Source organism: Schaalia hyovaginalis, assembly GCF_014208035.1.
In the GTDB taxonomy this organism is placed as follows: domain Bacteria; phylum Actinomycetota; class Actinomycetes; order Actinomycetales; family Actinomycetaceae; genus Pauljensenia; species Pauljensenia hyovaginalis.
This window is the reverse complement of sequence record NZ_JACHMK010000001.1, coordinates 1,263,988-1,379,330: the sequence shown is the minus strand read 5'-3', so window position 1 is coordinate 1,379,330 and position 115,343 is coordinate 1,263,988. Positions and strand designations below refer to the sequence as shown.

Sequence of the window (115,343 nt, the reverse complement as noted above, 5' to 3'; positions counted from 1 at the left end):
TTCGTGTCGCCCACGATGACGTGCATGCGCCGGTAGGAGCCCGAATCCGCCAGGGGCTCATCGCGCGTATTGATGATCGGCCGGGACCGGGTCGTGGCGGCCGAGACCGCGTCCCACATCTGCTCGGCGCGCTGCGAGAAGACGAGATGGGCCCCCGAGGCCCCGATCCGGATCCTCCCGTTGCCGACGAGGATCTGCCGCGTGATGAAGAAGGTGATGAGCGCGTCGGCGACCTGACGGAAGTCCCTGCGCCGATGGAGCAGGTAGTTCTCGTGGCAGCCGCAGGAGTTGCCCTCGGCGTCGAGATTGTTCCGGAAGAGGTGAAGACGCTCCGGAGCGCCCACTTCCGCGAAGGACTCATCGGCCCGCAGTGCGAGCTCGGCGAGGATCGCGGCACCGGCCCGATCCTGCTCGAGCAGGTCCTCCAGACGGTCGCATTCGGCGGTCGCGTATTCGGGGTGCGCGCCCACGTCGAGGTAGAGGCGCCCGCCGTTCGCGAGGAACAGGTTCGAACTGCGTCCGGCGCGGAGCAGCGGTTGGAAGAGGTGCTGAGCGGCGTGCTCGGCATCCATCGCGGATGCTCCCCCATCGGCCCGGGCCGCCATCAGCCCGTACTCCGTCTCGATTCCGACGACGCGGCGCCTCACCTCACTGGCCGCCCTTCTGGACGAATCCCTGGACGAAGGCCTCGGCGTTCGTCTCCAGCACGGAATCGATCTCGTCGAGGATGTCGTCGAGCGACTCGGCGCGCGCCGTGACGCGCCCGGCGGCCTCGACGCCGTCCGGGTCGTCCGGATCTGCGGAGGGTGCGAAGAGCTGGGTGATGTCCATCATTGTCTCCTTCGAATATCCGCGGTCAGGGGCGGGCCGCCGCCCAGGGATCCGCGATCGGGTAACGGATCAGGTCGCCTGCGCCGGGGTCGACGACGAGCGAGCTCCAGGATGCCTTGACGAGATCGGGCCGCGAGGAGACGGCCCCTCCTCGGATCGCCGCGCGTGTGTTCGCCGGCGGCTTGTCGGCGGCCTCCTCGACCTGCTCGTCGGTGAAGAGGCGCCTCACCCGTCCTGCGCGCGAGAGTTTGAGGGCGAGCGACTTCTCCGGGCGCAGGTCGGCCCATTGAAGATCCATCGCTTGAAGACGCGGGTCGGACCATTCGAGTCCCGAACGCTCCTTGAGGCGCCCGAGGAGGGCGTATTTGCCGACCCATTCGACTTCGGCGGCGACGGAGAAGAGGTCGGCGCGCATGCGATCGAGCACCGACTGCCAGAGTTCTAGCACGGCCCGGTCGCCCTCGTCCGGAGTCTGCCCGAGCCGGTCGAAGGTCTCCACGACGAGGTCGAGGATCACCTGCTGGAGCTCGGCGGCCGTGTAGGAGCCCCCTCCGGCCGTCGAGAGCCGGTAGTCGAGATCCGGGTGATGCGAGACGTTCCAGGTCTCCGCCACCGGATCGTCGAGGACGAGGGCGTCCCACTGCAGGCCGATGCCCTGTTCGATCGCCCACAGGACGAGCGAGGTCGTTCCCAGTTTGAGGAGGATCGAGGCGTCGAACATGTTGCCGTCGCCGCCGATCACATGGAGGCGCCGGTGCGAAGCGGGATTCGCGTGCGGCTCATCGCGGGTGTTGATGATTGGGCGGTTGAAGGTGGTCTCCAAGCCGACTTCGTTCTCGACGAAGTCGGCGCGCTGAGACATCTGGAAGCCGGGGATCTGCGACTTCTGGCCGATGCCGACGCGGCCGGCCCCGCAGATGACGGGGCGCGTCACGAAGAAGGGGGTGAGGCCGCGCACGACCTCGTCGAAATCGACGTCGCGGCGCATGAGGTAGTTCTCGTGGGTGCCGTAGGCCGCGCCCTTGCCGTCGGTGTTGTTCTTGACGAGGACGAGGGGCTCGCCGGCCTGCTCGGCCCTGGTCATGATGCGCTGGGCGATCACCTCGCCCGCCCGATCCCACAGCGCGGCGTCGAGGGCGCCGAGGGCCTCCGGGGACGAGTACTCGGGGTGGGCGTGATCGACGTAGAGCCGCGCGCCGTTGGTGAGGACCGCGGTCGTCTGGGCGGGCAGCGCGAGTTCCTCCGGCGTCGGCCGTGCGATCTTCTCCGAGCCCCCCGAGGGCGCGAGGCGGTACGGATCGTCGGTGAGCAGGGAGGGGTCGGCCGCCGCCCTCGACATCCTCATCCCGCGCAGGTCGTTGAGGGGGTCCTCGCCCGTGTAGTCCCATCTCACCGGCGGCGCCCCCTCGGCGGCGGTTCCCCGCCGGGAGATCTCGGCGTAGTGGCGGACCGCCTGCGCGGACAGGGCGATCGGATTGGCCCAGGGGTCCCCCGGGCGGTAGATGCCGTACTCGGTCTCGGTTCCGATGATCCTCATGTCAGTCCTTCACCGGTGCGATGGAGACGATCTCTTCCCTCAGGCCGATCGTGCGCGCCCAGTCATCCGGGGAGGAGGTCTGCGCCAGTTCGATCGATTCGCGCATCTCCTCGTCGACGCCCGCCAGGACGTGCTCGACCGCGAGCCCGGGGGCCGCGCCCGAAAGCGAGTCCTTGATGGCGAGTTTCTTCGCCCGCTCAACGATTCCGGCGATCATCGCCCCCGAGACCACGTCGGACAGGTGGATCCGCATGCGCCTGCCCGAGGCGAGCCTCGCATCGAAGAGGGCGGTGGACGAGTCCTCGGTGAACAGGCGCTCGACCGCGGCGTCGATCATCCCCCCGATCGCGGATGAGGCCGAGCCGGTACGCGCGATCTCGTCGGAGCGCACCGGAAGACCGGACCGGAGGTGCTTCGCCATGATGTCGCGGGCGCCCGCGCGATCGGGGCGCTCCACGCGGATGCGCACGTCCAGTCGTCCGGGCCGCAGGACCGCGGGATCGATCATGTCCGCGCGGTTCGAGGCGCCGATGATGACGACGTTGTCGAGGGCCTCGACACCGTCCATCTCGGCGAGGAGCTGGGGCACGATCATCGTCTCCACATCGGAGGAGACGCCGGTTCCGCGGGTGCGGAACAGGGCCTCCATCTCATCGAAGAAGACGACGACCGGAACGTCCCCCGCGGCCAGGGAGCGGGCCCTGGAGAAGATCGCGCGGATCTGGCGCTCGGTCTCCCCCACGAACTTGTTGAGCAGTTCGGGGCCCTTGATCGACAGGAAGCAGGTCCTCTTCCCCGAGCCCTTCGCGGACAGGGCGTTCGCAACGGCCTTCGCGATGAGGGTCTTGCCCGAACCGGGGGGCCCGTACAGGAGGATGCCCTTGGGCGGGCGCAAGCCGTAGGCGCGGTACAGCTCGGGATGGGTGAGCGGGAGTTCGATCGCATCGCGGACCTGCTGGATCTGCGCGTCCAGACCGCCGATGTCCTCATAGGTCGTGTCGGGCACCTCGGGTGTGAGGAGCTGCTCGACATCCGAGCGCACGACCTTCTCGAGGGCGACGCCGGCGCGCAGGTCGACCACGAGCGAATCGCCGGGGCGCAGATTCCCGTGCCTGAGGGGGCCCGCGAGGACAAGGAGGTGCTCCTGGCCGGCCTGGGAGGCGACGAGGACGCGATCGGGCCCGACGAGTTCGAGGACGGACGCCATCGAACCGGTCCGCGCGAAACGATCGGGGGCGACGGCGACGAGCTTGTCGTCGACGCGGACGAGCTGCCCGTACGACAGTGCGGCGAGGTCGAGCCCGGGGGCCGCGGCCAGGCGCATGCGCCGGCCGTTCAGCACGACCTCGATCTCTCGCGCGCTCGGGTCCGAGCGCAGGAACATCGCGAGTGTGAGCGGCGGCCGGTTGACCTCGAGCAGTTGCGACTGGGCCTTCACGAGCTCCCCGCGGGCCTGCGTGAGGGCGGCGGCGAGGCGGCCGTTCTTCTCCTCGAGCGATACGACGAGGCGCTGGAGCTCATCGATGCGAGTGGCGTGGAAGTCCTCACTCATTGGCGCCCTCCCTTCCGTCGACCCAGGTGTCGGCCTTCGCGGTCACATCGCGGCGCACCTTGCGGATCTTCTTCTCCGAGGAGACGCGCACTCCGACGGATTGCTCGGACCAGCCGGCCTCCCCGTCCCACTGGCCGCCCATGCCCTCCGAGGACTTCGCCGGACGCGTCGAACGCGCCTGCGGCGAGATCCCCGGGGCGAGCGAACGGGTGATGAGGAGGAAGCCCGTATGGGCGACCATCCGGTGCTCGGGGCGGACCGCGAGGCCGTCGAGATGCCATTCGCGCCGCATGTCCTCCCAGGCGACCGGATCCGTGAATCTGCCCGAGGCGCGCAGGTCCTCGGTGAGGCGCGACAGCTGGGTCACCGTCGCGACGTAGCAGCACAGGACGCCGCCGGGAATGAGCGCGCGGGCCACGGCCTCGATGTTCTCCCAGGGGGCGAGCATGTCCAGCACGACGCGGTCGACGCTGTCGGCCTCCATCGTCTCCAGTTCGGCGTCGAGGTCGCCGACGCGCAGGTCCCACGCGGGGTGCTCGGCCCCGAACCAGAGGTCCACGTTCGCACGCGCGATGTCGGCGAAGTCCTGGCGGCGCTCGACCGACACGAGGCTCCCCCGGGGCCCCACGGCGTTGAGCAGCGCCATCGACAGCGCTCCGGAACCGGCACCGGCTTCGACGACCCTCGCGCCGGGGAAGATGTCCGCCATATGGAGGATCGTCCCCGCGTCCTTGGGGTAGACGACCGCCGCGCCGCGGGGCATCGCCATCGTGTAGTCCACGAGGAGGGGGCGCAGGATCTGGAACTGGCGGCCCTCTTCGGTTTCGATCACCTGGCCGTCGGGCAGGCCGATCACGTCATCGTGCTTGAAGGATCCGCGATTCGATTGGAAGGTGCCCCCTCCCACCAGGATCACCTGGTGAAGGCGTCCCTTCGGGTCCCTCACCTGCACCCGATCGCCCTCGGCAAGCGGCCCGCGCCTGCGCTGCTGTCCGATGGGCGCCGAAGGGGACTCGTTCAGGGGTGTCGTGTTCATCCCGGCGATTCTACCGCCGAAGTCGATCCCGGCCCGTGTGAGATCCGCAGACGAGGGCGGCGGGCGTTAGCGTGGGGGCATGAACTCGCACGCATCCGCTTCGACGAAGCGCACCGCCGGATTGCAGGGGCCGGCCCTGTCCGCCTCACGCGCGAAGGAATACGAACGCTGTCCCCTGCAGTACCGCCTGCACGTCGTGGACCGGATTCAAGACCCTCCGACGCGGCACACGGCCCTCGGCACGCTCATCCATTCGGTGCTCGAGCGCCTCTTCGATCTTCCCGCGCCCGAGCGCAGCGCCGAGGCCGCCCTCGAGCTCTTCGAGGCCCAGTGGCGGGCGACCCGCGAGACGGACCCCCGCGTCCTTGAGCTCTTCGAGGGTGAGGCGGATCTGGCGGCCTGGATCGACGGCGCCCGTGATCTCGTCTCCGGCTACTTCGCGATCGAGAATCCTCAGTGGCTGGCCCCCGCGGCGCGTGAGAAGCTCGTCGAGGCGGTCACGCCCTCGGGGGTGCGACTGCGCGGATTCATCGACCGCATCGATTCCAACGCCGAGGGCGCGCTGCGCGTCGTCGACTACAAGACCGGCAAGGCGCCCTCACCGCGCTTCCAGGATGAAGCGCTCTTCCAGATGCGCTTCTACGCCCTGCTGCTGTCCCTGGTCTCGCGTCTTCCCGCGCGGACTCAGCTGGTGTATCTGCGGACCGGGCAGGTCCTCACCTTCGATCCGACCGCCGCCGACATCGCGCGCTTCAGCGAGGAGATCGACGCCCTGTGGGCACGGATCGAAAGGGATGCCGAACGCGGGGATTTCGCCCCCCGGAGCAATCCCCTGTGCCCCTGGTGCCATCTGCAGTCCCTGTGCCCGCTCTTCGACGGGCGGACGCCCGAACCCCCCGAGGGCGGATTCGAGCGTCTGCTGCGCACTCGCGTCGCCCGCGGGGCGTGAGCCCGGGGACGAGGGGCTCGGGGCCGCAGCGAAGGCCTCAGGCGAAGGCCGTCGAGGTCGCGGTGAGGACCCCCGCGCCCAGGAGTATCGCCACGAGGAGCGCCAGTCCGATCCGGTAGTAGACGAAGGGCTTGTACGACTTCGTCGACACGAGCTTGAGGAACCAGATGATGACGGCCCAGGCGACGCCGAAGGCGATGAGGGTCGCGATGATCGTCGGCCCGACGGCGATCTGCTCGCCGCCTGCGACGACCTTGTAGACCTTGTACAGGCCCGAGGCGAACACGGCGGGCATCGCGAGGAGGAAGGAGTAGCGGGCGGCGGCCTCGCGCGTGTAGCCGAGCGCGCGCCCCATGGTGATCGTCCCGCCGGATCTGGACACGCCGGGGATGAGCGCCATCGCCTGTGCGCATCCGTAGAGGATCGCGTCCCTCCAGCTCATCTCGTCGAGATTGCGCTTGAGCGGGGCGAAGCGGTCCGCGAGTCCGAGGAGGATGCCGAAGACGGCGAGCATGGCCACGGTGATCCAGAGGTTGCGGAAGCTGGTGTCGATCCAGTCCTGCAGGGCGAGGCCGAGGATGCCGATCGGCAGTGATCCGACGATGATCATCCATCCCATGCGCGCATCGGGATCAGTCGAGGGGATTCGCGATTCAGCGGCGTGGAAGGGCAGGGCCCTCCACCAGCGCGACAGGATCCTCACGATGTCCTTCCAGAAGACGATGAGCACCGCGGTCTCGGTGCCGATCTGCGTGATCGCCGTGAAAGCAGCGCCCGGGTCCTTCGAGCCGAAGAGTTCGCCGAAGATCCGCAGGTGCGCGGACGAGGAGATGGGGAGGAATTCCGTCAGGCCTTGAATGAGGCCGAGGAGGATCGCGTCGAACCAGGTCATGGGTGCCACCCTATGACCGTCATCGCGCCCGGGCGCGCTCCTTCGTCGAAGTCGGGTGTGGGACCCGACACGCGGGCCCGAGCCCCTTCGGGCCGAGTAGGCTGGCGGCATGGAGATTCGTCAGTGCGGGACATCGGGCTTGCGCGTGTCGGCCGTCGGACTCGGCGCGCTCACGTGGGGGCGGGACACCGAAGCGCCTGAAGCCTGTGACATGCTCGCCCGTTTCGTCGAAGCGGGCGGGACCTTCGTGGAGGTCTCCCCCCTGGACGGTGACGGTCGCGCCCTCGACGTCCTCGGCTCCGCGCTCGCGCGCGTGGGGCGCCACAGGACGGTCGTTGCGATGAGGGGCGCCTCCAGGCGCCTCGATTCGGGGAGCTGGACCTCCTCGGGCGCCAGGGGCGACATGCTCCGCAGCCTTGACGATGCGCTCGCCCGGCTCGACATCGACGAGGTCGATCTGTGGCTGGCGAGCTTCGACCCCGCCGTTCCCCTCGAGGAGACTCTCGGCGCCCTGGAGGCCGCGCACCGCTCCGGGCGCGCCCATTACATCGGTCTCAACGGCTTCGGCCTGTGGGATGCGGCCAGGGCGATCACGCTCCTCGACGATGTCGCAGATGTCAGGCCCGCCGTCGTCCAGGTCCCCTATTCGCTCTTGACGGCGAAGGATTCGTCGGAGCTCGTCACGCGCGCCCGGCGCTTGGGCATGGGGGTCATCGCCCAGTCGCCGCTCGCGGGCGGCGTCCTCACCGGGAAATACCGGCACTCCACTCCCCCGGATTCGAGGGCCGCGTCGCCGCATCTGCGCGCGCTCGTCGACCCGCATCTGCGTTCGGGGCCGCGCGCCCTCGTCGAGGGCGTCGCCCGCGCCGCCGAGGGGCTCGACCGCAGTGCGCTCGACCTGGCCCTGTCGTGGGTCCGTGATTCGAGCGCCGTGACCTCGGCGCTCATCGGTCCGCGCACCCTGCGCCAGCTCGAGGTGAATCTGGAGTCCGGTGAGGCGATCCCCGCTCCGATCCGCTCGGTGCTCGACGAGATCGCGGGCTTGTGAGAAGACGGCCTTCAGTCCCCGCCCGCTTTGCTGAGCCGGGCGCAGCCGAGAAGCGCGCTCGACGTCGAATGCGATCGGCGGCATACTCAGGCGGCCGCCCGTTAGAGTTCGCGGGCGGCCGCCTGTTCCGTCATGTCAGAAGTCCTCTTCTTCGCGCCTTGAGCGCATGAGGAGCCCGGCGATGAATGCTATGACGCCGAAGGCGATCGCGATGTAGGAGGCGGTGCCGAGGATTCCGAGGCCGATGTTCGCCCCAGTGTCGGCTGAGAGCACGCGCAAGAGGACCTGGACGATGAGGAGCAGGACGAGTCCCACTCCTGCGATGACGATTCCTGTACGGGTGAGCGGATGCATCATCCATCTCCTCTCTAGTTGTTCTGACCTTTTCCCGCAGAGCCAAAGAAGATGAACGGCGAAGCGCGCAAAGCGCTCACCCATGAAAAACGAGGCGTTTCCACCTCCATCCAGCGGCCGACACCTTCGCTCGGCCTCCTCGGAACAAGACTAGCGCCCGAAGAAGCGCTGCAATAGTCGACGAATGTCAACATTTCCGCGTCGGGAGGAGGGCTCCGGGCCCGGGAGGGAGCGGGTTCAGTCGTCGACGTCGATGAAACCGTCGTCGCCGTCCTCGGCTTCCTCTTCTTCGAGGTCGTCCTCTTCATCGTCGAACTCATCGTCGAGCAGGTCGAAGGGCAGCTCGACTCCAAAGCGGGTGAACAGCTCGTCGTCGTAGGTGAAGAAGGCGTCGCGCAGGGCCTCCTCGGCCGCGACCAGGGATTCGGCATCCGCCTGATCGCCCGCCCGGGCGATCAGGTAGTGCTCGTGGAATGCGGCGATGAGACGCTCGAGAGCGAGGCCCGATTCTTCAGTCATACGACGATCCTACCGTGAGCGGGCGTTTCGGATCAGGGCAGATTGAGTTGCGAGCGGATAACGGACACCATGAGATCCGCGCCCTTGATCTCCATCGTCTGATCGGCGCCGACGATCCTCGACACCCCCTCGGAGTCGATGAGCTGCGAGGCGCCCATGTTCGGACCGAGCGGGAGGATCACCCATTCCTTCGTCGGCTCGTACACGGATTCGGGCGTCTCACCCGCGATCTGAGCGGAGATGTTGGCGATGACGACGCGGGCCTGCTGGCGGGCGGCATCGGCGCGCTTCGATTCGCGGACATCCGTGATGTCTCCGACGGCGTAGGTCCGATCGTGCCCGATGACGCGCAGGTTCGGATCGACGCGGATGGTCCCGTTCGGGTGCAGCTGCGCCTCGTAATCCGTTCCCGCGAGGAAGCCGGAGGCCGCCCTCGACCCGTAGCACTGGAACCAGATGTCGCCCTCGATCTGATCGCCGGCGACCGTCTTGACCTGGAAGTGGCCCAGTTCACCGACGTTGTGGGGCGGGAGGAAGGCGAGCTCGGAGCCGGTCACCACGCGGATGCCGAGCTCGTCGAGCTGCGAGGTGATCTCCGCGCGCAGTTCGTCCGAATAGCCGGGGGTGCCCAGGATCGTGTCGGTCTTCTCCACGATCGTGATCGAAAGATCCGGGAAGGTGTGCGCGAGCTCGCCCGCGAACTCGATGCCCACGGTCCCGCCGCCGACGAGCATGACTGAACGCGCGCCTGCGAGATCCTCATGGAGCTGGTGGAGACGCGCCTTCGCGACGACGGACCTCGACGAGGAGTACTTCGCGGGGAAGGGGTAGGTCGCCCCGGTCGCGAGGACGACGTAGTCCGCTTCGATCGGCTCACGGCCGAAGACGTGCACGCTCGTCCCCTCAACCCGCGACACCGTGCCGTGCACGAACTCGCCCCGGGTCAGGACATTGGAGTAGGGCATGAAGATCGCCTGCTCCCACACCTCGTCAACGGCGGCTCTCAGGGCCGCCGCATGGTGGACGAACTGGTCCTTCTGCTCGACGAGGATGACCTCGGCGACCGGATCGAGTCCCTTGGCCACGGTGATGCCACCGTAGCCTCCGCCGATTACGACAACACGAGCCACTGAATCTCTCCTTCGCCTTCGAGTCGTTCCTATTGTGTCATCGAGCGGGCCGATGCGCTCGGGAGCAGCGTCACCGCGCGTCGTCGGCCGGCCGCGGCCGGAGGCCGAGGGCGCGCGCCACGTCGGGCGCGAAGAAATCCGGGCCCTTCAGCACCTTCCCGTCCTCGCGCAGCTTGACCGAGCCGTCGGGCATGAGCTTGGACAGGTTCGACGCCTGCACCTCGGCGAGGACGGCGTCCAGGTCGATCCCCGATTCGAGGGCCATCCCGTAGATGACGTACACGAGGTCGGCGAGCGCGTCCGCCGTTTCGACGAGGTCGCGCGTGCGATCGTCGGAGGCCACGGCGGCGGCGTTCGCCCCCTCGACGATCCTGCGCGCCTCGGGCCCGTAGACGGCGCCCATGAGTTCCGCGAACTCCTCCGCGATGAGGGACATGCGCATCCCGAGGCGCTCGTAGTCGATGCTCGGCTCTGCGCCCGTCCCCAGCCGCACGGGCATGGAGTAGGTCCGGTGGAATTGCTCGACCAGAGCCATGGGGCGGGTCGGGTCGAGGGCGGGGCCGCGGCCCGCTCCGGGACCGTCCCAGGGCGCCGCGGGCTCGCGCGGGTCGGTCTTGAGGAGGGCCGCCGCCCACAGGTCGGGGCCGCCGGCCCGTCGTCGCACGCCCTCGCGCTTGAAACCGTTGCGCCACACCGGTTTCCAGGACGCCCAATTGCCGAGGTGGGCGAACCACTCGACCCGCTCGGCGTTCATCGTTGTGAAGGCGTAGTCGACGGCCGTCCCGACTGCCTCGGTCATGTAGCCCTTGCCCCATTCGTCGGCGCGCATGAGGTAGGCCAGTTCGACGCTCTTCGGGTCGCGCGCCCCGCGGATGAGCTCGATGCGGCCCAGGAGGCGCGAATCGTCGGCGGCTCGGATCGCGAAATCGGCGCTGCCCGCCTCCCACTTGGCGGGCGAGAGGGCGAGGTTCGATTCGGCCATGTCGATCGTGTAGGGATGGGGAACGGTCGTCGTGAGCGAGATCCGCTCATCCTGGAGGATCTCGGTGAGTGCTTCCGCGTCGTCCGCTCCGATGGGATCGAGGAGCAGCCGGGCGGAACGCAGGGTCGCGGCTTCGAGGGCGGTCATCACTGTTCCTTTCCCGAGTTGGTCCATGCGGCGTTCAGGATATTGCCCATGGCCGTCACCGTCTGATGGTCCTGGACGAGGAAGCGCTGATCGATGAGATAGGTGGGGACCAGATCGATGCCCATCTGCGCTCCGATCTGGAAGTCGGAGAAGACGCGGGACCCGTGTTCCACGGAGGCGAGGGCGGCGACGATGCGTTCGGCTTCGATCCCCACGTCCTGCGCGCAGCCGACGAGGACGTCCGGATCGGAGACGTCGAGCCCCATCTCGAAGTGGGAGCGGTGGATCGCCTCGGCGAGTTTGAGGCCGTAGGTATCGGCGCCCGTCGTCGCCCCGAGTTCGAGGTCCCAATCGGCGGCGGCCGCGATCGCCCGGTGCGCGTTGGACGTCGGGACGACCAGGGCGTGGTCGAGGTCCAGGGCGAGGCCTTCGGCGCGCCCCAGCTCGATCAGGCGGGCGTCGAGGTCGCGGGCTTCTTCGAGGGTGAGCCCGACGTTCTCGATGAGGTGGACGCGGCGCGGGAGCGCCTCCGACGGGACGAGTTCGGGATCGAGGAGGAAGGCGTGAAGCGCGACCTCGACCTCGTCGGCGTGGGCGAAGCCGGACAGCGCGCTTCGAAGGTGACGCAGTCCGAGGTAGCACCAGGGGCTGGTCAGATCGAACCAGTAGTCAATGTGCACGAGGGCTCCTTCCTCCCGCATCCGGCTCGACGGCGGCGCCGTGCGCCATCGGCCGGGGGAACGACGAGAGCCCGGACCTTTCGGCTCCGGGCTCTCCCCTTGTGCGCGGAGGGGGACTTGAACCCCCACCCTCTAATACGAGGACTAGCACCTCAAGCTAGCGCGTCTGCCTATTCCGCCACCCGCGCAGGTGACTCGCCCTTCGGCGAAAAGGACTCGCTTTCGGACGAGGAAGACTTTAACACGGGCCGATGGGCGCTTGGCAAATCGAAGTCGGCCCCGACCTTCACGAATGCTGATTTCCCGCGTGCTGACGGCGAAAAAGCGAGACGGGGGCCGGATCAGCGCCCCTTCGGCTCCTCGGAGCGCAGGCGGTCGCCCATCGCCGAGAAGATCCGCACGATTTCGCCGATCTCCTCGTCATCCACCCCTTTCAGGAGGTATTCGCGGATGATCTGCCGATGCGCTTCCGCAGCCGATTCGATCGTCGCAATCCCCTGTGAGGTGAGACACGCGATGAGGCTCCGCCGGTCGTTCGGCGACGCCACGCGGCGCAGCCATCCGTCGCGCTCCAAATGCTCGGCGATGTAGGTGAGGCGCGAAGGCGAGTAGACGACCCGTGAGGCGAGATCGCTCATCCGGAGGCGGTGATCGGGCGTCTCCCACAGGGCGAGGAGGACGTTGTAGTCCACCAGGGTGAGCCCCCATGAGCGCTTGAGGCGCGATTCCAGGATTCCTTGGAGGCGCCCCGAGGCCTCGAAGAAGACGCGCCACGCCTTCTCTCTCGCGCGTTCCACATCGGCTGCCGACTTGCGGGCGGCTCTGCGAGCCTCGTCGATATCTTTCACGATGTCTCAGCCTATCGGTCCCTCATGGGAGGATAGGCGTTGAAACCGCCATTGGAGAAGGAATCCCCATGTCTGAGCCCTGGAGCTGCGTCCTCTTCGACGTCGACGGAACGATCGTCGATTCCGCACCGCAGGTGACGCGCGCCTTCCAATTGGCCCTGGAGGAGGCGGGGCTGGACGTGCCCGGGGCCGACCGTCTCCGCCGCTATGTGGGCCCGCCCCTGTGGCATTCCTTCTCGGACCTCGGGTATGAGGGCGATCTGGTCGCGGCTCTCGTCAAGAGCTACCGCAGGATCTACGATGCGATGTTCCTGGACCCGCTCCCCTTCCCCGGCATTGTCGAACTCCTCCACCGCCTCCACGCCCAGGGCCTCCCGCTGGCGACGGCGACCTCGAAGCAGCAGTACATGGCGGCCGCCCAGCTCGAGCACCTGGGCCTGACCCCGGCTTTCGACGTGATCGCCGGAGCCACTCCCGGGCCGGGGTCGACGAAGGCGACGGTCATCGCGGACGCCCTCGCCCGGCTCGACGCGCTCGGTGCGGACGTGTCGCGCCCGGTCCTCGTGGGCGATTCGATCTGGGACGTCGAGGGCGCCCGGACCGCGGGCGTCGAAGTCATCGGCGTCTCGTGGGGCTACGGCGAGGATTCGGACTTGGCGCCCTGCGTCGCGGTCGCATCGAGCGTCGAGGAGCTCGGCGCCCTCGTGGGGTTGAAGGAGACGGCGTCCTAACGGAAGTCTCGAGAGCGGGCGGGGACGGGAATCGACAGCGGGCGCAGGGAATGCGCCTCGATGCCGATGGCCCCGTCGCCGAGCTGAAGGCGCCCGCGCACTTCGAGCGCCCGCGAGAAGAGCCCCGCGCTCTTGTGCGCCTCCCACACCCCCTTCGCGCAGGACACGTTGATCAGACCCGTTTCATCCTCGAGCGAGAGGAAGGTGATCCCCTTCGCGGTGTGCGGGCGCTGACGGTGGGTGACGATGCCCGCGACGCTCACGACAGCCCCCTCGGCTTCGCCTGTGAGATCGATCGCCCTCATCACGCCGCGTTCGCGAAGCTCCGGGCGCGCGCACTCCAGCGGGTGGCGCTCGACTGTGAGACCCATGGCGTCCCATTCGACCCGCAGGGCCTCCTCTTCGCCCATCTCCGGGAGTCCGGGGGCATCACCCCCGACCTCGGTTCCCGGGAGGAAGGGCTGAACCCACGAGGACCTGCCGAGGGCCCCCGCCGCCCACGCCCCTTCACGGGCCGACACCCCCAGACTCGTGAAGGCCCCGGCTTTCGCGAGGCGAAGGATCTCGGACTCCGACAGACTCGCCCGCCGGGCGCACTCCCCGAGATCCTTGAAGGGCCCCTCTTCGCGCGCCTTCAGGATCTTGTCTCCCCCGGCCCCGATTCCGCGCACGGAGTCGAAGCCCAGGCGCAGCACGGAGGAGGGATCCACGTCGAGGGCGACGGGGGCGTCGACGGAGGGCCTCGGCCCGCTCCCCTCGCAGCGGGCGACTCGTGCCGAAAGCTCCGAGGAGTTCACATCCGGGCCGGCGATGCGCACCCCGTGGCGGCGCGCGTCATGAACGAGCGAGGCCGGCGAGTAGAAGCCCATCGGCTGAGCGGCGAGGAGGGCCGCGTAGAACTCCTCGGGATGATGCACCTTGAGCCAGGCGGAGGCGTAGACGATGTGCGCGAAGGAGAAGGCGTGGGACTCGGGGAAACCGAAGTCGGCGAAGCTCTTGAGCTGGGCGAAGATCTCCTCGCCGACAGCGGCCCCGATCCCGTGCGCGGCCATCCCTTCCATGAGGGCCGGGCGCAGTTCCTCCATGCGCTCCGGCGATCTCTTCGCCCCCATCGCCCGACGCAGGCGATCGGCCTGCGCGGGGGAGAAACCCGCGGCGTCGATCGCGATCTGCATGAGCTGCTCCTGGAAGATCGGGACTCCGAAGGTTTTCGCCAGAGCGGGTTCGAGGAGCGGATGCGGGTAGGACACGGGTTCCCTTCCCAGTCGGCGCCTCAGATAGGGGTTCACGGCCCTTCCCTGGATCGGACCGGGACGGATGAGGGCCACTTCGACGACGATGTCGTAGAAGCAGCGGGGGCGAAGACGGGGCAGCGTGTTCATCTGAGCGCGCGATTCCACTTGGAACACGCCGACGGTGTCCGCCGCGCACAGCAGGTCGTAGACGCGGGGGTCCTCTTCGGGCAGGTTGTGGAGGCCGAGGCGAGCCCCGTCGCGGCCGGACTCCCCGGCCTCGGCGAGGCGCGTGAACGCGATCCTCAATGCGGTGAGCATCCCCAGCCCGAGGAGGTCGAACTTCACGAGCCCCGCATCCGCGCAGTCCTCCTTGTCCCATTGAAGGACACTCCGCCCCTCTTTCGCCGCCCAGACGATCGGGCAGATCCCGGCGACCGGCTGTTCGCTGAGGACCATGCCGCCGGAGTGGATCCCCATGTGCCGCGGCAATCCCTGCAGCGCACGCGCGATCGAGGAGACCAGTGGCGGGATCCCGCCATCCGCCGATGCGCCCTCCCCTTCGGGGCCCGAAGGATCCCGGTCGGGCGCCTCCTTCGACCATGCCTTCGCAACGCCGGGCGCGTAGCCCAATGCCCGCGCGGCGTCCCGGATGGCCGAGCGGGGGCGGTAGGTGATGACGTTCGCCACTTGAGCCGCGCGTTCGCGGCCGTACATCGAGTAGACGTGCTGGATCACCTCCTCGCGCCGCCCCGCCTCGATGTCGATGTCGATGTCGGGAGGACCCGAGCGCCCCGCGGAGAGGAAGCGTTCGAAGAGGAGGCGGTGGCGCACCGCGTCCACAGCCGTGATCCCCAGCGCGTAGCACACCGCCGAGTTCGCGGCCGAGCCCCGGCCCTGGCAGAGGATCCCCCGCTCCGCGCAGAAGTCGACGATCTCTTTGACGATGAGGAAGTATCCGGGGAATCCCAGGGCGTTGATCACCCCGAGTTCGCGGTCGATGGTCTCCCAGGCGCGCGGGTGCGATTCCCTGCCCCCGTAGCGTTCGAGGGCTCCGCGCCTGGTCAGCTCGGCGAGCCAGCCCTCCTCGTCCATCCCCTCGGGCACGCGGGTGCGCGGGAGCCCGGGGGCGAGGAGGCGCAGGTCGAAGGCCGTCCTCCGGGCGATCTCGACGCTGTTCGCAAGCGCGTGCGGATGGCGGTGATGGAGGCGCAGCATCTCCTCGCCGCTGCGCAGGAAGGACCGCAGGGCGGGCAGATGCGACTCGGCCCGGCTGAGGGGGACCCCGAGGCGCGTCGCCGCGAGGACATCACCGATCGCCTGAGACGCCGGAGTCGCGCAGCGCACCGCTCCCGTTGCGACCAGGGGAAGATCCTTCTCGTCGGCGAGCAGGGCGAGAAGATCTGCGAGTTCATCCGGGTCATGCGGTCCGAGGGCGGATTCGATGAGGAGGCGCTCGCGCCCGAAGGCCTCGATGAGCAGATCGCGCATCCGTCTGGCGCCGGCGAGTCCCCCGGAGACGAGGGCGCGTCGCAGCGGCCCCCGCCCCGTCCCCGAGAGGACGTACCAGTCGCGGGCGCTCCCCGAGAGTCCGGCCAGGCCGTGGGGGCTGAGGCGGCGCCCCGGGCGGGAAAGGGCGTGGGCGCTCATCGCCGAGCACAGGGCCGTGTAGCCCTTCGGCGAGGAGACGAGGACGGGCAGGCGCACGCCCGGGTCCTCCGCTCCCGGGACGAGGCCCCAGCCCCTCCCCCGTGCGGCGGGGTCGATCTGCGTGAGGCAGGCCGCATCGAGGGTGAGCTCGGCGCCCTGGACGACGGGGAGGCCGAAGCGCCGCGAGGCGGTGGCGGCTTGAACCGCTGAACGCATCGCATCGACGTCGAGAACCGCGAGCGCCTCGAGGCCGAGATCGGCCGCGGTGCGCACGAGGTCTTCGGGCTGATCGGCCCCTTCGAGCAGGGTGAAGGCCGAATGCGCGTGGAGTTCCGCATAGGGCACGGGTGCTTGGGCTCTGCTCACCCGGACATGGTATCGAACATCTGTTCGACAAGGGCGCTCAGTCGAGAAGGGCGGCGAGATCGGCCGCGCTCAATCCGCTTGCGGCCCCCGCGCCCTCGACGACCGAGGTGACGAGCGCGCGTTTGCGCTCCTGAAGGGCGACCACCCGGTCCTCGATCGTGTCCGCGGCGACGAGGCGGTAGACGTTGACCTTCTTCTCCTGGCCGATGCGGTGCGCGCGATCCACGGCCTGGGCCTCGGCGGCGGGATTCCACCACGGATCCATGACGTACACGTAATCGGCTTCCGTCAGGGTCAGTCCCGTACCGCCCGCCTTCAGCGAGATGAGGAACACGGGCGCCCGTCCCGAGCGGAAATCGTCGATCGCACCTTCGCGGTCCCTCGTCGACCCGTCGAGCTGCACGACCCGTACGCCCCGACGTTCGAGGACGTCGCGGATGCGCGCCAGGAAGGAGGTGAATTGGGAGAAGACCAGGGCGCGATGCCCCCTGGGGACGATCTCGTCGAGCACGTCGGCGAGGTACTCGATCTTCGCCGAGCCCGCTGCGCCGTATGCCGGATCCACGAGGGCCGGATCGAGGGCGAGCTGGCGCAGGCGCGTGATGGAGGCGAGCAAGTCGATCCGTTTGGCCGAATCCCCGGCGAGGTCGAGAATCTTCGCGCGTTCGCGCATGAGCGCCTGCTCGTAGATCCTGCGGTGCTCGGCGCCCAGATCGATGTGCACGAGGGTTTCGACCTTGTCCGGAAGATCGGAGGCGACCTCCTCCTTCGTGCGCCTCAGCATGAAGGGCGCGACGAGGCGATGGAGCCTGGCGAGGGCCTCTTCATCGCCCTCATCCTCGATCGGCTTGCGCATGGCCCGCGTGAAGGTCGTCCAGGAGGGCAGGAGGCCCGGGTCGGTCAGGGAGAGCAGGGCCCACAGGTCCGAAAGGGAGTTCTCCACCGGCGTGCCGGTCACGGCGAAGGCCCAGGGGGTGCGCAGAGAGCGAAGGGCCTTGTAGATCGCGGTCCTCGGGTTCTTGGCGGCTTGAGCCTCGTCGAGGACGAGGCCGGAGAATTCCATTCCGGCCCACTCCTCGGCTTCGAGTCGGGCGATGGTGTACGAGGTGACGAGGAGGTCCGCACCGGCCGCGGCCTCGGAAAGGGGGCTTCCCCGCCTCCTGCGGGTTTCGCCGACGAGGCGCACGCGCAGACCGGGGAAGAAGCGCTGCGCCTCGCGCTTCCATGTCGACACCACCGAAGTCGGCGCGACGACGAGGACGGGCGGGGCCTCAGGATCGGGGCGGGTCGAGGCGATGGCGGTGAGGACTTGGAGGGTCTTGCCCAGTCCCATGTCGTCGGCGAGGATCGCGCCGAGGCCCGCTCCCGCCCGGGAGGCGAGCCACTCGACTCCCTCGCGCTGGTAGGGACGCAGCTCGACTTCGACGGGAGGGACGATCTCGACCTCGGCGAACGAGGAGAGGCCCCTGACGCGCTCCTCCCATTCGCGGGCGGCGCGCGCATGATCGGCGAGTTCTTCGATTTCCCGCCACAGTCCCAGGTGGAGGGGGGTGATGGCCAGCTCCTCTTCATCGCTGAGCGCCCGGGCTTCGGCGAGGAGGGCCGCAAGCGCCTCGAAACGCGGTCCGTCGAGGCTCACCCAGCGCCCGGACACGAGGAGGTGGTCCTCGCCCTCGGCGAGGGCGCGGAGGACCTCGGCGAGGCGCACCTCCACGCCGCCGACATCGAGCCGGACCTTCAGTCCGAACCAGTCCGAGTCGCGGTCCGCCATGTCGACCGTCATCACCAGGGGCTCGGCGTCGACCTCCACGCCGGATACGGCTTCGTCGACGTCCCAGACGAGGTCCGGATCATCGATGGCCGATACGACGCGATCCAGGTATTCGGGGATGCGCCAGCCCGGAAGACGCAGTGTCGCGGGGCCCGATTCCCACAGTCCTCTCGACGCCGCGGTGCGGCCGAGGACGTCGATTCTCGCGGCGAGCTCGGCGACTCCCGGCGCGTCGAGGCCGCGCTGGAGGAGGACCCGCGATGCCGTTCCCGAGCAGTCGAACTCCGCCCACCAGCGCACGAGGAGCGTGCGCGCGTCCTCGAGGCGCAGCGTCGCCACGAGGCGGACGGGCGGAGGCGATGCGAGATCCACGGAGGAATCGACCGAGACGATCGGGAATTGGCGCTTGAGAACGGGGAGGAACGCCGTCGTGAAGTCGGCGACGTCCTCGGCGGGAATGGCGAGGCCCTGCGCGGGCACGAGGTTCAGGAGCTCCGTTCCGCAAAGGGCTCCGAGTCGGGCGCCCCCGTCGAGAACGATGAGTCCCGCGCCCTCGTCGATCCGCGGATCGATGATCCGTTCCTCGCCGTTCGTGGCGAGGCGGTCGAGCCTCATGCCGGAGTCGACCGCTTTCAGGTCCAGGCCCAGGTCCCAGGTGATCGTGTCGAGCCTCAGAGGCGCGAAGTCATCGAGGGAGGCGAAGAGGGCGACGCCCTCTCGGGCGAGGCGGCGCAGCCAGCTGAGGGCGTCCGGCCCCAGTGAGGAGAGACGGACCTCGCTGCGCGAGTGCCACGCGTCCTCCTTGCGCGACAGCGCGTAGCCCTCCCGCATGAGGGCCAGATGGGCGGGATCGATTCCCTCGGTGACCGAGGCCCACTGGGTCGAGACGAGGTCGGGCCAGCTCGCGCGCTTGCGCGTCCATGGGACGATCTTGCCGCGGCGCAGGGGCTCGAGGAGGATCTCGTCGGGGCGTTCAGCGGTGTTCACGAGGAGCGCGAGGGGTTCTCCGCGGGCGCCCCTCCCGCCGACCAGGGGCGCGAGGCGGGTCCGCCAGGGCGCGGGCTCATGCGCGAGGGCGCGCGCCTCGTCGCGCAGGGTGAGAAGAAGCGCCACCGCGTGCGCGCAGTCCTCCCCGAGGGGGCAGGCGCAGCTGAGTTCGATCCTTCCCGGCAGGACGCGCACCCAGGTCTTGTAGGCGAGTCCGCGATCGCGGACCCGCGCCGTCCACGTCTGCGCCTCCTCGGCCTCTTCGACGGAGACGAGCTTGCCCGAGCTCAGGAGGGTCACGCCTTTGGCCCAGTTCGCCGGTCCCACGCGCGACATGAGCTCCCGATCCTCGGATTCGATGAGGATCAGTGCCGTCTCGAACGAAATGCGCATCTCGTCATTCTATTCCCCCGCGGGGTCGCGCTCTCGGGGCTAGTCGAAAACGGAGTCGATCCACCACCGCCCCTCCCTGTTGACGAGCAGCAGATCCGCCCCCTCCGGGCGGCGGACGCGCACGTAGACGCGTGCGCCCCGGAGCTCGCCGGGCTCCCACCACCGCCCCCGTATCGCCCAGGGCCTGCCGAGCACCTCGACGCTGAGCGTGCGCCCCGCGAGCAGGGAAGGCCCGCGGCGGGGTCGAGCGTCATCTGAGCGCAGCCGTCGCGCAGTCCGGTCGAGCTCCCCCCTCGCCGTCACGCCCACCGCTTCGAAGCCCGTGAGGCCCCCGAGGAGGAGAACGGGTTCCGGCGCCTCCAGGACTGTTGAGGGGGACAGGGCGAGATTCCCCTCCCATTCGCCCTCACGCGCGGGGGCGTCCGGATCCGTTTCGCCCCAGGGGAGCAGCACCGCCCGAGTCCGAGGATCCCAGCCCCCTTGAAGGCGCGGCGTCTTGACCGCGTCCTCGCCGAGGAGGGAACGGAGGCGTTCGACGAGCCGCTCGATTTCACTCCGCTCGGATTCGCCTCCCCACAGGGGGCGCGATGCTCCGGCGGCGAAGGGCTGCGCGGCCGTCACGCGGATGCGGCGGAGCCTCGCGGCGGGCGCCCCCTCGGCGTCCGGGTGATCGATCCAGCCCTTGAGCTGCCAGCGGACCCTTTCCACCACGACGGCGGGATCGCCCACATCGACTCCCGACCAGGTGCGCCGGCGCGAGCGCCCGTCCTCGGTCTCGGTCTCGATTTCGAGGAGCTGAGAGCTCAATCCGGTGCGCGCGAGCTCCTCGGCCAGGCAGAGGGCCGCTCGACGCACGGGGAAGACGATGAGATCGAGGCTGGCGGCGTCTTCTTCCGGCTCGATGCTGCGACTGAGATCCGCAGGAATCCGCGCAGGGCGGGCGAGCGGAAGCTCACGCCCCCGGGCGAGCGCGAGGAGGTCCCCGCAGGTGCGCACCCCCAGGACATCGAGCAGGGCGATCCCCTCACGCCCCTGGGCACGCAGGGAGGGGGGCAGGAGCGGGAGGCATTCTCGAAGCGGGATCTTCGCGAGAAAGGCCCCCGTATCGGAATCGGGGACGATGCGCTGTTCCCGCGCGGCCGCGATCGCCGCAAGGGGCCCCGAAGCCGCCCCGACGAAGCATTCGACGCCCGTGGCCGCCGCGACGGCATCGACGAGGGCCGAGGCCGCGGCCTCCTCCGATCCGTGCCACCGCGCGGCGGGGCGGGCCGGCGCCGAGGCGAGCCCCGGCCGGAATGAGACGACGCCTGCCGCGACCGAGTCGAAAGCCCTGAGGACCTCTTCGAAGGCGCGCCCTTCGCGGTCCTCGTCCCTGGGGGCGATGATGAGGTCCGGGCACAGGTATTGGGCGGTGCTCACGCGCATTCCCGGGCGCACTCCCGCTTCCCTCGCCCCGATCGTGGCGCATTCGATGCGCTCGCGTCGGGCGACGGCGCCGCGAGCGCCGGGGGGAAGATCCACGACGAGGGAGGCGACCGGCCAATCGGGGACCCACAGCACCATGCGCCTCATGAGATCGCCTTCGCAGCGCCAGGCTCCGCGCAGGCCCGCCAGGGGCGGGACAGGCCCGCCCAGCGGGTCGTCGTGAGGAGGATGCGTCTGTGCGAACGCGCGAGGGCGGCGAGACGGCGCCGAGCCGGAGGGGCGATGAGCTCCCCGTCCGCGCAGACGAGGTCGAGGGCCTCGAGGAGGAGGGAGCAGACCTGCGCTCCGTCCCCCATCGGCCGGGGGATGACGAGGATGCGGGAGAGATCGACCCCGGCCTTCGCCGCGGCCTCCCATCCGAGGTCGTTCAGCCCGATGATTCCGCCCCATCCCCCTTCGGGGAGGGCTTCGCCGAGAGCGCGGAGGATCCGCCCGTTCCCTCCGCTCACGTGGAAGACCCCGTCGCCGCGGGAAAACCCCCGAGCGCTCTCGGATACGGGACGGGCAAGGCCGGCATCGCTTTCCGCGGCCTGCAGCGCCCGCCTGGCGCGTCGCAGGCGTTCTTGCGCAGCGAGCATCACCCACCTCCGTCGAACACGTGTTCTACAAGTGTAGAGGATGCCGCCGGCATGTGCGTCCGCCCCCATTCCCCCTCGAAAAGGAGGACACTGGAAGCCATCCGCACCGAAGGAGGACCCGTGGATCTGCTCGCCCGGCCCATCGCCCCCGACCCCTACGACCTGCTCCCGCCCGTCCCGGGATTCGACCTCGTGTCGGCCGACATGGTCGACGGGGCCCCGATGCCCGAATCGGCGACCCTCGCGGGCGGCTCGACTTCGCCGCACCTCCACTGGGAGGGCTTTCCCGAGCAGACGCGCTCCTTCGTCGTGACCTGCTTCGATCCGGACGCCCCCACGCCCTCGGGGTGGTGGCATTGGATGGTCGTCGATCTCGCGCCGCACCAGACGACGCTGCCGCGCGGAGCCGGCCGTTCCGATCTCGAGCTCGACGGCGCGGCCTTCCACATCCGCGTCGATCACGGCGACCCCGATTACTTCGGGGCCGCTCCCCCGCGCGGCGATCGCCCCCATCGCTACATCTTCGCGGTCCACGCCCTCGACCTCGACACCCTCGGCCTCGATGACGAGGCGACGCCTGCGGCCTGCTCCGGCCGGATGCTGGCGCACACGATCGCCCGGGCCCGTCTCACGGTCACCCACGAGATCCCCGCGCGCCCCCTCTGAGTCGGATCCCCGCCCCGCGCAGTGGCAGGATGGAGCCCATGCTCCACATCGTCTTCTTCGAACCCGAGATCCCGGGGAACTCCGGCGCCGCCATCCGCCTGTCCGCCTGCACCGGCGCGATGCTCCATCTCGTCGAGCGCCTCGGCTTCGATATGGACGATGCGAAGCTCAGGCGCGCAGGCCTCGACTACCACGACCTCGCGCATGTGAAGGTCCATTCCGACCTCGACTCCGCCCTCGAGGAGATCCCCGGGCAGATCTGGGCGTTCACCGGTCACGCGACGACGCTGTACACCGATGTCGCCTACGCCGACGGCGACGGGCTCCTCTTCGGACGCGAATCCGTGGGGCTGAGCGAAGAAGCCATGAACCACCCCCGCGTCTCGGAGCGCGTCCGCATCCACATGCGCGAGGGCGTGCGCTCCCTCAACCTCGCGAACTCGGCCTCGATCGCCGTGTACGAGGCCTGGCGCCAGCTCGGATTCCCCGCGGGCCTCTGAGCCTCATCGCCTCGAACGCGAGGGCCGTTCGATCTGCTCGGCGATCTCCACGATCCTCCGAGGATTCGACAGCCACATCCACACGACGCCGACGAGCGAGACCGCCAGCGGGATGAAATGGAAATCGGCGCCCAAACCCGTCCACGCCGAGCGGGCTTCGGACAATTCGGGCAGATCGAGGGCCGCGACCCACAGGATGAGCGGCGCGCCGATGCTCGTGCCGATGCAGGCCCATCCGAGGATGCGCATGCGTCGACCGTTGTGGGTGATGCCCGCGGCGGCCATGAGGTACACGGCGCCGGCGAGCAGGGTGAGGATCGAGGGCCCCCAGGGCCCCGAGTGGTCGAGCAGATCAGCGGCCCCGACCGCGCCCGTCCAGATGCCGACCGCCCAGAAGGCCGCCATCACGATCCGCCCGAGTCCGAGAGAGGGGCGGCGGTCGTCCTGCACGCTCTCGCCCGCGGGCTGGCGCGGGCGATCCAGCAGGGGTGACGAGGGCGAAGAGGTGTCGGCCATGACCGCGATCCTAGGGCACGAAGGCCCCGGCAGGAGGGCCGAAGGGCGCCAGGATGAACGGCGGATGTGGGACGTTCCACCCATTCGGTCCCTCCAAGGTCAGCACATCGCGGCGTCCAAGTGGGACAATGGACCTATACGGGGTCGCGAGGCCCGATCGCCAAGACTTTCACTAAGGAGTGGATACGTGAGCGAACCAGCATACGATGTCGTGATCCTGGGAGCGGGCTCAGGCGGTTACGCCACCGCCCTGCGAGCTTCTCAGCTGGGGATGAAGGTCGCCCTCATCGACGGCGACAAGGTCGGGGGCACGTGCCTGCACCGCGGATGCATCCCCACGAAGGCCTACCTGCATGCGGCGGAGACGGCCGACGCCGTCCGCGAGTCCGAGGCTTTCGGCGTCCTCTCGTCATTCCAGGGCATTGACATGGCGCGGGTCGCGTCCTATCGCGATTCCGTCATCACCAAGCTCTACAAGGGCCTTCAGGGGCTCCTGTCCTCGCGCAACGTCGAGGTCGTCCAGGGATGGGGCCGCCTCGTGGGCCCGGACTCCGTTGAGGTCGCCGGCCGCGTCATCACCGGCCGCCATATCGTCCTCGCCACCGGCTCCTACTCCCGCTCGATCCCGGGCCTGGAGATCGGGGGCCGTTTCATCACCTCCGATCAGGCGCTGCAGATGGACTGGGTCCCGCGTTCCGCCGTGGTCCTCGGCGGAGGGGTCATCGGCCTCGAGTTCGCCTCCGTGTGGAGGAGCTTCGGCGCCGAGGTGACGATCATCGAGGCCCTGCCGCACCTGGCGAACAACGAGGACGAGGCCGTCTCCAAGCAGCTCGAGCGCGCGTTCCGCAAGCGCGGCATCGCCTTCCACACGAACACGCGTTTCGCGGGGGCGACCCAGGACGAGGGCGGAGTGCACGTCACGACGGAGAACGGCAAGTCCTTCGACGCCGATGTCCTGCTCGTCGCCGTTGGCCGCGGCCCGGTGACCCAGGGCTTGGGCTACGAAGAGGCGGGCATCCGCATGGATCGCGGCTTCGTCCTCACGGATGAGCGCCTGCACACCGGAGTCGCGGGCGTCTACGCGGTCGGCGACATCGTCCCCGGGCTTCAGCTCGCGCATCGCGGCTTCCTCCAGGGCGTTTTCGTCGCCGAGGAGATCGCTGGCCTCAATCCCGCCCCGATCGTCGAATCCGGCATTCCGCGCGTCACCTTCTGCGAGCCGGAGATCGCCTCGGTCGGCCTCACGGAGAAGAAGGCCCGCGAGCTCTACGGCGATGACGTGCGCACGGTCGAGTACAACCTGGCGGGCAACGGGAAGTCGAACATCCTCGGCACCCAGGGGTTCATCAAGCTCGTGAGCGTCGTCGACGGTCCGATCGTCGGCTTCCACGGCATCGGCGCCCGTATCGGCGAGCAGATCGGCGAGGGCGAGCTCATGGTCAACTGGGAGGCGCACCCCGAGGACGTCGCTTCCCTGATCCACGCCCACCCCAGTCAGAACGAGTCGATCGGCGAGGCCGCGATGGCCCTTGCCGGCAAGCCCCTCCACGCACACAACTGATCCACGACTTCCAAGGAGAATCCATGGCAACCGCAGTGACCATGCCCGCCCTGGGCGAATCGGTGACCGAGGGAACCGTCACCACCTGGCTGAAGTCGGTCGGCGACACCGTCGCCGTCGACGAGGCCATCGTCGAGGTCTCGACCGACAAGGTCGATTCCGAGGTCCCCTCCCCCGTCGCCGGCGTCCTCCTCGAGATTCTCGTCGAAGAGGACGAGACCGTCGAAGTGGGTACTCGGATCGCCCTCATCGGCGATCCCTCCGAGGCGGCCGCCCCTGCGCAGGCCCCCGCCGAAACGCCTGCGCAGGACCCTGCCGAGCCCGTCCAGGCACCGGCTGCACCGGTCGGGGCTCCGGCTCCCGCGGCGCCCGCGACTTCTGCTCAGGGCGCCGAAGTGACGATGCCCGCCCTGGGCGAGTCGGTCACCGAGGGAACCGTGACGACGTGGCTCAAGTCCGTCGGCGATGCCGTCGAGGCCGATGAGCCTCTCCTCGAGGTCTCGACCGACAAGGTCGATTCCGAGGTCCCCTCCCCCGTCTCAGGATTCCTCGCCGAGATCCGTGTCGAAGAGGACGAGACCGTGGGCGTCGGCACGGTCCTCGCCGTGATCTCCGCCTCCGCGCCCTCCGAGGGCTCGCCCGCAGCTCAAGCCGTTGAGACGCCGGCCGCCCCTGCTGCGCCGGCCGCCCCGACGGCTCCTGCGGCGCCGGCCGCTCCCGCCCCTGCGGCACCGGCGATGTCCTTCGACGCCCCCTCCGTTCCCGTCGCGCCCTCCTCGGCGCCGGCCGTCGCACCCCAGGCCCCCGCTCCCTCAGCCCTCGCCCGCGCGGGCTATGTGACTCCGATCGTCCGGAAGCTGGCCCGTGAGGCCGGAATCGACATCGACGCCCTGACGGGCACCGGCGTCGGCGGCCGCATCCGCCGCGAGGACGTCGAGGCCGCGGTCGCCGCCCGCCGCGCCGCCGAGAGCGCCGCCGCTTCGACGGCCCCCGCCACCGAGGCCCCCGTGAAGGCCGCCGAAACCCGCGAGCCCTCGCCCCTGCGCGGCACGACCGAGAAGATGAGCCGCCTGCGCCAGACGATCGCCCGTCGCATGGTCGAGTCCCTCCAGACCGCGGCCCAGCTCACGACGGTCATCGAGGTGGACGTCACGAAGATCGCGGCCCTCCGCGCCCGCTCGAAGGACGCCTTCGCCGCCAAGCACGGCACGAAGCTCACCTTCCTGCCCTTCTTCGTGAAGGCCGCTACCGAGGCCCTCGCCTACCATCCGAAGATCAACGCGACGATCGACGACAAGAGCGTCACGTACTTCGATCACGAGAACATCGGCATCGCGGTCGACACGCCCCGCGGCCTCCTCGTCCCCGTCATCGCGAACGCGGGCGAGAAGGACATCCCGGGCCTGGCGGCTTCGATCAACGATCTCGCGGCCCGTACCCGCGATTCGAAGATCGGCCCCGACGAGCTCTCCGGCTCGACCTTCACGATCACGAACACCGGGTCGGGCGGCGCGCTCTTCGACACGCCGGTCCTCAACATGCCCGAGACTGCGATCCTCGGCCTCGGCACGATCGTCAAGCGCCCCGTCGTCGTCAAGGCGGCTGACGGCTCCGATGCGATCGCGATCCGTTCGATGGTCTACCTCTCGCTCTCCTACGATCACCGTCTCGTTGACGGCGCCGATGCGTCCCGCTACCTCATGGACGTGAAGAAGCGCCTCGAGGCCGGCGACTTCGAGGCCGACCTGGCCCTCTGAGTCCCTTCGGGCTCCCGCCCCGAGCGGGTCGCACCGGCGCGTGCGGCCCGCTCGGCGCATTCACCCCTTGTAAGTCTTCGCATCGATGACGATCCAGGCGCCCGCCGGGAAGACCAGTCGGAGCTCCCCGGCCTGCGGCCCGGGCCCGGCTTCACACACCCCCTTCCGGCAGATCTCGGCCCCCGATTGGAGGAGACGGACGTCGACGCGCACCTCCTCGCCGTCGCATTCGGGATCAGCCAGGATCTCCGCCCTCGTCTCCAAGCCGCTCAGACGCGCATCCGCCTTGATGAGGACCTCCAGCCGCTCGCGGTCCTGGGCGCCGAGAGCGCCCCCGACCCGTCCTTCCAGGCCCCTGACGTCCGCTTGGGCGATGGCCTCGTCGCGGGCGGCGAGGATCTTCGCGATCTCAGTCCGCGCCTCTTCCCTCGAGGGGCAGCTCCCGGGATCGGAGCCGCCGAGTCCGGGGGAGGGAATCGCCCGAGCCTGCGCACCGCCGTCCGATGGAGCGCTCAGGACGACGGCGGCCGCCGCGCAGGCGACGAGGGCCAGTCCGAGGATCCCGGCGAGCACGGGTCGGGGCGAGCGCTTGGCCCTCGCCGTCACGGTCACCGCGGATTCGCTCGCCCGCCTCACGATGCCGACGGCGTCATCCGCCGGCGAGCATTCCGCGCCGCCGCCTTCGGCGCGAAGATCCAGGGCGCTCGCAATCGCCTCCAGGGCGGAGAGGTCGCCGGCCTCGTCCTTGACCTCCGAGACGGAGAAGCCGGGGGTGCCTCCTCCGGCGCGGGGAGGGAAGGCGAGGTCGACCAGCACCGCGCGGCCGTTCTCATCGATGAGGACGTTGCGCGGCGACACGTCGCCGTGGACGAGGCCCGCCGAGTGGAGCGCTTCCAGCGCCTCGCGGATGTCCGAGACGATGCCCCTTCTCAGCGATTCGGGCCTCAGGGCCGCCGTGCCGATGAGGAGGTCGAGGGCGCGTCCCGGGACCCTCTCCTGAATGAGCGCCCAGCGCCCGTCATCGTGACGCACGACGTCGAGCAGACGGGCGATGCGGGCGGAGCGCACGAGCGCCCAGGCCTTCCATCGTTCGGACCATTCCTCGCCCTCGGCTTTCGAATGCAGGCTGAGCAGCGCCGGAGTCCCATCCGGGGTGCAGGTCGACCACAGGGGCCCTCGCGATGTGACGAATGCGATTGACCCCAGTTCATATCCGTTGATCTCCACAGAGGAAGTTTCATGCCGATTCCCCACCGGGACAAGAGTCCGCGTATCCTGTGGATGAACATCGCGCGGCCCGTATCGGGCCCGAGACAGGAAGATCCACCGCCCCATGAGCGAGAACACCGCACCGAAGAAGCGCCGCTGGTACCACAACCTCGCGGACGCCTACCGCATTACGAAGCGCACCTATCCCTGGATCGGATGGGCGCTCGTCGGCTCCGTGATCCTGACGCTCTGCATCGCGCTCATCATCGCCGTCCTCATCGAGGGCAACTGGATCGTCTGGTCGATCCTCGGCCTCCTCTTCGGCGCGACCGTCGCGATGACGCTGCTCTCCTTCCTCGTCCGACGCGCCATGTACGCCCAGATCGACGGCACGGTCGGCTCCGTCTACGCCGTTCTGTCGCAGATTAGCTCGGGCTGGATCATCCCCGAACAGCCCTTGACCGTCACCCGCGAGCAGGACATCGTGTGGCGGATCATCGGCCGCCCCGGCGTGGTGCTCATCTCCGAGGGCCCGTCGAGCCGCGTTCAGCCGCTCATGTCCGCCGAGCGCAAGAAGATCCAGAAGGTGGCGAAGAACGTGCCGGTGCACGTCGTCCAGGTCGGGCACGCGGAGGGCCAGGTCGAGCTGGCAAAGCTCCAGTCCCGGATCCGCTCCTTCAAGAAGGTCCTCACGAAGGAGGAAGTCCCGCAGGTTTCGGCCCGTTTGGCCGCGCTCCAGTCCTCGCAGCCGCCGATCCCGAAGGGCATCGATCCGATGCGCGCGCGCCCGAACCGGAGGGCGATGCGCGGCCGTTGAGTCGTGCGCACGATGCGGGGGTGAGGACGATCTCACCCCCGCATCATTCGTATCGTGAGACATCACTATGCATATTATGCAGCGTCATGCATACTTGATGCGTTGATTGAATCCCATCCGGAAGGCTCCTCCCATGCGCACCCTCCCCGCGGCACTCGTCCTGGCGACCACGGCTTCACTCGCCCTCGCCGCCTGCTCCGACCCGCAGACGTCCTCAACGACCGCCGAGTCCGGCGCCGAGCAGGCCGCCTCGACCGCCGTTGTCCCCTTCGACGTTTCAACCCTCGAAGCAGTCGACTCCGTCGTCGCCCTCGTCCCCGATGCGGTGAAGGAGCGCGGCGTCCTGCGCAACGGCGCCTCCACCGACTACGCCCCCGGCGAGTACCTCGCCGATGACGGCCAGACGCCCGTCGGCTACGACGTCGACCTCATCGATGCGATCGCCCGCGTCATGGGCCTGGGCGAGGGCACCACGCAGACCGCCGGATTCGACACGATCCTTCCGCAGCTCGGGTCGAAGTTCGACGTCGGCGCCTCCTCCTTCACCATCACCCCCGAGCGCCTCGAGGCCGCGAACATGGTCTCCTACATCGAGGTCGGCTCCGCCTACGCCGTGGCCAAGGGCAATCCGAAGGGCTTCGATCCGGCGAACCCCTGCGGCACGACGATCGGCGTCCAGACCGGCACCTTCCAGCTCGACTACGCGAGCGAGCTCTCCGACAAGTGCGTCGCCGAGGGCAAGGAGAAGATCGAGGTCATGCCCCTCGACCTCCAGACCGACATCGCCACGAAGGTCATCGGCGGCCAGTACGACGCGACGCTCGCCGACTCCACCGTCATCGGATACACCGTCGAGCTCTCCGGCGGCCAGCTCGAGCAGGTCGGCGAGGTGATCGAGTCCGCCCCGCAGGGCATCGCCATGGCGAAGGACGACGAGCAGCTCGCCAAGGCCGTTCAGGCCGCCCTCCAGTACCTCATGGACGAGGGCTACTTCGAGAAGATCCTCGCCCCCTACGGGGCCGAGGGCTCGGCTCTGAAGACCGCCGAGCTCAACCCGGCTCTCTGATTCAACCAGCGGGTCGGCACCCCACCGGGTGCCGACCCGCTGCTCCCAGGAGAAGAACCATGGCACATCTTAAAGACGGCGTCGAACTCATCGACGCCAAACCCGTCCCGAGACCGGGGCGCTGGGCGAGCGCCGTCATCGTCGCCCTCATCGCAGCGGGCATGGCCCGCGCGCTCGTCACGAACCCGAACTTCCAATGGGGAGTCGTCGCCCAGTGGCTCTTCTCCAAGACGATCGTCTCGGGCGTCGCCTACACCCTGCTCCTCACGGTCATCGCCATGGCGATGGGCACCGCCCTCGCGATCACCATGGCGGTCATGCGCCAGTCGGTGAACCCGATCCTGCGGGGAGTCGCCACCGCCTACATCTGGTTCTTCCGCGGCACGCCGATCTACACGCAGCTCATCTTCTGGTCGCTCCTGCCGAGCCTGTATCCGCAGATCAGCCTCGGCATCCCCTTCGCCCCGCCCTTCGTCACCGTCGACACGGCCGCCTACTTCACCCCCTTCTGGATGGCATTCCTCGGCCTCGGCCTCAACGAGGGCGCCTATCTCGCCGAGATCATCCGCGCAGGCCTGCTCTCGGTCGACAAGGGCCAGTGGGAGGCGGCCACCGCGCTCGGCATGCCGCGCTCGATGATCTTCCGCAGGATCATCCTCCCCCAGGCGATGCGCGTCATCGTCCCGCCGATCGGCAACGAGACGATCTCGATGCTCAAGACGACCTCGCTCGTCTCGGCGATCCCCTACACCCTCGAGCTCACCTACGTCGCCTCGAACAAGGGCCAGAGCCTGTTCAAACCCCTTCCCCTCCTCCTCACGGCGGCGATCTGGTACCTCTTCATCACGACGATCCTCATGTGGATCCAGTCCCACATCGAACGCCACTTCGGCAAGGGCTTCGATCGCAGGGAGTCCACTTCCGCCCAGCCCGATGTCGACACGCGATTCCTGGATGTGACCCCATGACGAATACACCGATGGTCCAAGTCGAAGGCGTTCACAAGTTCTTCGGCGATCTTCACGTTCTCAAGGGCATCGACCTCACGATCGCCCCCGGCGAGGTGTGCGTGATCCTCGGCCCCTCGGGTTCGGGCAAATCGACCCTCCTGCGCTGCCTCAATCAGCTCGAGGAGATCAGCGCCGGGCGCGTGCGCGTCGAGGGCGAGCTCCTCGGCTACCAGGAGGACACACAGGGCAGGCTCCACGACCTGCCCGACAAGGCGATCGCCCGCCAGCGCGCACGGATCGGCATGGTCTTCCAGCGCTTCAACCTCTTCCCCCACAAGACCGCGCTCGAGAACGTCATGGAAGCGCCCGTGCACGTGGCCGGGGTCGACAAGGCGACGGCGAAGAAGCGCGCCCTCGAGCTCCTCGACCGGGTGGGGCTGGCCGACCGTGCCGACCACTACCCCTCGGAGCTCTCGGGCGGTCAGCAGCAGCGCGTCGCGATCGCCCGCGCGCTCGCCATGGATCCTGAGATCATGCTCTTCGACGAGCCGACCAGCGCCCTCGACCCCGAACTCGTCGGCGAGGTCCTCCAGGTGATGAAGGATCTGGCGGCCTCGGGCATGACGATGGCCGTCGTCACCCACGAGATCGGCTTCGCCCGCGAGGTCGCCGACACCGTCGTGTTCATGGACGAGGGCGTCATCGTCGAGGCGGGCTCCCCCGCCGAGGTGATCGGCGCGCCGAAGGAGGCCCGCACGAAGGAGTTCTTCTCCAAGGTGCTCTGAGCCCTCGACGCCGGGGCGCTCGACAGCGCCTCCTCCGCCCGCCGGTGTTCCGGTGCTCAGGCCGAGCCCCGAGCACCGGCCCGAGTCAGTCGGCCCGCGCCTCGTCGTCCAGCCCCCGCCGGTCCCGCGCGTCGATGAACTGAAAGGGCCCCGGATCAGCGATCCGGGGCCCTCATCGCGCTTCAGGTCAGCGTCACGAGGTCGAGGTAGGAGTCGTCCCACAGGTCCTCGTCCGCATCGGGCAGGAGGAGCACGCGGTCCGGGTGCAGCGCCGTCACCGCCCCCGGATCGTGGGTGACCAGGACGACCGCGCCCTCGTAGGATCCGAGGGCGTTGAGGATCTCCTCGCGCGATGCCGGGTCGAGGTTGTTCGTCGGCTCATCGAGGAGGAGCACGTTCGCTCCGGAAACCACGAGCGTCGCAAGCGCGAGTCGCGTCTTCTCACCGCCGGAGAGCACCGAGACGGGCTTGTCGACGTCGTCGCCGGAGAAGAGGAACTGGCCGAGGATGTTCCGAAGATGCGTCTCATCGAGCTCGGGAGCGGCGTGCGCCATGTTGTCCCGCACGCTCGCCGCATTATCGAGGGTCTCATGCTCCTGCGCGTAGTAGCCGAGCTTGAGGCCGTGACCGGGGATCACCTCGCCCGTATCCGGCGCCTCGATGCCCGAAAGAAGGCGCAGCAGGGTCGTCTTGCCCGCACCGTTGAGGCCGAGGACCACGACCTTCGCACCGCGGTCGATCGCAAGATCCACGCCCGTGAACACCTCGAGGGACCCGTAGGACTTCGACAAGCCCTCCGCCGTCAAAGGCACCCTCCCCGAGGGCGAAGGATCGGGGAAACGCAGACGCGCCACCTTCTCCTGGACGGCCTCGGCGCCGGCCTGAGCGAGGAGTTCATCTGCCCTGCGCAGCATCTGCTGGGCAGCCACGGCCTTCGTCGCCTTCGCCCGCATCTTCTCGCCCTGGGCGCGCAGCTGCTCGGCCTTCTTCACGGCGTTCGCCCGTTCCTTGCGACGGCGCCTCTCGTCCTCCTCGCGCTGGAGGAGGTAGGCCGACCACCCGAGGTGGTACACGTCGATCTCGGCCCGCATCGCATCCAAGTAGAAGACCTGGTTGACGGTCTCCCCCAGCAGCTTGACGTCGTGGGAGATCATCATGACCCCGCCGGGGAAGGTCTTGATCCAGTCCCGCAGCCACAGGATTGAATCGTGGTCGAGGTGGTTCGTCGGCTCGTCGAGGAGCAGGACGTCCGCGCCGGAGAAGAGCACACGGGCGAGTTCCACGCGGCGCCGCTGCCCGCCGGACAGGGTATCCAGGCTCTGCTCGAGGACGCGGTCCTCGAGCCCCAGAGAATGGGCGATCTGAGCGGCCTCGGCGTTCGCCGCCCACCCTCCCTGCGCGGTGAACTGCTGATCGAGGCGCACGTAGCGCTCCATCGCCTTGACCTGCCGGGCGCCCTCGGTCGAAGCCATCTCGTGCTCGGCCTTACGGATCTTCGCGATGATCTCGTCGATGCCGCGCACGGAGATGATGCGCTCCCTCGCGCTCAGCGCCTGCTCTCCGATGTGCGTGTCCTGGGCGAGGTAGCCGATGGTGCCGTTCGAGGTGATCGAACCCTCATGCTCGGCCGCCCCCTTGTCCCTCTCACCGGCGAGGAGCCGCATCGTCGTGGTCTTCCCCGCGCCGTTGCGGCCAACGAGACCGATCCGCATGCCCTTGTCGATGCGGAAGCTCGCATGACGCACGAGATCGCGGGCGCCGATGCGCAAAGAGAAATCCGAAACATTGATCACCCGATGATCCTAAGGGTTGTGGGCCGATACACCCCGATCCGGTTGCTCGATTCCGCGCAGGTGAAGGCACAATGGGAGGGAGTTCACGAGAGACGAGGCCCTTCATGATCGATTCCACCGGGACGAGCGAACGCGCACCCCGCATCTTCGACGTCATCGCCGTCATGTTCGTCGCGTTCCTCCTCATCTCGAATATCGCCGCGACGAAAGTGACGGCGCTGGATGCAGGGCCGATCCACCTCGTGTTCGACGGGGGCGCGATCCTCTTCCCGCTCACCTACGTGCTCGGAGACGTCCTCTCGGAGGTCTACGGGTTCGCCCGCGCGAAGCGCGTGATCGTCCTGGGCTTCATCGCCTCGGTCCTGGCCTCCCTCATCTTCTTCCTCGTTCAAGTCGCCCCCGTCGGACCCGGGTACGAGAATCAGGCGGCATTCGAAGCGGTCCTCGGTTTCGTCCCGCGGATCGTCGCCGCCTCCGTCATCGGCTACCTCGTCGGCCAGCTCGTCAACTCCTTCGTCCTCGTCAAGATCAGGCAGCGCTGGGGGGCCGAGCGCCTCTGGGCGCGCCTCATCGGATCGACGATGGTCGGCGAGCTCTTCGACACCGTGCTCTTCTGCACGATCGCCTTCGCGGGCGTCATCCCCGGTCTCGACTTCCTCAACTACGTCATCACCGGCTACGTGTACAAAGTCGGCGTCGAGGTCGTTCTCCTCCCGATCACGTACCGCGCGGTCGCCCTCGTGAGGAAGCGTGAAGGCCTCGAGCCCCAGGAGGTGCTCGCCGCATGAGCGCGCCCTGGCTCGCCGCCCCGGCGCAGCGGCCCTTGGCGCCCCCGAACGCCGCCCCCGACGACGACCGCGGCTTCGACCTCGGCACGCGATTGGACGCCGGTTACGGACTCGGACGAACGGGCGTCATCCGCACCGCTCACGGCGTCATCCGCACCCCGGCCTTCATCCCCGTCGGGACGAAGGCGAACGTCAAGGCGCTCGTCCCGGAGATGGTGGCGGACCTGGGCGCCCAGGCGGTCCTCGCGAACGCCTACCACCTCTACCTCCAGCCAGGCTCGGACCTCGTGGACGAGGCCGGGGGGCTCGGCGCATTCATGAACTGGCGCGGTCCCACCTACACGGACTCCGGCGGATTCCAGGTCCTCTCGCTCGGAGCGGGATTCAAGAAGGTCCTCTCCCAGGAGTTCTCCGGCAAAGCGGACCCGAACGACCCCAAGCTCCACATGCAGGCGGTCAAGGCCTCAGAGGCGGTCGTCGACGAGGACGGGGTCGTCTTCCGCTCCCACATCGACGGCACCCGCCACCGCTTCACCGCCGAAGTGTCGATGAGGATCCAGCACGAGCTCGGCAGCGACATCATGTTCGCCTTCGACGAGCTCACCTCGCTGCTCCACCCGCGCTCGTACCAGGAGGAGTCGCTCGAGCGGACGCACGCCTGGGCGAGGCGCTGCCTGCGCGCCCATGCGCGCCTGACCGAAGAGCGCGCCGGCAAGCCGTACCAGCAGCTCTGGGGGGTGATCCAAGGCGCCCAATACGAGGACCTGCGCAGGCGGGCGGCCCGGACCATGGCCGCGATGGACGAGGACGGCTGGCGCTTCGACGGCTTCGGCCTCGGAGGCGCCCTCGAGAAGGAGAATCTCGGAACCATCCTGTCCTGGGTGAGCGAAGAGCTCGGCGAGGACCGCCCTCGTCACCTCCTCGGCATCTCCGAACCGGAGGACTTCTTCGCCGGAGTCGAGGCCGGAGCCGACACCTTCGACTGCGTCAATCCCTCGAGGGTCGCGCGCAATGCCGCGATCTACTCCCCTGACGGCCGTTTCAACGTGACGAATGCGCGCTTCAAACGCGATTTCTCCCCCCTGGTCGAAGGATGCGGCTGCTACACCTGCACGCACTATTCGGCCGCCTACGTCCATCACCTCTTCAAGGCCAAGGAGATCCTCGCCTCGACCCTGGCGACGATCCACAACGAATGGTTCACCGTCCGTTTGGTCGACGCGATCCGCGGATCGATCGACAATGGGGACTACGAAGCCTTCCGAGACGATATGCTCGGCCGCTACACGCACGACAGCGCGAAGGGATCCCACTCATGAGCTTCAATGAACAGGTGCGTTCGGATTCTTCGCGCGTACGCACCTCGGGGCGCCGCGCGGCCGGCATCGGGGGCGGATCGGTCCTCACGGTGATCGCCGTGCTCCTCATCTCGCATTTCACCGGCATCGACCTCACGGGCCTGCTCCAAGGCGGTGCGGCGCCCGCCCCCTCGTCCTCGACGGCGGGCGTCGATCTCAGCTCCTGCACGAGCGGCGCCGCCGCGAACGAGCGCACGGAGTGCCGAATGGTGACGACGGCGGATTCGCTCGACGCCGTCTGGGACGAGCAGCTGCGCTCCCAGGGCTCCGGGGTCGACTACGCGATGCCGGGCTTCCAGATCTTCCAGGATTCCGTGAGCACGGGCTGCGGATCGGCGAGCTCGGCCACGGGCCCCTTCTACTGCCCCGCCGACCGCGGCGTGTACCTCGACCTCGGCTTCTTCACCCAGATGGAGCGCGAGCTCGGCGCGCGCAACGCCCCCCTCGCGCAGGAGTACGTCGTCGCGCACGAATGGGGGCACCACATCCAGAACCTCCAGGGAGTCTTCCACTCGCACGACACCCGCAAGACCGGGGAGCAGGGCGCCGGAGTCCGTTCGGAGCTCCAGGCCGATTGCTACGCGGGCCTGTGGATGCACTGGGCCTCCACGACGATCGACCCGGACTCGGGCATCCCCTTCCTCCTCACGCCCACCGAGCAGGAGGTCGATGACGCCCTCACGACCGCCGAGGCCATCGGCGACGACCGCATCCAGACGAAGTATCAAGGATCGACCAATGCGGACACGTGGACCCACGGATCCGCGGAGCAGCGCAAGACATGGCTCATGAAGGGCCTCACTGAGGGGTCGATCGCGACCTGCGACACCTGGTCGGCCCCCGTCGTCTGATGGGACGGGAAGAGGAGCGTCCTTCCTCGAGGAGGATGATGATCACGATGGGCCCAGCAGCACCGGACCCGGATGGAGGTTCACGGTGAGTGAGGTAGTGGCTGAGGCCAGGCGCTTCTACGATGCGGGCTGCCCCTATGAGATCCCCGTGCCCGAGGGCTCGCTCTTCAGCCTGCTCGAGACGGCGGCGCGCTTCTACCCCGAACGCGCGGCCATCGACTACTTCGGGCGCGAGTTCACCTACGCGGAATTCCTCGACATGTCCCTGCGCGCCGCCGCGGTCCTCGTCGCGGCCGGCGTCCGCAGGGGCGATGTCGTCGCCGTCGCCCTGCCCAACACCCCGCAGGCCCTCATCGTCTTCTACGCGTGCATGCGCATCGGCGCGGTCGTCGCCCAGCACAACCCGCTCGCGCCCGCCGCAGAGATCGCCGAGCAGCTCGGGCGCCACGGCGCGAAGGTGGCGGTCGTCTGGGAGAAGTGCGCGCAGGCGTATCCGACTCGCACGACCTCGCTCGACACGCTCTTCACCGTCGACATCACGCGTCTCATGCCGGCATCCCGGCGCATGCTCCTCAAGGCGCCGCTGGCGAAAGCGCGGGCCGCGAAGGCGCAAATGCGCTCGGCCCGCCCCGAGGAGGCCCTCTCCTTCGATGACGCCTGCGCACGCGCGGACCGCGTCGATCCGCAGGTCCCCGGTGCGACCGGATCGGAGCGCGCCGTCATCCTCCACACCGGGGGGACGAACGGCATCCCCAAGTCGGTGCCCCTCACCCACCGGAATATCGGGGCGAACGTCAACCAGTGCCTCTTCTGGGTCTGGAAGCTCCACGAGGGCGCCGAGACCTTCTGGTCGCTCCTCCCCTTCTTCCACGCCTTCGGCCTCACCTTCTTCTGCTGCGCCGCCGTCGGCAAGGCCGCGACCCAGATCGTCCTGCCGAAGTTCGACGTCGACCTCGCCCTCGATTCGCACCGGCGCAGGCCCGTCACCTTCTTCGTCGGCGTCCCGCCGATGTTCGAACGCATCGAGCGCCGCGCGGCCCAGACCGGAACACCCCTGACCTCGATCCGCTACTCCGTCGCCGGGGCGATGCCCCTGTCGACGGAATCGGCGGAGCGCTGGGAGGAGGCCACGGGCGGGATGATCGTCGAAGGCTACGGCCTCACGGAGACCTCGCCCGTCCTCATGGGCGCCCCGCTGTCGGATCAACGCCGGCACGGCGTCCTCGGACTCCCCTTCGCCTCGACCGAGGTCCGTCTGGTCGACCTGGAGGATCCCGGCCGTGATGTGGACGCAGGCGAACCGGGCGAGATCCTCGTTCGAGGACCGCAGGTCTTCGACGGCTACCTCGACGCGCCCGAGGAGACCGCGCGGGTCTTCACCGAGGACGGCTGGTTCCGCACGGGCGATGTCGGGATCCTCGACGACGGCTTCATCCGCATGACCGACCGGAAGAAGGAGCTCATCTTCTCCGGCGGGTTCAACGTCTACCCGAGTCAGGTCGAAGCGGCGATCCGCGGGCTTCCCGGGGTCAAGGACGTCGCGGTGGTCGGCATCCCCTCGGGCGACGCGAAGGAGGAGGTCGTCGCGGCCCTCGTCCTCGAGGAGGACGCAGAAACGATCACCCTCGAGCAGGTGCGCCTCTGGGCGGAACGGAGGATCGCCCACTACGCGCTCCCCCGTCTCATCGCCATCCTCGCCGATCTTCCGCGCAATCCGCTCGGCAAAGTGATGCGGCGCAAGGTCCGCGACCTCATCGTGTCCGGATCGGCGCAGTCCTCGCCCAGCCCGGCCTCGGATGAGGCGATCCCGGACGGGCCCGCGGCCGAATGAGCGATGACGGCTGGAGGGGGCGGGATCGAAAGACCCGCCCCCTCCAGCCGGGCGGATCAGACGTTGAATCCGATCGCGCGGAGCTGCTCGCGCCCATCGGGCGTGATCCGATCCGGACCCCACGGCGGCATCCACACCCACGAGATCGTCACCTCGGTGACGAGGTGGCTGAGGACCATCTGCGCCTGGCGCTCGATGACATCAGTGAGCGGGCACGCTGCGGAGGTGAGGGTCATCTCCAGGATCACGGAGTCGTCCTCCCCGATCTGCACGCCGTACACGAGGCCGAGATCGACGATGTTGATCCCGAGTTCCGGATCGATGACGTCCTTGAGAGCCTCGAGGACGTCGCCTCCCGGAACCGAACCGTGTTCGACGAGGTCCGTTCCGTTGATCGACGAGGCCCCCTTAGGATCCGGCGCCTGACCGAATCGCTGCTCGACCGGTTCTGATTGGGCCATGGGATTGCTCATGCCTGTTCTCCTGCGATATCGGTTCCGAGCTTCGCGACGGCGTCGCGCAGGGCGTACCAGCCAAGCAGCGCGCACTTCACGCGGTTGGCGAATTGCGAGGTGGACTCGAGGGCCGCCGCGTCTCCGAGGAGATCGAGGACGTCCTCACCGACCCCCTGGTTCCTCGAGTGCATCATCTTCTCCATCGCGGCGTATCCCGCGCGCACCTCGTCGAGGGAGGCGCCCGCCACGAGGTCGGTGAGCATCGACAGGGAGGCCTGGGAGATGGAGCAGCCGTCGCCGTCCCACACGAGGCGGGCGACCTTGCCCTGATCATCGAGCGAAACGCCCAGGGTGACCTCGTCGCCGCAGGTCGGATTCACCTGGTGGGAGGACGCTTCGACGTCCTCGACGGGCCCGGCGCCGTGCCTGGCCCGGGCGTGATCGAGGATCACCTGCTGGTAGAGCTGATCGAGACTCGACATCATTGGCCTCCGAAATACGAACGGACGCGTCGCAGCGACGCGAGGAAACGATCGATCTCCTCGATCGAATTCATCGGCGCGACGGACGCACGGGCGGATGAGCGCACGCCGAAGAAGGTGTGGAGCGGGATCGCGCAGTGGTGCCCGACGCGGATCGCCACGTCGTCGGCGTCGAGCACCTGCCCGACATCGTGAGGATGCACGCCGTCGACGGCGAAGGCGACGACGCCGATGCGATCGGCCTCATCGGCCGGCCCGAGGAGCCGCACGCCCTCGATGTCCGCCACGCCCTCGAGCAGGTGCGCGGTGAGAACGGACTCGTGGGCGTGGACGCGATCCATATCGAGTTCCGCGAGGTACTTCAGCGCCCGGGTCCAGCCCGCGATCTGGGCGACCGGCTGCGAGCCCGCTTCGAAGCGCTCGGGAGGGGGCATGTAGCTCGCCCCCTCCATCGTGACGTTCTCGATCATCGAACCTCCGGTGAGCACCGGCGGCATGAGCTCGAGCAGTTCGCGCCTCCCCCACAGCGCGCCCGCGCCCGTGGGCCCGAGCATCTTGTGGGAGGACATGACCGCGAAGTCGACGCCGAGGGCGGCGACGTCGATCGGCATGTGCGCGCTCGACTGGCACGTGTCGAGGACGATGATCGCGCCGACCGCCCTGGCCGCCGCGACGATCTCGGCGACCGGGGAGATCGCCCCCGTCACATTCGACGCGTGGGTGAAGGCGACGAGCCTCGTGTTCGCCGTGATCACGCCCAGGGTCTCCGGATCGATCCGTCCGTCCGGGGTGAGGTCGAGCCAGGCGAGCTCCGCACCGGTCCTGGCGCAGAGCTCCTGCCAGGGCACGAGATTGGCATGGTGTTCCGCCCTCGTCGTCACGATCCGGTCGCCCGGGCCGATCCTCAGGCGCTCCGCCTCAGAGCCGCCGCGCCCCGCCGAGGCATGGCCGATCGCGAGGGCGACGAGGTTGATGCCCTCGGTGGCGTTCTTCGTCCACACGATCTCATCGGAACGCCCGTTGATGAAGGCTGCGAGCGCCTCGCGCCCGTCCTCGAAGGCCGCGGTCGACTCGTCGCCCAGGAGGTGGGTGCCCCTGTGGACGGCGGCGTTGCGCCTGCGGTAGAACTCGGCCCCCGCCTCGATGACGCAAGCCGGCTTCTGCGAGGTCGCCGAGGCGTCGAGGTAGGCGATCGGGTTCCCGCCCCGGCCGATGCGGTCGAGGATCGGGAAGTCCGACCTGATCGCGGCGAGCTCGTGGTCGTCGAAGGCGGCGGCGCGCGCGTGCATCCCCAAGAGTCCGCTCACCCGAGGTACTTGTCGTAGCCCTCGTCCTCGAGTTGATCGGCGAGCTCGGGCCCGCCCTCGGCGACGACGCGCCCCGCCACGAAGACGTGGACGTGACTGGGCTTGATGTAGCGCAGGATCCGCGTGTAGTGCGTGATGAGCATGACGCCGCAACCGGTCTCGTCATGAACGCGGTTCACGCCCTCGGAGACGATGCGCAGCGCATCGACGTCGAGGCCGGAATCGGTCTCGTCGAGGACCGCGAAGGAGGGCCGCAGCAGCTCCATCTGGAGGATCTCGAGGCGCTTCTTCTCACCGCCGGAGAAGCCGACGTTCACATCGCGCTCGGCGAAGTCGGAATCCATGCGGAGCTTGTCCATGGAGGATTTGACGTCCTTGACCCACTGGCGGATCTGGGGCGCCTCGCCGTCGATCGCGGTCTTCGCCGTGCGCAGGAAGTTCGAGACCGAGACTCCCGCGACCTCGACCGGGTACTGCATCGCGAGGAAAAGGCCGGCCTTGGCGCGCTCATCGACGCTCATCTCCGTGATGAGCCGGTCGTCGAGCCACGCCTCGCCCTGCGTGATCTCGTAGGCCGGGTGACCGGCGAGGGCGTAGGCGAGAGTGGACTTGCCCGAACCGTTCGGGCCCATGATCGCGTGGACCTCACCGGAATTGATCGTAAGATTCACGCCCTTGAGGATCTCCTTGGGGCCGTCGGCCGTTTCGACGGTGACGTGGAGATCCGAGATTTTCAGGGTCGACATTGTTCCTCCTGCTTCCGGCTCGAGCCGGGTGGTCGTTGCTGGCCTTCGCGGCTCAGATGGTTCGGGACTTGGCGAGTTCGGCTTCGACGGACTCCATGAGGTGATCGACCACCTCGGGGACGCCGATCTGGTTGATGAGCTCGGCGAAGAAGCCGCGCACCACCAGGCGGCGCGCATCGGCTTCTGAGACGCCGCGGCTCATGAGGTAGAAGAGCTGCTCGTCGTCGAAGCGGCCCGTCGCCGAGGCGTGGCCCGCCCCCTTGATCTCGCCGTTCTCGATCTCGAGGTTCGGCACCGAATCGGCCTTCGCGCCCTCGGTGAGCACGAGGTTGCGGTTGAGCTCGTAAGTGTCCGTGTCGTCGGCCGTTTCGCGGATGAGGCAGTCGCCGATCCAGACCGCGTGCGCGTCCTGGCCCTGGAGGGCTCCCTTGTAGGTGACGCGCGAGTAGCAGTTCGGCTGGGAGTGATCGACGAAGACGCGGTGCTCGAGATGCTGGTCGGCGTCGACGAAGTAGAGGCCGAGCATGGTGAGCTCGCCACCGGTGCCCCTGAAGTCCGTGTCGGAGCTGATGCGCACGAGGTCGCCGCCGAAGGTGACGACGATGTGGGTGAACTTCGCGTCCTTGCCGAGCGAGAGACGGTGATTCGAGGCGTGCAGGACCGTGTCGTCCCATTCCTGGATCGAGACGAGCGTCGCCTTCGAGGCGTCTCCCGCGCTGAACTCCACGGTCTGGTTGAGAGCCGCCCCGGCGCTCCCGCGATGGGTGAGGATGATGGTCGCCTCGGCGAGTTCACCGACCTCGATCCGCAGATGCTGGGCGCGCACGCCCTCGACGGCGTCGATCTCGATGCGGATCGGCTCGGTGATGACGGCGCCCTTCGGAACCGCGACCACGGTCGAGTTCTCGAATGCGTTCCACGCGACGACGGCGGTGCGGTCGCCGGGGGCGAGCACGGTGCCCAGGCGCGGATCCCGGCGGTCGGCCTTTTCGACGAGCACGCCCTCGGGCGCCTGGACGCGCAGCGGCGCGTCGCCCTCGGCGTAGTTGCCCGTCTCGAACAGCTTCTCGATCCGGCGCATGGGCGTGAATCGCCAATCCTCCTCGCGCCCGCCCGGAACGGGGATCGCGTCGAGGTCGAAGGATGTCGGCCGGTCGGCCCTGGAGGCGTGCCCGCCCTTGTCGACTGCGCCGTGGGAATGCGGTGCGGGCATTGCGTATTCAGTCGTCATATCAGCCGACAGATCCTTCCATCTGCAGTTCGATGAGGCGGTTGAGCTCGAGGGCGTACTCCATGGGGAGCTCCTTGGCGATCGGCTCGACGAAGCCGCGCACGATCATCGCCATCGCCTCGTTCTCATCGAGGCCGCGACTCATGAGGTAGAAGAGCTGATCCGCGGAGACCTTCGAAACGGTCGCCTCGTGCCCCATCTCGACGTCGTCGGTGCGCACATCGACATAGGGGTAGGTGTCGGTCCGCGAGACCTTGTCGACGAGGAGCGCGTCGCACAGGACGTTCGACTTGGAATGCCGCGCCCTCGAATTGACCCTGACGAGTCCGCGGTAGGAGGTGCGCCCGCCTCCGCGGGACACCGACTTCGAGACGATCGAGGACGAGGTGTGCGGCGCCATGTGAACCATCTTGGCGCCCGTGTCCTGATGCTGGCCCGGGCCTGCGAAGCCGATGGAGAGCGTTTCGCCCCGGGCGTGCTCGCCCATGAGGTAGCAGGCGGGGTACTTCATCGTGATCGCGGCGCCCATGTTGCCGTCAACCCATTCCATCGTGCCGCCCTCTTCGACGACCGCGCGCTGCGTGACGAGGTTGAGGACGTTCGTCGACCAGTTCTGGATGGTCGTGTAGCGGACGCGGGCGCCCTTCTTCACGAAGATCTCGATGACGCCCGAGTGGAGGGAGTTCTCGTCGTAGATCGGCGCCGTGCAGCCCTCGACGTAGTGCACGTAGGAGCCCTCATCGGCGATGATGAGCGTCCGCTCGAACTGGCCCAGCGCCTCGGTGTTGATCCGGAAGTAGGCCTGGAGCGGGATGTTCACGTGCACGCCCGGCGGCACGTAGACGAAGGAGCCGCCCGACCATGCGGCGGTGTTGAGGGCGGAGAACTTGTTGTCGCCGGAGGGGACGGCCTTGCCGAAGTATTCCTGGAAGATCTCCGGATGCTCCTTGAGGCCGGTGTCCGTGTCGAGGAAGATGACGCCCTGGCGTTCGAGATCCTCCTGGATCTGCTGGTAGACGACCTCGGACTCGTACTGGGCGGCGACGCCCGCCACGAGGCGGTTCTTCTCGGCCTCGGGGATGCCGAGGCGGTCGTAGGTGGTGCGGATCGCCTCGGGGAGGTCCTGCCAGTCCTTCACCTGCCGATCCGTCGGATTGACGTAGTACTTGAAGGCGTCGAAGTCGATGCCCGACAGGTCCGGGCCCCAGGTCGGCATGGGCTTGCGGTCGAAGATCTCGAGCGCCTTGAGGCGGCGTTCGAGCATCCACTCCGGTTCGCCCTTGTGCGCCGAGATCGAGCGGACGACGTCCGCGTTGATCCCGTACTCGGCGTCCTTGGAGTAGTCGTCGTTGTCGCGCCATCCGTACTCGTAAACGCCGATCGACTCGATGATCTCGTCATCGGTCAATGGACGGTCATCGAGGTCTGCGACCTGCGGTGACTGGGTCATATATCTTCAGCCTCTCATCAATTCTGGGAGCGGGACTGCGAATGCAGCGCCGCTCGGGTCGCCGGGTGGATCACCGGGACGGCCACGGGGATGTGGGTCGTGCACACGTGTTCACCACCGGCGAGCGTGGCCAGGCGTTGGACGTGAACGTCGAGGAGTCGGGAGAAGGCCCTGGTTTCGGCCTCGCAGAGCTGCGGGAAGTCATCGGCGACCTCTTGGATCGGACAATGCCCCTGGCAGAGCTGCACGGCGAAACCGTTCGGGCCGATCTCCCTGACCGTGGCGGCGTAGCCGTCCTGGGTGAGAGCGTCGGCGAGCGCCTGGGCCCGGATCTTGGGATCCGTGCCGGCATCGCGGACAATCGGCGCGTAACGCCTCTCGATCTCCCGAGAACGAGCCGCGGCGAAGGCTTCTACGGCGTCTTTCCCGCCGACCTGCCCGAGGTAGCCCAGGGCTTTCACGGCGAGTTCGGAATAGCCTTCGGCAAGGCGGGCGTGGGCGCCGCGACTGGCGACGTAGTGCCGCGCGGGACGTCCTCTTCCGCGCTTGCCGGCGACTGTCGGTTCGTGCTCCTCGATCTCCTCGGAGTCGAGGAGGATCGTGATGTGGCGCCGCACCGCGGCCGTGGTCAGGTTGAGGATCCGCGCGATGACGCTCGCCGTCACCGGACCCTTTTCGACGATGAGGTCGAGGACCTGTTCACGGGTGCACGCGTCCGGTTGGTCTGACACAGCGCCTCCGATCATCTCTCCACGTTTGAACGATCAGAGTTTACGCCGTTTTACGCACGTTCCGCTTCACAAAATTGCATGGTGAGTGAGATCCCACCCCGCCTAGCGCAACCAGTGCGCCTCGACTGGCCTGAGCCCCTCCCACTTCCTCGCCCGAGCGGCATGGGCGGCGAGGATGCCCGCGACCGCGGAGGGGTTGTGGATCCGCCCTTCGAGGACGAAGGACACGGCATCGTCGAGCCCCACCCACGCGAGGACCAGGTCCGCCTCCTCGTCTTCGCGCGCGAAGGGCGCGGGCGCGGGCGAGAGCTCGCGGGCGAGGAAGATCCTCAAAGACTCGTCCGTGCCCCCGGGCGAGGTGAAGAAGTCGACGAGGACGTCCCAACGCCCGGCCAGGAGGTCCGCCTCCTCTTCGAGCTCGCGAGCGGCGGCCAGGTGCGGAGCCTCGCCGTCGATGTCGAGAAGACCCGCGGGGATCTCCCAGAGCAGGGCGCCCACGGGATGACGGTACTGGCGCTCGAGGAGGACCTCCTCGCGCCCGTCCCCGCCTCGCATCGCGACGACCGCCACGGCTCCCGGATGCTCGGTGTACTGACGCAGCACGGGGTCGCCGCTCGGCGAGAGACGGACGAGGTCTTCCTCCAGACCGATGATCCTCCCCCGCCACAGCTCCCGATGCTCGACCACTTCGCGCGTTTCCTTGGCGTCGCGAAGATCCGCCGCCTGCTCCGCGCTGAGTTCTTCGAGGCTCATTCCGCGTCACCGCCCTCGGCCGAGGCCTGTGCGCCGCGCGAGGAGTAACGGCCCTTATGGCGTTCGAGGCCGGCCGCGATGAGCGCGGCGAACAGCGGATGGGGGCGGGTCGGACGCGACTTGAACTCGGGGTGGGCCTGCGTGGCGAGGTAGAAGGGATGGATCGACTCGTCGAGCTCCACGAATTCGACGAGGCCGCCGTCGGGTGATGTTCCCGAGACGCGCAGGCCGACCGATTCGAGGCGCTCCCGATAGGCGTTGTTCACCTCGAAGCGATGGCGGTGGCGTTCGCAGACCTGCGTCGTCCCGTAGGTCCTGGCCACGAGCGAGCCTTCGGCGAGCACCGCGTCGTAGGCGCCCAGGCGCATCGTCCCGCCCAGGTCCCCCTCGCCGGAGACGATCCCCCGCTGGGAGTCCATCGTGGCCACGACGGGATCGGGGGTGTCCGGATCCATTTCGGTCGAAGAGGCTCCTGCCAGGCCGAGGAGGTTGCGCGCCGCCTCGATCACCATGCACTGGAGGCCGAGGCAGAGGCCGAGGGTCGGGACCCCGTGCTCGCGCGCCCAGCGCAGGGCGCCGAGCTTGCCCTCGATGCCGCGCACGCCGAAGCCGCCCGGGACGACGATCGCGTCGACCCCTGCGAGTTCGCGGCTCGCCCCCTCGGGCGTCTCGCAGGTGTCGGAGGCGACCCAGCGGATGTCGACGCGCGCGTTGTTCGCGAATCCTCCGTGCCGGATCGCCTCGGAGACGGACAGGTAGGCGTCATGAAGGTCGACGTACTTGCCGACGAGGGCGACCTCCACGCGGTACTTCGGGGAGTGGACGCGCTCGAGGAGGCCGTTCCACTCCGTCCAGTCGACGTCGCGGAACGGAAGGGACAGGCGTTGAACGAGGTAGGCGTCCAGGCCCTCGCGGTGCAGGGTCGGCGGGACCTCGTAGATCGAGTTCGCGTCGGCGCATTCGATGACCGCATCCCGGTCGACGTCGCACATGAGGGCGATTTTGCCCTTCACGCCCTCGGGCAGGGGCCGATCGGTCCGCAGGACGAGGGCGTCGGGCGCGATGCCGATGGAGCGCAGCGCCGCCACCGAATGCTGCGTCGGCTTCGTCTTGAGCTCGCCCGCGGCCGGCAGGAAGGGGACCAGGGACACGTGGACGAAGGCCACCTTGTCCCGCCCGAGGTCGGCGCGGACTTGACGGGCGGCCTCCAAGAAGGGCTGGGACTCGATGTCGCCGACGGTGCCGCCGATCTCGGTGATGATGACGTCGGGGATCTCACCGGCGGCGTTCGGCGTCGCTTGGGAGCGCATGACGCGCTTGATCTCGTCGGTGATGTGCGGGATCACCTGGACGGTGTCGCCCAGGTACTCGCCGCGGCGTTCCTTGGCGATGACGCTCGAGTAGACCTGGCCCGTCGTCGCATTCGCGTCGCCGGAAAGCGCGACGTCGAGGAAGCGCTCGTAGTGGCCGATGTCGAGATCGGTCTCGGCTCCGTCCTCGGTGACGAAGACCTCACCGTGCTGGAAGGGATTCATCGTGCCCGGATCCACGTTGATGTACGGATCGAGCTTCTGCATGACGACCGACAGGCCCCTCGACCTCAGGAGGCGGCCCAGGCTCGACGCCGTCAGGCCCTTCCCCAGGGAGGAGACGACTCCGCCGGTCACGAAGATGTGTGCGGGGATTGTGTGATCCATAGTGGAATTGCGCATTGATGTCATCACCATGGGACTCCAGCATAACAAGAAGGAGCGCGCCCCTCCGGACTGTCCGAGGGGCGCGCTCCGGCACTCGAGGATCAGGGGAGCTCGGGCATGACCCGGGTCGCGCCCTCCCCGACGCCGAAGGCGCGAGCACTCGCCGAGGCGTCCCGCAAGGCGATGGCGGCGGCGTAGACGCTGAGCGCGGATCCCGGGGTGTCGATCGAGGTGATCTGGGCACCGGTGGAGCGCAGCATCGCGGCCATCGAGGTCGAATCATGGGCGTCGGCGATGACGAGCCCGGATTTCGGGGCTGAGGTGAGGGCCCGTGCGAGGCCGCTCCAGGCCTCCTGGGAGGCGAGGGATGACGCCGACTGCGCGTCGGCCGCCCCCTTCGAGGAGTCGCGCGCGCCCACGACGACGAGAGCCTGCGCCGCGCCCTTCGGATCGGTGTCGAGGTGGAGGATCGGCGTGGAATCGTCGGTGAGGATCTGCGTGACGAGCTCCGTTTCGGCGCCCGTGGAGGTGAGGGCCGCGACGATCCCGTACGCGATCGTCGCATCCGAGGTGGCGTCCGAAGGAAGGTTCGGCAGGTGCGAGGCCAAAGGCGTGGCGAGGGTGTCACGGTAGGTGGCCATCGTCTGCGCCTGCCAGTTCTCGGACAGGGAGGCGTGGCCGACGACCTCGGCCCCCGCGCTTTCGAGGCCCTTCGACACCGCGGTGACGTCCTCGGCGGAGGCGCCGGGCAGGGCGATCGTCGCCACCTTGAGATCTGCGAGCACCCCGTCGAGGCGCGACTGCGCGAGCTCGGTCAGCGCTTGCGCATCGGCGTCCGAAATGCGCTGGGCGGCGGCGAGGGCGGCCGTGTCGACGGCAGACTCCTCGGCCTGCGGTCCGGCGAGCGCGGAGGAGATGCGCGCCTGCAAGGGGCCCGCGCCTAGGACGATACCGATCGCGAGGGCCGCGAAGACTGCGACGAGCGAGACGATGTGATAGCGGAAATTCAGCATGGACTACTCCTCAGACGAGCCCCGACCAGGACCCGGGATCAGTGGCGGCGGCGAAAGGATTCGCCCGGGTGATGATCGAGGTGAACAGGTCGTGTCCCCAGGGGGTCGACCACAGGGCGGCGCCCAGGCAGGCGAGCATGGCGAGGAGCAGTACGGCGAGCCACCCCCCGCCGATTCTCGGACGGTGCGTCGCCGCGACGGCGCGGGCGGAGATGAGCGCATCACCGGCGGCGAGCCGGGAGAAGAAGGACGGCGCCATCGCCGATCGGCCGCGGTCGACGAAGTCATCGAGGTCATGGCGCCCGCCGGCGACGACGATCGAGGTCGCGCCCGAATGCGTGGCGACGAGGATCGCCGCGTCTTCGCTCGTCCCCGACATCTCGACCTCCGCGCAGGAGAGCCCCATGCGATCGAGGCGTTCGCGCCCCGGCGCGAGCCCGTTGTGTCCGCGCCGCACGACCCTGTGCTTCGCCCTGCGCAGCGGCTTCTCGTCGATCCGGTCCGCGTCCCCGACGACGAGATCCGGCATGCACCCGGATTTCGCGGCGATATTGGCGCCCGCATCGACCCCGATGACGTAGGGGGCGGCATCCGCGATCCAGCGCTTGGCGCGCGCGAGATCCGATTCGGCCCGCGCATCGTCGAGGACGAGCAGGACGGGGCGGGAAGCGATCTGCGCGGAGTAGGCGGGGACGCCTTCGCCCCGGAGCACGGCCCCGTCGAGCGCCAGGTATTCGTCGATCGTCGCGGCGAAGGATCCGATCTGCGTGGAGATCGTGCGTCGCAGTTCCCGTTCGTCGCGTTCGAGGTCGCTCGGATCGAGCCTGCGACCCGAGGCGATGACGACGCCGTCGCGCCGCACCTCGGATCCGCGGATCTCGAGCGTCTGGCCCTCGCGCACCGACATGATGTCGGGCCCGAGATCATCGATGACGGGGATGCCGGCATCGAGCAGGATCTTCGGGCCGAGGACTTGATGCCTGCCGGAGGTCGAGGGGGCCGCATTCAATACGGCGCTGGGGCGCGCGGACACGAGTGCATGCGCCGAGGCGCGGTCGAGGTCGAGCTGATCGATGACCGCGATCTCGCCCGCTTCGAGGCGCGTCACAAGGGTCCTGATCCTGCCGTCGACGCGCGCGCGAGAGCGAAGATCCGCGCCTGGGGCGCCGGGTGCGTTGAGTTCGTCCATCATCCCTTCGATTGTGGCACGGCCGAGGTCAGGACCTCGATGGCGTGTCGGCGTGCCGCCGGGGAGTGAGGATCTCCACCCATCATGCGCGTCAATTCGGCCTCGCGCTCGGCCCCCTCGACCTTGACCACTCGCGTCGTTCCCTCCTGCTTGCTCACGACGAGGTGCGTCGAGGCGAAGACCGCGACTTGGGGCAGGTGGGTGACGACGAGGACCTGGCGCTTCTTCGCCAGGGCTGCGAGGCGCGCGCCGACTTCCGTCGCGGTGCGCCCGCCGATGCCCGCATCGACTTCGTCGAAGATGAAAGTCGTCGCTTCGTCGCCCTCGCCGAGGACCACTTCGAGGGCGAGCATGATCCTCGAGAGTTCGCCGCCCGATGCGCCTTGACCGAGCGGGCGGGCATTCGCGCTCGGATGGGGGCGCAGGAGGATCGTCACCTCGTCGAGGCCGTGGGAGTTCGGTTTCGAGGGCGCGACGAGGATCTCCAGGGCCGCGTCCTTCATCGCGAGCGCCTGGAGCTCGCCTCCGACGGCTTCGGCGAGGCGGGTCGCGAGGCGCTTTCGGCTCGCCGTCAGCCTTTCGCCCGCCGCGATGACCTGGGCCTGGGCGTCCGTCAGCCGCTCGCGGATCTTCTCGGGGTCCTTGTCGGGATCGACCAGGCGGGCCAATCGCTCGCGCGCTTCATCGGCCCATTCCAGGAGCCCCGTCGCATCCGAGGCGCGTCCTTCGAGAAGGTTCTTCAGGGCGTGGCGGCGAGACATCACCTGGGAGAGGCGGGCGGGGTCGGCATCGAGGGTGCGCGCGTAGTCGGCGAGGTCATCGGCGAGGGTCTGCGCATCGATGACGATCGAACGCAGGCGCGCGGCGGTCTCCTCGAGCGCTTCGTCCATCCGCTTCGCGTCGTCGAGACGATCGAGGGACTCGCGGAGGAGGCGGGCCGCCCCCGGTTCCTCATCCGCGCCTTGAATCGCGGTGCGGGCGGCTTCGATCAGGCGGCCGAGGTCTTCGACGCTCATCAGACGCCGGGCCTCGATCCTCAGTTCTTCGTCTTCGCCCTCGTGGATGTCGAGCGCGTCGATGAGTTCCAGCGCTTTCGACAGCTCATCGATTTGCGCGCCGCGGGTCGAGGAATCGGCGAGAGCCTCGTCGAGTTCCTTCTTGAGGGCGACGGCCGCGCGCCAGTGTTCGGCGTATTCGGCCATGAGGGCGCGATGGCGCGCATCGCCGGAGGAGTCGAGGAGCGCGCGTTGAGCGTTCGGGCTGGTGAGCCGGATCTGGTCGGCCTGGCCGTGCACGGTGATGAGCGGGGCGATGGCGCGAGTCAGACTCGAGGCGGGCACGGGCCTGCCGCCGAGCCTCGCTCGGGATCGGCCCTGCGCCGGCACCGTCCGCGAGACGATGAGCTCGCCGTCCTCGACGAGCCCGCCCTCGTCCTGCGCGGTCTGCGCCTGGGAGGGATCGACGGTGAAGAAACCGTCGACCTGCGCGTTCTCGTGGCCGGTCCTGACGAGGCCGGGATCCGCACGGCCGCCCAGGAGGAGGTCCACCGATGTGAGGACCATCGTCTTGCCCGCTCCGGTCTCGCCCGTCAGGACGGTGAGTCCCTCTCCGAAGTCGAGCTCGGCGCGGTCGATGACGCCGATCCCTGAGATTTCGATCCGCGTGATCATCGGAGCCCCGTTCGTGGGTGACGGGACCGCCATCCGCGGACCGGGAGGTTGAGTCTTTCGACGAGGCGCGCGGAGAAAGGGGTCTCGTCGAGGCGCACGAGGCGCACGGGGCGCGCACCGACCCGGGTCGAGACGACCGAACCCGCCGGGAGCGGGGTTCTTCTCAGCCCGTCGCACCACATCTCCGGGTCCGTCCAGTTCTCTTCGAGCACCGCCACTTCGAGAAGGGCCGACGGTCCGAGAACGAGCGGCCGCGTGAACAGGCCGTGCGCGGCCAGAGGAGCGAGCACGACGGCCTCTGCATCGGGCCAGACCACGGGGCCGCCAGCGGAGAAGGAGTAGGCGGTCGAGCCGGTCGGCGTCGCGATGATCATGCCGTCGGCGCCGTAGGTCGAAACGTCCTGCCCGTCGACGGCGAGGGCGACGTGCACCGGGTGGGCGACGTCGGTGTGAACGACCACCGCCTCGTTGAGCGCCCAATCGTTCCGGATGCTTCCATCGGGTTCGCGGACCTGCACGTCGAGGGTCATGCGCTCTTCGATGTGGAAGTCCTCGCCCGCGATCCTGCGCGCGATGAGCGCGAGGTCCTGGCCGGTCGCCTCGGCGAGGAAACCCATGTGGCCGACGTTGACTCCCAGGAGCGGCGCATTGCGCAGGTGGGCGTGATGCGCGGCAGCGAGGATGGTCCCGTCCCCGCCCATCGCGAGGACGAAGTCCGCTTCCGCATCCGGATCCTCGTGCCGGACGTCGACGCCGAGAGCCCGTAGTTCGCTCGCCATCACCTCGGCGGCGATGAGCGCATCGGAACGGTGAACATGCCGTACGAGCATCACCGTGGCGATCATTTCTCTTCCTTCCCCGATCCGGCGGGACCGCGTTCCACCGCTTCGACGATACGCGAATGCAGGTCCTCGTGGGCGATCGGAGCGGGATGGGAGGCGCGCATGTGCAAGAAGTACTCGACGTTGCCGGAGGGACCGGGCAGAGGCGAGGCCTCGACAGCGACGATGTCGAGGCCTGTGCGGATCGCGCAGCCCGCGACTGCCTCGACCGTTTCCACGTGATGCGCCGGGTTCTTGACGACTCCGCCGTGGCCGAGCCGGTCCTTGCCGATCTCGAACTGCGGCTTGACCATGAGGAGGAAATCCGCGTCTTCGGCGGCTGCATCGACGAGGGCGGGGATGACGAGTTGAAGGGAGATGAAGGACATGTCCCCGACGACGAGCTCCGGAGCCGGTTCGATGTCCCCGGCTTTGAGCGTGCGCACGTTCGTCCGGTCACGGACTTCGACCCTCGGGTCGGACTGGAGGCTCCATGCCAACTGCCCGTAGCCGACGTCGACGGCGACGACCGATGCCGCTCCCCTGCGCAGGAGGACATCGGTGAAGCCGCCCGTCGAGGCGCCCGCATCGAGGCACCTGCGTCCGGCGACTTTCGGCCCCGCGTCGCCGAGTGCGTCGAGGGCGCCCGCGAGCTTGTGGGCGCCGCGGGACACGTACTCGACTTCATCGTTTCCCGTGATGACCACGGCCTGCGCGGGGTCCATCTGACGCGCGGGCTTGAGGACGACCTCGCCGTCGAGTCTGACGCGGCCGGCGGTGATGAGCTCCTGCGCGTGCGTCCTCGACTTCACGAGGCCGCGTCGCACGAGTTCGGAATCGATCCTTCGCAGCTTCACTTCGACGCCTCGGAGTCGAGACAGGCTCGAAGCCGTTCGTCGATGCGCGCGAGGGCTTCGATCCGGTCATCGAGCCGGGCGTCCTCGCAGCCGATGAGGATCGACTCGACTTCCGCTTCGATCCCTGCTCCCGCGGGCGGGGCTCCCCTCGGCACCGGAGCGGCCGGGTTCATTCGGCGCTGTCCTCGTCGGGCTCGTCCGCGTTCTCGTCATCCTGTCGGTTCTCGGCGTCGAGGTCTGCGGTTTCGGCGAGGAGGCGCTCGAGTTCTTCCTCGCCGGGGAGGAAGGCCGGCGTCTCGACGGCCTCGTCCAACTCGTCCGCGAGAAGAGCGAGTTCTTCGTCGCCCGCGTCGAAACCGCCGTCCGTTTCGGGTGCTTCGGGGGATTCGACGGGCTCGGGCGCTTCGATGACTCCGCTCGGGTCACCGTTCTCGACCACGGTGATCGCGGGGCAGCGCACGGCGTTGCCCTTCTCATCCGCGTAGTCCCAGCCGGCTGCGGCGAGGGCGCGGTAGGTGTCGAGCGTGACCGTGCAGGGCGTGTTCTCATCGAGTTCGACGTCGTCGACCGTCAGGGCGCCCCAGCGCGTGACCTTGACGACCTGCGAATCACCGCAGGTCCAGGTCCCGTCGCGATGGTGCTTGGCCCGGGGGTGGGCTTCGAGGAGCCCGCGCATGTCGAGTGCGAGGAAGCTCGGGCGCTGTCCGCGGGGCGCGCGGATCACGTCGCGGGCGCCGTGGACGCCGGTGAGCACGTGCATCGCCGGCATCGAAGCGGATACGGCTCCGGAGATGTCCGTCTCCAGCCGGTCGCCGACCGCGATCGGCTTCTCCCCGTCGACGAGCGCCGCGGCGCGGAGATAGATGCCGGGTTCCGGCTTCCCCCCGGCGCGCGGGCGCTTGCGGGTCGCGTGTTCGATCGCGCGCACGAGGGATCCGTTGCCGAGGGCGAAGCCCCGTTCCTGCGGGAGCGTGGCGTCGAGGTTCGTGGCGTAGAACTCGGCACCGCGCTGAATCGCGAATGCGCCTTCGGACAGGAGCGTCCAGTCGACCGCGGTGTCGAGCCCCTGCACAACGGCTGCGGGCTCATCATCCGCGGAGTCGACGATCACGTACCCCGCGTCCTCGAGGGCTTCGCGAAGACCCGCGCCGCCGATGACGAAGACCTTGGCGCCCTCATCGAGGGTCTCCTTCATGATCGCGATGATGTCCATCGCGGAGGTCATCACCATTTCGGGTTCGGCGGTGAATCCCATCGATCGGAGCTTCTGCGCGACCTGCGCGGGCGTCCGCATCGCGTTGTTGGTGACGAACACGGTCTTCATGCCCGCTTCACGCACGGCGTCAACCGATTCGGATGCGTGCGCGATCGTACGGTCGCCGTTCCACGCCGTCCCGTCGAGATCGAGGAGCACCGTGTCGAAGGCTTCGACGAGCGCGGTCTCCATCGCGCGCAGCGCCGTGCGCTTGTTGTCCACGTCCGCGTCCGCGAAGAGGGAAAGATCCACGATTTCGGGGTCTTCGAGTTCTTCGGGCAGGGAGGCCTCGACTTCGTCGGCTTCGTTGTCACGACCGAGTTCGCGCAGGCGGTCGATCTTGACCTCCATGAGGCGGCGCACGAGGTAGGGGTCGGTGTCTTCGGGGAGACGGGACAGCGCGTCGTCGACGATGAGAAGGGCGACTTCGCGCTCTCCGAGGTCCGCCCGCGCGCCCGAGGAGACGAGGACGAGCTCGACCTGCTCGGAGAGCTCCATGCCTTCCGTGCTCGTCTTGTCGATGATCTCGACGGCCTTCTCGGGGTGCCCGAGGCCGCGCTCGGCATCGGCTTCAACGGCGCGCAGGGAGTCGTCTCCGCGCATGCGGCGGACCGCGCGCACCTCCCTCAGCGCTTCTTCATAGCGGCCCGATGCGTAGGCGGTCAGGGCGGCGGCCTCGCGAACGACGTCGACGCGCCCGGCGCGCTTGGCCGCAGCGGCTGCGTGCTTGTACGCCTCCTCGGGATCCAAATCGATGAGTTGTCCCGCCATCACGAGGTGACGCGCGACGATGTCCTTATTCGGGCCCGAGAGCGTGGCGAGCCCGCGCAACGCCTGAGCGTCGAGCTCTTCCGCCGATACGCCGGCCGGGATGCGCGGCTCGTTCGGGTCCGGGGAGATGTATTCATCCGTCGAGGAGAAGTTCTGGTACTCCGTATCTCGCGAGCGATCATTCCGCCCTTGCGGAGCGCGAGCGGAGAAGCGATCGTCTCCCCTGCCCTTCGAGAATCGGCTCTGCCCCTCGCCCTTGCGGAAATCGCGACGGTCCCCGCTGCGGCCGCCGCGATCGTCACGACGCTCGAAGCCCCGGCCCCGGCCGCCGTCGCGGAATCCGCCCTCACGGCGATCCCGGTAACCGCCCTCACGGCGCCCATCACGATCGAAGGACCGCTCACCACGATCACCGCCGCGCTCGTCACGACGCTCGAAGCCCCGGCCCCGGCCGCCGTCGCGGAATCCGCCCTCACGGCGATCCCGGTAACCGCCCTCACGGCGCCCATCACGATCGAAGGACCGCTCACCACGATCACCGCCGCGCTCGTCGCGGCGTTCGAAGCCCCGGCCCCGGCCGCCGTCGCGGAATCCGCCCTCGCGACGATCCCGGTAACCGCCCTCACGGCGATCCCGGTAACCGCCTTCACGGCGCTCACCGCGATCGAAGGACCGCTCACCACGATCACCGCCGCGCTCGTCGCGGCGTTCGAAGCCCCGACCGCGACCCTGATTGCGTCCGCCGTTGTCATCGCGCCAATTGGGCCTGCGCTGGAATCCGCCACGACCGTCGCTGGATCGTCCTCGTTCTTCGTACGCCATGGTGAATTCCTCTATTCTCGCGCTCATCGGCGCTTGTACTGTTCTGCACGCAGCGGAACGTCCGTCTGCGGATCTTGATTCCGCACCAGTCTAACGAGAAAGCCGTCGAGCTTCAGGGGACTGCGTCATCTTTGTGTGGTGGTCCACGTCCGCTCGCGCTCGTGTTGGCTCGCGCTCGTGTGCGTGTGTTCGCGCTCGCTTGCGTGTGTTTCGTGGTCCACGTTCGCCGCGCATGTGCGTGTTTCTATGCGTGTTCGCGTGCTTGTGTTCGCTCGTGTGCGTGTTTCGTGGTCCACGTTCACCGGCGTGTTGGCGTGCCGTCGCGCTCGTGTGCGTGTGCGTGTTGGCGTGCCGTCGCGCTCGTGTGCGTGTGCGTGTTGGCGTGCCGTCGCGCTCGTGTGCGTGTGCGTGTGTGTTCGCTCGTGTTCGCGTGTGTGTGAAATGTGGAGGGGGGGAGGCGTGCACCGGGTGTTGGTGCTCGCCTCCCCCACTCTTGTTGGGTGTGGTTGCGGCGGTGTCCTACTCTCCCACACCCTCCCAGGTGCAGTACCATCGGCGCTGTGGGGCTTAGCTTCCAGGTTCGGAATGGGTTCTGGGCGTTTCCCCCACGCTATGACCACCGCAAAGTCTTCAAAACCTCTCCCCTACCCCCCGGTCTTGTTGGGGGGTTGTGGGTTGAGTGTGATTCGTATAGTGGTTGCAAGCAGTGTCTTTCTTGCCCCGCCCCCCCTTTTGTTTTGGTTAGGGGGTTGGGTTGTGTTTAGTGTCGGCCCATTAGTACCAGTCGGCTCACGAGCACATTACTGTGCTTCCACCTCTGGCCTATCAACCCAGTCGTCTACTGGGGGCCTTCACACCCCCAATGGGGGTGACGGAAACCTCATCTTGGAGCAGGCTTCCCGCTTAGATGCTTTCAGCGGTTATCCCTTCCGAACGTAGCCAACCAGCCATGCACCTGGCGGTACAACTGGCACACCAGAGGTTCGTCCATCCCGGTCCTCTCGTACTAGGGACGGCCCTCCACAAGTTTCCTACGCGCACAGAGGATAGGGACCGAACTGTCTCACGACGTTCTGAACCCAGCTCGCGTACCGCTTTAATGGGCGAACAGCCCAACCCTTGGGACCAACTCCAGCCCCAGGATGCGACGAGCCGACATCGAGGTGCCAAACCATGCCGTCGATATGGACTCTTGGGCAAGATCAGCCTGTTATCCCCGGGGTACCTTTTATCCGTTGAGCGACCACGCACCCACGTGCCATGGCCGGATCACTAGTTCCTGCTTTCGCACCTGCTCGACCCGTCGGTCTCACAGTCAAGCTCCCTTGTACACTTGCACTCGCCACCTGATTACCAACCAGGCTGAGGGAACCTTTGAGCGCCTCCGTTACATTTTAGGAGGCAACCGCCCCAGTTAAACTACCCACCAGGCACTGTCCCCAACCCGGATCACGGGCCAAGGTTAGATGACCGCTTAAACCAGAATGGTATTTCAACGACGACTCCACAACCGCTGGCGCGGCCGCTTCACAGTCTCCCACCTATCCTACACAAGCCTAAGCGAACACCAATACCAAGCTATAGTAAAGGTCCCGGGGTCTTTCCGTCCTTCTGCGCGAAACGAGCATCTTTACTCGTACTGCAATTTCACCGAGTTCACGGTCGAGACAGCGGAGAAGTCGTTACGCCATTCGTGCAGGTCGGAACTTACCCGACAAGGAATTTCGCTACCTTAGGATGGTTATAGTTACCACCGCCGTTTACTGGGGCTTAAATTCAAACCTTCACCACCGAAGTGGTTGAGTCTTCCTCTTAACCTTCCAGCACCGGGCAGGCGTCAGTGCGTATACATCGTCTTACGACTTCGCACGCACCTGTGTTTTTGATAAACAGTCGCTTCTCCCTCTTCTCTGCGACCCCACACCGCCACCACCACGCAAGACAGTGGGACAGCACAAGGTCCTCCTTATCCCGAAGTTACGGAGGAATTTTGCCGAGTTCCTTAACCATGATTCACTCGAACGCCTCGGTATACTCTACCTGACCACCTGAGTCGGTTTAGGGTACGGGCGCGTTGCACCCTCACGTCGAGGCTTTTCTTGACAGCCTAGGATCACCACCAGACACCCCACAAGGGGCACCCCCATCAGTCCTCACCCACAACGCCCTCCGGATTTACCTGGAAGACGGGCCACAACCTTAGACACACACAACCATCGGTGCGCGGCAGCTACCTTCCTGCGTCACCCCTGTTAACACGCTTACCTACACACCACCAGGATCCCACGACACCACCCGAACACGCACCCGAAGGCACGCACCCAGACAGCATGATGGTTAGCACAATGGCTTCAGCATTGGGCGGTTACAACGCGGTACCAGAATATCAACTGGTTGTCCATCGACTACGCCTGTCGGCCTCGCCTTAGGACCCGACTAACCCAGGGCGGATAAACCTAGCCCTGGAACCCTTAGTCAATCGGCGGGGAGGATTCCCACCTCCCATTCGTTACTCATGCCTGCATTCTCACTCCCACACGCTCCACCCACCATCACCAGCAGGCTTCACCGCACGCAGGACGCTCCCCTACCCACCCACACACCCGCAAGAAGCTAAACTCCTCAAGGCTATAACGTGTGAGTGCCACAGCTTCGGCGGTACGCTTAAGCCCCGCTACATTGTCGGCGCGAAACCACTTGACCAGTGAGCTATTACGCACTCTTTCAAGGATGGCTGCTTCTAAGCCAACCTCCTGGTTGTCACCGCGATCTCACATCCTTTCCCACTTAGCGCACACTTAGGGGCCTTAGCTGATGATCTGGGCTGTTTCCCTCTCGACGACGAAGCTTATCCCCCGCCGTCTCACTGCCATGCTCAACCTAACGGCATTCGGAGTTTGGCTGACGTCAGTAACCCAAAGGGCCCATCAGCCATCCAGTAGCTCTACCTCCGCCAGGCAACACACAACGCTGCACCTAAATGCATTTCGGGGAGAACCAGCTATCACGGAGTTTGATTGGCCTTTCACCCCTACCCACAGTTCATCCCCCAGGTTTTCAACCCTGGTGGGTTCGGTCCTCCACAAAGTCTTACCCCTGCTTCAACCTGACCATGGGTAGATCACCCCGCTTCGGGTCCAGAACACGCGACACACGCCATAATTTCAGACTCGCTTTCGCTACGCATACCCCACACGGGTTAAGCACGCCACGTATCACTGACTCGCAGGCTCATTCTTCAAAAGGCACGCCATCACCCCACAAGGCTCTGACGGCTTACAGGCACACGGTTTCAGGTACTATTTCACTCCCCTCCCGGGGTACTTTTCACCATTCCCTCACGGTACTATCCACTATCGGTCATCAAGGAGTATTCAGGCTTACCAGGTGGTCCTGGCAGATTCACACGAGATTCCACGAGCCCCGCACTACTCGGGCACCCACCCCACCAGCATATGTCACAGTCCGCCTACACGACTCTCACGCACTACGGTCCACCATCCCAAATGGTTCGACTCCCACAACACACACCAGCCCACCCCCGGCAGAGAATGGACGAATGAGCCCCACAACACCGCACACGCAACCCCCGCCGAGTATCACACGCACACGGTTTAGCCATCCTCCGCTTTCGCTCGCCACTACTCACGGAATATCTCTTCCTACGGGTACTGAGATGTTTCACTTCCCCGCGTTCCCCCCACCACCCTATACACGTTCAGATGATGGTAACCAGGCACAACCCCAGCTAGGTTCCCCCATTCGGACACCCTCGGATCACAGTTCGCTCGCCAACTCCCCGAGGCATATCGCAGGCCGCAACGTCCTTCATCAGCTCTTGATGCCAAGGCATCCACCGAATGCCCCACACAACTAAACAAAACCACAGAACAAAAAAGATGCTCACAACCACTATACAAATCACAAACAACCCACCACACCAACCACCACACACAACCACACGCGCGCAGGCAGCCAGCAAGCCACACAACCCCACAACACAGCAGGGCCACCGGCCAACAGGTATTGACCGTGAACCCGACAGCGTGTCCATCATCTACACCCAACCCCACAACGCACCCACACCCACCACACACAACGCATGATGACCAAGCATGAGCACAAGAAACCACCACACCACACCACCCACAAGCAGCACAGCACAGCAATCCCCAACAGGGCTCCCTAGAAAGGAGGTGATCCAGCCGCACCTTCCGGTACGGCTACCTTGTTACGACTTCGTCCCAATCGCCAATCCCACCTTCGACCACTCCCCCCGGAAAACCGGTTAGGCCATGAGCTTCGGGTGTTACCAACTTTCGTGACGTGACGGGCGGTGTGTACAAGGCCCGAGAACGTATTCACCGCAGCGTTGCTGATCTGCGATTACTAGCGACTCCACCTTCACGAAGTCGAGTTGCAGACTTCGATCCGAACTGAGACCAGCTTTAAGGGATTCGCTCCGCCTCACAGCATCGCAACCCTCTGTACCAGCCATTGTAGCATGCGTGAAGCCCAAGACATAAGGGGCATGATGATTTGACGTCATCCCCACCTTCCTCCGAGTTAACCCCGGCAGTCCCCCACGAGTCCCCACCACAACGTGCTGGCAACATAGGGCAAGGGTTGCGCTCGTTGCGGGACTTAACCCAACATCTCACGACACGAGCTGACGACAACCATGCACCACCTGCACACCCCCAACCAAATGCACCCCCATCTCTGGAGGCTCTGGGTGCATGTCAAGCCTTGGTAAGGTTCTTCGCGTTGCATCGAATTAATCCGCATGCTCCGCCGCTTGTGCGGGCCCCCGTCAATTCCTTTGAGTTTTAGCCTTGCGGCCGTACTCCCCAGGCGGGGCACTTAAAGCGTTAGCTACGGCGCAGAAACCACGGGTGGCCCCCACACCTAGTGCCCAACGTTTACAGCATGGACTACCAGGGTATCTAATCCTGTTCGCTCCCCACGCTTTCGCTCCTCAGCGTCAGTAACGGCCCAGAGACCCGCCTTCGCCACCGGTGTTCCTCCTGATATCTGCGCATTCCACCGCTACACCAGGAATTCCAGTCTCCCCTACCGCACTCAAGCCAGCCCGTACCCACCGCACGCCCCCAGTTAAGCCAGAGGATTTCACGGCAGACGCAACCAACCGCCTACAAGCCCTTTACGCCCAATAATTCCGGACAACGCTCGCGCCCTACGTATTACCGCGGCTGCTGGCACGTAGTTAGCCGGCGCTTCTTTACCCACTACCCTCACCACAACCCAAAGCTGCGGCTTGACCATGAGCGAAAGAGGTTCACAACCCGAAGGCCTCCATCCCTCACGCGGCGTCGCTGCATCAGACTTCCGTCCATTGTGCAAAATTCCCCACTGCTGCCTCCCGTAGGAGTCTGGGCCGTATCTCAGTCCCAATGTGACCGGTCACCCTCTCAGGCCGGTTACCCGTCAAAGCCTTGGTAAGCCATCACCCCACCAACAAGCTGATAGGCCGCGAGCCCATCCCCCACCAGAAAAAACCTTTCCACACACCACCATGCGACAATGTGTGAATATCCAGTATTAGCAGCCGTTTCCGACCGTTATCCCAAAGAAGAGGGCAGGTTACTCACGTGTTACTCACCCGTTCGCCACTCACCAACCCCAAGGAAAACCCCAAGGCCGTGCGTTCGACTTGCATGTGTTAAGCACGCCGCCAGCGTTCGTCCTGAGCCAGGATCAAACTCTCCGAACAAAACAAAGTCCAGAAAAACCCACCACACAACCACCACCACAACAAACAACAACAACAACAGCAGCAGCAGCAGCCACACGGCAAGCAATCCCAACCAAAAAACAACTCAAAAACAAAAAACAGGCATAAACAACAAACACACTATCGAGTTCACAAACAACACCCACACACCCCCAAGGCAACCCCAAGCACACACCCAGAACCACCCAAAGGAAGAGGCCACCACCACAACCACAAAGCCGCAGCGACAAGAGAAAACACTACCCACCCCCACACAAACCGTCAAATCAGACGGCCGTGAAGGGCGCCACATTAGGAGAGTTCGACGACGGCGAGATTGCGCCTGCCCTTGCGGATCAGCACCACCGAGCCGGCGAGAAGGTCGGACTCGGTGAAGGGGGCGTCCTCATCCTCCACCTTCGCATTGTTCAGATAGGCGCCGCCCGAAGCGACGGTGCGACGAGCCGCGCCGCGCCCCTTCTCGAGGCCCGTTCCCACCAGGGCGTCGACGATCGTTGCCTCGCCCAGGGACAAGGAGGCGCGCGGAAGGTTAGAGGTCGCCGCCGTCAGGGTCTTCTCATCGATGGCGCTGAGGTCGCCGCCCCCCCACAGGGCCTCGGTTGCGGCGAGGACCCGCTCGAGTTCGGCCTCGCCGTGAACCAGTCGCGTCATCTCGGTCGCCAGCGCCTTCTGAGCGACCCGCGCATGAGGACGCTCAGCGACCTCCGCCTCGAGCTCTTCGATCCGGCGGCGGTCGAGGAAGGTGAAGATCTTGAGGAAGCGCACGACATCGGCGTCCTCCACCCGGAGCCAGAACTGGTAGAAGGCGTAGGGGCTCATCATCTCCGGATCGAGCCAGATCGCCCCGCCCTCGGACTTGCCGAACTTGGTGCCGTCGGACTTCGTGATGATCGGCGTCGTCAGCACGTGGGAGGACGCGCCCTCGACCTTGCGGATGAGGTCCACGCCGCCGATCATGTTGCCCCACTGATCGTTGCCGCCCGTCTCCAGGGTCGCCCCGTAGCGACGGTGAAGCTCGAGGAAGTCGTTCGCCTGGAGGATCTGGTACGAGAACTCCGTGTAGGAGATGCCCTCATCGGAGGCGAGACGGCGAGCGACGATGTCCTTGTTGAGCATCGTGCCCACTCGGAAGTACTTGCCGATGCCCCGCAGGAGATCGATGGCGCTGAGCTCGGCCGTCCAGTCGAGGTTGTTCACCATCGTCGCCGCTGCCGGCCCGTCGAAGTCGAGGAAGCGCGAGATCTGATCGCGGAGCCGATCCGACCAGCCGGCCACGACCTCTCTCGGCTGGAGCTGGCGCTCGCCCGACTGACGCGGATCACCGATTTGGCCGGTCGCCCCGCCGACGAGCGCGAGCGGCCTATGACCGGCGAGCTGCAGGTGGCGCATGAGGATGATCTGCACGAGGTGCCCGTGATGGAGGGAGGGCGCCGTCGGATCGAAACCGCAATAGAAGGTGACCGGTCCCGCCGAAAGATGCTCGCGGAGGGCATCGATGTCGGTGTGCTGGGCGATGAGGCCCCTCCACTGGAGCTCATCCAGGATGTCGGTCACGGAACTTCCTTTCGTTGATGCAGCGATCCCAAAACCGCGGACAGTCTATCGGGTGCGGGAGTCGGCGAAGCCCCGCGCCGCCAGAGCGCGCGCCTTGATCGCGAGCAGCTGCTCTGCGACCCGCGAAGGCGCGGTGCCCCCCTTGCCCAGGCGCGCTCCGACCGATCCGGAGACGGTGAGGACCTCGCGAACAGCGGGCGTGAGCCGCTCGGACACCGAGGCGAGCTCCTCGTCACTGAGATCGGCGAGTTCGACCCCGCGCGACTCGGCGATGCGCACGCATGCGCCGGACAGTTCGTGCGCCTCCCTGAAGGGCACACCCTTGCGCACGAGCCATTCCGCGATGTCGGTCGCCAGGGAGAACCCCTGGGGCGCCAATTCGGCCATGCGCCGCAGGTTGAGGCGCATGGTCGCGATCATGCCGGAGACCGCGGGAAGGAGGACGGACAGCGTGTCGAGCTGGTCGAAGACGGGCTCCTTGTCCTCTTGAAGATCCCGGTCGTAGGCGAGCGGGATTCCTTTGAGAACCGTGAGCAGGGACATGAGGTCGCCGATGAGGCGCCCCGCCTTGCCGCGCCCGAGTTCGGCGACGTCGGGGTTCTTCTTCTGCGGCATGATCGACGAGCCCGTCGAGAAGGCGTCGTCGAGGGTGACGTAGTCGAATTCCTTCGTGTTCCAGATGACGATCTCCTCGCACAGGCGGGAGACGTCGACGCCGATCATCGCGAGGATGAAGGCGGCTTCGGCGACGATGTCGCGCGAGGCCGTCCCGTCGATGGAGTTGTCGACGGAATCGGTGAAGCCGAGTGCGCGGGCGATGGCCTGCGGGTCCATGCCGAGAGTGTTGCCCGCCAGCGCCCCGGATCCGTAGGGGGAGATCGCCGCTCGTCGATCCCAGTCCGTGAAGCGTTCGACGTCGCGGATGAGCGGCCACGCGTGGGCGAGGAGATGGTGGGCGACGAGGACGGGCTGAGCGTGCTGGAGGTGCGTGCGCCCGGGCATCACGGCGTCGCCCGCGGCTTCGGCCTGATCGACGAGGGCGTCCACGAGGTCGAGGACGAGGGAGGCCGTGTGCCGAGCCTCATCGCGCAGGTACATGCGGATGAGGGTGGCGATCTGGTCGTTGCGGGAGCGCCCGGCGCGGAGCTTGCCTCCGAGGGGGGCGCCGACGCGTTCGATGAGGCCGCGCTCCAAAGCGGTGTGCACGTCCTCGTCCCCGGCCGAGGGCGTGAAGGCGCCGGAGGCGACATCCGCATCGAGCGCCGAGAGGGCCTCGTGCATGCGAGCGACTTCGTCATCGCTGAGCAGTCCCGCCGCGTGAAGCGCATCGGCGTGGGCGTGCGAGCCCGCGATGTCGACGTGCGCGAGGCGGAAGTCGAAGTGGGTCGAGACCGACAGCGCGGCGAGCGCCTGATCGGGCGCGCCGGAGAAACGGCCTCCCCACAGACTCATGCGCGCCTCGTCGGAAGTGTTCGGGGAAGTCGGAGTCATGGAACGATCATGCCTTTCTCAAGGTGTCGAAGTCGGCGGGCGACCGCTGCTCGGAACGGAGGCGTCGCTTCGCCCAGTGCTCGTGGAAGGGGCGGTCGACCGCGAGGTAGGCGGCCAGGACGACGAAGAGCATCCAGTTGCCCTCGTAGAGGAGACGCGATTCGACGGTCGACTGGACGACGAGGGCGACCGTGAGGATCGCGGGAGCCACGCGGAGGCGGTCCGCGTCGATTCTCTGCACCGCGTGCAGACAGGTGCCGATGAGGAGCGTGAGGACCGCGAGGGTCACGAGCACGGCGCCGAGGACGCCCGTCAGGAAGAGGGCCTCGATGTAGGCGTTGTGCGCCTGGGTCGTCGGGCTGCCGTCTTCACGCGGAATGAAGTGGGCGAAGACCGGCAGCTCCGTCGGGTACCCGATCGTCCATCCCCATCCGAGGATCGGGCGCTCCCGCCACATGGGGATGAGCGCGCGCCAGATGTCCGCCCGGCCCGTGAGGTCGGGGGACTTGCCGAGGAGCGAGGTGACGTGTTCATGCGCTGCGACCGCGAAGGCGGTGGCGACCATCGCGAGGCCCACGAGTGAGAAGACCACTCCAGGCCTGGCCCGTTCGGGCACGGCGGCGACGAGGATGAATGCCAGACCTGCGAGCGCGCAGACGACGAGGGCGACCGTGACGGTCCCGGATCGTGTGAGGGCGAGGGTCAGGATCGACAGGCCGATCCAGAGCAGCGTCGAGGCTGTGCGGCGACGCTCGGCGGCCCAGCGGACTGCGAGACTGATGATCAGCAGGAGGGCGACGAAGGCCAGGGGGTTGCGATTGCCCATGAAGCCCTGAATCGGCCCGCCGTGGAACAGCGCGTTGTTCGACCAGTAGTAGAGCTTCGGGATCTGCGCGTCCATGAGCATCGGGATCGGGGCGAACTCGCTCCTCCAGATGAGTGAGACGAAGAGTTCGAAGGCGTAGGAGACCACGAGGACCGACTGGAAGCTCCGGATGAGCAGGTCGATGAAGCGGTCGAGCGGCCGGGCTGCGGCGATCATGAGACCGGTCGCGGTGATCCCCATGGTGACGAGGGCGGTCGTCGCCGTGCGGATCGGGTACACGGACCACGCCGTTGAAAGCGCGCACACGAGCACGTAGAGCAGCGTGGTGACCGGCTGGGGTCGTTTGAGGATCGAGGCGCCGGATGCGATGAAGGCCCCGACGAAGGGGACGAAGAGAACGACCATGACCACGCCGGAGCCGTTGAAGCCGACGATGTTGCGAATCCCCTGTCCTGCGAAGCCGAAGAAGAGGAGGCAGATGGCGAGCAGATCGAAGGTCCGCGCGTCGTTCATCAGCGACGAAAGGCGCGCGCGCGGACTTCTCCGCTTGGTCGTCATGTCGTTCACCCTGTCGAGGATAGCCGTGCCCTCGCCCCCGGGGAATCACGAGGGCGTTGCATCCCGGGGCGGGGACGAAGGATCGTTCCCGCCCCGGTCGGCTTTTCCGATCGTTCGGCTCAGTAGCCGGTGCCCCTGCCGAGACGCACATCACGGGCGGCCGCGAGCTTCGACTGGAGGCCGTAGATGTCGATGAATCCGCGCGAGGAGGACTGGTCGAAGGTGTCGCCGGTCTCGTAGGTCGCGAGGTTGAAGTCGTAGAGCGAGGCCTCGGACCTGCGGCCGTTCACCGTCGCACGGCCTGCGTGCAGGACCATGCGGATGTCGCCGGAGACGTACTCCTGGGTGTCTTCGATGAAGGCGTCGAGGGATCGCTTGAGGGGCGAGTACCACTGGGCCTCGTAGACGAGCTCACCCCAGATCTGCTCGATGCCGCGCTTGTAGCGGCGCTGCATGCGTTCGAGGGTGACCGATTCGAGGGCCTGGTGGGCTTCGATGAGGGCGAGGGCGCCGGGGGCCTCGTAGATCTCGCGGGATTTGATGCCCACGAGCCGGTCCTCGACCATGTCGATGCGGCCGATGCCTTGGGCGCCGGCCCTGCGGTTGAGCTCCTGGATCGCTTCGAGCGGGGTGACGGCGCGGCCGTCGATCGCGACCGGGATGCCCTTGTCGAAGGTGATGACGACTTCGTCGGGAAGGGGCGGGTAGGTCGGGTCGTCGGTGTAGACGTACACGTCCTTGGTCGGCGCGTTCCACAGGTCCTCGAGGAAGCCCGTCTCGATGGCGCGGCCCCAGACGTTCTGGTCGATCGAGAAGGGGTTGTGCTTCGTGGTCTCGATCGGCAGATGGTGCTTCTCGGCGTAGTCGATCGCCACGTCGCGGGTCAGGGCGAGGTCGCGGACGGGCGAGATGCAGTCCATATCGGGGGCCATCGAGGTGATGGCGACCTCGAAGCGGACCTGGTCGTTGCCCTTGCCGGTGCAGCCGTGGGCGACGGTCGTCGCACCGAACTCGCGCGCCGCGCGCACGAGGTGCTTGGCGATGACGGGACGCGAGAGGGCGGATACCAGCGGGTACTTGCCCTCGTACAGGGCGTTCGCCTTGAGCGCGGGCATACAGTACTCGTCGGCGAACTCGTCGCGGGCGTCGGCCACATAGGCCTCGACGGCGCCGCAGTCGAGGGCGCGCTGGCGGATGACCTCGAGGTCCTCCCCGCCCTGGCCCACGTCGACGGCGACCGTGACGACCTCGCGGCCGGTCTGCTCCTGGATCCAGCCGATGGCGACCGAGGTGTCGAGGCCGCCCGAGTAGGCGAGAACGACGCGATCATTGTGCGTAGTCGTGTGCATCCTTTGTTCCCTTCTTGCCGGACGGGGCCGGTTCAGTCGATGTCCGGAGCCGTTGAGGGCTCCGCGAGTTCCATGAGGAAGCGCTGGGTGGTCTGTGCGTCCTCGGCGCTCCTGCAGATGACGAGGATCGTGTCGTCGCCCGCGATCGTGCCCGCGACTTCATCGAAGCGCACGGCGTCGATCGCGGAGCCGAGGAGGTTGGCGGCACCGACCGTCGTGCGCAGGACGAGTTGGTTCTCAACGAGGACGGAGCTGACGAGGAGCGTCTGGCACCATTTCTGCAGGCGCAGGTAACCTGCCTCGGCCTCGTGCGTGGATCCGCCGTCGATATCGGGCACCGAGTAGACGCGCGCGCCGTCGGCTGTGCGGATCTTCGTGGCCCGCATGTCGACGAGGTCGCGCGACAGGGTCGCCTGCGTGACCTCGACGCCGAGTTCTGAAAGGCGCTCGCGCAGGTCCTTCTGCGAACCGATCTGCTCCTGGGCGAGGAGGGAGCGGATCGTCTCCCTCCTGGCCGTGGGGGTCTGCGGAATCGGGCTGAGTGTCATTGCGTCTCCTGTGCTGCGGCGATGAGCGAGGGCAGCGCCCGGGTGAAGGACCGGGCGTCGTCGGCGGTGAGGATGAGGGGCGGCGCCAGGCGCAGGGTGGAGGGCCCGGTCGCGTTGAGGATGAAGCCGGCCTCCCGTCCGGCCGCCACGACGCCCGCCGCGATCCGCGCGTCGAAATCGATCCCGATGAGGTAGCCGCGGCCCCGGACTTCGCGAACGCCTTCGACCCGGGCCAGTTCGGAGCGCCACTGCTCGGAGGTGCGCTTCACCTTGGCGAGGAGCCCCTCGTCTTCGATGACCTTGAGGACGGCGAGGGCTGCGGCCGCGCAGATCGGGTTCCCCCCGAAGGTCGTCCCGTGCATTCCGGGCCCCAGGACTTTAGCGGCGCCGCCGAGTCCGATGCAGGCACCGATCGGCATGCCGCCTCCCAGGCCCTTCGCCAGGGTGACGACATCGGGGACGACTCCCGAAGCGTGATGCCCCATCCACTCGCCGGTCCGCCCGACGCCGGTCTGGACCTCATCGATGACCATGAGCGCGCCATGCGATGCCGTGAGCTCGCGGACGGCCTGAAGGCAGGCCGCCTCGACCGGGAGAACGCCCGCCTCGCCCTGGATGGGCTCGATGAAGATCCCGGCCACGTCCTCGTCCATCGCCGCTTCGAGGGCGGCGATGTCGTTGACGGGGATGAACTCGACCCCGGGGATGAGCGGGGCGAAGGGGGCGCGGTAGGCCTCCTTCCAGGTGAGGGAGAGGGCCCCGAGGGTGCGCCCGTGGAAGGCGTGTTCGAGGGCGAGGATCCGCGTTTTCGTCGGGGAGATCGCCAGGCCGTGGGCCTTGACGATCTTGAGGGCGGCCTCGTTCGCCTCGGCGCCCGAATTCGCGAGGAAGACGCGGGATCCCTCGGGCGCCCCTCCCGGTTCGACGATGTCGAGGAGCTTCTCGGCGAGCCCGATCTGCGGCGGGGTCGCGAAGAAGTTCGACACGTGCCCCAGGGTCTGGGCCTGCCCCGCGATCGCCTGGGCGACCAGCGGGTGCGCGTGCCCGATGACGTTGACGGCGATGCCGCCGAGGAGATCGAGGTACTCCCGTCCCTCGGTGTCGCGGACGCGGGCGCCTTCGCCCTCGGCGAGGACGAGGGCGGGGGCCCCGAAGGTGTTCATGAGCGAGGCCGCATAGCGCTCGTTCCAGGTCGTCGTGTGCTTCATGACGAGTACGCGCTGTTCTCGTGGACGTAGTCGTGGGTGAGGTCGTTCGTCCACACGGCGACTTCTTCGGATCCGGCCTTGAGGTCGATGAGGACGCGGACCTCGCGGGGCGTCATGTCGACGAGTGCGCGGTCCTCGCCGACGCCTCCCCCGCGGCACACCATGACGCCGTTGATCGAGACGTCGAGCTCGTCCGGGTCGTAGGGGGCGAGGCTTTCGGGGACGGTGCCGACTTCGGAGAGGATCCTCCCCCAGTTCGGATCGTTGCCGAAGACCGCCGTCTTGAAGAGGTTGGAGCGCGAGACCGCGCGGGCGACGGCTTCGCCGGCCTCTTCGCTCGAGGCCCCGACGACGCGGATCTCGATGTCGTGACTGGCGCCTTCAGCGTCCGCGATGAGTTGGCGGGCGAGGTCGTAGCAGGCGCTCCGGAGCGCTTCGGTGAATTCGGTCTCCTCGGGCTCGATGCCCGATGCTCCCGAGGCGAGGAGGATCACCGAGTCGTTCGTCGACATGCACCCGTCGGAGTCGGTCCGGTTGAAGGTGGTGCGCACGGCCTTGGCGAGGGCGCGCCGGGCGGTCGCGTCGTCGACGAGGGCGTCGGTGGTGAGCACGCAGAGCATCGTCGCCAGGCCCGGCGCGAGCATGCCCGCGCCTTTCGCCATTGCGCCGATCGTCCATCCCCCGCCGTGCATCGAGACGTGAGTCTTGGAGACGGTGTCTGTCGTCCGGATCGCTTCGGCGGCGTCGGCTCCGGCCCCGGGGGTGTTCGCGAGTGCGGCCGCGGCCGCTTCGGCGCCGGTCATGAGGGCGTCCAGCGGGAGGCGCACGCCGATCATGCCCGTCGAGCAGACGCCGACTTCATCGGGCTCGCAGCCGAGCAGGGCGGAGACTTTCGCAGCGGTCGCCTCGGCATCGGCGAGGCCGGGCCCGCCGGTGCAGGCGTTCGCGCCCCCGGAGTTGAGGATCACGGCCTTGAGGCCGGTCTTCGCCAGGTGGGCGCGGGTCAGGGTCACGGGCGCGGCGACCACGCGGTTCGAGGTGAAGACCCCGGCGGAGGCGAATGCCGGCCCCCTGTTCACGACCAGGGCGAGGTCCTTCGATCCGGCGGTGGACTTGATCCCGGCGGCGATTCCCGCCGCGGCGAATCCGCGGGGCGCTGTGACACCGGTCGGCGTCTGGCTCATGGTGCTACTCCGATCATCGGGATGCCCGCGTACTCGTCGAGGCCGAGGGCGATGTTTGCGCTTTGTACCGCCGCAGCGGCGGTCCCCTTGCCGAGGTTGTCGATGGCCGCGATGGCGACGAGGCTTCCCGCCCGTTCATCGATGACGGCGCTGACCCGGGCGAGGCCCGTGCCGGTGACCGGTGCCGTGGTCGGCCATGCTCCGTGCGGCATGAGCGAGATGAGGGCTTCATCGTCGTAGACGTCGTAGGCGCTCGCCACGCCATCGCTTCCGACGCCGGGGGCCAGGGGCGCGACGACGGTCGCGAGGATTCCGCGGGAGGCGGGAACGAGGACGGGGGTGAAGGTGATGCCCGTGGCGGAGGCGTCTGCTCCGCACACGGCCAGGTTCTGGATGATCTCCGGAATGTGGCGGTGCGTTCCTCCGACCGCGTAAGGGGCCATGTTGCCCAGGGCCTCGGAGGCGAGAAGGTGGGGTTTGAGGGACTTGCCCGCACCGGAGTAGCCGACGGCGAGGGTTGCGACGATGCGGGAGGGGTCGACGAGTCCGGCGTGGACGGCGGGCTGGAGCGCCAGCGTCACTGCGGTCACGTTGCAGCCCGGCACGGCGATCCGCGTCGATTCCGAGAGGAGGGCGCGTTGGGCCGCGGCGCGGGACTCGCCCTCGTGGAGCAGCTCGGGCATGCCGTAGGTCCAGGCCGGGGAGAAGTCCGAGCCGTAGTAGGCCGTCCAGGCAGCCGGGTCGGTGAGGCGATGGTCGGCCGCGCAGTCGAGGATGAGGGCCTTCTCCCCCGCTTCTTCGAGCCGGGCGGCGAGAGCGCCGGAGTGCCCGTGGGGAAGCGCCAGGACGATGAGGTCGTGCCCTGCGAGGCTGGCGACGCTCGTCTCTCGGATGATCCGATCGGCGAGGGGGCCGATGTGGGGGTGGAACTCGCCGAGTCTTCTTCCCGCCGAGCTCGCCGCGGTCACCGTTGCGACTTCGATGTTCGGGTGCGCGGCGAGGAGGCGGGCGACTTCCCCGCCCGCGTAGCCGGAGGCGCCCGCGATCGCTGCTCTCAACTTCATATGCATGAATATACATGTTCATGCATATTTTTCCAGCAGTGTCCGTTCAACGGACACGCGGGCTCAACGAGCGGCGAGCTCCCCGGCGATCGAATCGGCCCAGGCGCCGACGGCGTCCCAATCCCTAAAGTCGCCCTCGACGACGCCGGCCAGGCGCGCGACGGAGCGCTCGCGCAAAGTGAGGAGCGCCGGGTCGTAGCGCCCCGCGAAGAAACGGGTCTGCGTACCCGGAACGTGCGTCGACAGCGGGCCGATGCGGCTCGGATCCTGCGGGGCGTGCTTGGGAACCCCGCTCATCCCGACGGAGAAGGCCCAGACCGGCATCTGCGAAAGCTCAGCGGAGAAGCGCTCGATGAACTCGCGCGCCTCCTTCATCCACTGGAGGATGTACACCGCCGAACCGCACACCACCGCGTCGAAACCGTCAAGAGTCGCGACGTCTTCGGGAGCGCGGCGATCAACCGCATGTCCGGCTTCCCTCAGACGCAACGCGATCGCATTCGCGACCGCTTCGGTGGAACCGTGCTTGGAAGAGGCGGTGACGAGGATGTGCATGGCCCCCAGTGTGGCAGAGCCAAGGCGCCGCCGTCGTGTCCCAAAGTCCCACTGAGGCGGGATCCACAGGACCGGCGGCGGCGCCCATACGGATCAGGAACGCAGCTTCGCCCCGAGGATCTTCTCCGCCTTCTTCACGACGTTCTCGCGCACCTGAGCCGATTCCTTCGCCGTCAGCGTGCGATCAGGAGCCCGGAGCTTGAGCGCGAAGGCCAAGGAGCGCACCCCCTCGCCCAGCCCCGGGCCCTCGTACACGTCGAAGAGCGACACCTCCTCGAGAAGAGGACCCGCGCCCTGCCGTACGACCTGCTCCACCCGCGAGACCGGGATCGCGGCATCGACGACGAGGGCGATGTCCTCCTTCGCCAGGGGGAAGGTCGAAACCGGCTTCACCTGGATCGACTGGGGCGCCATCGCTCCGATGAGCGCATCGAGGTCGATCTCGGCCGCGCATGAGCGCACAGGCAGACCGAAGGCGCGGCAGACCCTGGGGTGCAATTCGCCCGCGAAGGCGATATCGACGAGTTCGCGGCCCTGGCGGACGAATACCCGGGCGACGCGCCCCGGGTGCCAGGGCGCGACCCGAGCCGGATCCGTTTCCGGAGCGGGCATCGCAGGGCCCTTGAGCGCGATCGGCTGCGGATCCCACCAGCGGGTCGTCTCCACGCGCACGCCCAGGACCGAAGCGGCGGCGTGAACGAACTCGACGGCATCGGACCAGTCCCAGGCCCGCGGCTGCTCGACGATCGCAGAACCCGAGGCCCGACCGGCCAGGACGATGCCGACGCGGTGGGGCTGAGAGGGCGTCGCGGCGCGCAGCGCCTCCAGCTCCTCCTCGCTCGGACGCCGCTCAGCGGACAGCAGCCCCATCGGACGCGTGCCCTCGGGAAGGGCGACCAGCCCCGCCTCGAAGATCGCGACCCGGTCGGCCCCGCGCGCCGCATTCCGGCTCGCGGTCTCGAGCAGGGTGTCCAGGATCGAGGTGCGCAGCACCGGCGCATCGTCGGCCAGCGGATTGCGCAGCGTCACAGCCGCCCGACGCGCCGAATCCGCAGGGAGCCCCTGCTTGTCGAAGGAATCCGAGACGAAGGGATAGGACAGGACCTCGACGAGGCCCGCCTGGGCGAGCAAGGAGACGACCTGACGGCGCGCCTTCTGAGCCGCGCTCAGACCGGAGCCCGCCGGGACCGCGGGAAGCGTCGAGGGGATCTTGTCGTAACCGTCGAGGCGCGCGATCTCCTCGACGAGATGCGCCGGACCCACGAGATCGGGGCGCCAGCTCGGGGGGACGACCTCGAATGCGCCCGAAGCGCCCTCGCTCACCTCGCAACCGATCTCTTCGAGGATCTCGCGCACGCGCTCCTTCGAGTACTCCACACCGATGAGACGCGCGGCCTCCTCGTGGGCGAAGACGATCGCCTCGGGAGCGGCAACGGCGTCGAAGTCGAAGACCGCCGGATCAGCCGCGCCCCCTCCGTATTCGACGAGGAGATCGACCGCGCGCTGCGCCGCGACCGCGGGGAGACGCGGATCGGTCCCGCGCTCGAAACGCTTGGAGGCCTCCGAGGGCACGCGGTGACGGCGCGCCGTGCGCGCGATCGAGACCGCGTCGAAGTGGGCCGCCTCCAGGAGCACGTCGCGCGTCGAATCCTCCACCTCCGAGTAGGAGCCGCCCATCACTCCGGCCAGACCGATGATCCGCGAGCCCGGGCCCTCGGGCGAATCCGTGATGAGCAGGTCCTCGGGATCGAGGTCGCGCTCGACCTCGTCGAGGGTGCGCAGCCTCTCCCCCGCTTTCGCACGGCGCACGACGATCGGCGCGGCGAGCGCCGACAGATCGTAGGCGTGCATCGGCTGGCCGAGGTCGAGCATGACGTAGTTCGTCACGTCCACGGCGAGCGAGACCGAGCGCATGCCCGCGGCCTCGAGGCGCTCGACCATCCACCGCGGAGTGGGGGCCTTGGGATCGATCCCGCGCACGATGCGCGTGACGAAGCGGTCGACGCCGGGCCTGCCCTTGATCGGCGCGGCATCATCGACCTCGACGGGGAATCCCTCGGCATTCGCCTCGGGCACGTCCGTCACGAGGACGCCGGGCAGACCCGGATCCGTGAAGGCCGCACCGGTCGAGTGGGAGAACTCCCGGGCGACGCCGCGCATGGAGAAGCAGTAGCCGCGATCCGGGGTGATGTTGATCTCCAGGGTCTGCTCGCCCAGACCGAGGAAGCCGAGAAGATCCGAACCGGGCTCGGGGATCTCGCGATCGGGGTAGACCCGGTCCAGGACGATGATTCCGTCGTGATCCTCACCGAGGCCGAGCTCTCGGGCCGAGCAGATCATGCCGTCGGAGATGTGGCCGTAGGTCTTGCGCGCCGCGATCGCGAAGCCTCCGGGCAGGACCGCGCCCGGCAGGGAGACGACCACGAGGTCACCCGCCTCGAAGTTGTGGGCGCCGCAGATGATGCCGCGGCTGGGCAGCTCCGAGGGCTCCTTGCCCGTTCCGGGGGCGTCGTTGTGCTCGCCGACGTCGACGCGGCAGTAGTTGACGGTCTTCCCGTTCGAGGCGGTCTCCTCGACCCGGGTGAGGACCCTGCCCACGACGAGCGGGCCGGTCACCTTGGCCGGGTGGATCGTCTCCTCCTCGAGGCCGACCTTCACGAGGGCGGCCGCGAGTCCTGCCGCGTCCATGCCCGCGGGCACCTCGACGTGGTCGGCAAGCCAGCTGATCGGAACCATTGGCATGTCAGTGTCCCCTTCCGTTGAGTCCGAACTGCTGGGAGAAGCGCACATCGCCCTCGACGATGTCGTGCATGTCCGCGATCCCGTGGCGCAGCATGAGCGTGCGCTCGATGCCCATGCCGAAGGCGAATCCCGAGTAGACCTCCGGGTCGATTCCCGTTGCGCGCAGGACATTGGGGTTCACCATGCCGCAGCCGCCCACCTCGATCCAGCCGGCGCCGCCCTTCTTCTGGGGGAACCAGATGTCGAGTTCGGCGCTCGGCTCGGTGAAGGGGAAGAAGGAGGGGCGCAGCCGCGCCCTCGCCCCGGGTCCGAACATCGCCCGCGCGAAATGGTCGAGGACGCCCTTGAGGTCCGCCATCGTCAGCCCCTTGTCCACCGCGAGGCCCTCGACCTGGTGGAAGACGGGCGTATGCGTGGCGTCGAGGGCGTCGGCGCGGAAGACCTTGCCCGGGCAGGCGACGTAGAGCGGGACGCCGCGCTCGAGGAGGGCCCTGGCCTGGACCGGGGAGGTGTGCGTCCTCATGACGAGTCGCGCCTCCTGCGCATCCCGCGCGCCCACCGAGCGGCCGTCGACGTACAGGGTGTCCTGCATCTGACGGGCCGGGTGGTCGATGTCGAAGTTCAGGGAATCGAAGTTGAACCATTCATGCTCGATCTCGGGGCCTTCGACGATCCCCCAGCCCATCGAGGTGAAGAAGTCCTCGATCTCCTCGATGAGCGTGTTGATCGGATGACGGGCCCCGACGACGGATCGCGCGCCCCGGGCGGTGACGTCCACCGCCTCCTCGACGAGGACTCGGGCCTCGTGCTCGGCCTCGAGGACCTCCTCGCGGGCGGCGAGCGCGGTCGACAGGCGCGAGCGGGCGGCGCCGAGGTTCTTCCCCGCCGTTCCGCGGTCCTTCGGCTCCAGGGATCCGATGGTCCTATTGGCCATCACCAGCGGCGCCTTCTCCCCCAAGACCGACAGCTTCACGGTCTTGAGGGCCTCGAGATCCTCGGCGGCATCGATATCCGCCAGGGCTCGGGCGACGAGCTCGTCCACGGCTCCCGCATCAAGGGGATTGAGGTCAGGGGCGTCCTGGGCCATATCCTGCTTCCTCCGTCAGGTGTCGAATTCGCGCGGTTCGCGCCCCGCCATGATAGTCCCCTCCCGCAATCCGCCTCAGGCGCGTCCATCCCTCGCGCCCTCGTAGCCAGGAAGGATGAAAAGGAGCGGACTAGTCTTGGGCGCATGACACATGCCGCTGATCTCGCCGCCCGCGCCCCCCTGGGCGATCTTCGCCCCGGCCGCATTTCACCGATGCGCACCGTACCCGAGCACATCGATCGCCCCGAGTACATGTTCCACTCGGGGCCCGAAGTGGTGACGGCCTCCGATGTCAAAAACGCCGAGACCGTTGAGAGGATCCGCAGGGCCGGAAGGATCGCCGCCCAGGCGCTCGAAGTCGTGGGAGCCGCGGTCGCTCCCGGTGTCACGACCGATGAGCTCGACCGCATCGGACACGAGTTCCTCATCGACAGCGGCGCATACCCCTCGTGCCTGGGCTACATGGGATTCCCGAAGTCCCTGTGCACCTCGATCAACGAGGTCATCTGCCACGGCATCCCCGACGACCGGCCGCTCGAGGACGGCGACATCGTCAACGTCGACATCACCGCCTACGTCGACGGCGTGCACGGCGATACCTGCGCAATGTTCGGAGTCGGCGACATCGACGAGGAGTCCCGCCTGCTCATCGAACGGACGAAGGAGGCGATGATGCGCGGGATCAAGGCCGTCGGCCCGGGCCGCGAGATCAACGTCATCGGACGCGTCATCGAGCGCTACGCCAAGCGCTTCGAATACGGCGTCGTCCGCGACTACACGGGGCACGGGGTCGGCGAGGCCTTCCACTCGGGCCTCATCATCCCCCACTACGACGCGGCTCCCGCCTATTCGACCGTCATGGAGCCGGGAATGGTCTTCACCATCGAGCCGATGCTCACCCTCGGCGGGATCGACTGGGAGCAGTGGGATGACGAGTGGACGGTCGTCACCGCTGATCGTTCGCGCACCGCGCAGTTCGAGCACACGATCGTCGTGACCGAAGAGGGAGCGGAGATCCTGACCCTGGCATGAACTGCGCTACCATTTCGACGCACAGGCACAACTTCCCTGGAGGGCTCATGGCACAGGTGGCATGCGGGATCGATATCGGCGGATCGGGAGTGAAGTCGGCGCTGGTCGACCTCGAGACCGGAGAATTCGTCGGCGAGAGGATCCGAATCGAAACTCCCAAGCCCGCGACCCCCGACGCGGTCGCCGAGGTGTGCCGTCAGCTCCTCGAGCGGCTCGAAGTCGGCCCTGAGACCCCCGTCGGCATCGCCTTCCCGGCCCCCGTCATCCACGGCGTCGTCCCCTTCATCGCGAACCTCGACCCGTCCTGGGCGGGGATCAACGTCAATGAGCTCATGGAGCGCCATCTCGGGCGCAGAGTCGTCCCCCTCAACGACGCCGACGCCGCAGGCATCGCCGAGGTCGCCTACGGCGCCGCCAAGGGCGTCGACGGGCTCGTCATCCTCACGACCCAGGGCACGGGCATCGGTTCGGCCGTCATCATGAACGGGGTCCTCGTTCCCAACACGGAGCTCGGTCACCTCGAGATCGACGGCTACGATGCGGAGAAGCGGGCCTCCTCGGGTCAGAAGACCCTTCAGGACCTCTCGTGGAAGAAATGGGCGAAGCGCCTCCAGCGCTACTACAGCCACGTCGAGATGCTCTTCTCCCCCGACCTCTTCGTCGTCGGCGGCGGCGTGTCGAAGAACCACGAGAAGTTCATGCCGCTCCTCGACCTCAAGACCCCGATGGTGCCCGCGAAGCTCTTCAACACGGCCGGCATCGTCGGCGCCGCGAGCTTCGCGGCTCAGCAGGCCGATTCGGCGGAGGGCTGATTCGCCTCGGGGCTTCATACGGATGGGCCGGGGCTGCACGATCGTGCAGCCCCGGCCCTTTTCCGGAATCAGCCCTCCTCAGGCCCGCGCGGCGAGATCCCTCAAGACGTACTGGAGGATGCCGCCGTTGCGGTAGTAGTCGGCCTCTCCGGGGGTGTCGATCCGCACGAGCGCCTCGAAGACGACGCCGGTCCCGTCCTCGCGCGTCGCCGTCACCCTCAGCGTCTTCGGGGTTTCGCCCTCGTTCAGCCGCGCGATGCCCTCGATGTCGAAGACCTCGTCGCCCGTCAGGCCGAGCGAATCACGGGTCTCGCCCTCGGGGAACTGGAGCGGCAGGACGCCCATGCCGATCAGGTTCGAACGGTGGATGCGCTCGAAGGACTCGGCGATGACGGCCTTGACGCCCAGCAGCGAGGTGCCCTTCGCGGCCCAGTCCCGCGAGGACCCCGAGCCGTACTCCTTGCCGCCGAGCACCACGAGCGGGACGCCCGCCGCGAGGTAGTCGACGGAAGCGTCGTAGACCGTGGAGACGGGAGCGCCCTCGCGGGTGAAGTTCTTCGTGAAACCGCCCTCGACCCCGGGGAGCATCTCGTTGCGGATGCGGATGTTGGCGAAGGTGCCGCGGATCATCACCTCGTGGTTGCCGCGGCGCGAACCGTAGGAGTTGAAATCCTTGCGTTCGACCCCGTGCGCCAGCAGGTAGCGCCCCGCCGGGGTTTCCGGCTTGAAAGCGCCCGCCGGGGAGATGTGATCGGTCGTCACCGAATCGCCGAGCTTGAGCAGGACCCTCGCACCGCGGATGTCCTCGACCGGCGACGCCTCGAGCCCCATCCCCTCGAAGTACGGGGGCTTGCGCACGTAGGTCGAATCGGCGTCCCAGGCGAAGGTGTCGCCCTCGGGGGTCGCCAGGGAGCGCCAGCGCTCATCCCCGGCGAAGACGTCCGCGTAGTCGTTCTCGAACATCGAACGGTCGATGGAGGCGTCGATGGTCGACTGGACGTCTTCGGGCGTCGGCCAGATGTCGCGCAGGTAGACCTCGGACCCGTCCGCGGGGTCGATCCCCAGGGGCTCCTTCTCGAAATCGAAGTCCATGGTGCCGGCGATCGCGTAAGCGATGACGAGCGGCGGCGAGGCGAGGTAGTTCATCTTGACATCGGGGTTGATGCGCCCCTCGAAGTTGCGGTTGCCCGACAGGACCGAGACGACGGCGAGGTCGTTCTCATTGACCGCTGCGGAGATCTCGGCCGGAAGCGGACCGGAGTTGCCGATGCAGGTCGCGCAGCCGTAGCCGACGAGGTTGAAGCCCAGGGCGTTGAGGTCGTCCCACAGGCCGGCCTTCTCGTAGTAGTCGGTCACGACTTTCGATCCGGGAGCCATGGAGGTCTTCACCCAGGGCTTCGAGGTGAGCCCGCGGGCGACGGCGTTGCGCGCGAGGAGTCCCGCGGCCATCATCACCGAGGGGTTGGAGGTGTTCGTGCACGAGGTGATCGAGGCGATCGCGACATCGCCGTGGTTGAGGCGGGTCGCCGTGCCGCTCGCGAGGGTCACGGGCACGTCCTCGCGCTCGCCGCCGGGCGCGTAGGCGCCGATCGTCTCCTTGAAGGAGGACTTGGAGTTCGCGAGCTCGATCCGGTCCTGCGGGCGCTTGGGGCCCGCGATCGAGGGGACGACGGTCGACAGGTCGAGTTCGAGGTACTCGGAGTAGACGGCCTCGCGCGAGGCGTCGTGCCAGAGGCCCTGAGCCTTGGCATAGGCCTCGACCAGAGCGATCCGTTCCTCGGAGCGCCCGGTCAGGCGCAGGTAGTCGAGGGTGACGGCATCGATCGGGAAGATGGCCGCCGTCGAGCCGAACTCGGGCGACATGTTGCCGATCGTCGCGCGGTTGGCCAGAGGGACCGCGCCGACGCCCTCGCCGTAGAATTCGACGAACTTGCCGACGACGCCGTGGGCGCGGAGCATCTGCGTGATGGTGAGGACCACATCGGTCGCGGTCGCGCCCGCGGGGATCGCCCCGGTGAGCTTGAAGCCGACGACCCGGGGGATGAGCATGGACACGGGCTGTCCGAGCATCGCGGCCTCGGCCTCGATGCCGCCCACTCCCCAACCGAGGACGCCGAGGCCGTTCACCATCGTGGTGTGCGAGTCCGTGCCGACGCAGGTGTCGGGGTAGGCGGTGACCGATCCGTCGGCCTCGGTCCTCGTGAAGACGGTCCGGGCCAGATGCTCGATGTTCACCTGGTGGACGATGCCGGTCGAGGGCGGCACGACCTTGAAATTGTCGAAGGCGCCCTGGCCCCAGCGGAGGAACTGGTAGCGCTCGCCGTTGCGCTCGTACTCGCGCGCGATGTTCGCCCCGAAGGCGTCGGCGCTGCCCGCGACATCGATCTGGACGGAGTGGTCGATGACCATCTCCGCCGGCGCCAAGGGGTTGATGAGCGAGGGGTCGCCGCCGAGCTCGGCGACGGCCTCGCGCATGGTCGCGAGGTCGACGATGCAGGGGACCCCGGTGAAGTCCTGCATGATGACGCGGGCGGGGGTGAACTGGATCTCGGTGTCCGGTTCGGAGGCCGGATCCCAGTTCGCCAGCGCCTCGATGTGCGCGCGCGTGATGTTCGCCCCGTCCTCGGTGCGCAAGAGGTTCTCGGCGAGGACCTTGAGCGAGTAGGGAAGGGCGTCGAGGCCGCTGAGGGCGTCGAGTCGGTAGTAGGTGTACGTGCGCTCGCCCACTGCGAGTTCGGCGCGCGCGCCGAAGGTGTCGATGCTCGTCATGTGCCCTCCTGTGGGGATGCGAGGCCTCGCCTCAGATTTATCTCGACATCAAGATTACTGCCTCGGACGCCCTCGGCAAGTGCGAATGGACGCGAATGACGCCCCGCCGCCCGCTAACGCGAATGCGAGATCGCCTCATCCACCTCATCCGCCCCCAATGAGGACATCGGGCGGAAGGGCGCGGGAACCCCCGGATGCTCGCCGAGCATCTTCTCCATCCACGCGACGTCGTACCAGCGGTTGAACTTGTAGCCGCACGAGTGGAACGTGCCGACCATGCGGTACCCCCGACTGCTGTGAAAGCGCAGCGAAGCGTCATCGACACGATCATCGGGCCCGGCCGGGGCGGTGATGCAGGCGTTCGCGTTGTAGACGCCCTGAATCCTCAAGACCCCCTCCAGGGCCGCGTACAGGGCGGAACCGAGCCCCCGCCCCCTGGACGCCATGTCGCAGTAGACGCTCACCTCGACCGAATGCGCGTAGGCGGCGCGCTCCTTGAAGGCCGATGCGTAGGCGTAGCCGACGACCTCCCCCGAGTCGTCCTCGGCGACGAGGAAGGGATGGACCCGCCCCGTGGACGCGATCTTCCGCGCGAAGTCCTCTTCGGCGGGCGCGGACTCATCGAAGGTGATCGCCGTGCGCTCGACGTAGGGCGCGTAGATCCGCGCCACGGCCCGCGCATCACCGGCCCGCGCCCGCCGGATCCTCCACGGGTGATTCGCAGTGGACAAGGACTCCCCCTCGACGGAGTTCAACGCGCCCTGACGAGGCCCGCGACGGTCTCGACGTGATGCGTGTGCGGGAAGAGGTCCCACGCCTCGAAGGAGCGCACCTCGTAGCCGGCGTCCATCAGCTCGCGCAGGTCCCGGGCCCCGGCCGCGGGATCGCAGGACACGAGGACGATCCGCTCCGCACCGAGACGGGCGAGCGATGCGCAGACCTCGCGCCCGGCCCCGGACCTCGGCGGATCCAGGACCACGAGATCCGCCGACCCTTCCAGCTCACCGGACAGCTCAAAAACGCCGGAGGCGTCGACTTCGCCGACGTAGGCGTCGACCCAGCCGTAAGCCGCAAGATTCTCCCCGGCATCGGCCACTGCGCCCTCGTCGCCCTCGAGGGTCACCAGACGCCCCCGAGCGCCGACCGCCTCGGCGATGGGCACCGAGAACAGGCCCGCTCCCGCGTACAGCTCGATGACGCGCTCACCGTCGCAGGGCCGGGCCGCCCGCATGACCGCGTTCGCGAGCACCGATGCGCCGCGGACGTGCGTCTGCCAGAACCCGGTCGGGCGCACCCCGTAGACGTATTCGGAGCCCATCACATCGACCGTCCACTGCAGCCTCGCGATCTCGACCTCCTCGCCGAGGGCGTTGAACGAGGCGCGCGGCGTGACGACGAGCGGGGACTGGCCGCCGGGCGCGACCATGCGCACCCGATCACCCGGTCTGAGAAGGTCCGACCAGGAGGTCGCCTCCCCCCAGAAGCCGAGCTCCTCGATCGCCTCGGCCGCGAGCGGCATCGAGTCGAGCGGAACGATCTCATCGGCCCGGTAGCGGTGCATCCCAGGACGGCCCTGCCGATCGACGACCGCTTCGATCCGGGCGCGGCGATGAAGCAGGGATCCTTCCTCATCCCCCGGCGCGGGCCGCACCCGCACGCCGCCGAGCGCCGCGATCGCATCGAAGAGCGCGGGACCGCCGACCCTGCGCAGCTGCCCTTCGATCACCGTCTGCTTCCACGCCCGTTGCGCCGCCGGGACGACGTGGGCGAGTTCGCCGCCGCCGACGCCCCCGGGACCCGCCTGCGGCCACACCGACTCCTGACGGTCGGCCGAGGCCTCGAGGACCTCGACGGCATCAGCCCACGCCAGGCGCGAACGCGCAGAAGTGACCCGCGCCCGGACCCTCTCGCCGGGAAGCGCATGACGGACAAAGACGACGCGGCCGCCGCCGTCGCGGGCGACGCAGGCCCCGCCGTGCGCGGGCTCCCCGACGACGAGTTCGAGGACCTCCTCGTCGATCGCGCTCATCCTCTTCGCGTACCGGGGCTTCTTCATCCTTCGTCCTTCTTGAAGTCGTAAGCGCCAACGCGATTATCCGTCCGCTTGAACGGATCGTTGATGAGCTGGCGGCCCTCCACCTCGGCGTCCTCGCCGAGTTTCCACGGCACCGTCGTGATGACGACACCCGGCACATTCACGAGGGCGCGGCGCAGCCTGCCCGCCGTCTGATTGTGCATGATGTTCTCCCACCAGTGCCGCACGATGAACTGGGGCATGTAGATGATGAGCATCTCCCCCGGTGAACGCCTCCTCCGGCCGCGCACGTACTGGAGCACGACCTGGTTGAGATCGCGATAGGGGCTCGACAGGAGAGTGAGCGGAATCGGCAGCCCGGATTCCTCCCACTCCTTGCGGATCTTCGCCTCCTCCTGAGCGTCGGCCACCACGCTCACCAGTTCCAAGGCGGAGGGATGGGATGCGCGAGCCGCGGCGACGGCGCGCATGGACGGCTTCGACAGGCCCGAGACGAGGACGAGGGCGCGGACCCTGGTCGGCAGGGCGCGCTTCGCCGACCAGTCGTCGACGCGGAGCTGGGAGCGGATCGTCCGGTAGTGGTGGCTGATCCCCAACTGGATGAGGAAGACGACGCCGATCATGATGAGGGTGATCCAGGCCCCGTGGGCGAACTTCGTGATGAGGACGATGAGGAGGACCACCCCGGTCATCATGAATCCGATGATGTTCACGGCCCGCGAACGCAGGACCGCTCCCCTCTCGATCCCGGACTGACGGGAGCGCAGAGCGCGGTTCCAGTGCCTCACCATCCCCAATTGGGACAGTGTGAAGGAGACGAAGACGCCGAGCACGTACAGCTGGATCAGCCTGGTCGTCTCCGCCCTGAAGGCGATGATGAGGATGATCGCCGCCAGGGAGAGGACGACGATCCCGTTGGAGTAGGCGAGACGGTCGCCGCGCTTGTACAGCTGGCGCGGCAGGAACGAATCCTTGGAGAGCACCGAGGCGAGGGTCGGGAAGCCGTTGAACGCGGTGTTCGCCGCGAGGACGAGGATGAGGCCCGTCACCGTCGTTACGAGGAGGAAGAGCGGCGAGCCGGAGCCGAAGACGGCCGAGGCGATCTGCCCGATCGCGGGCTGGACGGTCACGTCCTCGCCGACGGGCGCGCCGTCGAGCAGGAGCTGAGTCGCAGGGTCCTCCACGATCTTCACGCCGCTGGCCCGCGAAAGCAGGAGGATCGAGAGCATCATCGTCGCGGCGATTCCGCCGAGAAGGGCGAGGGTCGCCGCTGCGTTCTTCGACTTGGGGCGTCTGAACATGGGAACGCCGTTGGAAATGGCCTCCACCCCGGTCAGGGCCGCGCATCCGGAGGAGAAGGCGCGCATGAGGAGGAAGGCCCCTCCCAGTCCCACGAGACCGTCGGTGTAGCCGTGAGCCGGGAGCAACTCGTAGCGGGCGGTCGGGGCCGTGCCCAGGGTGCCGGTGAAGAACTCCACCGCGCCCACGACGATCATGAGCGCGATCGCGAACATGTAGACGTAGGTCGGCACGGCGAATGCGCCGCCCGCCTCCTTCGTCCCCCTAAGGTTCAGCATGGCGAGGATCACGACGAGCCCCACGGCGATGAGGACCTCATTGCCCGCGAGGAAGGGAACCGCAGTCGTGAGATAGGCCGCCCCCGAGGAGATCGAGACCGCGACCGTGAGGATGTAGTCGACGAGGAGCGCGGCGGCGACGACGAGCCCCCACGTGCGCCCGAGGTTCGTCGTGACGACCTCGTAATCGCCCCCGCCCGAGGGGTAGGCGTACACCGTCTGCCGGTAGGACAGGACGACGACCGCGAGGACGCAGGCGACCACCACTCCGACCCAGATCGACTGCAAGGCGGCCATGCCGCCTGCAAGCGCCAGGGTGAGGAGGATCTCGTCGGGGGCGTAGGCGACGGAGGAGAGCGCGTCCGAGGCGAAGATCGGCAGCGCGATCCGCTTGGGCAGCAGCTGATGCCCTGCGGCATCCGACCTCATGGGCCGGCCGATGAGGATGCGCTTGCCTCGAGCCAGAACGTGTGAAAGCACGCAGCAAGACTAGCCCAGTCGCGGCCGGGTCCCGCATTCCCGGGGCGCGCCCGCCTCTGCGCGCCCCGGGCGTTGGAGTCCGTCGCGCTTGAGGGCTACCGTTAGCCTCGTGCATTTCGTCATCATGGGGTGCGGCCGAGTCGGCTCGCTCATCGCAACTCGGCTCGACGCCGACGGACATTCGGTCGCGGTCATCGACATGGACCCGAAGGCCTTCAATCGTCTTCCCGCGGATTTCTCCGGCAGGAGGGTCACCGGGGTCGGCGTGGACCGCGGCGCCCTGCGCCAGGCCGGCATCAAGGACGCCTACGCCTTCGCAGCGGTTTCGAGCGGCGACAACTCGAACATCATCGCCGCGCGCATCGCCCAGGAGGTCTACCAGATCGAGCACGTGGTGGCGAGGATCTACGACCCCTCCCGGGCCCACGTCTACGAGCGCCTCGGGATCCCCACGGTCGCCTCGGTCAAGCGCACCGTCGATTCGGTCATGCGACGCATGCTCCCACCCGACGCCGCGGTGACGTGGACCCATCCGACCGGCGAAGTGTCCCTGGTGACGGCCACGCCCGAAGTCTCCTGGTACGGGCTCCCCTTCCCCGTCGTGGAGGAGCTCACCGGCGAGCGCATCGCCTTCGTCTCACGGCTCGGCGTCGTCACGCCCGCGCGCTCCGACCTCGTCGTCCAAGAGCACGACCAGCTCTACTTCGCCATCGCCGGCAAGGAATCGACGAAGCTGAGGTCCCTCCTCACCTCCGACCCGAGAATCGAGGACTGACATGAAGATCGTCATCGCGGGCGCCGGCTCGGTCGGCCGCTCCGTCGCACTCGAACTCCTCGACCACGGCCACGAGTGCACGCTCATCGACAACCAGCCCGACAAGCTCAGGGTCGCGTCCGTCGCGGACGCCGACTGGGTGCTCGCCGACGCCTGCTCCCCCGATGCCCTCGCCGACGCCGGAGTCGCCGACGCCGATGTCATGGTCGCCGCGACCGGGGACGACAAGGCGAACCTGGTGATCTCGCTGCTCGCCAAGACGGAGTTCGCCGTTCCCAAAGTCGTCGCGCGCCTCAACAACCCGAAGAACGAGTGGCTCTTCGACGGCTCATGGGGCGTCGATGTCTCCGTATCCACGCCCAGGATCATGACGGCGCTGGTCGAAGAAGCCGTGTCGACGGGGATCCCCGTGCGGCTCTTCTCCTTCAATTCGGCCGACGTGTCGATGTACGCGATCGTCCTGCCGCAGGCCTCGCAGGTGCTGGGCAAGCGCATCGTCGAGGTCGACTTCCCGCCGAGGACCGTGCTCACCGCGATCCTCCGCGATGGCAGGCCGATCACCCCCTCCCCGGATGATCTCTTCGAAGCCGGGGACGAGCTGCTCCTCCTCGTCTCCGACACCGAGGGCTCCGCCCTCGCCGCCCTGACCGGCATCGTCGCCGCGCCCTCGCGGGCCGAGGAGGAAACCGGGCAAGCGCCTCAGGACTGAGAGCGCTCAGGCGCAGGGGCGGTCAGCTCCGAGCGGGCTCCCTCGGCTCATCGTCGTGGAAGGGGCGCAGGCCGATCCACGTCGCCCAGCACACGAGGGCGAACAGCGGAACGCCCAGGACGAGCTTGGCGATCCCCAGTTCTGCGACCGCGCCCATCGCCCACAGCGGCACCTGGACCGCCAGTCTCAGCGCAAACATGCCCGCCCACATCCAGGTGAGGCTCCGGCAGCGCCGTACGAGCGGACGCCGGGCCGGGTCCTCGCGCCAGTCGGACCCGTATCCGCGGAAGAGCCCGAGGACGACCGCCACGAGGGGCGCCCTCAGCGCGAGCGAAGCGAGGATGCCGAGGAGGAACAGAGCCGAAGTCAGCAGGCCCCAGGCGTAGAAGTTCTCGCCCCGTCCCGTGATGAGCGCCCACGCGACGCCGATCGCGACGCCGAGCAAGCCGGTCAGGGCCTGCTGGACACCGGTGCGCCCGATGAGCGCCGCGACGACGGCGATCAGGGCCGATCCCCCGGCGACCAGCGAGGACACGATCACGTTGCTCGTGATGACGTACAGGATGACGAAGATGAGGCCCGGGAGGATCGATTCGACGACGCCGCGGGGGCCGCCGACGGCGGAGCGGAAGGAGAAGTCGTCCTCGTCGAGGCTCCTGGCCCACATCGGCACCGCGGGCGCCGACCGGCGCTCCCCCCTCATGAGCCCTCCGTCGTGATGATCCGGTAGAGCGGATTGATGATCGTGAGGTGATCCCCCTGAATGCCGGCGGTGCCCTCGACCTCGATGTGCTCTCCCACGGAAAGCCCCGGGATCGAGCGACGGCCCGGCCACCGGAGTTCGATCGAGCCCGTGCCGTCGTAGAGGGTGGCGATGAGGACCTGTTCGGCCCCCGCCGGAGGGAAGGTCATCGACAGGAGGGAGCCGTAGAGCGTCACCTTCTGACGATTGCGCACCTCGCAGATCGGCGTCGTTCCCCGGCGCGAGCGCGAACGCACCTCATCGGCGGCTTCATCGGCCTGCCGGCTGTCCTCCTCGAGGTGCTCGACGATGCGGTTCCTCAGCGCGCCGAGACGACCGTCGGGGCGCTCAGACATGAGGGGCCTCCACCGCCGCGTCGGGCACGTGGATGGGGAGCAGATCGAGCCGGGCCCTGGGCTGATCGTCGCGCACGATGACGATCCGGTCGATGATCCTCTCGATCTCGCGTCCGGCCTCGTCATTGAGCGCGGCCGGCCCCAGGATGTCGATCCTCGAGAACCAGCGCGGGCCCTCCCGGCCGATGATCCGCATGGGCGAGGAGGCCGCGCGACCGTCCGGCATCGTCACCGGGATGTCGGCGCGCAACTCGACGCCGTAGCGCCCCTCGACCGCCTCGACCGCCCCTCCGTCGGCGCCGATGCCCTCGGCGATCTTGGCGCGCACCTCGTCCCAGACCCCGCCCGATCGGGGCGCCGCGGCCGCGGAGATCTGAAGCCCCGAATCGCCGAGGACGATGAGGACGCGCAGGACCGAGGCGCCGTCATCGGCAACCTGAGTCCTCAACTGCATCCCCTTGACGGCGGGAATGCGGATCGAGCCCATATCGACGTAGCCGACCGAGGTGTCGACCTCCTCGGCGCTCCGCGGGCCCGGTTCGTTCCAGATCTCGGCGTCCTCATCCAGGCGCGCCGGAGCGAGGGGGGCGACGGCCTCTACCGCTTCAGCGCGCGCACGGTCGCGCGATTTGCGTCCGAACATCGAAGCGGCCTCAGCCCGCGCACTCGGTGCAGACGGGCAGGCCGGCGTCGTCGGTGAAGGCGAGCTGGGACGCGTGATGCACGAGGAAGCAGAGCGAGCAGGTGAATTCATCATCCTGCTTCGGGACGACGTGGACGCTCAGCTCCTCCTTGGACAGGTCCGCACCGGGCAGCTCGAAATTCTCGGCGGCTTCGGTCTCGTCCTCTTCGATCTCGGGCGAACCCGCGTCGTTGCGACGCGACTTCAGCTCCTCGATCGAGTCCTCGGCGATGTCGTCATCGTTCTTGCGAGGCGCATCGTAATCGGTCGCCATGGTCGTCCCCTTCCGGCGTTTGCGGGCACCGGGGCGATGGCCCAGTCACCCTCCTTCGGCGCAGGGAGGATACCATTCCACGAGGTCGCATGTCAGACTTTCACCCCCTCGGCGCGTCCGATTATCGGACACGCCCCACGACGTGCCCCGCGCACAGGGGCGGGGCTGAGACGATTCGCTCGGAGTACTGCGAGGAGGTCTTCATGATCGAGTTGGAGCTGCTCGGGATCGGCGCCGACGGGGAGTCCCTCGTCTTCTTCGATTCCGAGGGCGAGCGATACGTCGCGCCCATCACCGATGAGCTGCGCGCCGCCGCCCGTCGCGACCGCCCGAGGATCGAGGCCGCGCCCGATCCGGCTCGCCAGGCCCTGCGTCCCCGCGACATCCAGGCCCTTCTCCGCGCGGGCGCCACCCCCGAGGACATCGCCGCCCGGCACGGCATGGAGGTCGCCGCGATCGCGCGCTACGAGGCGCCCGTCGCCGCCGAGAAGAATTACGCGCTCCAGCGCGCCCTGTCCACGACGATCGGCTCAGTCACCGATGGGCCCGCGATGGGCGACCTCGTGGTGGATCGTCTGGCGGCCCGCGGAGTCGATCCCTCCACGCTCGTCTGGTCCGCCCAGCGCGAGGCCAACGGCCCGTGGCAGATCTGTCTCACCTTCATCCAGGGGGCCGCCGAGCACGGGGCCCACTGGCTCCTCCCCTCCTCCGGTGTTCTGGAGGCCGTCGATCAAGAGGCCCAGTGGTTGACCGAAACGGTCTCGGTCACCCCCGCGGCCTCGATCTTCACGCCTCTGCCCGTCCCGGGCAAGGCCGAGGCGGACGTGGCCGACCTCGAGGAGGTCAGGGCGCGCGAGGCGATCATCGACCAGCTCAACGCCGCGCGGGGCAAGCGGCAGGACATCGAGTACGAACTCGACGAGGACGAGCTCGCCGAGATGGAAGGCGTCGGCCCCTCGGCCCCCGAAGGCGCGGCCTCGGCGGACCCGGGCGCCGCGGGCTCGATCTCGGCCCGCATCTACTCCTTGGCGCAGGCCCGCACGAAGGACGAGGGCGAAGACCGCCGGGAAGTCCCCTCGACTTCGCCCACGGGCATCCCCAAGGCGAGCGCCGGCCCCCGTCCCGCATCATCCGCCAAGCGCCCCTCGGCCCCGGTCGATGCCCAAGAGGACGCGGCGCTCGACGAGGACGTCTCCCTTCCGGGCCTGGAGGACCTCGGCCAGGCGCCGGCGGAGCCGAAGAAGGCGAAGTCCCGGCGGCGCTCGGTGCCGAGCTGGGACGAGATCGTCTTCGGCGCCAGACCCCAGTAGGGCTCCCCGGCGGCCTCGGCTCGGACCGCAGGCTTCGCCTCAGAGCGCGGGCCTCAGCTCAGCCGGATGACGGGGATCCTCATCTCCTCCGGGGTGAGCGAGCCGTGCACCCCCGGCATGGAGATCATCGCGGAGGGCTGCACCCGCGAGTCGACGACGCCCTCGCGTCCGGCCATGAACACGAACGCATCACCGATCTCATCGAGACCGGGCCCTTCGCCGAGGAGGTCGCCGGCCTCATCGGGCGCCAGTACCCAGGCGTCGTCCCCCAGGACGTCCCGCCACCGTTCGCGCACCGCCTCCGCGCGCCCGGGCCTCGCGTGGACGTGCAGCGCACGAGTCTCCCCCGCGAGGAGGACGACGTCCTCGGCGAGCGCGCTCTCGCGCGCGAGGTCGCGCAATCGCGAAGAGCGCACATCGACCATTCCGTGATCCGCCGTCATGACGGTGCGCACGCCGGAGGGCAGGCGCATGAGGAGCCGCCCGAGGCCCTCATCAAAATGCTCGAGCGCCGCGGTCCAGGCATCGGAGGCCACGCCGCGGCCGTGCCCCGCATGGTCGATCTCCGACCAGTAGAGGTAGACGACGGGGGTGCCCGAGCGCAGTTCGCGGATCGCCGCCTCGCAGCGGTCGTCCCAGGAGAAGGCGCCCCTGTGCCGCGCACCGCGCAGCGCCGCTCGGGTGAGTCCCGACCCCGCGAAGGACGCGGGTGAGATGACGACCGAATCAACTCCCCGGGCCGCCAGGAGCTCGAAGCGCGTCGGCACCTCCTGCCACTGCTCCGGCCGCGGCCCGCCCTCGAAGGCGAGGAGGTTCATGGCGCGGCCCTCATGCGCCACCGAGTAGCCGACCATGCGCGTCGCCGCAGGAAGCGCCCCGGTTCCGAAAGACGTGATCGCCGCCGCTGTCGTCGAGGGCGCGACGGTGTGGATCGCGCGGATGTCCTCACGGAAGGAGCGCAGCGTCGGAGCGTAGGCGAGGGAGTCGACGAGCGGGTGGTAGCCCAGGCCGTCGACGAGGATGAGGAGCACCTGCTCGGCCCCGGCCTCGATCCCCAATCCGATCCGCGCCCGCTCATCCCCGAGGGGCATCCCCTCGACCGCGGCGAGGGCTGCAGAGAAGACGTCCGTGAGGCGCAGATCCTGGGCGCCCGGAAGGTCCGCCCACCCGGGAGCCTCAATCATGCGCGTTCCCCAGGCGCTGCGAGAGGGCCTCGGCGAAGGCGTAGGCGGCCTCGAGCTCCGCTTCGCCGTCGGCGGCCCTCGAGACCCGGATCGTGAGGTCATCGGGGAACGAGGTCGCCGAATAGCCGTGATCGGCCATGCAGTCGGGGTCCTCGCAGCGGGCGGGCTCGATCTCCGAGCGGCGCATGGCGCCCAGATCGAGGGTGAGGGTCAGCTCGGCGAGCTGGGCGCGCTCGGCGGGATCCGACCAGACCTCCATCACGGCGAGCGAGCCGAGCTGAGCCAGGGGGTGGGTGGTCGTCGAGACGGCCGCCGACCCGTCCTCGAGCTCGTCCACGTGGATGAAGACGAGGACGGACTCGCCGAGCGCCGCGAGCGTGAGGTGGCGGAACATCGATCCGCGATCGAAGGCCGCATCCGCCTGGCAGATCGAGGCGACCGGCTCAGCCGCCCCCAGGGCGCGTCGCAACGCGGCTGACACAAGACCCGGGTAGAAGCCCGTCCGGTCGATTCTCTCCCACGTGTTCACCCCCTCATTGTGCCCACCGGCGGCGTGGGAGTCGAAACGGCGCGTGGGAGACGGGGGATAATGCCACCCATGTCGAAGAAGGACGATTCCGCACTTCTGCCCGCACAGGACGAGCGCATTTCGGAGATCGACGTCTCCGAGGAGATGCGCGGCTCCTTCCTCGAATACGCGGTTTCCGTGATCTACGCCCGCGCCCTCCCGGACGCCCGGGACGGCCTCAAGCCCGTCCAGCGGCGCATCCTCTACCAGATGGATCAAATGGGCCTGCGGCCCGACAAGGGGCATGTGAAGTCCCAGCGCGTCGTCGGCGAGGTCATGGGCAAACTCCACCCGCACGGCGACTCGGCGATTTACGAGGCCCTCGTCCGCCTCGCCCAGCCCTTCAACCTCCGCCTGCCCCTGGTCGACGGGCACGGCAACTTCGGCTCCCTGGACGACGGGCCCGCCGCCGCGCGCTACACGGAGGCCCGGATGGCGCCCTCGGCCCTCGACCTCGTGACGGATCTCGATGAGGACACGGTCGACTTCGTCCCGAACTACGACAACCAGTTCATGCAGCCGGAAGTCCTTCCCGCGGCCTTCCCCCAGCTCCTCGTCAACGGGGCCTCGGGCATCGCCGTGGGCATGGCGACGAACATCGCCCCCCACAACCTGTCCGAGACGATCGCCGCGGCCATTCACCTCATCGAGCATCCGGAAGCCGACACCGCTCAGCTCATGCGCTTCGTTCCCGGCCCGGATCTTCCCGAGGGCGGCGTGATCGTCGGCCTCGAGGGCATCAAGGAGGCCTACGAAACCGGTCGGGGCGCCTTCAAGACCCGGGCGAAGGTGTCGATCGAACGCGTGACGGCCAGGAAGATGGGCCTGGTCGTCACCGAACTGCCCTACATGGTCGGGCCCGAGAAGGTCATCGAGAAGATCAAGGAGAACGTCAACTCGGGCCGGCTCAAGGGCATCTCCTCGGTTCAGAATCTCACGGACCGGATCCACGGCCTGCGCCTGGTCATCGAGGTGAAGAACGGTTTCAACCCCGAGGCCGTGCTCCAGCAGCTCTACGCGCGCACTCCTCTGGAGGATTCCTTCTCGATCAACGCCGTCGCCCTCGTCGACGGCCAGCCGCGCACGCTCGGCCTCAAGGAGATGCTGCAGGTCTTCGTCGATCATCGGCTCGGGGTAACGCGCAGGCGCACCGCGTTCCGCCTGGGCAAGGCGAAGGACCGCCTCCACCTGGTCGAGGGGCTCCTCATCGCCGTCCTCGACATCGACGACGTCATCGCGATCATCCGCTCCTCCGACGATGCCGAGACGGCCCGCGAACGCCTCATGACGGCCTTCGACCTCTCGGAGATCCAGGCGAACCACATCCTCGAGCTGAGGCTGCGCCGCCTCACGAAGTTCTCCCGCATCGAGCTGGAGACCGAGCGCGACCAGTTGAGCGCCACGATCGGCGAGCTCGAGGCGATCCTGGCCGATCCGGAGCTGCTCAGGGGGCTGGTGATCTCGGAGCTGCGCGAGGTCTCGAAGCGCCTGGGCACGCCGCGCCGCACGCTCCTCTTGTCCTCGACCGGGATCGAGGCGGGCGCCGAGGCCGATCCCGCCGCGCTCGCGGCGGCGCTGCCCTCGGTGTCGCGATCGGGCCGCGGCATGGATCTGCAGATCCCCGACGATCCCTGCGTCGTCGTCCTCACCGCTCAAGGGGCACTGGCCCGCGTCGAGGGCGGGGACCCCCTCGAGCCCGGCCCGAGGGCCTTCGCCGACGCGTGGATCGCCCAATTGGCGACGACGGCGCGCTCCCAGATCGCGATCGTCACCGAGGACGGCGTCGCCCACAGGCTCGAGGTGGTCGATCTGCCCGCCCTGCCGCGCTTCGATACGGGCCTCTCCTTCGCGGCGGCCGCCCCCGCCGCCCCCCTCCTGCGCACCGACTCCCGGCCGGTCGGGCTCCTCGACCCGAATTCGGAGGCGGTCTACGCGATGGGCACCGCCCGCGGAGTCGTCAAGCGCCTGAAGCCCGATCACCTCTCCCGGGACGAATGGGAGGTCATCGCATTGGAGGCCGGCGACCGTCTCGTGGGCTTCGCGCCGTCGCGCGATGAGTCCCAGCTCGTCTTCGTTTCATCGGATGCCCAGCTCCTGCGCACGGGCGCCGACAAGGTCAGGCCCCAGGGCCGCACCGCCTCGGGCATGGCGGGGATGAAGCTCTCGGGGGAGGCCGAGGCGATCGGCTTCTGGGTGGTCGACGCTCCGGCGGAGGCCGTCGTCGTCACAGTCGCCGCCGCTCAGGGGGCCCTGCCGGGAACGGGCCAGACGACCGCGAAAGTCACCCCCTTCGAGCTGTACCCGATCAAGGGGCGCGGCGGGCAGGGGGTCCGCGCGCAGCGCTTCCTCAAGGGCGAGGACCGCCTGGATCTCGCCTGGGTCGGAGCGCGCCCGGCCCGCGCTGCCGCAGCCGATGGGCATCCCGTCGATCTGCCAGCGGAGGATGAGCGCAGGGACGGATCCGGTTCGCCCGTCATGGTGCCGATCGGAATGATCGGCTGAGCCGCGCAGCGCCCGGATCAGACCTCCATCGCGTACAGGCGCGTCTGCCCGACGGTCGCGAAGCCCAGGTTGTCGTAGACGGCGAGGGCTCCGGAGTGGTTGGCGGATCCCAATCCCGCTCCGATCCGCTCCATCCCGTCCTCGGCCATCGCGCCCATCGAGGCGATGATGAGCGCGTCCACGCCCCGGGTCGAACGCGCGGATTCGAGGACACCCATCTGATCGATGTAGCCCTCCTTCCAGCCGAGCGCAGCCCAGTCCTGCACGTACTTGGAAGCGATGAGGAAGCCGAGGACGTGGGGCCGGTCGCCCCTCCGATCCACGAGGACGAAGGACCAGTCGGGTTCGAAGGCCGAGCGCCCCATGAGCCACTGCTCCTCGGTGAGCGGCGGGCGCCCCCACTCGATCTCCGAGAGCAGGTTCGAGGCGCGCCTGGCGGGCTCCTCCCACTCCTGCCCCCAGGGTTCGATCGTCAGGTAGCGGCCGAGGTCGGGGGCCGGCGGGATCTTCGCGAGGTCCGCGCGGAGCTCGTAGTAGGTCCTCGCCCAGTGGAAACCGCGGAGCCGCAGCTGCTCCTCGAGATCGGACTGGCCGGGCTCGACCTGCATGGCGATCTGCGCGGGGCCCTCGTAATCGAGCTCGGAGAGCATCGCCCTCGACATCGCCTCCTGCCATTCGACGACCGCCCCGCCCAGACCGATCCGACGGAACGCGGGATCGACGCCGCCCTGGCACATGCACTCGACGCCGCCGGGGTTGCGCAGGACGACCTGCGCCCAGGCGACCATGCGCCCTGCGGCGATGCCCCGCGTCGCGTACCCCGCCAATCCCCTCCAGGAGCGGTTCTCCTCGAGCATCTCGACGACTTCGGCGTGGCTCGTCCTGTAGGGGGGGTTGTCCTGGGCCTCGATCCGCGCGATCAGGGCGGAGAGCCGGTGGAGTCCGGTCGAATCGAGCTCGGTCCACACGATGCCGTGGTGCGCGACGGGCAAGGGGACCTGTGCGCGGAGGGGCGAGTGACCCGTGGATCGCGGATCGTTCGCGGCGGATCCGATTCCGGTCATTCGCTCCTCCTTCCTCTTTACTGATCGATCGTGTAGAAGACCTCGGCGGGACCGTCGACGAAGCCGAGATGCTCGTAAATCGAGTGGGCGTTCGAGGGCGAGGCCGTATCGACGTCGAGGCCCATCCTCGAGATCCCGCTCGCGGAGGCCGCGGCGACCGAAGCGCCGAGCAGGGCCGTCGAAAGGCCGTGCCCGCGGTGCTCGGCTGCGACGCCGAGGAGTTCGACGTAGGCCTCGGTGCGCCCAGTGGACACCCACCGGTCGACGGGGCGACCGGTCATGCAGTACCCGACGGGCTCGCCCTCGGGTGAGAGAGCGACGAAGGACCAGCGCGGGTCGAGATTGCCGACGGCCTCCTGCCACCACATCCCCCGCAGGGAGGATCGGTAGTGGTCGAGGAAGGCGTCCATGTGGACCTCGCGGACCGCCTCGAGCGGCACCTGCGCCCAGGGGATCACCGTATATCCGCCCCTCGGCGAGGGGGCCTTCTCCGAGCCTTCGAGCTCGCGGTACATGATCTGGAAGGTGCGCTTCGCATAGAAGCCCGCCGCGATGTAGAGGCGGCGCCTGTCGGTCATGTGCGCGTCGACGAAGTTGTGGATCGACACCGGGATCTCGGAATCCGCGCCGAAGGTCTCGACGAGCATCTGGCGCGCACGGCCGTCCTGCCAGTAGAGCAGGGCGCGACCGAGCCCCCTCCCCCGCCAGTGCGGGTGGATGTAGGCGTTGACGACGGCGTTCGCCTCTTCGGGGAGGGACCGGAGGACCTTGACGGTGGCGACCGCGCAGATCCGGTGCTCGGAGTCGATGCCGACGAGGGCGTCGACCCATTCGATTCCCCGCTTGCCCTCGACCATGTTCGCGACTTCATCAGTCGAAGTGCGGTGGTGGGAGTCATCGGCGGCTTCGACGGTCCGGATGAGCTCGTAGACCCGCGGCGCGTCCGAGGCGATGATGGAACGCCACCTCAGTCCGAGGTGGACACCCGGGTACGGAACTGAGGCCGGCGGGGCGAGTCGCTCAGCAAGTCCAGTCATGGGAGCCATTGTAATGACCGATCGGGCCTAAAGTCGCATGCGCGTGTTCAGGCATCGATCCGCATGCGGTCGAGCCCCTGCGACCCCTCGACGATGAAGTCCTTCCTCGGTCCGACCGTGGAACCCATGAGGAGCTCGAAGGTCTCCTCGGCGTGCCGCAGGGATTCCTCATCGGCGAGGGTGATCCGCCTCAAGGAGCGGTGCGCACGATCCATCGTGGTCTCCGCGAGCTGATCGGCGTCCATCTCGCCCAGGCCCTTGTAACGCTGAATCGGCTCCTTCCAGGTTCTCCCCTGCTTCTTGAGGGCGGCGAGCGTGCGGTGGAGCTCCTCCTCGGAGTAGGTGTAGACGAGCTCGCGCCCCTTCCTCCCGCGCGCATTGACGTCGATCCTGTGCAACGGCGGCACCGCCGCGTAGACCCGGCCGGCTGCGACCATCGGGCGCATGTAGCGGAAGAACAGGGTGAGCAGCAGGGTCCGGATGTGCGCGCCGTCGACATCGGCATCCGTCATGAGGATGACCTTGCCGTAGCGCGCCTGTTCGAGGTCGAAGGTGCGCCCCGACCCGGCGCCGATCACCTGGATGATGTTCGCGCATTCGGCATTGGCGAGCATGTCGGCCGTCGAGGCCTTCTGGACGTTGAGGATCTTGCCCCGGATCGGGAAGAGCGCCTGATACTGGCTGTTGCGCGCCGCCTTGGCCGTGCCGAGGGCCGAGTCGCCCTCGACGATGAACAGCTCGGTCTGCTCGACCTCGTCGAGACGGCAGTCGGCGAGCTTGGCCGGGAGCGAGGAGGTCTCGAGCGCGTTCTTCTTGCGCGAGATCTCCTTGTGGATGCGCGCCGAGACGCGCGCCTTCATCTCGCCGACGACCTTCTCCAGCAGCAGGGAGGTCTGCTGCTTGTCATCGCGCTTCGAGGAGGCGAACTTCGCGTCGAGCCATTCGGAGACGATCTTGAGGACCACGGCCCGCACCTGCGGGGTGCCCAGGACCTCCTTCGTCTGGCCCTCGAACTGGGGTTCGGGGAAGCGCACCGTGACGACCGCGGTCAGTCCGGCCTGAACGTCGTCCTTCTCGGGGCGACCGTCCTTCTGACCGACTTTGAGCTTGCGGGAGTTCTTGTCCACCTGCGCGCGCAGGACCTTGAGGACCGCCTGCTCGAATCCGGAGACGTGGGTGCCGCCCTTGGGGGTGGCGATGATGTTGACGAAGGACTTGACGGCGGTCTCGTATCCGATGCCCCAGCGCAGGGCGCAGTCGACCTCGCAGGTGCGTTCGATCTCCGTGGCGGCGAGGTGACCGGTTTCGGGATCGAGGGCCTGGACGGTCTCGGTGAAAGTGCCCGAGCCCGTGATGTGCCAGGTGTCGGTGACCGGCCCGTCCCCCGCGAGCCAGTTGACGAAGTCGACGACGCCCCCGTCGAAGCGGAAGGACTCGTGGAGCGGCTCCTCCCCCCGCTCGTCCCAGCAATTGATCGTCAGCCCCGGCACGAGGAAGGCGGTTTGCCGGGCCCGCGCCAGCAGGTCCTCCCAGGAGAAGCCCTCCGTGGCCGGGAAGATCTGGAAGTCCGCCCAGAAGCGCACGCGCGTCCCCGTGACGCCCTTCTTCACCTTGCCGACCGTCTTCAGGGCGGAGGAATCGGTGAAGGCCGTGAAGGGCGAGTTCGGCGTCCGCTGCTTGGAGTCGTCGAATTCGCCGGGCTCACCGCGCCTGAAGCACATCTCCCATGTCTTCGCCCCCCGGTCGACTTGAACGTCGAGGCGGGCGGAGAGGGCGTTGACGACGGAGGCGCCGACGCCGTGCAGGCCGCCGGAGGAGGCGTAGGAGCCGCCTCCGAATTTGCCGCCCGCATGGAGCTTCGTGTAGACGACCTCGACGCCCGAGAGCCCGACGCCCGGGACCTCGTCGACGGGGATGCCCCGGCCGTTGTCGGCCACGGAGGCCGAGTGGTCGGGGTGGAGGCGCACGTCGATCGTGTCGCAGTGGCCTTCGAGGGCCTCGTCGACCGCGTTGTCGATGATCTCCCAGAGGCAGTGCATGAGGCCGCGCCGGTCGGTCGAGCCGATGTACATTCCGGGGCGTTTGCGCACGGCTTCAAGGCCTTCGAGGACCGAGAGGTGCCTGGCTGAGTAGTCCGAGGATGCGGGAGTCACCCGTACATCGTAGTTGCGCACGGCGCCCGCGCCCGTCGTGGCCCGCCGTCGGGCCCGGATTGCGCGATCGGATCGTGGACGCCACCCGTGGACGCCGCCCGGGGGTCTTCGGCCCGCTTGCGGGGAATCGGGCGCCCGGAATTGCGCCAGGGGTGAAATCCGGCCTTTCGATCAGGTGCTCCGCCCACTCGTGGTGTGCAATGGAGCCATGACAGCAACGACTCTTGAACGCACCGTCTCGGCCGAACCGGTACTGACGGCGGCGGATCGCTGCGACCAGTGCGGTGCGCGCGCCCGCGTGCGCGTCACCTTGAAATCGGGCGGGCGCCTCTTCTTCTGCGCCCACCACGCGGCCAAGCACCTGACTGCGATTCATTCGAAGGCCGCCGAGATCCTCGACGAGCGTCATTTCCTCCTGGAGGACTGACCCTCTTCACGCCTGAAGCCCCCGGGAACCCCGCTCCCGGGGGCTTCAAACGTTTTCGGGCGTCCCAGGGCGGGAAGGGACCCGAGAGGGCATGCGCCCCACTGCTGCGAGACCCTGTCCGCGTCGAGACCGCCCCTCAGCGATCCAGGCGCTGAGACACCACCCCGGTCACGCCGTCGCGCATCGTCACGCCGTAGAGGGCGTCGGCGATCTCCATGGTCCGCTTCTGATGCGTGACGATGATGAGCTGCGACTCCTCACGGAGCTCCTTGAAGATCGTGAGGAGGCGCGACAGGTTGACGTCGTCCAGAGCGGCCTCGACCTCGTCCATGACGTAGAAGGGCGAAGGGCGCGCCTTGAAGATCGCCACGAGGAACGCGATCGCCGCCAGCGAGCGCTCACCGCCCGACAGGAGCGACATGCGCTTGACCTTCTTGCCCGCGGGGCGCGCCTCGATCTCGATCCCTGTGTCCAGGGGCGAATCCGGATCCGTGAGGATCAAATCGCCCGTCCCGCCCGGGAAGAGCACGTCGAAGGTGTGCGCGAACTGCTCGCGCGTATCGGCGAAGGCGGAGGCGAAGGCCTCCTCGACCAGGCGATCGACATCGTCGATGATCTTGAGCAGATCCGCCTTGGAATGCCGCAGGTCCTTCACCTGGGACACGAGGAACTCGTGGCGCTTCGACAGCGCATCATGCTCCTCCAGGGCCAGGGGGTTGACGCGGCCCAGGCGCGCGAGCTCCTTCGACGCCTTCTCCAGAGCCGCAGCCTGCTCGGAGCGCACATAGGGAGCGGCTTCGGCCTCGACATCGAGATCCGGGTCGTCGGGGAACTTCGGAACGAGCGTGTGCGGGCCGAATTCGGCGATGAGGTCCTCCGCTTCGAGGGAGAGCTCCTCGAAGGCGCGCCTTTCGAACTCCTCGACGCGCAACTCCACCTGGGCCCTCGCGATCCCGTCGCGCTGGGCGCGCCCATTCGCATCGGCGAGGGCGGAACGGGCTTCTTCGAGGCGGGAGCGTTCAAGGCCCGTGCGCTCGGCGGTGAGCCGCCTCTCCTCCTCGGCGCGGCTCCGCTCCCGCTCGGCCTCCTCCAGTGCCCGGGCGGCCGCCTCCACGCCGAGCCTGGCGCCGTTCTCGATCTGCCGGGCGACGCCGAGGGCCCGCACGCGCGATGCCTCCGCCTCTGAGAATCGACGCCGTTCCTCGCGCTCCTTCGCCGCTTGAGCCCGAAGGCTGCGGGCCCGGGACTGGGCCTGACGCGACCGCTCCTCCAGGGCCCTGAGGTTGAGCCGAGCGGCGGTTTCAGCCTCCCGGGCGCTCCTCGCAGCCGCAGCCGCCCGCTCGGCCGCGGCCTTCGCCGCATCAAGGTCCTCGTTCGGGGCCTCCGCCTCGAGCGACTCGAGCCTGAGCCGCGCCTCCACGACGCGTTCCCTCGCCCAATCGATGTGGTCGCGCGACTTCTCCGCAGTCGCCCGGGCGCGAGCAGCCTCCGACGCTGCCGCCTGAGCGGCCGAATGGGCGCGCGCCCGCTCCTGAGCGGCCCTCGCCTGGGCGGCGTCCTCCTCTCGAAGCGCCTTCAAGGCCTCATTCGCCCGCCTCACCGCGGCATCGAGGGCGAGATTCGCCTCCTTCAGGCAAGCGTCGATCGCGGCCAGGGCCTCGTGGGCCGTTTCGGCGCGGGCGGCGGCCTCATCCATTTGGGCCTTGAGCGCCAGCAGCGAATCGGTCGCCGCGCCCGATCCGATGAGGGACTCGCGGCGGATGAGCGCCCCGCCCCGCGTCACGGCCGCTTTCACGCCGCCTTCGCCGATCACGCGTTCGGCGGTGGGCAGATCGGGAACGACCACGGCCCCCTCGAGCAGCGGGGCGAGGGTGCCGGCCATCGTCGGCTCGACCGTCACGAGCTCGCAGGCCCAGCGCGCGCCCTCCGGCGCGGGCGAACCCGCCGAAAGCTCACCCGGCATCGAGATGAGCATCCGCAGCTGCCCCGATGCGCTTTCCTCCCCCGCCCGCGCGTGGGCGAGCGCCGCCGCGAGCCCGTCGACGAGCACCGCGTCGGCGAAGGGGGCGAGCAGTGCGGCGATCGCGTTCTCCGCGCCCTTCTCGACCGTGAGGAATTCGGGGACCCGCCCCGCGACCCCTTCGCGCCCCAGCAGACGAGAGGTGTCGTCGTCCATGACCGTCGCCTGCGCGAGCGCGTCACGGCGCGCCTCCCAATGCGCCCGATCCGCCCGCGCCTCCCGCTCGGCGGCGAGCAGTTCATCGACTGCGGCGCGGGCGGCATCGCGGGCCTCGACGGCGAGACGATGCGTATGGCCGGCCTCCCCCGTTCCTTCGCCTTCGGGGGCCTCGGGCATCCCGGCGAGCTCCGCTTCAGCGGCCTCGGCCCGCTTCCGGGCATCCGCCGCTCCCTTCTCGGCTCTCTCCGCCTCAGCTTGGGCGGCTTCGAGCCGCGTCGTCGCACTCGCGAGATCGCCGGTGAGCCGCGCGATCCGTTCGCGCCGGTCGGCGATCACGCGATTCGCCTGCGCGAGTTCGGCCGTCGCACGCCGGTCAGCCTCCTCGGCCTCGTCCTTCGCGCGGATGAGCCCGGCGAGCGCGGTCTTCGCCTCTTCCACCTCTTCGAGAAGGCGACCGTCCTCGAGGCCCGCGGCCTCGGCCCGCTCCTCGAGGGCGGCGGGGTCCTCCCCCGTCGGTTCGGGAGTCGCGCGGCTGAGATTGCGCACGCGTTCGCCCGCGGTCATCTCGGTTCCGCGCAGGCGCTCCGACAGTGCCGTGATCTCCCGCCACCTCCGGTTCGCCTCATCCAGGGCGGGCCCCAGCGTCCTCTCGCCCTCCTCGAGTTCGCCGATCCTGCGGATCAGCTCCTCGATCCGTGTTTCCAGGGCTTGACGGCGCTCGCCCTCCTTCGCGTCGGATTGGGCAAACAGCGCGAGGCGTTCGCGCGCGTCCACGAGATCATCGGCCAGCAGACGCGCCTTGGCGTCGCGCACGCGGGCCTGGATGAGGGAGGCCTTCCGCGCGGTGCGGGCCTGGCGGGCGAGCGGCCCGAGCTGTCGCTGGATCTCCTGCGTGAGGTCGAGGACGCGCACGAGATTCGCATCCATGTCCGCGAGCTTCTTCAGGGCCCTTTCCTTGCGGCGCCTGTGCTTGAGGACCCCCGCCGCCTCTTCGATGAAGCCGCGGCGCTCCTCCGGAGTCGCTTGGAGGATCGAATCGAGTCGGCCCTGACCGACGATGACGTGCATCTGACGCCCCATGCCCGTATCGGACAGGAGCTCTTGAATATCGAGAAGACGCGCGGGCGCCCCGTTGATCGCGTACTCCGATCCTCCGCCGCGGAAGAGCGTGCGGGAGATCGTCACCTCGGTGTAGTCGATCGGCAGGGCGCCGTCCGTGTTGTCGATCGTGAGCTCGACCTGCGCGCGGCCGAGGGCGGGCCTGGCGCTCGTCCCGGCGAAGACGACATCGGACATGTTGGAGCCGCGAAGCGTCTTCGCGCCCTGCTCCCCCATCACCCAGGCGAGGGCATCGACCACATTCGACTTGCCCGACCCGTTCGGACCGACGACGCAGGTGATGCCCGGCTCGAGCCGCAGCGTCGTCGAACTCGCGAAGGACTTGAATCCTCGCAATGCCAGGGTTTTCAGGTGCACGGGCTCAGAATACGTGGAAAGCGGCGTCCGCTCGGGCGGACGCCGCTCTCAGCGATGAGTTCCTCAGCCGTGGAAGACGAGTTCGGGGAACCACAGCGCGATCTCGCGTTCGGCCGAGGTCGGCGAGTCCGAGCCGTGGACGACGTTCTCCACGTAGCTCCTCCCCCAGTCGCGCCCGAGGTCGCCGCGGATCGTCCCCGGGGCCGCGAGCGTCGGATTCGTCGTGCCCATGAGGATCCGCATGCCCTCGATGACGCGATCGCCCTCGACGACGACGGCGACGAGCGGGCCGGAACTCATGAATTCGACGAGTCCTTCGAAGAAGTGCTGGCCCTTGTGCTCCGCGTAGTGCTCTTCGAGGAGTTCACGGGAGGCCTGCTTGATCTTCAGGCCCTTGAGCACGTAGCCCTTGGCCTCGATGCGCCGCAGGACCTCGCCGGTCAGGCCGCGCGCGAAACCATCGGGTTTGATGAGAACGAGGGTGTGCTCCTTGTTGGAATCAAGAAGATCGGGGGTCGGCATCGTCCCGCCTTTCAGTCGTGTGCGTGCATGTGCAGTGGCGCTGATCTTACGGGACGAAGGTCCTCAGCGCTATTCCAGCGCAGGGGCCCGCGATCCCTTCGGTCGCGGGCCCCTGCGAGATGCGGATCATTCCGCCGTTTCAATGGCCTCCACGAGCGCGTCGAGCGCCTCACGGGCATCGGGCCCGCAGGCCTTCAGCTCGACGGTCTCGCCCTGCTTCACGCCGAGCGCCATGAGTTCGAGGACAGACCCCGCGTCGGCGTCGTTGATCGTGACCTCCGCATCGAAAGCGCCTGCGAGGCGTGCGAGCAGAGCCGCGGGCCGCGCATGCAGACCCACCGGGTCCGCGACGAGGGCCCTCGCTGACAGGCACTCGCCCCCGCCCTCGGCGAGCGGGGCCGCCACGGGGCACGGCACGGGCATGTCCTCGGGAGCCGAGGCGAAGGCCGAGCGGGCCGCCGCGACGACTTGAGCGAGGGGATCGCCCAGCTGGGCGCGCACAGCGGCGGCGATCGCGCCCTCGACGAGGGGCGCATCGACGAAGACGAGGTGCTCGGGGTCGTCGGCGAAATCGAGCACGGACTCCACGGTCATCGTCGCCGACCCGAGATCGGTGAGGATGACGACGCCGTTGCCCTCATCCGCGCCGACGACCTCGAGCGCCGCCTCGACGGCGGCCTCGATCTTCTCGTAGGACGTGCCGATCCCGCCCTCATCCGTGCCCCCGGCCGCACCGAAGTGCACCTCGGGCGCCATCTGAGCGGCGAGCTCGACGACTCCTTGCGCCAATCGCTCCGAATGCGAGGCGATGACGAACGCGACCCTCGGCATCAGGACTCCTCGGCCGCTTCGACGGCCTTGGCGAGGATGATCGACGAGGAGATCGCGCCCGGATCGAGGTGGCCGATGGAGCGCTCCCCCAGGTAGGAGGCGCGCCCCTTCGTCGCCTTGAGCGCCTCGGTCGCCGCCGCGCCCTCGGCCGCCGCCGCGGCCGCGGCCCTGAGGACATCGAGGGCCTCATCGCCCGCCTCGACGGACGCCTTCGCCGCGTCCATCGCCGGGGCCCACGCATCGACCATGGTCTTCTCACCGCGATCGGCCTTGCCCCGGGCCTGGATGCCCTCGAGCGCGGCAGCCACGACGGCCGCCACGCCCTGAGCGCTCAGGGACTCCTCCGTCGCGGCCTTCGCGGCCCGCAGGAAAGCGGTCCCGTAGAGCGGGCCGGCGGCGCCGCCGACCGTCGACATCAAAGTTTTGGCGACGACCTTGAGGACGTCCTGCACGCTCCCGGCGGGCTTGTCGTCGAGGGTCTCGATGACCTTGGCGAATCCTCGGTCGAGGTTCTCCCCGTGATCGCCGTCCCCGATCTGACGGTCGAGGTCGATGAGGTATTCACGGTTCGCGGCGACGGCCTCGCGCGTGAGCCTCATCCATCGGGTCGCCCAAGCGGCGTCCAGTGCCATTCCTGATCCTCACTTCCACGCCGGCGTTGCGACCGGCGCATCGAACAGTTCGAGGAGCTCATCGTCGACGCGCAGCAGCGTGAGGGAAACGCCCGGCATCTCGAGGCTCGTCACGTAATTCCCGACCATCGTACGCGCGATCTCGACGCCGTCCGCTTCGAGCAGCTGCGCGAGGCGGCGGTGGCAGATGTACAGCTCGGAGGAGGGCGTGCCGCCCATGCCGTTGACGAGCGTGATGACGCGCTCTCCGGCCTTGAGGCCGAGGTCGTCGCGGACCTTGACGTAGAGCTCGGCGACGAGGGCGTCAGCGGGCTCCATCTTGCCGCGCCGGTATCCGGGCTCGCCGTGGATGCCGATGCCGAGTTCGATCTCGTCGTCGCCGAGTTCGAAGGAGGGCGTGCCGGCGTGGGGGACGGTGCAGGGGCCGAGGGCCAGGCCCATCGAGCGCATCTCGGAGTTGACCCTCTCGGCGACGGCGGTCACCGCATCGAGGTCGTCTCCGCGCTCGGCGGCGGCGCCCGCGAGCTTCTCGACGAAGATCGTGCCCGCGACGCCGCGGCGGCCCGCGGTGTAGAGCGAGTCCTCGACGGCGACGTCGTCGTTGACGATGACGGAACGGACCTCGATGTCCTCCATCTCGGCCATTTCGGCGGCGGTCTCGAAGTTGAGGACGTCGCCCGTGTAGTTCTTCACGATGTGGAGGACGCCCGCGCCGTGATCGGCGGCCTTCGTCGCTTCGAGGATCGGGTCCGGGGTCGGCGAGGTGAAGACGGCGCCGGGGACGGCGGCGTCGAGCATGCCGAGGCCGACGAAGCCCGCGTGGAGGGGTTCATGGCCGGAGCCTCCGCCGGAGACGAGCCCGACCTTCCCGTCGGCCTTCGGGGTGGCGCGGGTGACGTAGTCGGGATCGAGGTGGACCTCGACGAGATCCGCGTGGGCGAGGGCGAAGCCTTCGAGGGTTTCCTTGACGACGTCGTGAACGTCGTTGACCAGCTTCTTCATGGTGCCTCCTTGCATCCGGCGAACGGTCTGTTCAGCGCCCATCGTGCCACCTCGCGGCGGCCCCCACTAGCGAAAACGGGCAATCGACCATGTTTCATGGACGGATTCCCGCGAGCCGGAGCATGTCCCCTGCAAGAACGACCGATCCGAAGACGACGACTCCGGCCCGATCAGCGGTGTCCGTGCTCGCTTCGGCGAGTTCGGCTGCACGATCAACCGCTTCGGCGAGTTCTTCGCGCACGTCCACTCTTTCGGGCCCGAAGATGTCCTCCGCGATGGGCCGCAGCCCTTGGATGTCCGCGCCGCGCTCGGAGTCGATCGCTGTGAGCACGATCGATTCGAGGTGCGGCTCCATCTCTGCGAGCACCGATTCGATGTCCTTGTCCGCCATGGCCGAGTACACCCCGACGACCTGTTGGAAGGGGAAGGAGTCCTCGAGCGCCTCGGCGAGGGCGCGGGCGCCCGCCGGGTTGTGGGCGGCGTCGACGAGGATCGTCGGCGAGGTGCGCACGACCTGGAGCCTGCCCGGCGAAGTCGCCGAGAGCGTTCCGTTCTCGACGATCCGCCCGTCGAGCTCCCTTCCGCCCATGAAGGCTTCCACGGCGACGAGGGCGGCCGCGGCGTTGTGCGCCTGATGCTCGCCGAAGAGCGGCACGAAGACGTCCTCGTAGACCGCCGAAGGGGTCCGGATGGTGACCATCTGGCCGCCGACGCCCATGTGCCGGTCGAGGACTTCGAAGTCGCGGCCCTCCAGGCGCACGACCGCATCGACTTCACGGGCGCGCTCGAGGATGATCCCGAGGGCGTCTTCGGGCTGTTCGGCGACGACGACGATCTGCCCGGGCTTGATGATGCCCGCCTTCTCCTTCGCGATCTCGCGGATCGAGGATCCGAGCCACTTCGTATGATCCAGGTCGATCGGCGTGATGACGCTGACTCCGGCATCCATGGTGTTGGTCGCGTCCCAGAGCCCTCCCATGCCGACTTCGACGACGGCCGCGTCGACGGGATGGTCGGCGAATGCGGCGAAGGCCATGACGGTGAAGCATTCGAAGAAGGAGAGGCGCGGACCGCCCTCGTCGAGGGAGCGCCGGTCGACCATCTCGATGTAGGGGGCGACGTCTTCGAAGGCGGCGATGAAGCCCTCGCGCGTGATCGGCTCGCCGGCGATCGAGATGCGTTCGCGCACATCGATGAGATGCGGTGATGTGAAGCGGCCCGTCTTCATCCCGAAGGCGGTGAGGAGGGCGTCGATGATGCGGGCCGTGGAGGTCTTCCCGTTGGTTCCGGTGATGTGGATGCTCGGGTAGGAGTTCTGGGGGTCGCCGAGGATGTCGAGGACGGCCGCGACCCTTTCGGTGGAGGGCTGGACCGAATGCTCGGGCGCGCGGGCGAGGATCGTCCGGTAGATCTCGTCGACCCGGGCGTTGAGGGCGACCGAGTGCGCCGCTTCGTCGAGGGCCGCCGCGTGCGCTTCACGTTCTTCGCGCTCGGCTCGCTGCGCGGCCGCGTCCTCGGCGAATTCCCCGTCGACTGCCTCCTCGTCCTCGATTTCGGCGAGGATCGAGGGATCGGGTCCGGCGAGCATGGAGGCCTCGACGAGGGCGCGCAGCGCCCGGGTCCGTTCGGCCTCGGCCGCGGCCGCGTCGTCGGCACCCGTCACATCGGTGAGGGCGAGGTCGTCGGGTTCGTCGGCGGCCTCGAGGTACGGGAGCAGGTCCGCGGGGATGCCGCCCGCTTCATTCGCCTGTTCAGGTGCGTCGTCGCCGAAGAATGCGGGGTGCTGGTTCGCCACTGCGACCTCCATCGATGTGCGCGCGGGTCCGTTGCGCGGGCGGGTTTGAAGAACGCCAGGAGGAGAGTCTACTCGGCGGGGGCCGCGCTCGCCCGAAGGGGCTCGCAGTGCTGCGAGGGGTGATGAGACGCGGGGCGCGAGAGGCCTTCACCTCTCGTGCCCCGCGTTTCAGACCGCGTCTGCGACGTGAAAACCGGTCGTCATGACCGCTTGCGGCGTCCCAGCATCACGCCTCCGATCCCCAGCGCGGCGGCGAGGGGGAGGATGCCGATGAGGGCCGCACCCGTGTTCGCGAGCTTCACCTCGGAACGCTTCGAGGCGGCGGGGGCCGTCGTCGATGAGGCGGGGGTCGTGGTGGAGGCGGGGGCCTGCGGTCCGGAGGGCTTGTCCGCCGGCTTGCCCGAATCACCGGGCTTGTCCGCCGGCTTGCCCGAGTCGCCGGGCTTGTCCGGCTGCGCGGGGTTCTCCGGTTCGACGGGCTTGTCCGGGTTGACCGGCTTGTCCGGGACGACGGGCGGGACCGGGGCGTCCTCGACGACGTCCATCAAGAGGCCGACATGATCGCCCGTGCCTCCGGCATCACCGATCCCGAAGGCCGTCATCTTCAGAAGTCCTTCTCCCTTGGAGACTCCCTCCACCGTGAAGGAGCAGGTGACCGACTGGTCGACACCGAGGACGAACTCCGAGGTCGGGCTGAGGATCTCATCGTGCGGACGACAGGTCTGCTCGACGAGCTTGACGGTGGGGCTCGCACTGACGTCCGTCACGTTGAGCTTCTTCAGATCGGAGGTCCCGTCATTGCGCAGAGTGAGGACGATCCTGCGGGTCTCCCCGACTTTGATCTTAAGGACGGGCGACGGATCCGCCCCGTCGGCATCAGCGAGGATCAGGGAGAGCGGCGAGGGCGCGGGCCGTTCGATCGACGGGTCGGGATTCGCGTCAGCGGCCCCTTCGGCTGAGGCCGCGCCGATGGGCGCGAGGAGCAGCAGACCTCCCAGCATCGTCGCGCTGAAAGCGGTCATCGCTCGCGTTCTCATGATTCTCCTCCCTCAATCGACGGGCATCGACCCGCCAGGCGCCCGCCCCGATGACGGACTTCAAAGTCTGAAAAGGCTATCGAAAATCATCGGCGCGTCTTCAGTTGCCGAACAAATGAAAAGAGCCTGCGAGCTTTGCGATTCGCCCGCTTTTCCGCCCCATTCCGAAGCAACAGGGCCCACTGGCATCTTCTTGCCATTCGCTCCACCCCGAGCCCCCTCTCCGGGCTCGGCCCTTTGGAAGAGACCCCCACCACACTCCTCTCGCAGGGCTTCAGAGGAAGCCGCTCGCTCACACTCGCCACGTCTCTCACATGCGAGCATTCCTCCACGCCGAGGAGATGTGAACACACGTCGGCATTGGATTGATGTTGGCGCACCTTCACACCATGAGGGGAAGGCAGCTCACCGGCACCCGCGGAGTGGGCGCAGCGATCCGCGAGGCTCTCGACGCGATGGCGCGCACTCTCGCCGCGGCCCGGCTTCCGGCCGAGAAGCTCATCGAATTCGGCCTCCCAGCATTTGCTTGCCGCAGCGGAGCCGTTGAGGCGGCCGTTCAAGCCCTGTTGCTCGCCGATCCGGCCCATCCGGATCGCGAGATGACGCAGCCGATGGGACGGGCCGAGGCGCGGATCCATGACGCCGCCGACCTCGAGGAAGATGATCGATGAAGCGCCTCATGATGATGAACGGCCGCATCATCGGCCGCCTCGATGAGGAAGAGCCTGATTTCAACCGTCCGGAGCTCTTCGCGGATCTCCCGCTTCGCGATCGTTGCACGCATGCCTCATCGGCTGGTGACGACGGGCCTTCTTGGGCACTTCTGGGGGTGTTCGACCGGGCGACTTCGCCTTGCGGGCCCTCAGCGTTGACGGACTGATACTCACCACCGTACAGAGGTAATGCTTTCGACGAAGAAAGGTGATGACCTCGACGAAGAAAGGTGATGACCTCGGCCTCGCCACCCGCGGGCGACGAGGCCGGGGCGCGACGCCTCACATCTTCGCCACGGACACCGAGAGCGCCTCGGCCTCGACGATCCCGAGTTCGAGGGCCAGCGTCTCGTGCGCGATCATCTCGCGGTGCGCCTCAACGGCGCCGACGTGCTCGGCGGGCACGCCCAGGGTCAGGGCGATCCGGTCGGCGACGTGCAGGCCCGCATTCTTGCGCTCGTCCTGGACCGCGCGCACGACATCACGGGCGTAGCCCTCGGCCTCGAGCTCGGGGGTCAGCTCCGTGTCGAGGACGACGACGGTGCCGGAGGCGAGGACCTCGGCGACCTGTCCCTCGGCGGCCTCGACCGTCGTCGTCACCGCGTACTGCTCGGGCGTGAGGACGACGGGCGCGCCATCGACCATCACACTCGCGAAGGTGCAGGACCCGTCCTCGGACACGGTCCACTCCCCCGCCTTCTGCGCCTTGAAGAGCTGCGAAGTGAGCTTGCGGATCTGCGGGCCGAAGGCGCGCGGGTTGAGGCCGAGCTCGGTCGACACCTTGAGCCCCGACTCGGCGGGCGCGAGGAAGTCGACCGACTTCACATTGACCTCGGAGGCGATGAGATCGGCGAAGGGCGCGAGGGCCGCGGCCTGCTCGGAGACGACCGTCATCTGGGCGAGCGGCTGGCGGACGCGCAGCTGATTCACCTTGCGCAGCGAGTGCGCGGTCGACACGACCTCGCGGACCTCGTCCATCGCGGCGACCAGCGCATCGTCGGCCACCGCGTCCGGCAGGGACGGGAAGTCGACGAGGTGGACGGACTCGCCGCCCGTCAGGCCCTTCCAGATCTCCTCCGACAGCAGCGGGAGCAGCGGCGCCGACAGCTCCATGAAGCGCACGAGCGCCGTGTAGAGCGTGTCGAAGGCCGCCCGGTCCTCATCCCAGAAGCGCTGGCGCTGGGTGCGCACGTACCAGTTCGTCAGGATGTCGATGTAGTCGCGGACGAGTTCGCAGGCCTTGCCGATGTCGTAGGCGTCGAGGGCGGCGCGCACCTCGTCGGCCAGGGACTTCGTGTGCGCGAGGAGGTAGCGGTCCATCTTCCCCAGCGCATCGACGACCGAGGGGTCGGCCAGGTCGAGCAGCTTCGCCTCCAGGCCCTCCCCCGCCTTCGCCGCGCCCGCGTAGAGCGCGAAGAAGTAGTAGGCGTTCCAGATCGGCAGGAGCACCTGGCGCACCGTGTCGCGGATCCCCGTCTCGGTGACCATGAGGTTGCCGCCGCGCACGACGGGCGAGCTCATGAGGAACCAGCGCATCGCGTCCGAGCCGTACTCGTCGAAGACCTCGTTGACGTCCGGGTAGTTGCGCAGAGACTTGCTCATCTTGCGGCCGTCGTCGCCCAGGACGATGCCGTGCGAGATCACCGAGGTGAAGGCCGGGCGGTCGAAGAGGGCTGTCGCCAGGACGTGGAGTGTGTAGAACCAGCCGCGCGTCTGACCGATGTACTCGACGATGAAATCGCCCGGGTAGTGCGATTCGAACCAGTCGCGGTTCTCGAAGGGGTAGTGGACCTGCGCGTAGGGCATAGAGCCGGATTCGAACCAGCAGTCGAGGACGTCGGGGATGCGGCGCATCATCGACTTGCCGGTCGGATCGTCGGGGTTGGGGCGGACGAGGTCGTCAATGTAGGGCCGGTGGAGGTTGTCGACCTTCACGCCGAAGTCGCGCTCGAGCTCGGCGTAGGAGCCGTAGACGTCCTCGCGCGGGTAGTTCGGGTCGTCCGAGCGCCACACGGGGATCGGCGCGCCCCAGAAGCGGTTGCGCGAGATCGACCAGTCGCGGGCGCCGGCGAGCCAGTTCCCGAAGATGCCGTCCTTGGTGTGCTCGGGCGTCCAGGTGATCTGCTGGTTGAGCTCGACCATGCGGTCGCGGATCGCGGTGACCTTGACGAACCACGAGGAGACGGCCTTGTAGATGAGGGGCTTGCGGCAGCGCCAGCAGTGCGGGTAGGAGTGCACGTAGGACTTCTGCTGGACGAGGACGGCGCGGATGGCCGGATCGCGGCGGGCCATCGAACCGGTCCCGTCGCGCAGGTCGGCGATGATCGGCTTGTTCGCGTCGAAGACCTGGAGGCCCTCGTAGTCGGACACCTCGGAGGTGAAGAGCGCGCCCTCGTCGACGGGCAGGACGGGCTTGATCCCGGCCTCCATGCAGACGAACATGTCGTCCTCGCCGAAGGCGGGGGCGATGTGGACCAGACCGGTGCCGTCCTCGGTGGTGACGTAGTCGCCGGAGATGATCGTCCAGCCCTTCGGGCCCGGTGCCGCGCCCTCGCCGCGGTGCTCGGCGTCGTCGTAGTAGTCGAAGATCGGGTGGTAGCGCCGTCCCACCAGATCGGAGCCCGTGAGGGTCGCGAGGATTTCGGGCTCCTCGCCGAGTTCCTTCGCGTAGGCGGCGAGGCGCTCCTTACCCAGGACCACGGTCTCGCCCGCGAGCGGCGAAGCGAGGTCGGAGGCGACGCGGACCACGACGTAGTCGATCTTCGGGCCCGCGGCGACCGCGAGGTTCGAGGGGAGGGTCCAGGGCGTCGTCGTCCAGATGAGGACGAGTTCGGGCGTGTCCGCACCGGGCAGGAGGGGCTCTTCGAGGCGCATGCCGACGGTCACCGTGTTGTCCTGACGGTCCTGGTAGACGTCGTCGTCCATCTTGAGCTCGTGGTTGCTCAAGGGCGTGCGGTCGTGCCAGCAGTAGGGCAGGACGCGGTGGCCCTCGTAGGCGAGCCCCTTGTCGTAGAGGGTCTTGAAGGCCCAGATCACGGATTCCATGTAGTCCGGGTCGAGGGTCTTGTAGTCCTTGGAGAAGTCGACCCAGCGCGCCTGGCGGGTGACGTAGTCCTCCCACTCCTTCGTGTAGCGCAGGACGGAGGTGCGGCAGGCGTCGTTGAAGGCCCCGATGCCGATGCCGCCCTCGCGGGTGATCTCGGTGACGTCGTCGATGCCGAGGATGCGCTGGGCTTCGAGTTCGGCGGGCAGGCCGTGGGTGTCCCAGCCGAAGCGGCGTTCGACGCGGCGGCCGAGCATCGTCTGGTAGCGGCCGACGACGTCCTTGACGTAGCCGGTGAGGAGGTGGCCGTAGTGCGGAAGACCGTTCGCGAAGGGCGGGCCGTCGTAGAAGACGAACTCGTTCTCGCCGGATTCGCCGGCGGGCCGGATGTCGATGGACTTCTGGAAGGTCTTATTGGCGGCCCAGAAGGCCAGGGTCTCGCCCTCCAACTGCGGGAAGGACGGGCTCGCCTCCACCTCGGTGTCGCGGTGGCGCGGATAGGAACCGTGCTTCGTCATCGTGTCCTCGTTCGTTCCGTCTCACAGGGACGAGGACCGGCGACGCCGGGACCCGCGGTACCACCCCGCTTGCCCCTCCCCCGATTCTCGAGGGCGGGGCCGCTTCTTTGAAGGCTGTGTCGGGCCCACCCGTCCGGTTCTACTGAGGCGCGCCGCATCGAAGCGCCCGTTCTTCCGGAGACTCCCCGGTGATACCCCGGCGCCCTCAGACGCAAGGCCGGATCCGCATCGCGCACCACTGTAGTCCACGGGGAGGGGTTCAGCGTCATCCATCGAGGTGGCCTGCGACTCACTGTTCTCAGGGGTTTCCCCGAATTCCGCCGTACTTTCCCCGAAATCCGAGCGCTGGAACGCGCCGGGCGCCTAGCATTCGCTCCATGACGGTACACGCGACGAGCAGCCCTGAGGAAGCACCCGCCCCGGAGGCACTGCGCTCCTTGAGCAGGCTCCTGCACGAGCAATCGGAAGCGGTGGCGAGGATGGCCGCAGCGGCCGAAGAGGCCGAGCGGCTCGCGGCCCTGCGGGAGAGCAGCCGCACGCACATCGACGTCACCCGCGACCCGGCCGAGATGCGCGCCGCGCACTCCGCCGCCGTCGTCGCGGCACGACGGCGGATCCGGGTCTTCGAGCGCAGCCCGCACCTGTCCCAGACGAAGGAGATCGCCGCCGAGCAGCCCGCTTCCCTGTCATTGGGCGTCTCGCACACCGTGATCTACGACCCCTCGGTCTTGAAGAACGAGACCCTCCTGTACGCGCTCCGCGGGGCGATCGCCCTGGGCGAGGAGGCTCGCGTGACGACGCGCCTGCCCTTCCGGATGCTCATCAGCGATGATCGGGTCGCCCTCATCATGACGCAGAACGAGGAGCGCGGTCTGCAGATGAGCATCATGCGCGATCCCGCCCTCGTCGACATCTCGACGCAGCTCTTCGACCACGTGTGGGAGCAATCGATCCCCATGCCCAACACCGGTTCGTCCCCGATCGCCGATGAACCGACGCAGGAGACGACCGAGCTGCTCACCCTCCTGGCCGCGGGGTTGACCGATGAGGCCGTCGCCCGTCAGCTCGGGGTCTCGACGCGAACGGTTGCCCGCAGGATCCAGCGGCTGTGCGAGACCTTCGGCGCGACGGGACGCTTCCAACTGGGCCTGCAGGCGGCGCGTTCCCAGTGGCTCGACGCTCCGCACTCTCCGCGATCGCGCTGAGGGCGCCCCCGCCGAAACCCCACCCGAAGTGACGAATCGCACAAAAAGGATGTGTCTGCGGCTACCATGCCGCTCACGATGGAATCCATGACCCCTTCTTCGGGAGCGCTCAGCCCGGATGTCGCAGCATCGCTCGGACGCGTCCTCCTCGACCATTCGCGGATGCTCGCCAAGGCCGCGAGGAGCACCGAGGAATCGGCCCGCGCCCTGATGTCGCAGAAGGAGGTATCGGTCGCCTTCGTCGAGGTGACGACCGATATCGAGGCAATGCGGAACCTCTACTCCGAGGCCATCTCCCAGGCGCGCACGCAGGTCCGGGCATTCGAGCGCAGCCCCCACCTTCATGACCCGGAGACCCATGTTCAGGCGGTCGGCCAGTCGGAGTCCCTGTCGCGGGGCGTCGTCTACAACGTCGTTTAGGATCCGACGGTCCTGCGCCACCCTCAACTGCTCACCGTCATGCGCGAATCGATGGCGATGGGGGAACACGCCCGCGTGACCTCGCATCTGCCCTTCCGGATGATCATCAGCGACGAGGAGCTCGTCCTCGTCATGATCGAGGACCCCGATCATCGGATGAGGATGTGCGTGATGCGGGATCCGGCGATGATCGCGCTGTCGCTGAGACTGTTCGAGCGCTCCTGGGATCAGGCGATTCCGGTCCCAATCGTGGGATCGACCCCCCGTGCCCGAAGAACCGACCGGGGACGCCGTCGAGCTCCTCGCCCTCCTCGCCGCCGGACTAACGGATGAGGCGACGGCCCGTCAGCTCAGGGCATCGACCAGGACGGTGGCCCTTCGCGTCCAGCGGCTCTGCGACACCTTCGGCGCGTCCGGGCGTTTCCAACTCGGGATTCAGGTCGCGCGCTCTCAGTGGTTCGCCGCTTTCGATTCGCCCCAGAGCCCGTCTCCCCAGGCCCCCGGAGTGTGACGCTCGCGACTCCTTTAGTCCTTCGCCTGTCAGACTTCTCACGAAACGGGTGTCACTTTTGCGCCGTGGCGCTTTCATGATCGCCGCTGAATGCGACTTCGGGGGGAAGCGCCTCGAAGAATGGTGGAGTTCTTTTTCCGTCTTCCGATTGGAACACCATGCTCCACTGCACACGGCGGTTCGTGACCGCCGCTTGCGCGCTCGCCACGGCGTTCGCCCTGACCCTCATCGCTTTTCCGTTCCTCTCCGTCGATCGCGCGCTGGCGGCGTCGACCTGCGTCGCGCAGACTTCGGGGTTCTCCTTCCGTGACGGCGACCTGTCGGGCGGGGTGTTCCGCTCCGGTGCTGACGGCCTGGCCACGGTGGGCTTCCAGTGGCAGGTCGATCTCAATGCGACTCCCGGCGATTCCTTCACGGTGAGGCTCCCCGACGAACTCGTCTCGGCCCTGTCCACTCCGATCGATCTCAAGAACGACCGGGGGGAGCTCGTCGCGACGGGCACGTGGGCCGGGAAGACCGCGACTTTCAAGCTGTCGGATTACGCGGCGAATCACGGGCACATTTCAGGCAGCGCCTACTTCTCGGTGAAGTGGGATCGCGCTGTCGTGAGCCCTTCGGGCGGGAATTACGACTTGTCCTTCACCGGATGCAGGGGCAGCGGGACCCTCAGGGGCGAGTACCTCGCCGAGGGAGCCGGGGGCGCGGAGCAGGCGGACGGGAAGACCGGCATCCTCGATGAGCCGAACGGCGTCCGCTGGTCGATCTTCGTCGAAACCGCGAGCTCCGACATCTACGCTCCGCTTTCCATCACGGACGAGGGCGGGATCGGCTTCGTCCTGTCCTGCGCGAACATGCGGGTCTACAACCGGACCCCGCAGCCCGGTGTGCTCAACGATCAAGAGATCGCGCGCGAGCGTTGGACATGCGCCGAGGATGGTCGCGGCGGCTTCACCGTGACCTTCCATCCGCTGTCCGACGGCCGGTATGTGGCCGGCGGCGAGTCGCTCATGCTCTCCTTCGACGGTACGACGACTCCGGCTGTCAAGGAACTGTCCTCGATCGTCAATCGCGCGACGATCACGGGCGGCCCGAAGGGCGAGTCGCGCGAGGTCGAGGGGATCATTCGGATTCCCACTGCGGGCGGCGAGGGATCGGGGCACCAGGCGACCTTCTCGATCCTCAAGAAGACCGAGGGGGATGCTCCGGCCGCCTCAACGGAGTACGCCTTCGAGTACACGTGCCGCGGCGGGGACTTCGTGGATCTCGATGCGGTCACCGCGGGTTCGAGAACGCGGGCGGTGACGACCCACTCGGCGGCCGTGTGCGATATTCGCGAGAAGGATCTCGCCGAGGGCGCGTCGGTCGCGTTCACGGTCGAGGGCGCCGTATCCGAGCCGATCGACCGGGGTGTTCGGATCCGGATGAACAAGGGCGTCGACTCGGTGGTCTCGATCGTCGCGACGAATACCTTCCCCGTGAAGCCGGAGGAGCCCACGCCCTCGGAACCCGAAGACCCCACACCCCCGAAGCCTGAAGAGCCGACCCCCTCGGCGCCTGAACCTCAGCGGGTGCTGGCGAAAACCGGGATGAGCGCCTCGATCATTCCGGCGATCGTCCTCGCGTCCCTCGCAGGCGGCGTCTTCACCTTCACCTC

The 115,343-nt window shown here is 68.0% G+C and carries 95 protein-coding genes, 1 tRNA gene and 3 rRNA genes (2 of these 99 only partly in view); 28 read left to right on the top strand and 71 right to left on the bottom strand.

What is annotated here, in order from left to right; all coding sequences use genetic code 11:
* The 5 genes in view from pafA to HD592_RS05905 are tightly spaced (at most 25 nt apart) and all read right to left on the bottom strand, a layout consistent with a single transcriptional unit that may run on beyond the window.
* On the bottom strand, positions 1-647 hold the start of the coding sequence (pafA, locus tag HD592_RS05925; RefSeq protein ID WP_184452500.1) for a Pup--protein ligase. Its footprint begins 742 nt before the window's first position; the window shows 647 of its 1,389 coding nt (coding positions 1-647); its start codon is at positions 645-647; its stop codon lies beyond the left edge, outside the window.
* 1 nt (position 648) lies between these two features.
* Positions 649-831, bottom strand: a complete 183-nt coding sequence (locus tag HD592_RS05920) for a ubiquitin-like protein Pup (protein WP_184454496.1) — start codon at positions 829-831, stop codon at positions 649-651.
* A 25-nt stretch (positions 832-856) separates the two neighbouring features.
* Positions 857-2,368: a depupylase/deamidase Dop gene (gene dop, locus HD592_RS05915; protein ID WP_184452499.1), complete on the bottom strand. Its 1,512-nt coding sequence runs from the start codon at positions 2,366-2,368 to the stop codon at positions 857-859.
* A 1-nt stretch (position 2,369) separates the two neighbouring features.
* Entirely contained in the window at positions 2,370-3,920 is a 1,551-nt protein-coding gene (gene arc / locus HD592_RS05910; RefSeq protein ID WP_184452498.1) for a proteasome ATPase, read from the bottom strand.
* Positions 3,913-4,956, bottom strand: coding sequence for a tRNA (adenine-N1)-methyltransferase (locus tag HD592_RS05905; RefSeq protein ID WP_184452497.1), 1,044 nt, complete (start codon positions 4,954-4,956; stop codon positions 3,913-3,915). The genes arc and HD592_RS05905 overlap by 8 nt, the downstream gene beginning before the upstream one ends.
* 79 nt (positions 4,957-5,035) lie before the next feature.
* Here HD592_RS05905 and HD592_RS05900 point away from each other — a divergent pair, with 79 nt between their 5' ends.
* Positions 5,036-5,905: a RecB family exonuclease gene (locus HD592_RS05900; RefSeq protein ID WP_184452496.1), complete on the top strand. Its 870-nt coding sequence runs from the start codon at positions 5,036-5,038 to the stop codon at positions 5,903-5,905.
* Positions 5,906-5,942: 37 nt separating this feature from the next.
* Here HD592_RS05900 and HD592_RS05895 read toward each other — a convergent pair whose 3' ends face one another.
* Complete coding sequence (locus tag HD592_RS05895; protein WP_184452495.1) at positions 5,943-6,797, bottom strand: undecaprenyl-diphosphate phosphatase; 855 nt, start codon at positions 6,795-6,797, stop codon at positions 5,943-5,945.
* 109 nt (positions 6,798-6,906) lie between these two features.
* Between HD592_RS05895 and HD592_RS05890 the strand changes: the two genes are divergently transcribed.
* Entirely contained in the window at positions 6,907-7,845 is a 939-nt protein-coding gene (locus HD592_RS05890; protein ID WP_184452494.1) for an aldo/keto reductase, read from the top strand.
* A gap of 135 nt (positions 7,846-7,980) precedes the next feature.
* Here HD592_RS05890 and HD592_RS05885 read toward each other — a convergent pair whose 3' ends face one another.
* The 7 genes from HD592_RS05885 to HD592_RS05855 form a co-directional block, all read right to left on the bottom strand.
* Positions 7,981-8,202, bottom strand: coding sequence for a hypothetical protein (locus HD592_RS05885; RefSeq protein ID WP_184452493.1), 222 nt, complete (start codon positions 8,200-8,202; stop codon positions 7,981-7,983).
* A 234-nt stretch (positions 8,203-8,436) separates the two neighbouring features.
* Complete coding sequence (locus HD592_RS05880; protein ID WP_184452492.1) at positions 8,437-8,718, bottom strand: DNA primase; 282 nt, start codon at positions 8,716-8,718, stop codon at positions 8,437-8,439.
* A 32-nt stretch (positions 8,719-8,750) separates the two neighbouring features.
* Positions 8,751-9,848 (bottom strand): FAD-dependent oxidoreductase, encoded by a 1,098-nt coding sequence (locus HD592_RS05875; RefSeq protein ID WP_184452491.1) that lies wholly within the window; start codon positions 9,846-9,848, stop codon positions 8,751-8,753.
* Positions 9,849-9,918: 70 nt separating this feature from the next.
* Positions 9,919-10,977, bottom strand: coding sequence for a GNAT family N-acetyltransferase (locus HD592_RS05870; protein WP_184452490.1), 1,059 nt, complete (start codon positions 10,975-10,977; stop codon positions 9,919-9,921).
* A complete protein-coding gene (locus tag HD592_RS05865) occupies positions 10,977-11,657 on the bottom strand; it encodes a DsbA family oxidoreductase (protein WP_277299118.1) in 681 nt (226 codons plus the stop codon). The genes HD592_RS05870 and HD592_RS05865 overlap by 1 nt, the downstream gene beginning before the upstream one ends.
* 102 nt (positions 11,658-11,759) lie before the next feature.
* Positions 11,760-11,845: transfer RNA gene (locus HD592_RS05860), tRNA-Leu, on the bottom strand.
* 153 nt (positions 11,846-11,998) lie between these two features.
* The gene (locus HD592_RS05855) at positions 11,999-12,505 is read right to left on the bottom strand and encodes a MarR family winged helix-turn-helix transcriptional regulator (protein WP_407822370.1); all 507 of its coding nucleotides are present in this window, start codon (positions 12,503-12,505) and stop codon (positions 11,999-12,001) included.
* 68 nt (positions 12,506-12,573) lie between these two features.
* Between HD592_RS05855 and HD592_RS05850 the strand changes: the two genes are divergently transcribed.
* A complete protein-coding gene (locus tag HD592_RS05850) occupies positions 12,574-13,236 on the top strand; it encodes an HAD family hydrolase (RefSeq protein ID WP_184452488.1) in 663 nt (220 codons plus the stop codon).
* Here HD592_RS05850 and HD592_RS05845 read toward each other — a convergent pair.
* From HD592_RS05845 to HD592_RS05830, 4 genes are read right to left on the bottom strand one after another with little or no spacing between them, the layout of a single operon-like run.
* On the bottom strand, positions 13,233-16,484 hold the full coding sequence (locus HD592_RS05845) for an error-prone DNA polymerase (protein ID WP_320657575.1): 3,252 nt from the start codon (positions 16,482-16,484) through the stop codon (positions 13,233-13,235). The genes HD592_RS05850 and HD592_RS05845 overlap by 4 nt on opposite strands.
* Before the next feature lie 37 nt (positions 16,485-16,521).
* Positions 16,522-19,635 carry a DEAD/DEAH box helicase gene (locus tag HD592_RS05840; protein ID WP_184452487.1) on the bottom strand — a complete coding sequence of 1,038 codons (3,114 nt, stop codon included), beginning with the start codon at positions 19,633-19,635 and terminating at the stop codon, positions 16,522-16,524.
* Positions 19,636-19,674: 39 nt separating this feature from the next.
* A complete protein-coding gene (locus HD592_RS05835) occupies positions 19,675-21,207 on the bottom strand; it encodes a Y-family DNA polymerase (RefSeq protein WP_184452486.1) in 1,533 nt (510 codons plus the stop codon).
* Positions 21,204-21,698: a hypothetical protein gene (locus tag HD592_RS05830; protein WP_184452485.1), complete on the bottom strand. Its 495-nt coding sequence runs from the start codon at positions 21,696-21,698 to the stop codon at positions 21,204-21,206. The genes HD592_RS05835 and HD592_RS05830 overlap by 4 nt, the downstream gene beginning before the upstream one ends.
* A gap of 120 nt (positions 21,699-21,818) precedes the next feature.
* Here HD592_RS05830 and HD592_RS05825 point away from each other — a divergent pair, with 120 nt between their 5' ends.
* Positions 21,819-22,364: a YbhB/YbcL family Raf kinase inhibitor-like protein gene (locus tag HD592_RS05825; protein WP_184452484.1), complete on the top strand. Its 546-nt coding sequence runs from the start codon at positions 21,819-21,821 to the stop codon at positions 22,362-22,364.
* 38 nt (positions 22,365-22,402) lie between these two features.
* Positions 22,403-22,864: a tRNA (cytidine(34)-2'-O)-methyltransferase gene (locus HD592_RS05820; RefSeq protein WP_184452483.1), complete on the top strand. Its 462-nt coding sequence runs from the start codon at positions 22,403-22,405 to the stop codon at positions 22,862-22,864.
* A 3-nt stretch (positions 22,865-22,867) separates the two neighbouring features.
* Here HD592_RS05820 and HD592_RS05815 read toward each other — a convergent pair whose 3' ends face one another.
* Positions 22,868-23,380: a hypothetical protein gene (locus HD592_RS05815; RefSeq protein ID WP_246429994.1), complete on the bottom strand. Its 513-nt coding sequence runs from the start codon at positions 23,378-23,380 to the stop codon at positions 22,868-22,870.
* A gap of 187 nt (positions 23,381-23,567) precedes the next feature.
* Here HD592_RS05815 and lpdA point away from each other — a divergent pair, with 187 nt between their 5' ends.
* Positions 23,568-24,941, top strand: coding sequence for a dihydrolipoyl dehydrogenase (lpdA, locus tag HD592_RS05810; RefSeq protein WP_184452482.1), 1,374 nt, complete (start codon positions 23,568-23,570; stop codon positions 24,939-24,941).
* 23 nt (positions 24,942-24,964) lie between these two features.
* Entirely contained in the window at positions 24,965-26,698 is a 1,734-nt protein-coding gene (sucB, locus tag HD592_RS05805) for a 2-oxoglutarate dehydrogenase, E2 component, dihydrolipoamide succinyltransferase (protein ID WP_184452481.1), read from the top strand.
* Positions 26,699-26,758: 60 nt separating this feature from the next.
* Here sucB and HD592_RS05800 read toward each other — a convergent pair whose 3' ends face one another.
* A complete protein-coding gene (locus tag HD592_RS05800; RefSeq protein ID WP_184452480.1) occupies positions 26,759-27,925 on the bottom strand; it encodes a protein kinase domain-containing protein in 1,167 nt (388 codons plus the stop codon).
* 106 nt (positions 27,926-28,031) lie between these two features.
* On the opposite strand from HD592_RS05800, the gene HD592_RS05795 reads away from it, so the two are divergent.
* From HD592_RS05795 to HD592_RS05780, 4 genes are all read left to right on the top strand, one after another.
* Positions 28,032-28,724, top strand: a complete 693-nt coding sequence (locus HD592_RS05795; protein WP_184452479.1) for a DUF4191 domain-containing protein — start codon at positions 28,032-28,034, stop codon at positions 28,722-28,724.
* A 133-nt stretch (positions 28,725-28,857) separates the two neighbouring features.
* Complete coding sequence (locus HD592_RS05790) at positions 28,858-29,790, top strand: ABC transporter substrate-binding protein (RefSeq protein ID WP_184452478.1); 933 nt, start codon at positions 28,858-28,860, stop codon at positions 29,788-29,790.
* A 59-nt stretch (positions 29,791-29,849) separates the two neighbouring features.
* Entirely contained in the window at positions 29,850-30,758 is a 909-nt protein-coding gene (locus HD592_RS05785; protein ID WP_154477735.1) for an amino acid ABC transporter permease, read from the top strand.
* Positions 30,755-31,525 carry an amino acid ABC transporter ATP-binding protein gene (locus HD592_RS05780; RefSeq protein WP_281398996.1) on the top strand — a complete coding sequence of 257 codons (771 nt, stop codon included), beginning with the start codon at positions 30,755-30,757 and terminating at the stop codon, positions 31,523-31,525. The genes HD592_RS05785 and HD592_RS05780 overlap by 4 nt, the downstream gene beginning before the upstream one ends.
* Before the next feature lie 182 nt (positions 31,526-31,707).
* On the opposite strand, the gene HD592_RS05775 is transcribed toward HD592_RS05780, so the two are convergent.
* Positions 31,708-33,318, bottom strand: coding sequence for an ATP-binding cassette domain-containing protein (locus HD592_RS05775; protein WP_184452477.1), 1,611 nt, complete (start codon positions 33,316-33,318; stop codon positions 31,708-31,710).
* A 104-nt stretch (positions 33,319-33,422) separates the two neighbouring features.
* On the opposite strand from HD592_RS05775, the gene HD592_RS05770 reads away from it, so the two are divergent.
* The 4 genes from HD592_RS05770 (at position 33,423) to HD592_RS05755 (ending at position 38,146) form a co-directional block, all read left to right on the top strand.
* Positions 33,423-34,106 carry a queuosine precursor transporter gene (locus HD592_RS05770; RefSeq protein WP_184452476.1) on the top strand — a complete coding sequence of 228 codons (684 nt, stop codon included), beginning with the start codon at positions 33,423-33,425 and terminating at the stop codon, positions 34,104-34,106.
* Positions 34,103-35,425: a tRNA guanosine(34) transglycosylase Tgt gene (gene tgt / locus HD592_RS05765; protein ID WP_184452475.1), complete on the top strand. Its 1,323-nt coding sequence runs from the start codon at positions 34,103-34,105 to the stop codon at positions 35,423-35,425. The genes HD592_RS05770 and tgt overlap by 4 nt, the downstream gene beginning before the upstream one ends.
* A complete protein-coding gene (ypfJ, locus tag HD592_RS05760) occupies positions 35,422-36,315 on the top strand; it encodes a KPN_02809 family neutral zinc metallopeptidase (protein ID WP_184452474.1) in 894 nt (297 codons plus the stop codon). The genes tgt and ypfJ overlap by 4 nt, the downstream gene beginning before the upstream one ends.
* An 85-nt stretch (positions 36,316-36,400) precedes the next feature.
* Positions 36,401-38,146: an AMP-binding protein gene (locus HD592_RS05755; protein WP_184452473.1), complete on the top strand. Its 1,746-nt coding sequence runs from the start codon at positions 36,401-36,403 to the stop codon at positions 38,144-38,146.
* 56 nt (positions 38,147-38,202) lie between these two features.
* On the opposite strand, the gene HD592_RS05750 is transcribed toward HD592_RS05755, so the two are convergent.
* The 16 genes from HD592_RS05750 to HD592_RS05675 form a co-directional block, all read right to left on the bottom strand.
* Positions 38,203-38,619: a metal-sulfur cluster assembly factor gene (locus tag HD592_RS05750; RefSeq protein ID WP_184452472.1), complete on the bottom strand. Its 417-nt coding sequence runs from the start codon at positions 38,617-38,619 to the stop codon at positions 38,203-38,205.
* Entirely contained in the window at positions 38,616-39,083 is a 468-nt protein-coding gene (sufU, locus tag HD592_RS05745) for a Fe-S cluster assembly sulfur transfer protein SufU (RefSeq protein WP_184454486.1), read from the bottom strand. Before sufU ends, HD592_RS05750 begins: the two co-directional genes overlap by 4 nt.
* The gene (locus HD592_RS05740) at positions 39,083-40,372 is read right to left on the bottom strand and encodes a SufS family cysteine desulfurase (RefSeq protein ID WP_184454484.1); all 1,290 of its coding nucleotides are present in this window, start codon (positions 40,370-40,372) and stop codon (positions 39,083-39,085) included. Before HD592_RS05740 ends, sufU begins: the two co-directional genes overlap by 1 nt.
* Positions 40,373-40,386: 14 nt before the next feature.
* Positions 40,387-41,136, bottom strand: coding sequence for a Fe-S cluster assembly ATPase SufC (sufC, locus tag HD592_RS05735; protein WP_184452471.1), 750 nt, complete (start codon positions 41,134-41,136; stop codon positions 40,387-40,389).
* Positions 41,137-41,188: 52 nt separating this feature from the next.
* Entirely contained in the window at positions 41,189-42,367 is a 1,179-nt protein-coding gene (gene sufD / locus HD592_RS05730; protein ID WP_184452470.1) for a Fe-S cluster assembly protein SufD, read from the bottom strand.
* Between the two features lies 1 nt (position 42,368).
* Positions 42,369-43,817, bottom strand: a complete 1,449-nt coding sequence (gene sufB, locus HD592_RS05725; RefSeq protein WP_184452469.1) for a Fe-S cluster assembly protein SufB — start codon at positions 43,815-43,817, stop codon at positions 42,369-42,371.
* A gap of 17 nt (positions 43,818-43,834) precedes the next feature.
* The gene (locus HD592_RS05720; RefSeq protein ID WP_221437828.1) at positions 43,835-44,563 is read right to left on the bottom strand and encodes a helix-turn-helix transcriptional regulator; all 729 of its coding nucleotides are present in this window, start codon (positions 44,561-44,563) and stop codon (positions 43,835-43,837) included.
* An 87-nt stretch (positions 44,564-44,650) separates the two neighbouring features.
* Positions 44,651-45,301: an NUDIX domain-containing protein gene (locus tag HD592_RS05715; protein WP_184452467.1), complete on the bottom strand. Its 651-nt coding sequence runs from the start codon at positions 45,299-45,301 to the stop codon at positions 44,651-44,653.
* Complete coding sequence (gene pyrG / locus HD592_RS05710) at positions 45,298-46,998, bottom strand: CTP synthase (protein WP_246429992.1); 1,701 nt, start codon at positions 46,996-46,998, stop codon at positions 45,298-45,300. Before pyrG ends, HD592_RS05715 begins: the two co-directional genes overlap by 4 nt.
* 101 nt (positions 46,999-47,099) lie before the next feature.
* Complete coding sequence (locus HD592_RS05705) at positions 47,100-48,011, bottom strand: copper transporter (RefSeq protein ID WP_184452466.1); 912 nt, start codon at positions 48,009-48,011, stop codon at positions 47,100-47,102.
* 10 nt (positions 48,012-48,021) lie between these two features.
* Positions 48,022-49,203: a putative cytokinetic ring protein SteA gene (steA, locus tag HD592_RS05700; protein WP_184452465.1), complete on the bottom strand. Its 1,182-nt coding sequence runs from the start codon at positions 49,201-49,203 to the stop codon at positions 48,022-48,024.
* Positions 49,200-50,870: a DNA repair protein RecN gene (recN, locus tag HD592_RS05695; protein WP_184452464.1), complete on the bottom strand. Its 1,671-nt coding sequence runs from the start codon at positions 50,868-50,870 to the stop codon at positions 49,200-49,202. The genes steA and recN overlap by 4 nt, the downstream gene beginning before the upstream one ends.
* On the bottom strand, positions 50,867-51,715 hold the full coding sequence (locus HD592_RS05690; RefSeq protein ID WP_184452463.1) for an NAD kinase: 849 nt from the start codon (positions 51,713-51,715) through the stop codon (positions 50,867-50,869). The genes recN and HD592_RS05690 overlap by 4 nt, the downstream gene beginning before the upstream one ends.
* Positions 51,712-52,548, bottom strand: a complete 837-nt coding sequence (locus tag HD592_RS05685; RefSeq protein ID WP_184452462.1) for a TlyA family RNA methyltransferase — start codon at positions 52,546-52,548, stop codon at positions 51,712-51,714. Before HD592_RS05685 ends, HD592_RS05690 begins: the two co-directional genes overlap by 4 nt.
* Complete coding sequence (locus HD592_RS05680; protein ID WP_184452461.1) at positions 52,545-52,721, bottom strand: hypothetical protein; 177 nt, start codon at positions 52,719-52,721, stop codon at positions 52,545-52,547. Before HD592_RS05680 ends, HD592_RS05685 begins: the two co-directional genes overlap by 4 nt.
* Positions 52,718-54,634 carry an HAD-IIA family hydrolase gene (locus HD592_RS05675; RefSeq protein ID WP_246429991.1) on the bottom strand — a complete coding sequence of 639 codons (1,917 nt, stop codon included), beginning with the start codon at positions 54,632-54,634 and terminating at the stop codon, positions 52,718-52,720. The genes HD592_RS05680 and HD592_RS05675 overlap by 4 nt, the downstream gene beginning before the upstream one ends.
* 129 nt (positions 54,635-54,763) lie before the next feature.
* On the opposite strand from HD592_RS05675, the gene HD592_RS12170 reads away from it, so the two are divergent.
* Positions 54,764-55,474: a hypothetical protein gene (locus HD592_RS12170; RefSeq protein WP_246429990.1), complete on the top strand. Its 711-nt coding sequence runs from the start codon at positions 54,764-54,766 to the stop codon at positions 55,472-55,474.
* Positions 55,475-55,902: 428 nt separating this feature from the next.
* Here the strand turns inward: HD592_RS12170 and rrf are convergent.
* The 14 genes from rrf to pheS form a co-directional block, all read right to left on the bottom strand.
* Positions 55,903-56,020: ribosomal RNA gene (rrf, locus tag HD592_RS05670) — 5S ribosomal RNA — on the bottom strand.
* Positions 56,021-56,151: 131 nt separating this feature from the next.
* A 23S ribosomal RNA gene (locus tag HD592_RS05665) occupies positions 56,152-59,276 on the bottom strand.
* A gap of 309 nt (positions 59,277-59,585) precedes the next feature.
* A 16S ribosomal RNA gene (locus tag HD592_RS05660) occupies positions 59,586-61,130 on the bottom strand.
* The 16S, 23S and 5S rRNA genes sit together here, the layout of an rRNA operon.
* Positions 61,131-61,442: 312 nt before the next feature.
* Positions 61,443-62,705 (bottom strand): tyrosine--tRNA ligase, encoded by a 1,263-nt coding sequence (tyrS, locus tag HD592_RS05655; protein ID WP_184452459.1) that lies wholly within the window; start codon positions 62,703-62,705, stop codon positions 61,443-61,445.
* A gap of 45 nt (positions 62,706-62,750) precedes the next feature.
* Positions 62,751-64,196, bottom strand: coding sequence for an argininosuccinate lyase (argH, locus tag HD592_RS05650; protein ID WP_184452458.1), 1,446 nt, complete (start codon positions 64,194-64,196; stop codon positions 62,751-62,753).
* 7 nt (positions 64,197-64,203) lie between these two features.
* Entirely contained in the window at positions 64,204-65,580 is a 1,377-nt protein-coding gene (locus HD592_RS05645) for an O-antigen ligase family protein (RefSeq protein ID WP_184454480.1), read from the bottom strand.
* Between the two features lie 119 nt (positions 65,581-65,699).
* Positions 65,700-66,929: an argininosuccinate synthase gene (locus HD592_RS05640; protein ID WP_184452457.1), complete on the bottom strand. Its 1,230-nt coding sequence runs from the start codon at positions 66,927-66,929 to the stop codon at positions 65,700-65,702.
* A gap of 32 nt (positions 66,930-66,961) precedes the next feature.
* Positions 66,962-67,477 (bottom strand): arginine repressor, encoded by a 516-nt coding sequence (locus HD592_RS05635; protein WP_184452456.1) that lies wholly within the window; start codon positions 67,475-67,477, stop codon positions 66,962-66,964.
* Positions 67,474-68,685: an acetylornithine transaminase gene (locus HD592_RS05630; protein ID WP_184452455.1), complete on the bottom strand. Its 1,212-nt coding sequence runs from the start codon at positions 68,683-68,685 to the stop codon at positions 67,474-67,476. The genes HD592_RS05635 and HD592_RS05630 overlap by 4 nt, the downstream gene beginning before the upstream one ends.
* Entirely contained in the window at positions 68,682-69,869 is a 1,188-nt protein-coding gene (gene argJ / locus HD592_RS05625) for a bifunctional glutamate N-acetyltransferase/amino-acid acetyltransferase ArgJ (RefSeq protein ID WP_184452454.1), read from the bottom strand. The genes HD592_RS05630 and argJ overlap by 4 nt, the downstream gene beginning before the upstream one ends.
* Positions 69,866-70,933, bottom strand: a complete 1,068-nt coding sequence (argC, locus tag HD592_RS05620; protein WP_184452453.1) for an N-acetyl-gamma-glutamyl-phosphate reductase — start codon at positions 70,931-70,933, stop codon at positions 69,866-69,868. Before argC ends, argJ begins: the two co-directional genes overlap by 4 nt.
* A gap of 63 nt (positions 70,934-70,996) precedes the next feature.
* Entirely contained in the window at positions 70,997-71,488 is a 492-nt protein-coding gene (locus tag HD592_RS05615; RefSeq protein ID WP_184452452.1) for a flavodoxin domain-containing protein, read from the bottom strand.
* A gap of 93 nt (positions 71,489-71,581) precedes the next feature.
* Positions 71,582-74,230, bottom strand: coding sequence for a phenylalanine--tRNA ligase subunit beta (pheT, locus tag HD592_RS05610; RefSeq protein WP_184452451.1), 2,649 nt, complete (start codon positions 74,228-74,230; stop codon positions 71,582-71,584).
* A 1-nt stretch (position 74,231) separates the two neighbouring features.
* Positions 74,232-75,317: a phenylalanine--tRNA ligase subunit alpha gene (pheS, locus tag HD592_RS05605; RefSeq protein WP_184452450.1), complete on the bottom strand. Its 1,086-nt coding sequence runs from the start codon at positions 75,315-75,317 to the stop codon at positions 74,232-74,234.
* Between the two features lie 144 nt (positions 75,318-75,461).
* Here pheS and map point away from each other — a divergent pair, with 144 nt between their 5' ends.
* Both map and ppgK read left to right on the top strand, forming a co-directional pair.
* Positions 75,462-76,349: a type I methionyl aminopeptidase gene (gene map / locus HD592_RS05600; RefSeq protein WP_184452449.1), complete on the top strand. Its 888-nt coding sequence runs from the start codon at positions 75,462-75,464 to the stop codon at positions 76,347-76,349.
* A gap of 47 nt (positions 76,350-76,396) precedes the next feature.
* A complete protein-coding gene (ppgK, locus tag HD592_RS05595; RefSeq protein WP_184452448.1) occupies positions 76,397-77,161 on the top strand; it encodes a polyphosphate--glucose phosphotransferase in 765 nt (254 codons plus the stop codon).
* A 78-nt stretch (positions 77,162-77,239) separates the two neighbouring features.
* Here the strand turns inward: ppgK and acnA are convergent, their stop codons facing one another.
* From acnA to HD592_RS05575, 4 genes are all read right to left on the bottom strand, one after another.
* On the bottom strand, positions 77,240-79,930 hold the full coding sequence (gene acnA / locus HD592_RS05590; RefSeq protein WP_184452447.1) for an aconitate hydratase AcnA: 2,691 nt from the start codon (positions 79,928-79,930) through the stop codon (positions 77,240-77,242).
* Positions 79,931-80,043: 113 nt separating this feature from the next.
* Positions 80,044-80,661: a GNAT family N-acetyltransferase gene (locus HD592_RS05585; protein WP_221437826.1), complete on the bottom strand. Its 618-nt coding sequence runs from the start codon at positions 80,659-80,661 to the stop codon at positions 80,044-80,046.
* A gap of 20 nt (positions 80,662-80,681) precedes the next feature.
* Entirely contained in the window at positions 80,682-81,986 is a 1,305-nt protein-coding gene (locus HD592_RS05580; protein WP_184452446.1) for a class I SAM-dependent RNA methyltransferase, read from the bottom strand.
* Positions 81,983-83,971, bottom strand: a complete 1,989-nt coding sequence (locus HD592_RS05575; RefSeq protein ID WP_184454476.1) for an APC family permease — start codon at positions 83,969-83,971, stop codon at positions 81,983-81,985. The genes HD592_RS05580 and HD592_RS05575 overlap by 4 nt, the downstream gene beginning before the upstream one ends.
* Before the next feature lie 175 nt (positions 83,972-84,146).
* On the opposite strand from HD592_RS05575, the gene HD592_RS05570 reads away from it, so the two are divergent.
* Positions 84,147-84,797 carry a potassium channel family protein gene (locus tag HD592_RS05570; RefSeq protein WP_184454474.1) on the top strand — a complete coding sequence of 217 codons (651 nt, stop codon included), beginning with the start codon at positions 84,147-84,149 and terminating at the stop codon, positions 84,795-84,797.
* A gap of 1 nt (position 84,798) precedes the next feature.
* The gene (locus tag HD592_RS05565; protein WP_184452445.1) at positions 84,799-85,506 is read left to right on the top strand and encodes a potassium channel family protein; all 708 of its coding nucleotides are present in this window, start codon (positions 84,799-84,801) and stop codon (positions 85,504-85,506) included.
* Positions 85,507-85,528: 22 nt separating this feature from the next.
* On the opposite strand, the gene HD592_RS05560 is transcribed toward HD592_RS05565, so the two are convergent.
* From HD592_RS05560 to HD592_RS05545, 4 genes are read right to left on the bottom strand one after another with little or no spacing between them, the layout of a single operon-like run.
* Positions 85,529-86,209 (bottom strand): DUF3159 domain-containing protein, encoded by a 681-nt coding sequence (locus HD592_RS05560; RefSeq protein ID WP_184452444.1) that lies wholly within the window; start codon positions 86,207-86,209, stop codon positions 85,529-85,531.
* A complete protein-coding gene (locus HD592_RS05555) occupies positions 86,206-86,604 on the bottom strand; it encodes an OB-fold nucleic acid binding domain-containing protein (RefSeq protein ID WP_184452443.1) in 399 nt (132 codons plus the stop codon). Before HD592_RS05555 ends, HD592_RS05560 begins: the two co-directional genes overlap by 4 nt.
* Positions 86,597-87,247, bottom strand: a complete 651-nt coding sequence (locus HD592_RS05550) for a DUF3710 domain-containing protein (RefSeq protein ID WP_184452442.1) — start codon at positions 87,245-87,247, stop codon at positions 86,597-86,599. Before HD592_RS05550 ends, HD592_RS05555 begins: the two co-directional genes overlap by 8 nt.
* A gap of 10 nt (positions 87,248-87,257) precedes the next feature.
* Positions 87,258-87,560 (bottom strand): DUF4193 domain-containing protein, encoded by a 303-nt coding sequence (locus HD592_RS05545; protein WP_154478503.1) that lies wholly within the window; start codon positions 87,558-87,560, stop codon positions 87,258-87,260.
* Positions 87,561-87,763: 203 nt separating this feature from the next.
* Here HD592_RS05545 and sepH point away from each other — a divergent pair, with 203 nt between their 5' ends.
* Positions 87,764-88,870 carry a septation protein SepH gene (gene sepH / locus HD592_RS05540; RefSeq protein ID WP_184452441.1) on the top strand — a complete coding sequence of 369 codons (1,107 nt, stop codon included), beginning with the start codon at positions 87,764-87,766 and terminating at the stop codon, positions 88,868-88,870.
* Between the two features lie 53 nt (positions 88,871-88,923).
* Here sepH and HD592_RS05535 read toward each other — a convergent pair whose 3' ends face one another.
* Together HD592_RS05535 and HD592_RS05530 are read right to left on the bottom strand one after the other, a co-directional pair.
* A complete protein-coding gene (locus tag HD592_RS05535) occupies positions 88,924-90,054 on the bottom strand; it encodes an alkaline phosphatase family protein (protein ID WP_184452440.1) in 1,131 nt (376 codons plus the stop codon).
* On the bottom strand, positions 90,047-90,583 hold the full coding sequence (locus tag HD592_RS05530; RefSeq protein ID WP_184452439.1) for a DUF5998 family protein: 537 nt from the start codon (positions 90,581-90,583) through the stop codon (positions 90,047-90,049). The genes HD592_RS05535 and HD592_RS05530 overlap by 8 nt, the downstream gene beginning before the upstream one ends.
* A gap of 69 nt (positions 90,584-90,652) precedes the next feature.
* Here HD592_RS05530 and HD592_RS05525 point away from each other — a divergent pair, with 69 nt between their 5' ends.
* Positions 90,653-93,124, top strand: coding sequence for a DNA gyrase/topoisomerase IV subunit A (locus tag HD592_RS05525; protein WP_184452438.1), 2,472 nt, complete (start codon positions 90,653-90,655; stop codon positions 93,122-93,124).
* 17 nt (positions 93,125-93,141) lie between these two features.
* On the opposite strand, the gene HD592_RS05520 is transcribed toward HD592_RS05525, so the two are convergent.
* The 3 genes from HD592_RS05520 to HD592_RS05510 form a co-directional block, all read right to left on the bottom strand.
* Positions 93,142-94,188, bottom strand: a complete 1,047-nt coding sequence (locus HD592_RS05520) for a GNAT family N-acetyltransferase (RefSeq protein ID WP_246429989.1) — start codon at positions 94,186-94,188, stop codon at positions 93,142-93,144.
* A 17-nt stretch (positions 94,189-94,205) separates the two neighbouring features.
* On the bottom strand, positions 94,206-95,144 hold the full coding sequence (locus HD592_RS05515; RefSeq protein WP_235361975.1) for a GNAT family N-acetyltransferase: 939 nt from the start codon (positions 95,142-95,144) through the stop codon (positions 94,206-94,208).
* A gap of 128 nt (positions 95,145-95,272) precedes the next feature.
* Entirely contained in the window at positions 95,273-97,378 is a 2,106-nt protein-coding gene (locus HD592_RS05510; RefSeq protein WP_184452436.1) for a DNA topoisomerase IV subunit B, read from the bottom strand.
* A 208-nt stretch (positions 97,379-97,586) separates the two neighbouring features.
* On the opposite strand from HD592_RS05510, the gene HD592_RS05505 reads away from it, so the two are divergent.
* Complete coding sequence (locus tag HD592_RS05505) at positions 97,587-97,805, top strand: DUF7455 domain-containing protein (protein ID WP_184452435.1); 219 nt, start codon at positions 97,587-97,589, stop codon at positions 97,803-97,805.
* A 136-nt stretch (positions 97,806-97,941) separates the two neighbouring features.
* Here HD592_RS05505 and smc read toward each other — a convergent pair whose 3' ends face one another.
* The 7 genes from smc to HD592_RS05470 all read right to left on the bottom strand — a co-directional run bounded on the left by smc (position 97,942) and on the right by HD592_RS05470 (position 107,279).
* Positions 97,942-101,460 (bottom strand): chromosome segregation protein SMC, encoded by a 3,519-nt coding sequence (gene smc, locus HD592_RS05500; protein WP_184452434.1) that lies wholly within the window; start codon positions 101,458-101,460, stop codon positions 97,942-97,944.
* Between the two features lie 63 nt (positions 101,461-101,523).
* Positions 101,524-101,982, bottom strand: coding sequence for a nucleoside-diphosphate kinase (ndk, locus tag HD592_RS05495; RefSeq protein ID WP_184452433.1), 459 nt, complete (start codon positions 101,980-101,982; stop codon positions 101,524-101,526).
* 126 nt (positions 101,983-102,108) lie between these two features.
* Positions 102,109-102,816 carry a dihydroxyacetone kinase phosphoryl donor subunit DhaM gene (gene dhaM / locus HD592_RS05490; RefSeq protein ID WP_184454470.1) on the bottom strand — a complete coding sequence of 236 codons (708 nt, stop codon included), beginning with the start codon at positions 102,814-102,816 and terminating at the stop codon, positions 102,109-102,111.
* On the bottom strand, positions 102,813-103,445 hold the full coding sequence (gene dhaL / locus HD592_RS05485; protein WP_184452432.1) for a dihydroxyacetone kinase subunit DhaL: 633 nt from the start codon (positions 103,443-103,445) through the stop codon (positions 102,813-102,815). The genes dhaM and dhaL overlap by 4 nt, the downstream gene beginning before the upstream one ends.
* A 9-nt stretch (positions 103,446-103,454) precedes the next feature.
* Positions 103,455-104,447, bottom strand: a complete 993-nt coding sequence (dhaK, locus tag HD592_RS05480) for a dihydroxyacetone kinase subunit DhaK (RefSeq protein ID WP_184452431.1) — start codon at positions 104,445-104,447, stop codon at positions 103,455-103,457.
* Between the two features lie 94 nt (positions 104,448-104,541).
* Entirely contained in the window at positions 104,542-106,254 is a 1,713-nt protein-coding gene (locus HD592_RS05475) for a bifunctional folylpolyglutamate synthase/dihydrofolate synthase (protein WP_221437825.1), read from the bottom strand.
* A 188-nt stretch (positions 106,255-106,442) separates the two neighbouring features.
* A complete protein-coding gene (locus HD592_RS05470; RefSeq protein ID WP_184452429.1) occupies positions 106,443-107,279 on the bottom strand; it encodes a hypothetical protein in 837 nt (278 codons plus the stop codon).
* A 389-nt stretch (positions 107,280-107,668) separates the two neighbouring features.
* Between HD592_RS05470 and HD592_RS05465 the strand changes: the two genes are divergently transcribed.
* A complete protein-coding gene (locus HD592_RS05465) occupies positions 107,669-107,950 on the top strand; it encodes a hypothetical protein (protein WP_184452428.1) in 282 nt (93 codons plus the stop codon).
* A gap of 324 nt (positions 107,951-108,274) precedes the next feature.
* Here the strand turns inward: HD592_RS05465 and ileS are convergent, their stop codons facing one another.
* Positions 108,275-111,553 (bottom strand): isoleucine--tRNA ligase, encoded by a 3,279-nt coding sequence (gene ileS / locus HD592_RS05460; protein WP_184452427.1) that lies wholly within the window; start codon positions 111,551-111,553, stop codon positions 108,275-108,277.
* A 377-nt stretch (positions 111,554-111,930) separates the two neighbouring features.
* On the opposite strand from ileS, the gene HD592_RS05455 reads away from it, so the two are divergent.
* From HD592_RS05455 to HD592_RS05440, 4 genes are all read left to right on the top strand, one after another.
* The gene (locus tag HD592_RS05455) at positions 111,931-112,758 is read left to right on the top strand and encodes a helix-turn-helix domain-containing protein (protein WP_184452426.1); all 828 of its coding nucleotides are present in this window, start codon (positions 111,931-111,933) and stop codon (positions 112,756-112,758) included.
* A gap of 87 nt (positions 112,759-112,845) precedes the next feature.
* Positions 112,846-113,178: a hypothetical protein gene (locus tag HD592_RS05450; RefSeq protein ID WP_184452425.1), complete on the top strand. Its 333-nt coding sequence runs from the start codon at positions 112,846-112,848 to the stop codon at positions 113,176-113,178.
* A gap of 265 nt (positions 113,179-113,443) precedes the next feature.
* On the top strand, positions 113,444-113,689 hold the full coding sequence (locus HD592_RS05445; protein WP_184452424.1) for a hypothetical protein: 246 nt from the start codon (positions 113,444-113,446) through the stop codon (positions 113,687-113,689).
* A gap of 182 nt (positions 113,690-113,871) precedes the next feature.
* Positions 113,872-115,343: the 5' portion of an Ig-like domain-containing protein gene (locus tag HD592_RS05440; RefSeq protein ID WP_184452423.1), read on the top strand. The gene runs 19 nt beyond the window's last position; 1,472 of the gene's 1,491 nt are visible here — the first part of the coding sequence; it begins with the start codon at positions 113,872-113,874; the stop codon falls past the right edge of the window.

Coding starts and splice junctions, on each gene's coding strand:
- HD592_RS05920 (WP_184454496.1), bottom strand. CDS start 831: ATGGACATCACCCAGCTCTTCGCACCCTCCGCAGATCCGGACGACCCG.
- dop (WP_184452499.1), bottom strand. CDS start 2,368: ATGAGGATCATCGGAACCGAGACCGAGTACGGCATCTACCGCCCGGGG.
- arc (WP_184452498.1), bottom strand. CDS start 3,920: ATGAGTGAGGACTTCCACGCCACTCGCATCGATGAGCTCCAGCGCCTC.
- HD592_RS05905 (WP_184452497.1), bottom strand. CDS start 4,956: ATGAACACGACACCCCTGAACGAGTCCCCTTCGGCGCCCATCGGACAG.
- HD592_RS05900 (WP_184452496.1), top strand. CDS start 5,036: ATGAACTCGCACGCATCCGCTTCGACGAAGCGCACCGCCGGATTGCAG.
- HD592_RS05895 (WP_184452495.1), bottom strand. CDS start 6,797: ATGACCTGGTTCGACGCGATCCTCCTCGGCCTCATTCAAGGCCTGACG.
- HD592_RS05890 (WP_184452494.1), top strand. CDS start 6,907: ATGGAGATTCGTCAGTGCGGGACATCGGGCTTGCGCGTGTCGGCCGTC.
- HD592_RS05885 (WP_184452493.1), bottom strand. CDS start 8,202: ATGATGCATCCGCTCACCCGTACAGGAATCGTCATCGCAGGAGTGGGA.
- HD592_RS05880 (WP_184452492.1), bottom strand. CDS start 8,718: ATGACTGAAGAATCGGGCCTCGCTCTCGAGCGTCTCATCGCCGCATTC.
- HD592_RS05870 (WP_184452490.1), bottom strand. CDS start 10,977: ATGACCGCCCTCGAAGCCGCGACCCTGCGTTCCGCCCGGCTGCTCCTC.
- HD592_RS05850 (WP_184452488.1), top strand. CDS start 12,574: ATGTCTGAGCCCTGGAGCTGCGTCCTCTTCGACGTCGACGGAACGATC.
- HD592_RS05840 (WP_184452487.1), bottom strand. CDS start 19,635: ATGCGCATTTCGTTCGAGACGGCACTGATCCTCATCGAATCCGAGGAT.
- HD592_RS05835 (WP_184452486.1), bottom strand. CDS start 21,207: ATGAGGCGCATGGTGCTGTGGGTCCCCGATTGGCCGGTCGCCTCCCTC.
- HD592_RS05830 (WP_184452485.1), bottom strand. CDS start 21,698: ATGCTCGCTGCGCAAGAACGCCTGCGACGCGCCAGGCGGGCGCTGCAG.
- HD592_RS05820 (WP_184452483.1), top strand. CDS start 22,403: ATGCTCCACATCGTCTTCTTCGAACCCGAGATCCCGGGGAACTCCGGC.
- HD592_RS05815 (WP_246429994.1), bottom strand. CDS start 23,380: ATGGCCGACACCTCTTCGCCCTCGTCACCCCTGCTGGATCGCCCGCGC.
- sucB (WP_184452481.1), top strand. CDS start 24,965: ATGGCAACCGCAGTGACCATGCCCGCCCTGGGCGAATCGGTGACCGAG.
- HD592_RS05795 (WP_184452479.1), top strand. CDS start 28,032: ATGAGCGAGAACACCGCACCGAAGAAGCGCCGCTGGTACCACAACCTC.
- HD592_RS05790 (WP_184452478.1), top strand. CDS start 28,858: ATGCGCACCCTCCCCGCGGCACTCGTCCTGGCGACCACGGCTTCACTC.
- HD592_RS05785 (WP_154477735.1), top strand. CDS start 29,850: ATGGCACATCTTAAAGACGGCGTCGAACTCATCGACGCCAAACCCGTC.
- HD592_RS05780 (WP_281398996.1), top strand. CDS start 30,755: ATGACGAATACACCGATGGTCCAAGTCGAAGGCGTTCACAAGTTCTTC.
- HD592_RS05770 (WP_184452476.1), top strand. CDS start 33,423: ATGATCGATTCCACCGGGACGAGCGAACGCGCACCCCGCATCTTCGAC.
- tgt (WP_184452475.1), top strand. CDS start 34,103: ATGAGCGCGCCCTGGCTCGCCGCCCCGGCGCAGCGGCCCTTGGCGCCC.
- ypfJ (WP_184452474.1), top strand. CDS start 35,422: ATGAGCTTCAATGAACAGGTGCGTTCGGATTCTTCGCGCGTACGCACC.
- HD592_RS05750 (WP_184452472.1), bottom strand. CDS start 38,619: ATGAGCAATCCCATGGCCCAATCAGAACCGGTCGAGCAGCGATTCGGT.
- sufU (WP_184454486.1), bottom strand. CDS start 39,083: ATGTCGAGTCTCGATCAGCTCTACCAGCAGGTGATCCTCGATCACGCC.
- HD592_RS05740 (WP_184454484.1), bottom strand. CDS start 40,372: ATGCACGCGCGCGCCGCCGCCTTCGACGACCACGAGCTCGCCGCGATC.
- sufC (WP_184452471.1), bottom strand. CDS start 41,136: ATGTCGACCCTGAAAATCTCGGATCTCCACGTCACCGTCGAAACGGCC.
- sufD (WP_184452470.1), bottom strand. CDS start 42,367: ATGACGACTGAATACGCAATGCCCGCACCGCATTCCCACGGCGCAGTC.
- sufB (WP_184452469.1), bottom strand. CDS start 43,817: ATGACCCAGTCACCGCAGGTCGCAGACCTCGATGACCGTCCATTGACC.
- HD592_RS05720 (WP_221437828.1), bottom strand. CDS start 44,563: ATGATCGGAGGCGCTGTGTCAGACCAACCGGACGCGTGCACCCGTGAA.
- HD592_RS05715 (WP_184452467.1), bottom strand. CDS start 45,301: ATGAGCCTCGAAGAACTCAGCGCGGAGCAGGCGGCGGATCTTCGCGAC.
- pyrG (WP_246429992.1), bottom strand. CDS start 46,998: ATGGATCACACAATCCCCGCACACATCTTCGTGACCGGCGGAGTCGTC.
- HD592_RS05705 (WP_184452466.1), bottom strand. CDS start 48,011: ATGCTGAATTTCCGCTATCACATCGTCTCGCTCGTCGCAGTCTTCGCG.
- steA (WP_184452465.1), bottom strand. CDS start 49,203: ATGATGGACGAACTCAACGCACCCGGCGCCCCAGGCGCGGATCTTCGC.
- recN (WP_184452464.1), bottom strand. CDS start 50,870: ATGATCACGCGGATCGAAATCTCAGGGATCGGCGTCATCGACCGCGCC.
- HD592_RS05690 (WP_184452463.1), bottom strand. CDS start 51,715: ATGATCGCCACGGTGATGCTCGTACGGCATGTTCACCGTTCCGATGCG.
- HD592_RS05680 (WP_184452461.1), bottom strand. CDS start 52,721: ATGAACCCGGCCGCTCCGGTGCCGAGGGGAGCCCCGCCCGCGGGAGCA.
- argH (WP_184452458.1), bottom strand. CDS start 64,196: ATGACTCCGACTTCCCCGAACACTTCCGACGAGGCGCGCATGAGTCTG.
- HD592_RS05645 (WP_184454480.1), bottom strand. CDS start 65,580: ATGACGACCAAGCGGAGAAGTCCGCGCGCGCGCCTTTCGTCGCTGATG.
- HD592_RS05640 (WP_184452457.1), bottom strand. CDS start 66,929: ATGCACACGACTACGCACAATGATCGCGTCGTTCTCGCCTACTCGGGC.
- HD592_RS05635 (WP_184452456.1), bottom strand. CDS start 67,477: ATGACACTCAGCCCGATTCCGCAGACCCCCACGGCCAGGAGGGAGACG.
- HD592_RS05630 (WP_184452455.1), bottom strand. CDS start 68,685: ATGAAGCACACGACGACCTGGAACGAGCGCTATGCGGCCTCGCTCATG.
- argJ (WP_184452454.1), bottom strand. CDS start 69,869: ATGAGCCAGACGCCGACCGGTGTCACAGCGCCCCGCGGATTCGCCGCG.
- argC (WP_184452453.1), bottom strand. CDS start 70,933: ATGAAGTTGAGAGCAGCGATCGCGGGCGCCTCCGGCTACGCGGGCGGG.
- HD592_RS05615 (WP_184452452.1), bottom strand. CDS start 71,488: ATGCACATCCTCGTCACCGCCTCTTCCAAGCACGGTTCCACCGAAGCG.
- pheT (WP_184452451.1), bottom strand. CDS start 74,230: ATGCCAATGGTTCCGATCAGCTGGCTTGCCGACCACGTCGAGGTGCCC.
- pheS (WP_184452450.1), bottom strand. CDS start 75,317: ATGGCCCAGGACGCCCCTGACCTCAATCCCCTTGATGCGGGAGCCGTG.
- map (WP_184452449.1), top strand. CDS start 75,462: ATGACACATGCCGCTGATCTCGCCGCCCGCGCCCCCCTGGGCGATCTT.
- ppgK (WP_184452448.1), top strand. CDS start 76,397: ATGGCACAGGTGGCATGCGGGATCGATATCGGCGGATCGGGAGTGAAG.
- acnA (WP_184452447.1), bottom strand. CDS start 79,930: ATGACGAGCATCGACACCTTCGGCGCGCGCGCCGAACTCGCAGTGGGC.
- HD592_RS05580 (WP_184452446.1), bottom strand. CDS start 81,986: ATGAAGAAGCCCCGGTACGCGAAGAGGATGAGCGCGATCGACGAGGAG.
- HD592_RS05575 (WP_184454476.1), bottom strand. CDS start 83,971: ATGAGGTCGGATGCCGCAGGGCATCAGCTGCTGCCCAAGCGGATCGCG.
- HD592_RS05570 (WP_184454474.1), top strand. CDS start 84,147: ATGGGGTGCGGCCGAGTCGGCTCGCTCATCGCAACTCGGCTCGACGCC.
- HD592_RS05565 (WP_184452445.1), top strand. CDS start 84,799: ATGAAGATCGTCATCGCGGGCGCCGGCTCGGTCGGCCGCTCCGTCGCA.
- HD592_RS05560 (WP_184452444.1), bottom strand. CDS start 86,209: ATGAGGGGGGAGCGCCGGTCGGCGCCCGCGGTGCCGATGTGGGCCAGG.
- HD592_RS05555 (WP_184452443.1), bottom strand. CDS start 86,604: ATGTCTGAGCGCCCCGACGGTCGTCTCGGCGCGCTGAGGAACCGCATC.
- HD592_RS05550 (WP_184452442.1), bottom strand. CDS start 87,247: ATGTTCGGACGCAAATCGCGCGACCGTGCGCGCGCTGAAGCGGTAGAG.
- HD592_RS05545 (WP_154478503.1), bottom strand. CDS start 87,560: ATGGCGACCGATTACGATGCGCCTCGCAAGAACGATGACGACATCGCC.
- sepH (WP_184452441.1), top strand. CDS start 87,764: ATGATCGAGTTGGAGCTGCTCGGGATCGGCGCCGACGGGGAGTCCCTC.
- HD592_RS05535 (WP_184452440.1), bottom strand. CDS start 90,054: ATGATTGAGGCTCCCGGGTGGGCGGACCTTCCGGGCGCCCAGGATCTG.
- HD592_RS05525 (WP_184452438.1), top strand. CDS start 90,653: ATGTCGAAGAAGGACGATTCCGCACTTCTGCCCGCACAGGACGAGCGC.
- HD592_RS05520 (WP_246429989.1), bottom strand. CDS start 94,188: ATGACCGGAATCGGATCCGCCGCGAACGATCCGCGATCCACGGGTCAC.
- HD592_RS05505 (WP_184452435.1), top strand. CDS start 97,587: ATGACAGCAACGACTCTTGAACGCACCGTCTCGGCCGAACCGGTACTG.
- ndk (WP_184452433.1), bottom strand. CDS start 101,982: ATGCCGACCCCCGATCTTCTTGATTCCAACAAGGAGCACACCCTCGTT.
- dhaL (WP_184452432.1), bottom strand. CDS start 103,445: ATGGCACTGGACGCCGCTTGGGCGACCCGATGGATGAGGCTCACGCGC.
- dhaK (WP_184452431.1), bottom strand. CDS start 104,447: ATGAAGAAGCTGGTCAACGACGTTCACGACGTCGTCAAGGAAACCCTC.
- HD592_RS05475 (WP_221437825.1), bottom strand. CDS start 106,254: ATGGAGGTCGCAGTGGCGAACCAGCACCCCGCATTCTTCGGCGACGAC.
- HD592_RS05470 (WP_184452429.1), bottom strand. CDS start 107,279: ATGAGAACGCGAGCGATGACCGCTTTCAGCGCGACGATGCTGGGAGGT.
- HD592_RS05465 (WP_184452428.1), top strand. CDS start 107,669: ATGAGGGGAAGGCAGCTCACCGGCACCCGCGGAGTGGGCGCAGCGATC.
- ileS (WP_184452427.1), bottom strand. CDS start 111,553: ATGACGAAGCACGGTTCCTATCCGCGCCACCGCGACACCGAGGTGGAG.
- HD592_RS05455 (WP_184452426.1), top strand. CDS start 111,931: ATGACGGTACACGCGACGAGCAGCCCTGAGGAAGCACCCGCCCCGGAG.
- HD592_RS05450 (WP_184452425.1), top strand. CDS start 112,846: ATGACCCCTTCTTCGGGAGCGCTCAGCCCGGATGTCGCAGCATCGCTC.